102 protein-coding genes and 1 tRNA gene (1 of these 103 running past the window's edge) are annotated in these 115,343 nt (G+C 62.0%); 11 read left to right on the forward strand and 92 right to left on the reverse strand.

The window, feature by feature from the left end; genetic code table 11:
- Positions 1 to 55: 55 nt before the first annotated feature.
- The 37 genes from loaP to DWV48_RS04645 form a co-directional block, all read right to left on the reverse strand.
- Positions 56 to 664, reverse strand: coding sequence for an antiterminator LoaP (gene loaP / locus DWV48_RS04465; protein ID WP_118653748.1), 609 nt, complete (start codon positions 662 to 664; stop codon positions 56 to 58).
- 179 nt (positions 665 to 843) lie between these two features.
- On the reverse strand, positions 844 to 1,500 hold the full coding sequence (locus tag DWV48_RS04470; RefSeq protein ID WP_118653641.1) for a tyrosine-protein phosphatase: 657 nt from the start codon (positions 1,498 to 1,500) through the stop codon (positions 844 to 846).
- Positions 1,501 to 1,576: 76 nt separating this feature from the next.
- Complete coding sequence (locus tag DWV48_RS04475; protein WP_118653642.1) at positions 1,577 to 2,485, reverse strand: CpsD/CapB family tyrosine-protein kinase; 909 nt, start codon at positions 2,483 to 2,485, stop codon at positions 1,577 to 1,579.
- A 1-nt stretch (position 2,486) separates the two neighbouring features.
- Positions 2,487 to 3,143 (reverse strand): YveK family protein, encoded by a 657-nt coding sequence (locus tag DWV48_RS04480; protein ID WP_118653643.1) that lies wholly within the window; start codon positions 3,141 to 3,143, stop codon positions 2,487 to 2,489.
- Between the two features lie 145 nt (positions 3,144 to 3,288).
- Complete coding sequence (gene recO / locus DWV48_RS04485; RefSeq protein ID WP_118653644.1) at positions 3,289 to 4,035, reverse strand: DNA repair protein RecO; 747 nt, start codon at positions 4,033 to 4,035, stop codon at positions 3,289 to 3,291.
- A 182-nt stretch (positions 4,036 to 4,217) separates the two neighbouring features.
- Positions 4,218 to 5,249, reverse strand: a complete 1,032-nt coding sequence (era, locus tag DWV48_RS04490) for a GTPase Era (protein ID WP_118653645.1) — start codon at positions 5,247 to 5,249, stop codon at positions 4,218 to 4,220.
- Positions 5,250 to 5,435: 186 nt separating this feature from the next.
- Positions 5,436 to 5,825, reverse strand: a complete 390-nt coding sequence (locus DWV48_RS04495) for a diacylglycerol kinase family protein (protein ID WP_118653646.1) — start codon at positions 5,823 to 5,825, stop codon at positions 5,436 to 5,438.
- 8 nt (positions 5,826 to 5,833) lie between these two features.
- Entirely contained in the window at positions 5,834 to 6,343 is a 510-nt protein-coding gene (gene ybeY, locus DWV48_RS04500; protein ID WP_118653647.1) for an rRNA maturation RNase YbeY, read from the reverse strand.
- On the reverse strand, positions 6,324 to 7,334 hold the full coding sequence (locus DWV48_RS04505) for a PhoH family protein (RefSeq protein ID WP_118653648.1): 1,011 nt from the start codon (positions 7,332 to 7,334) through the stop codon (positions 6,324 to 6,326). The genes ybeY and DWV48_RS04505 overlap by 20 nt, the downstream gene beginning before the upstream one ends.
- A complete protein-coding gene (locus tag DWV48_RS04510; protein ID WP_366465309.1) occupies positions 7,331 to 8,653 on the reverse strand; it encodes a MiaB/RimO family radical SAM methylthiotransferase in 1,323 nt (440 codons plus the stop codon). Before DWV48_RS04510 ends, DWV48_RS04505 begins: the two co-directional genes overlap by 4 nt.
- A 32-nt stretch (positions 8,654 to 8,685) precedes the next feature.
- Complete coding sequence (gene dnaJ, locus DWV48_RS04515) at positions 8,686 to 9,849, reverse strand: molecular chaperone DnaJ (protein WP_118653650.1); 1,164 nt, start codon at positions 9,847 to 9,849, stop codon at positions 8,686 to 8,688.
- A 205-nt stretch (positions 9,850 to 10,054) separates the two neighbouring features.
- A complete protein-coding gene (locus tag DWV48_RS04520) occupies positions 10,055 to 11,176 on the reverse strand; it encodes a DnaJ domain-containing protein (RefSeq protein WP_199588899.1) in 1,122 nt (373 codons plus the stop codon).
- Positions 11,177 to 11,371: 195 nt separating this feature from the next.
- The gene (locus DWV48_RS04525) at positions 11,372 to 11,854 is read right to left on the reverse strand and encodes a dCMP deaminase family protein (RefSeq protein WP_118653652.1); all 483 of its coding nucleotides are present in this window, start codon (positions 11,852 to 11,854) and stop codon (positions 11,372 to 11,374) included.
- 398 nt (positions 11,855 to 12,252) lie between these two features.
- Entirely contained in the window at positions 12,253 to 13,488 is a 1,236-nt protein-coding gene (gene hemW / locus DWV48_RS04530) for a radical SAM family heme chaperone HemW (protein WP_118653653.1), read from the reverse strand.
- A gap of 2 nt (positions 13,489 to 13,490) precedes the next feature.
- Entirely contained in the window at positions 13,491 to 14,642 is a 1,152-nt protein-coding gene (gene dusB, locus DWV48_RS04535) for a tRNA dihydrouridine synthase DusB (RefSeq protein ID WP_233546147.1), read from the reverse strand.
- A 144-nt stretch (positions 14,643 to 14,786) separates the two neighbouring features.
- The gene (lepA, locus tag DWV48_RS04540; protein WP_118653654.1) at positions 14,787 to 16,595 is read right to left on the reverse strand and encodes a translation elongation factor 4; all 1,809 of its coding nucleotides are present in this window, start codon (positions 16,593 to 16,595) and stop codon (positions 14,787 to 14,789) included.
- 327 nt (positions 16,596 to 16,922) lie between these two features.
- Entirely contained in the window at positions 16,923 to 18,557 is a 1,635-nt protein-coding gene (gene recN, locus DWV48_RS04545) for a DNA repair protein RecN (protein WP_118653655.1), read from the reverse strand.
- Positions 18,547 to 19,407 carry an NAD(+)/NADH kinase gene (locus DWV48_RS04550; protein WP_118653656.1) on the reverse strand — a complete coding sequence of 287 codons (861 nt, stop codon included), beginning with the start codon at positions 19,405 to 19,407 and terminating at the stop codon, positions 18,547 to 18,549. Before DWV48_RS04550 ends, recN begins: the two co-directional genes overlap by 11 nt.
- Positions 19,404 to 20,219, reverse strand: coding sequence for a TlyA family RNA methyltransferase (locus DWV48_RS04555; protein WP_118653657.1), 816 nt, complete (start codon positions 20,217 to 20,219; stop codon positions 19,404 to 19,406). Before DWV48_RS04555 ends, DWV48_RS04550 begins: the two co-directional genes overlap by 4 nt.
- Before the next feature lie 12 nt (positions 20,220 to 20,231).
- The gene (locus DWV48_RS04560; RefSeq protein WP_118653658.1) at positions 20,232 to 20,543 is read right to left on the reverse strand and encodes an exodeoxyribonuclease VII small subunit; all 312 of its coding nucleotides are present in this window, start codon (positions 20,541 to 20,543) and stop codon (positions 20,232 to 20,234) included.
- A 3-nt stretch (positions 20,544 to 20,546) separates the two neighbouring features.
- Complete coding sequence (nusB, locus tag DWV48_RS04565) at positions 20,547 to 21,197, reverse strand: transcription antitermination factor NusB (protein WP_118653659.1); 651 nt, start codon at positions 21,195 to 21,197, stop codon at positions 20,547 to 20,549.
- Positions 21,198 to 21,200: 3 nt separating this feature from the next.
- Positions 21,201 to 21,560, reverse strand: coding sequence for an Asp23/Gls24 family envelope stress response protein (locus DWV48_RS04570; protein WP_118653660.1), 360 nt, complete (start codon positions 21,558 to 21,560; stop codon positions 21,201 to 21,203).
- A gap of 40 nt (positions 21,561 to 21,600) precedes the next feature.
- Entirely contained in the window at positions 21,601 to 22,164 is a 564-nt protein-coding gene (gene efp, locus DWV48_RS04575; protein WP_118653661.1) for an elongation factor P, read from the reverse strand.
- 53 nt (positions 22,165 to 22,217) lie between these two features.
- Entirely contained in the window at positions 22,218 to 23,348 is a 1,131-nt protein-coding gene (locus tag DWV48_RS04580; protein ID WP_118653662.1) for a Xaa-Pro peptidase family protein, read from the reverse strand.
- Between the two features lie 88 nt (positions 23,349 to 23,436).
- On the reverse strand, positions 23,437 to 24,528 hold the full coding sequence (locus tag DWV48_RS04585) for a hypothetical protein (RefSeq protein WP_118653663.1): 1,092 nt from the start codon (positions 24,526 to 24,528) through the stop codon (positions 23,437 to 23,439).
- Entirely contained in the window at positions 24,525 to 25,058 is a 534-nt protein-coding gene (locus DWV48_RS04590; RefSeq protein WP_118653664.1) for a shikimate kinase, read from the reverse strand. Before DWV48_RS04590 ends, DWV48_RS04585 begins: the two co-directional genes overlap by 4 nt.
- Before the next feature lie 6 nt (positions 25,059 to 25,064).
- Complete coding sequence (locus DWV48_RS04595) at positions 25,065 to 25,562, reverse strand: YqeG family HAD IIIA-type phosphatase (RefSeq protein ID WP_118653665.1); 498 nt, start codon at positions 25,560 to 25,562, stop codon at positions 25,065 to 25,067.
- Positions 25,563 to 25,565: 3 nt separating this feature from the next.
- Entirely contained in the window at positions 25,566 to 26,831 is a 1,266-nt protein-coding gene (gene mltG, locus DWV48_RS04600) for an endolytic transglycosylase MltG (protein WP_233546148.1), read from the reverse strand.
- On the reverse strand, positions 26,824 to 27,252 hold the full coding sequence (gene ruvX / locus DWV48_RS04605; RefSeq protein ID WP_118653667.1) for a Holliday junction resolvase RuvX: 429 nt from the start codon (positions 27,250 to 27,252) through the stop codon (positions 26,824 to 26,826). Before ruvX ends, mltG begins: the two co-directional genes overlap by 8 nt.
- Positions 27,253 to 27,267: 15 nt before the next feature.
- Positions 27,268 to 29,922 (reverse strand): alanine--tRNA ligase, encoded by a 2,655-nt coding sequence (alaS, locus tag DWV48_RS04610; protein WP_118653668.1) that lies wholly within the window; start codon positions 29,920 to 29,922, stop codon positions 27,268 to 27,270.
- Between the two features lie 66 nt (positions 29,923 to 29,988).
- Positions 29,989 to 31,356 (reverse strand): AI-2E family transporter, encoded by a 1,368-nt coding sequence (locus tag DWV48_RS04615; RefSeq protein ID WP_118653669.1) that lies wholly within the window; start codon positions 31,354 to 31,356, stop codon positions 29,989 to 29,991.
- Between the two features lie 21 nt (positions 31,357 to 31,377).
- Positions 31,378 to 32,163 carry an RNA polymerase sigma factor SigF gene (locus tag DWV48_RS04620; protein ID WP_118653670.1) on the reverse strand — a complete coding sequence of 262 codons (786 nt, stop codon included), beginning with the start codon at positions 32,161 to 32,163 and terminating at the stop codon, positions 31,378 to 31,380.
- Entirely contained in the window at positions 32,153 to 32,539 is a 387-nt protein-coding gene (locus DWV48_RS04625) for an ATP-binding protein (protein WP_118653671.1), read from the reverse strand. The genes DWV48_RS04620 and DWV48_RS04625 overlap by 11 nt, the downstream gene beginning before the upstream one ends.
- Positions 32,532 to 33,098: a hypothetical protein gene (locus tag DWV48_RS04630; RefSeq protein ID WP_118653672.1), complete on the reverse strand. Its 567-nt coding sequence runs from the start codon at positions 33,096 to 33,098 to the stop codon at positions 32,532 to 32,534. Before DWV48_RS04630 ends, DWV48_RS04625 begins: the two co-directional genes overlap by 8 nt.
- A 243-nt stretch (positions 33,099 to 33,341) precedes the next feature.
- Entirely contained in the window at positions 33,342 to 34,667 is a 1,326-nt protein-coding gene (locus tag DWV48_RS04635) for a replication-associated recombination protein A (RefSeq protein WP_118653673.1), read from the reverse strand.
- Positions 34,668 to 34,740: 73 nt separating this feature from the next.
- Complete coding sequence (locus tag DWV48_RS04640; RefSeq protein WP_118653749.1) at positions 34,741 to 35,994, reverse strand: deoxyguanosinetriphosphate triphosphohydrolase family protein; 1,254 nt, start codon at positions 35,992 to 35,994, stop codon at positions 34,741 to 34,743.
- A gap of 131 nt (positions 35,995 to 36,125) precedes the next feature.
- Positions 36,126 to 36,608, reverse strand: coding sequence for a prepilin peptidase (locus tag DWV48_RS04645; protein ID WP_118653674.1), 483 nt, complete (start codon positions 36,606 to 36,608; stop codon positions 36,126 to 36,128).
- Between the two features lie 82 nt (positions 36,609 to 36,690).
- Here DWV48_RS04645 and DWV48_RS04650 point away from each other — a divergent pair, with 82 nt between their 5' ends.
- Positions 36,691 to 37,086, forward strand: a complete 396-nt coding sequence (locus tag DWV48_RS04650; protein WP_118653675.1) for a hypothetical protein — start codon at positions 36,691 to 36,693, stop codon at positions 37,084 to 37,086.
- 3 nt (positions 37,087 to 37,089) lie between these two features.
- Here the strand turns inward: DWV48_RS04650 and DWV48_RS04655 are convergent, their stop codons facing one another.
- From DWV48_RS04655 to DWV48_RS04675, 5 genes are all read right to left on the reverse strand, one after another.
- Positions 37,090 to 38,364 (reverse strand): glycosyltransferase family 2 protein, encoded by a 1,275-nt coding sequence (locus tag DWV48_RS04655; protein WP_118653676.1) that lies wholly within the window; start codon positions 38,362 to 38,364, stop codon positions 37,090 to 37,092.
- Between the two features lie 83 nt (positions 38,365 to 38,447).
- Positions 38,448 to 39,464, reverse strand: coding sequence for an RluA family pseudouridine synthase (locus DWV48_RS04660; protein WP_118653677.1), 1,017 nt, complete (start codon positions 39,462 to 39,464; stop codon positions 38,448 to 38,450).
- A complete protein-coding gene (lspA, locus tag DWV48_RS04665) occupies positions 39,464 to 40,099 on the reverse strand; it encodes a signal peptidase II (protein WP_118653678.1) in 636 nt (211 codons plus the stop codon). The genes DWV48_RS04660 and lspA overlap by 1 nt, the downstream gene beginning before the upstream one ends.
- 246 nt (positions 40,100 to 40,345) lie before the next feature.
- A complete protein-coding gene (ileS, locus tag DWV48_RS04670; protein WP_118653679.1) occupies positions 40,346 to 43,147 on the reverse strand; it encodes an isoleucine--tRNA ligase in 2,802 nt (933 codons plus the stop codon).
- 485 nt (positions 43,148 to 43,632) lie between these two features.
- Complete coding sequence (locus DWV48_RS04675; RefSeq protein WP_118653680.1) at positions 43,633 to 43,977, reverse strand: DUF3784 domain-containing protein; 345 nt, start codon at positions 43,975 to 43,977, stop codon at positions 43,633 to 43,635.
- Between the two features lie 43 nt (positions 43,978 to 44,020).
- On the opposite strand from DWV48_RS04675, the gene DWV48_RS09170 reads away from it, so the two are divergent.
- Positions 44,021 to 44,179 carry a hypothetical protein gene (locus DWV48_RS09170; RefSeq protein WP_158574816.1) on the forward strand — a complete coding sequence of 53 codons (159 nt, stop codon included), beginning with the start codon at positions 44,021 to 44,023 and terminating at the stop codon, positions 44,177 to 44,179.
- A gap of 1 nt (position 44,180) precedes the next feature.
- On the opposite strand, the gene DWV48_RS04680 is transcribed toward DWV48_RS09170, so the two are convergent.
- Entirely contained in the window at positions 44,181 to 44,633 is a 453-nt protein-coding gene (locus DWV48_RS04680; RefSeq protein ID WP_118653681.1) for a DUF523 domain-containing protein, read from the reverse strand.
- 125 nt (positions 44,634 to 44,758) lie between these two features.
- On the opposite strand from DWV48_RS04680, the gene DWV48_RS04685 reads away from it, so the two are divergent.
- Positions 44,759 to 45,847 carry an iron-containing alcohol dehydrogenase family protein gene (locus tag DWV48_RS04685; protein ID WP_118653682.1) on the forward strand — a complete coding sequence of 363 codons (1,089 nt, stop codon included), beginning with the start codon at positions 44,759 to 44,761 and terminating at the stop codon, positions 45,845 to 45,847.
- Between the two features lie 322 nt (positions 45,848 to 46,169).
- Here the strand turns inward: DWV48_RS04685 and rpsT are convergent, their stop codons facing one another.
- The 17 genes from rpsT to DWV48_RS04770 all read right to left on the reverse strand — a co-directional run bounded on the left by rpsT (position 46,170) and on the right by DWV48_RS04770 (position 64,126).
- Positions 46,170 to 46,430 (reverse strand): 30S ribosomal protein S20, encoded by a 261-nt coding sequence (gene rpsT, locus DWV48_RS04690; protein ID WP_118653683.1) that lies wholly within the window; start codon positions 46,428 to 46,430, stop codon positions 46,170 to 46,172.
- A 304-nt stretch (positions 46,431 to 46,734) separates the two neighbouring features.
- Complete coding sequence (gene holA / locus DWV48_RS04695) at positions 46,735 to 47,694, reverse strand: DNA polymerase III subunit delta (RefSeq protein ID WP_118653684.1); 960 nt, start codon at positions 47,692 to 47,694, stop codon at positions 46,735 to 46,737.
- A gap of 142 nt (positions 47,695 to 47,836) precedes the next feature.
- On the reverse strand, positions 47,837 to 50,110 hold the full coding sequence (locus tag DWV48_RS04700) for a DNA internalization-related competence protein ComEC/Rec2 (RefSeq protein ID WP_158574817.1): 2,274 nt from the start codon (positions 50,108 to 50,110) through the stop codon (positions 47,837 to 47,839).
- A gap of 128 nt (positions 50,111 to 50,238) precedes the next feature.
- Positions 50,239 to 50,994: a helix-hairpin-helix domain-containing protein gene (locus DWV48_RS04705; RefSeq protein ID WP_158574818.1), complete on the reverse strand. Its 756-nt coding sequence runs from the start codon at positions 50,992 to 50,994 to the stop codon at positions 50,239 to 50,241.
- A 279-nt stretch (positions 50,995 to 51,273) separates the two neighbouring features.
- Positions 51,274 to 52,545: a tRNA uracil 4-sulfurtransferase ThiI gene (gene thiI, locus DWV48_RS04710; RefSeq protein WP_118653687.1), complete on the reverse strand. Its 1,272-nt coding sequence runs from the start codon at positions 52,543 to 52,545 to the stop codon at positions 51,274 to 51,276.
- Complete coding sequence (locus DWV48_RS04715) at positions 52,546 to 52,830, reverse strand: DNA-directed RNA polymerase subunit omega (protein WP_118653688.1); 285 nt, start codon at positions 52,828 to 52,830, stop codon at positions 52,546 to 52,548.
- Positions 52,831 to 52,835: 5 nt separating this feature from the next.
- Entirely contained in the window at positions 52,836 to 53,405 is a 570-nt protein-coding gene (gene gmk / locus DWV48_RS04720) for a guanylate kinase (RefSeq protein WP_118653689.1), read from the reverse strand.
- A complete protein-coding gene (gene mihF, locus DWV48_RS04725; RefSeq protein WP_118653690.1) occupies positions 53,406 to 53,714 on the reverse strand; it encodes an integration host factor, actinobacterial type in 309 nt (102 codons plus the stop codon).
- A 198-nt stretch (positions 53,715 to 53,912) separates the two neighbouring features.
- Positions 53,913 to 54,638, reverse strand: a complete 726-nt coding sequence (gene pyrF / locus DWV48_RS04730) for an orotidine-5'-phosphate decarboxylase (protein WP_118653691.1) — start codon at positions 54,636 to 54,638, stop codon at positions 53,913 to 53,915.
- Positions 54,632 to 55,540, reverse strand: a complete 909-nt coding sequence (locus DWV48_RS04735; protein WP_199588902.1) for a dihydroorotate dehydrogenase — start codon at positions 55,538 to 55,540, stop codon at positions 54,632 to 54,634. The genes pyrF and DWV48_RS04735 overlap by 7 nt, the downstream gene beginning before the upstream one ends.
- 11 nt (positions 55,541 to 55,551) lie before the next feature.
- The gene (locus DWV48_RS04740; RefSeq protein WP_118653750.1) at positions 55,552 to 56,322 is read right to left on the reverse strand and encodes a dihydroorotate dehydrogenase electron transfer subunit; all 771 of its coding nucleotides are present in this window, start codon (positions 56,320 to 56,322) and stop codon (positions 55,552 to 55,554) included.
- A 117-nt stretch (positions 56,323 to 56,439) separates the two neighbouring features.
- Positions 56,440 to 57,729 (reverse strand): dihydroorotase, encoded by a 1,290-nt coding sequence (locus tag DWV48_RS04745; protein ID WP_118653693.1) that lies wholly within the window; start codon positions 57,727 to 57,729, stop codon positions 56,440 to 56,442.
- A complete protein-coding gene (locus DWV48_RS04750) occupies positions 57,713 to 58,657 on the reverse strand; it encodes an aspartate carbamoyltransferase catalytic subunit (RefSeq protein WP_118653694.1) in 945 nt (314 codons plus the stop codon). The genes DWV48_RS04745 and DWV48_RS04750 overlap by 17 nt, the downstream gene beginning before the upstream one ends.
- Positions 58,658 to 58,660: 3 nt before the next feature.
- Positions 58,661 to 59,239, reverse strand: a complete 579-nt coding sequence (pyrR, locus tag DWV48_RS04755) for a bifunctional pyr operon transcriptional regulator/uracil phosphoribosyltransferase PyrR (RefSeq protein ID WP_118653695.1) — start codon at positions 59,237 to 59,239, stop codon at positions 58,661 to 58,663.
- Positions 59,240 to 59,634: 395 nt separating this feature from the next.
- Entirely contained in the window at positions 59,635 to 60,369 is a 735-nt protein-coding gene (locus DWV48_RS04760) for a C39 family peptidase (protein ID WP_118653696.1), read from the reverse strand.
- 189 nt (positions 60,370 to 60,558) lie between these two features.
- Positions 60,559 to 62,280 carry a LuxR C-terminal-related transcriptional regulator gene (locus tag DWV48_RS04765; RefSeq protein WP_199588900.1) on the reverse strand — a complete coding sequence of 574 codons (1,722 nt, stop codon included), beginning with the start codon at positions 62,278 to 62,280 and terminating at the stop codon, positions 60,559 to 60,561.
- Positions 62,281 to 63,112: 832 nt separating this feature from the next.
- Positions 63,113 to 64,126 carry a hypothetical protein gene (locus DWV48_RS04770; protein ID WP_118653697.1) on the reverse strand — a complete coding sequence of 338 codons (1,014 nt, stop codon included), beginning with the start codon at positions 64,124 to 64,126 and terminating at the stop codon, positions 63,113 to 63,115.
- 455 nt (positions 64,127 to 64,581) lie between these two features.
- Here DWV48_RS04770 and DWV48_RS04775 point away from each other — a divergent pair.
- Positions 64,582 to 64,656 (forward strand) — tRNA-Asn (locus DWV48_RS04775).
- A gap of 171 nt (positions 64,657 to 64,827) precedes the next feature.
- Here DWV48_RS04775 and rpoD read toward each other — a convergent pair.
- The 12 genes from rpoD to DWV48_RS04840 all read right to left on the reverse strand — a co-directional run bounded on the left by rpoD (position 64,828) and on the right by DWV48_RS04840 (position 82,614).
- The gene (gene rpoD, locus DWV48_RS04780; protein ID WP_118653698.1) at positions 64,828 to 66,171 is read right to left on the reverse strand and encodes an RNA polymerase sigma factor RpoD; all 1,344 of its coding nucleotides are present in this window, start codon (positions 66,169 to 66,171) and stop codon (positions 64,828 to 64,830) included.
- Between the two features lie 91 nt (positions 66,172 to 66,262).
- The gene (gene dnaG, locus DWV48_RS04785; RefSeq protein WP_118653699.1) at positions 66,263 to 68,317 is read right to left on the reverse strand and encodes a DNA primase; all 2,055 of its coding nucleotides are present in this window, start codon (positions 68,315 to 68,317) and stop codon (positions 66,263 to 66,265) included.
- Positions 68,314 to 69,399, reverse strand: a complete 1,086-nt coding sequence (locus DWV48_RS04790) for a riboflavin kinase (RefSeq protein WP_233546152.1) — start codon at positions 69,397 to 69,399, stop codon at positions 68,314 to 68,316. The genes dnaG and DWV48_RS04790 overlap by 4 nt, the downstream gene beginning before the upstream one ends.
- Positions 69,396 to 70,346, reverse strand: a complete 951-nt coding sequence (gene truB, locus DWV48_RS04795; protein ID WP_118653700.1) for a tRNA pseudouridine(55) synthase TruB — start codon at positions 70,344 to 70,346, stop codon at positions 69,396 to 69,398. Before truB ends, DWV48_RS04790 begins: the two co-directional genes overlap by 4 nt.
- Before the next feature lie 94 nt (positions 70,347 to 70,440).
- Positions 70,441 to 71,409 (reverse strand): bifunctional oligoribonuclease/PAP phosphatase NrnA, encoded by a 969-nt coding sequence (locus DWV48_RS04800; RefSeq protein WP_118653753.1) that lies wholly within the window; start codon positions 71,407 to 71,409, stop codon positions 70,441 to 70,443.
- A gap of 37 nt (positions 71,410 to 71,446) precedes the next feature.
- Complete coding sequence (rbfA, locus tag DWV48_RS04805) at positions 71,447 to 71,863, reverse strand: 30S ribosome-binding factor RbfA (protein ID WP_118653701.1); 417 nt, start codon at positions 71,861 to 71,863, stop codon at positions 71,447 to 71,449.
- 343 nt (positions 71,864 to 72,206) lie between these two features.
- Positions 72,207 to 74,903 carry a translation initiation factor IF-2 gene (gene infB, locus DWV48_RS04810; protein ID WP_118653702.1) on the reverse strand — a complete coding sequence of 899 codons (2,697 nt, stop codon included), beginning with the start codon at positions 74,901 to 74,903 and terminating at the stop codon, positions 72,207 to 72,209.
- 79 nt (positions 74,904 to 74,982) lie between these two features.
- Complete coding sequence (gene nusA / locus DWV48_RS04815; protein ID WP_118653703.1) at positions 74,983 to 76,266, reverse strand: transcription termination factor NusA; 1,284 nt, start codon at positions 76,264 to 76,266, stop codon at positions 74,983 to 74,985.
- A gap of 1 nt (position 76,267) precedes the next feature.
- Positions 76,268 to 76,762 (reverse strand): ribosome maturation factor RimP, encoded by a 495-nt coding sequence (rimP, locus tag DWV48_RS04820; RefSeq protein WP_118653704.1) that lies wholly within the window; start codon positions 76,760 to 76,762, stop codon positions 76,268 to 76,270.
- A gap of 228 nt (positions 76,763 to 76,990) precedes the next feature.
- Entirely contained in the window at positions 76,991 to 77,788 is a 798-nt protein-coding gene (locus tag DWV48_RS04825; RefSeq protein WP_118653705.1) for a hypothetical protein, read from the reverse strand.
- A gap of 542 nt (positions 77,789 to 78,330) precedes the next feature.
- Positions 78,331 to 80,919 (reverse strand): leucine--tRNA ligase, encoded by a 2,589-nt coding sequence (leuS, locus tag DWV48_RS04835; protein ID WP_118653707.1) that lies wholly within the window; start codon positions 80,917 to 80,919, stop codon positions 78,331 to 78,333.
- Positions 80,920 to 81,102: 183 nt separating this feature from the next.
- Positions 81,103 to 82,614, reverse strand: a complete 1,512-nt coding sequence (locus DWV48_RS04840) for an IMP dehydrogenase (protein WP_118653708.1) — start codon at positions 82,612 to 82,614, stop codon at positions 81,103 to 81,105.
- 226 nt (positions 82,615 to 82,840) lie between these two features.
- Here DWV48_RS04840 and DWV48_RS04845 point away from each other — a divergent pair, with 226 nt between their 5' ends.
- Positions 82,841 to 83,176 (forward strand): winged helix-turn-helix domain-containing protein, encoded by a 336-nt coding sequence (locus tag DWV48_RS04845; protein ID WP_118653709.1) that lies wholly within the window; start codon positions 82,841 to 82,843, stop codon positions 83,174 to 83,176.
- A 207-nt stretch (positions 83,177 to 83,383) separates the two neighbouring features.
- On the opposite strand, the gene DWV48_RS04850 is transcribed toward DWV48_RS04845, so the two are convergent.
- The 6 genes from DWV48_RS04850 to DWV48_RS04875 all read right to left on the reverse strand — a co-directional run bounded on the left by DWV48_RS04850 (position 83,384) and on the right by DWV48_RS04875 (position 90,356).
- Positions 83,384 to 84,586 carry a hypothetical protein gene (locus DWV48_RS04850; RefSeq protein WP_118653710.1) on the reverse strand — a complete coding sequence of 401 codons (1,203 nt, stop codon included), beginning with the start codon at positions 84,584 to 84,586 and terminating at the stop codon, positions 83,384 to 83,386.
- Between the two features lie 328 nt (positions 84,587 to 84,914).
- Positions 84,915 to 85,490 carry a manganese efflux pump MntP family protein gene (locus DWV48_RS04855; protein ID WP_118653711.1) on the reverse strand — a complete coding sequence of 192 codons (576 nt, stop codon included), beginning with the start codon at positions 85,488 to 85,490 and terminating at the stop codon, positions 84,915 to 84,917.
- A 204-nt stretch (positions 85,491 to 85,694) separates the two neighbouring features.
- Positions 85,695 to 86,504 (reverse strand): PLP-dependent transferase, encoded by an 810-nt coding sequence (locus DWV48_RS04860; RefSeq protein ID WP_118653712.1) that lies wholly within the window; start codon positions 86,502 to 86,504, stop codon positions 85,695 to 85,697.
- 186 nt (positions 86,505 to 86,690) lie between these two features.
- On the reverse strand, positions 86,691 to 88,451 hold the full coding sequence (thrS, locus tag DWV48_RS04865) for a threonine--tRNA ligase (RefSeq protein ID WP_118653713.1): 1,761 nt from the start codon (positions 88,449 to 88,451) through the stop codon (positions 86,691 to 86,693).
- A 216-nt stretch (positions 88,452 to 88,667) separates the two neighbouring features.
- On the reverse strand, positions 88,668 to 89,099 hold the full coding sequence (locus DWV48_RS04870) for a zinc ribbon domain-containing protein (RefSeq protein ID WP_118653714.1): 432 nt from the start codon (positions 89,097 to 89,099) through the stop codon (positions 88,668 to 88,670).
- A gap of 462 nt (positions 89,100 to 89,561) precedes the next feature.
- A complete protein-coding gene (locus DWV48_RS04875) occupies positions 89,562 to 90,356 on the reverse strand; it encodes a family 1 glycosylhydrolase (protein WP_199588901.1) in 795 nt (264 codons plus the stop codon).
- 326 nt (positions 90,357 to 90,682) lie between these two features.
- Here DWV48_RS04875 and DWV48_RS04880 point away from each other — a divergent pair, with 326 nt between their 5' ends.
- From DWV48_RS04880 to DWV48_RS04900, 5 genes are all read left to right on the forward strand, one after another.
- Positions 90,683 to 91,687: a DUF559 domain-containing protein gene (locus DWV48_RS04880; RefSeq protein WP_118653715.1), complete on the forward strand. Its 1,005-nt coding sequence runs from the start codon at positions 90,683 to 90,685 to the stop codon at positions 91,685 to 91,687.
- A gap of 481 nt (positions 91,688 to 92,168) precedes the next feature.
- A complete protein-coding gene (locus DWV48_RS04885) occupies positions 92,169 to 93,659 on the forward strand; it encodes an NAD(P)/FAD-dependent oxidoreductase (protein ID WP_118653716.1) in 1,491 nt (496 codons plus the stop codon).
- On the forward strand, positions 93,660 to 95,042 hold the full coding sequence (locus DWV48_RS04890; RefSeq protein WP_118653717.1) for an NAD(P)/FAD-dependent oxidoreductase: 1,383 nt from the start codon (positions 93,660 to 93,662) through the stop codon (positions 95,040 to 95,042).
- 3 nt (positions 95,043 to 95,045) lie between these two features.
- The gene (locus DWV48_RS04895) at positions 95,046 to 95,540 is read left to right on the forward strand and encodes a DUF1667 domain-containing protein (protein WP_233546154.1); all 495 of its coding nucleotides are present in this window, start codon (positions 95,046 to 95,048) and stop codon (positions 95,538 to 95,540) included.
- Between the two features lie 494 nt (positions 95,541 to 96,034).
- Positions 96,035 to 97,201 (forward strand): septal ring lytic transglycosylase RlpA family protein, encoded by a 1,167-nt coding sequence (locus DWV48_RS04900; protein WP_118653718.1) that lies wholly within the window; start codon positions 96,035 to 96,037, stop codon positions 97,199 to 97,201.
- A gap of 176 nt (positions 97,202 to 97,377) precedes the next feature.
- Here DWV48_RS04900 and DWV48_RS04905 read toward each other — a convergent pair whose 3' ends face one another.
- The 8 genes from DWV48_RS04905 to DWV48_RS04940 all read right to left on the reverse strand — a co-directional run bounded on the left by DWV48_RS04905 (position 97,378) and on the right by DWV48_RS04940 (position 106,386).
- Positions 97,378 to 98,841, reverse strand: a complete 1,464-nt coding sequence (locus tag DWV48_RS04905) for a sulfatase (protein ID WP_118653719.1) — start codon at positions 98,839 to 98,841, stop codon at positions 97,378 to 97,380.
- A 69-nt stretch (positions 98,842 to 98,910) separates the two neighbouring features.
- Entirely contained in the window at positions 98,911 to 100,839 is a 1,929-nt protein-coding gene (locus DWV48_RS04910) for a beta-glucoside-specific PTS transporter subunit IIABC (protein WP_118653720.1), read from the reverse strand.
- Positions 100,840 to 100,854: 15 nt separating this feature from the next.
- Complete coding sequence (locus tag DWV48_RS04915; RefSeq protein WP_158574821.1) at positions 100,855 to 101,688, reverse strand: PRD domain-containing protein; 834 nt, start codon at positions 101,686 to 101,688, stop codon at positions 100,855 to 100,857.
- A 317-nt stretch (positions 101,689 to 102,005) separates the two neighbouring features.
- Entirely contained in the window at positions 102,006 to 102,308 is a 303-nt protein-coding gene (locus DWV48_RS04920; protein ID WP_118653722.1) for a PTS sugar transporter subunit IIB, read from the reverse strand.
- A complete protein-coding gene (locus tag DWV48_RS04925) occupies positions 102,301 to 102,633 on the reverse strand; it encodes a PTS lactose/cellobiose transporter subunit IIA (protein ID WP_118653723.1) in 333 nt (110 codons plus the stop codon). Before DWV48_RS04925 ends, DWV48_RS04920 begins: the two co-directional genes overlap by 8 nt.
- Before the next feature lie 8 nt (positions 102,634 to 102,641).
- Complete coding sequence (locus DWV48_RS04930; RefSeq protein ID WP_118653724.1) at positions 102,642 to 104,132, reverse strand: sulfatase-like hydrolase/transferase; 1,491 nt, start codon at positions 104,130 to 104,132, stop codon at positions 102,642 to 102,644.
- Between the two features lie 6 nt (positions 104,133 to 104,138).
- Positions 104,139 to 105,437 (reverse strand): PTS sugar transporter subunit IIC, encoded by a 1,299-nt coding sequence (locus DWV48_RS04935; protein ID WP_118653725.1) that lies wholly within the window; start codon positions 105,435 to 105,437, stop codon positions 104,139 to 104,141.
- 181 nt (positions 105,438 to 105,618) lie between these two features.
- Positions 105,619 to 106,386: a MurR/RpiR family transcriptional regulator gene (locus DWV48_RS04940; protein ID WP_118653726.1), complete on the reverse strand. Its 768-nt coding sequence runs from the start codon at positions 106,384 to 106,386 to the stop codon at positions 105,619 to 105,621.
- A gap of 115 nt (positions 106,387 to 106,501) precedes the next feature.
- Between DWV48_RS04940 and DWV48_RS04945 the strand changes: the two genes are divergently transcribed.
- The gene (locus DWV48_RS04945; protein WP_118653727.1) at positions 106,502 to 107,590 is read left to right on the forward strand and encodes a radical SAM protein; all 1,089 of its coding nucleotides are present in this window, start codon (positions 106,502 to 106,504) and stop codon (positions 107,588 to 107,590) included.
- A gap of 111 nt (positions 107,591 to 107,701) precedes the next feature.
- On the opposite strand, the gene DWV48_RS04950 is transcribed toward DWV48_RS04945, so the two are convergent.
- The 6 genes from DWV48_RS04950 to DWV48_RS04975 all read right to left on the reverse strand — a co-directional run.
- Positions 107,702 to 108,502, reverse strand: coding sequence for a sulfite exporter TauE/SafE family protein (locus tag DWV48_RS04950; protein WP_118653728.1), 801 nt, complete (start codon positions 108,500 to 108,502; stop codon positions 107,702 to 107,704).
- Between the two features lie 147 nt (positions 108,503 to 108,649).
- A complete protein-coding gene (locus DWV48_RS04955; RefSeq protein WP_118653729.1) occupies positions 108,650 to 110,020 on the reverse strand; it encodes a folylpolyglutamate synthase/dihydrofolate synthase family protein in 1,371 nt (456 codons plus the stop codon).
- A 9-nt stretch (positions 110,021 to 110,029) separates the two neighbouring features.
- A complete protein-coding gene (locus tag DWV48_RS04960; RefSeq protein WP_233546156.1) occupies positions 110,030 to 110,839 on the reverse strand; it encodes a formate/nitrite transporter family protein in 810 nt (269 codons plus the stop codon).
- 191 nt (positions 110,840 to 111,030) lie between these two features.
- Positions 111,031 to 113,742, reverse strand: a complete 2,712-nt coding sequence (locus DWV48_RS04965; RefSeq protein ID WP_118653731.1) for a valine--tRNA ligase — start codon at positions 113,740 to 113,742, stop codon at positions 111,031 to 111,033.
- Between the two features lie 22 nt (positions 113,743 to 113,764).
- Positions 113,765 to 115,183 carry an ATP-dependent Clp protease ATP-binding subunit ClpX gene (clpX, locus tag DWV48_RS04970; protein WP_118653732.1) on the reverse strand — a complete coding sequence of 473 codons (1,419 nt, stop codon included), beginning with the start codon at positions 115,181 to 115,183 and terminating at the stop codon, positions 113,765 to 113,767.
- Positions 115,183 to 115,343, reverse strand: partial view of an ATP-dependent Clp protease proteolytic subunit gene (locus DWV48_RS04975; protein WP_118653733.1) — the 3' portion only. The gene runs 460 nt beyond the window's last position; the window shows 161 of its 621 coding nt (coding positions 461–621); its start codon lies beyond the right edge, outside the window; the stop codon is at positions 115,183 to 115,185. The genes clpX and DWV48_RS04975 overlap by 1 nt, the downstream gene beginning before the upstream one ends.

The following is a 115,343-nucleotide window of genomic DNA, read 5'->3' on the forward strand; positions in this document are numbered from 1 at the left end:
AGAGCATTTCCCAGTTGACAAAACTATAGGAACACCCCCCGGTACGTTTGTAAGGCTAGCGTCTGAGGCTGTCACCCTTTGACGCTGGTATGTCTTCTCTTCGACCGACAATTCCCAGTCCCACCTTTGTTGCGACTCTTCGTCCACATATCTCGAGCTCCACAAAGGCAAGGTTCTTATGGCGGTTTACGTTCGTGATACGCGCCTCGTGCCCACGGAGGGGGCCGGAGAGGACGGCGACGTGCTCCCCATCCATTACGCCCACACTCATGTCCACGCATCGACTTCCCTTATTGGTAAGGGCTTCGATCCATGCGCGCTCATCACTGGCCAAGGGAACGAACGACTCTCCCATCTTGAGGAGGAGGGTGAACTCGGGAATCTCGCGCAATGCGCGTATAACCAAATCAAGCCGACTGCTCACCACGATTACGTAACCTGGAAGCAGGGGCTTCTCAACATCAACCCACTCCCCCGCACGCTTCATCTGCGTGGCGTACCGCGGAGAGAAACACTCTTCAACTGCTCCCTCAGGTGCCATGTGTTCAATCAGATTGCACAGCTTGCGCTCGGCACCCGTAGGCACTTGAATCACATACCATGAAACTGCAGCCATGGCTTCCTCCTCTTCGCGCGGCATAGCTTCGCCATAGGCGTACGCCATGCGGGAAAGTCTTATTCGCTCTCTTGGCACCGCTGGGCTCTGCACGTGGCACGATCCCCTTAGGAGCAAGATATGTACGCAGAAAGCTTTACCGGCCTCCTGCCCCGTTGGCGCTCGAACCCGTGTTCAAGTGCAAACGGGGCAACATGCCAAATCAAATTCTCTTATAGGGTATCAGTTTAGATCCTCATATGCGACCCACGTCGTGGATATTTGTCGATTGCGCGAGCAAGATACATATAGTGTTCGGGCCTATGCGCATCGCTTGCAATATACCGATACAAATTGCGGTCAAACAGCTTCTTAGCGGGCTTTTTCTCTTTACCAAAGCGACCCCCGGCAAGAAAGTCGGAAGAGGCCTGCAAGTGACATCCCATTCGCACAAGCCGCTCTGCAATGTCAGGTTCTTTTTGAATTGCTCGATACCGCTCGGGGTGGGCGATAATCACCGAATAACCGAGACCTTGAAGCTCAAAGATGGTCCGCTCGTAGTCGGCAAAATCGCGCTCAGTAGCGTGGGGGTCAAGCTCAAGGAGAAACTCGTTGCCCCCGTCAAAACACAGGTAGGGCGCCCACTGCTCCACCCCCAGCTCCATGAGCTTAGGGTGCGCCACCTCAAAGCCCATCTGCAGGGGAAAGCCATCCGCATGAGCCTGCAGCTCGCGGAATGCCGCCCACATAGCGTCGTAGTCAAAATAAGGATCACGGCAATGGGGTGTGCAGACAATACTCGTCACACCAGCAGCCTTGGCAGCCTCGAGCATCGAAAGGCTCATGGCAAGATCACGAGCGCCGTCATCAACGCCGGGAAGTATATGGCAATGGATGTCTCTCATGACTGCCCCCTCACTTCTTTAGTAAAGCTCCGCCGTGCTCGTGGCACGGCGGAGTAGTCGATACTCGCTGTGGCGCTTAGTTCTTCTTGGCGCCCGCACTCATGCTTGCGATAAACTGCGCCGTCGAGTCGGGAGCGATCTTACCCGCCGACGCACCGGGAGTATTGGGCAGGGGCTTAAGGCCCGGAGCGGCATTCGCCGAGCGCGCGGATCCTGCAGGACGGGCGGCGGAGCGCGACGCAGGACGTGCGCTGGGCTTGGAAGGCGCCGGCGCGGCAGAGGGCGCGGAGGTAGGAGCACTCGGGGCGTTAGCATCGTCGCCGCCGCGAGAATAATACTCGGTGTAATACTCGCTCTTCTCGCTCTTGCACAGGTTCATGACGGCACCCAAGACATTCGCGCCTGCCTTCTCAAGCTGCGCAAACGAGGCGGTAAGCTCATCGCGGCGCACAACATTCTGGCCAACGACCAACAGCGTGCCGTCGGCAACAGTGGAGAGAATCGCGGCGTCGACGAAGGCGGACAGCGGCGGCGTGTCAAAAATGACGTAGTCGAAGCTGGAAAGCGCAGCCTCGGCTAAATTACGGAAGCGCTTGGAACCGAGTAGGGCATCCGGATTGGGAATGTGGGGTTCGCAATCGAGGAAATACATGCCGCGGGCAGCGGTGCTCACCACGGCGTCGGCAAGAGAGACCTGACCGCACAACACGGCATACACACCGGAACGCGCGTGCACGCCCAAGCTGTTCGCGACGGACCTGCGACGCATGTCGGTCTCGACCAAAAGCACCTTACTCCCCGAGCTGGCCATGGCCTCGGCAAGCGAGATGGCCACCGTGGTCTTGCCCTCATTGGGAACCGACGACGTCACCACAATGGAGCGAATCGGATCGTCAACGGAGGCGAAGCGAATGTTGGCCGCAAGCGTCTTGATCGCGTTCTGCATATGGATCTGGTCGACACCGACCTTCTGCTGCTTTGCCATATTAGCGGCCTCCCTTCACAAGCGGAATGCGTCCGATAACCGGAACGCCCAGAAGCTCCTCGACTTCCTCGGCGCTACGGACCTTCATGTTGAGCATATCGGCAACAACGACGATCGCGACGGCTGCAAACAGGCCGCCCATGCAGGCAACGGCAACGTACAGAGGACGCTTGGGACCACTCGGCGCCTGGGGCGCGACCGCCTGGTCGATGATGTTAACGGCTTGGACCTTCATGACGTCCTGCGAGATGGCGGAGACGTTATCGGCGATGGCGTTCGCGACCTCGGCCACCTGCTGAGGATCGGTACCGGTCACTGACAGTTCGATAACGCGAGACGTGGTGGCACTGGAGACGGAGATTTCAAAATCGCTCAAGTTCTTGAGGCCCAGATCGTCAGCGGTCGCGTTCTGGACGCGGTTGGACTCCAAAAGCGTGGTGACGTCGTTTGCCACCATCTGGGAGGCCGAAAGATCCGAAGAGAGATTGCTCGAAGACTGGTCCTGGCTGGTAAGAACGTACAGGCTTGTGGTTGCCGTATACGTGTTGGGCATTCCAATAAATGAATACGCGGCAACAAGCAACGCGCAGACAACGGGCAGTCCCACGACCAGCTTCATATGCTTTTTCAATAATTCAAACAGCTCGAGAAGCGTCATTAAGCAACCTCTCCATCCCCAACGATACGTAGACACATCAAACAGTCGAATATATTACCAAACTGGGTAGATTTGTCTCCTGGAATGCATAACGTGGGACACAACTGCAGAAATCTGACAGAAATGCGTCAGATTTTGCCGTTTATTAACGCCCCAATAAGAATTCGAGCGCCCTTAAGCGGCAATCCAGGTGCGTGGCGGCCCATATATGGGCCAAGCCGAGGAGCCGCGCCGCGGTATGGGGGTCGATGTTTGAGGCGGCGAGCTCCGTGAAACGCAGGGCAATGAGACCCTCGAGCCACTGCGCCATGTTGGCATCCACCCGCTCGCACCCGGGAACGCCCTGCGCGCAACTGGCGCACAGCAAGCCGCCCGCCTGGGCCGAGAAGTACGTGGGGTGCTCGTCATCGCACGCGACGCAGCACGAATAATCGGGTCGGTAGCCCACATGACTTAACAGCTTGAAGGCGTACGCAGCTACCAGGAGGTCCTGGTGGACGGGGTCTGCCTGGGCCAGCTGCGCCAGCGCCGCGCGCGTGATGGGGTACACGAACGTATCTTCGGCATCCTCATAGGTGCACCGCTCCGCGACCTCCGCCACCGCGCTCGCGGCGGCAAGGAGTTCGTACGTGGGCTGCGACCCCAAAGGCGCCGCGATGAGCTCCGCCTGCGAGACGATGTCGAGGCCGCGCCCATGCGCCAACAGCAGGTCGACCTCGCAGCACAGCTCGCAGCGAGCCGCCAAGCGGCTCCCCGGCTTGCGCGCGCCCTTGGCAACCGCACGGATCTGGCGACCGGTCTGGTCGACGAGCGTAAGGATAAGGTCCGTCTCCTTGAGCTTGGTCTTGTCGAGCACGATGGCCTTCGTGCGATACGTGCGGCTACCGGCCATGACCGCTCACGACCAGCCGCAGCGCATGTGGAGGGTGCCGGTACATGTCATCGCCTGCTCGAACAGTCCTGCTCGCGACGAAGGCGCCACAGGCGCCTTCTGCTCGTGCGGAACTCGCAAGCGATGACATGCACCGGCACCGGACGATCACGGGCGTCAGTCTGTACGAGTGAGAAACGTGGCTACTCGTCATCGGCGGCGTAGCCAAAGCGGCGGATCTCGCGGGCGTCCTCGCGCCAATGCGGCTTGACCTTAACGTCCAGCCCCAGGTACACGCGGCAGCCGAACATGCGCTCCAAGTCACGGCGCGCCTCGATACCGATACGCTTGATCATCTCGCCGCCCTTGCCCACGAGGATGCCCTTCTGACCCTCGCGCTCCACATAAACGGTGGCATGCAGGCGCAGCAGATCGCGCTTGGGACGCTCGAATTCATCGCAGATCACGCCGACGGCATGCGGAATCTCCTCGCGCGTGCGCAGCAGCACCTTCTCGCGCACGAACTCGGCAACCAACACCTCGTCGGCCTCGTCGGTGCCCATGCCCTCGGGGAACCAGCGCGGACCTTGCGGAAGGAATCGCGCCACCACATCCACGAACGCCTCCACGTTGAAGCCTTCCGTGGAAGACACGACGATCTCGTCGTCAAAGTTCACGAGCTCGCGCGCGGCTTCGATCTGCTTGAGCATCTGCTCGGGGCTCGCGAGGTCGGCCTTGGTAAGAACGAGCACTTTGGGTGCCTTGGCGGCAGCCACGCGCTCGGCCACCCATGCGTCGCCACGACCGATGGGCGCGCTCGCGTCGATCACGAACGCGATCACGTCAACGTCCGCAAGCTCTCCCAGGGCGCTCTTGTTGAGCTCGGAGCCCAAGCCGTCCTTGGGCTTGTGGATACCAGGCGTGTCCACAATGACGAGCTGGCAGTCCTCGCGATTCACCACCGCACGCAGGCGGCGGCGGGTCGTCTGCGTCACCGGTGAGGTGATGGCGACCTTCTCGCCGTAGCAGGCGTTGAGCAGCGTGGACTTGCCAGCGTTTGGACGGCCCACCAGGGCAACGAAGCCGGAACGGAAACCCTCGGGCACATCGGCGCACAGGGGTGCCGGTCCAGCAGTGCCGGAAAAGTCAGGCATCTCACCGGACTCGAGCATGGCATCAAGCTCATCGTCGGAGAGGTCGGCAAACGGGTCGAAATCGGTCATAACATCGGACATAGGTACTCCTCAACAGATACGTTGGAACTTGAACGGTGCGGACAATCACAGCGATCGAATGGTGCAATTGGGGACGTACCCCAACTGCGCCATTCCCCAACTGCACCATTCGGTGTGAGCTACAAGGTGCGACTGCTGACAGGGCTGCGTTTTACAAAGGGACTACGTCCCCAATTGGAAAGGCGGTCAGTGCCAGGGGCCGAGGAAGCCGAAGGCGTGGGCGAACACGAGGATGCCCACGATCGCGGCGGTGATGGACAGCACGTAGACACTCGCAGCGGCGATGTCCTTGGCGCGCTTGGCAAGCGGGTGCAGCTCCTGCGTGGCCAGATCCACGATGGCCTCCATGGCGGTGTTACACAGCTCGGCGAAGATCACCAGGCCGATGCAGATCGCGATAAGCGCCCAGCTAATCAACTGAAGCTTGGCCACTAAACCGGCGATGACCGTAAGGATACCCGCCACGAGCATGACCTTGATGTTGCGCTCTGTCTTGACGGCGGTCATGAAGCCCTCAATGGCGTAGCCAAACGAGCGCAAAAACGACGGATGGTCCTTGTTGGAACCGGGAATCATGGCGCCTCCTAATCGTGTGCGTGGTTAGTGATGGGACCGACCTCGACGTCGTCGGGGTTCTCTCCCCGCATGACGGCGAGCTCGCGCAACAGCGCGTCCTCGCGGGCCTCCATAACCTCAGCCGCATCATCCTCGATATGGTCATAGCCCAGCAGGTGCAAAAGGCCGTGCACAAGCATGAGGCGGCACTCGTCGGCTGGCGTGTTGCCAAACCCGGGTGCTTGGCGCTCAATCACCTCGGGCGCCAGGATGACATCGCCAAGCTCGATGAGTTCATCGGCAGGAAGCTCATCGTCAAAAGCTGAGTCGCACTCAAAGGAGAGGACATCGGTGGTTCGATCGATGCCACGCCACTCGTGGTTGAGCTCGCGCATCTCCGACTCGTCCACAAACGAAAGGGAGATCTCCACCTCTCGTTCCACTCCTTCTGCGGCGAGGACATGTGCCGCAATGGCACGAATCTCCTCCTCGGCAATGAGGGTGGGTAGCTCGGCGTCGTTACTGATGAGAACGGCCATGACGCCCCTCCTTTCCAGATTGCACGCCTTCGGCATCAAACGCCTCGTACGCTTCCACAATCTTACCAACAAGCCGGTGACGCACCACATCGGCGCGGGCGAGCTCCACGAACGCGATGCCCTCCACGCTGCACAGGATCTCCTGGGCATCGGTGAGACCGCCGCGCTTGCCAGGTAGGTCGCGCTGCGTGGCATCGCCCGTGATAACGAAGGTCGAGTTAAAGCCCAGACGCGTGAGGAACATCTTCATCTGCTCGGGCGTGGTGTTTTGCGCCTCGTCCAAGATCACGAACGCGTCGTTCAGGGTGCGGCCGCGCATGTAGGCGAGCGGCGCGATCTCGACCACGCCGCGCTCAACGAGCTCATGCGCGCGCTCGGCGTCCATCATGTCGAACAGCGCGTCGTAGAGGGGGCGAACGTAAGGATCGACTTTCTCCTCCAGGGTGCCGGGCAAAAAGCCCAGACTCTCCCCCGCCTCGACCACGGGACGCGTGAGTACGATGCGCCCCACGTCGCGGCGCTGCAGAGCTGCCACCGCCATGGCCATGGCAAGATACGTCTTGCCCGTACCCGCGGGACCCGTGCAAAAGGTGACGGTGTGCTCGCGAATGGCGTCGATATAGCGTTGCTGGCCAGGGGTCTTGGGCCGAATGACCTTGCCGCGGTAGCTGAGCAGCACGTCATCGCGCGGGCCGGAGGAGCGCACGTCCTCGGCGCGCAGGCCGTCGATGGCGCGATCCACATCGTCCGCCGTGAGGGTAACGCCGGTAGTGGCAACTTGCATGATGTGGGTGAACAGGCGCGTGAGCAGGTCGACTTCGCCGGGCGCGCCACTCAACGAGACGGCGTTCCCCCGCACGGTGACGCTGGCCTCGCACCGGCGCTCGGCGGCACGCAGAAGCGCGTCGGCCGGGCCGGTCACGCGCGTGGGGTCAACCCCCGCGGGGATGGAAAGCCGCACTTTCGCCGTACTGGTAGCGGAGCCACTCATCGCCGCCCCTCCCCTTCGGCAGACCCATCAGAGGCGTTGGGGGCTACCGACTGGTCGTCGTTCCCGCGCAGGACATGGGCATGGAGGATACCGCGATCATCCATGGCGTCGACCCGCACGCGAACAAGGGAGCCGGCGCGGTCGAGGGGCACATCGTCCACGATCACGCGATGGAAGCTGCCCAGGGTACCGCGGTTACCATACTCCAAGACGGCGTTCTCGCACGTGCCCACGCGTAAGGCCGCATCCGCCTGAGCGCACCGCTCGGCAACCGCACGAAGCTCAGAGGCGCGGGCCGCCATGACCTCGGGCGCCACCTGATCGGGCGCCTCCGCGGCGGGGGTACCGGGTCGCGCGCTATAGCGGAATACGTGCATGCGGCTAAAGCCCACGCGCTCGCACAGGGCGCGGCTCTGAGCAAACTCTTCCTCGGTCTCCCCAGGGAAGCCCGCGATGATGTCACAGGAAATAGAGGCGGCGGGCAGTTTGCCGCGGATCATGGCGACCGTAGCCTCGTATTGCTCTGCCGTGTAGGGGCGATTCATGCGCTCCAGGGTAGCGGTGCAACCAGACTGGAGCGGTAGATGCAAAAACGGGGCGACACGCTCGCCGCCGGCCACCATGGCGTCTATAAGGCGCTCGTCGACGTCCATGGGCTCGAGCGAGGACAGGCGAACCTGGGGGATGTCCGTCTCGTGCAGGATGATGCGCAGCAGCTCGTCGATCTCCACATGAGAGTCCTCGGCATCCGCGCCGTCATATGCCCCCAGGTTGACACCCGTGAGCACGACCTCGGGAATGTCGGCGCGTTCGGCTTCGCGCACTTGGCGCAGGACCGCCTCGACGGGAACAGAGCGCTCGGGACCACGTGCCTTCCACACGATACAGTAGGAGCAACGGTTGTTGCAGCCGTCCTGGACCTTGATGCCCAGGCGCGAGCGGCCCAGAAGGTCACCTAGGTCGTGGTGTTCGCCTGCCGACGCGTCGGTACGCAAGGAGAGCCCTGCGGCTCGAGCGGCCGTGCGGGCGACGTCGATCTTGGAGGGTTCGGCGATTACGCGCGGCGACAGCTCCGTAAGCTCACCGGGATGAAGGTTGACCACGCAGCCAGTCACGATAACGATGGGCTCGTTGGGCAGACCGAGTGCATGCCGCACTGCCTTACGGGTCTTTGACTCGGCCTCACCGGTGACGGCACAGGTGTTGATGACGATGAGGTCCGCATCTTGCTGGTCCACGAGCGCGAAGCCCGCAGAGGCAAGGTCGGAGGTGATGCGGTCGGATTCGACGCGGTTTACCCGGCATCCCAGGTTAACCACGCTGGCGAAGGGGCGCGTCATACGGGTCCGTTCTAGTCGAGGATATCGTCGATGGCGTCACGGATGCGATCGCCCACCGAGCGCTTCTTGGCGGTGCCGGCAGCATGCTCACCCGAAGCCGCGGCATAGCGCTCGAGTGCCTCGCGCGCGTCGGCGGAGAGGTGCGTGGGGACGTCGATGACGATGCGAGCCACGAAGCGACCGCGCGAACCGCCGCCGCCCAAGCGCGGCATGCCATGCCCGTCGACGGTGATGAGGGAGCCGTACTGCGTGCCGGCGGGGACCTCAAGATCGAATTCCTCGTCGGGCATGATGCCCTTGACCTCAACCAGGCAGCCGAGTGCTGCCTCGGCGATGCCGATGTGAACCTCAGAGAGGAGGTCGTCACCATGGCGCTCAAAGCGCTCGTTGTCCTCGACCTGGATGGTCACGATGAGGTCGCCGGATGCGGCACCTCGGTAGCCGGCCTCGCCATAGCCACGCAACCTCAGCTGGCGGCCCGTCGCAACACCGGCCGGGACCTCGACATCCAGGCGCTCGTGCGTACGAGAACGACCCTCGCCGTGGCAGTGCTCACACGGCTTGTCGACGATGGTGCCCTCGCCACCGCAATCCGGACACGGGGCGCTCGACTGCATCTGGCCGAAGATGGAGCGCTGGACGGTGGTCACATAGCCGGAGCCGTTGCAGCGCGGACAGGTCTTCTCCTGGCCACCCTCTCCACGACCTGAACCGTGACAATGCCCGCACGGCGCCAAGCGATCGAACGAGATGGTCTTCTTGCAACCGATCGCCGCCTCTTCAAGCGAGACCGTGAGCGAGATGGCCATATCGCGCCCGGCCCTGCGGCGGGCACGGTCGCGCGGACTGCCGCCGCCCGATCCTCCGCCGCCGAAAATCGACGAGAAGATATCATCGACGCCCATGCCGCCGAAGATGTCGGAGAAGTCGACGTAGCCGGACCCGCCGGGCATGCCGTCGACGGTGCCGTAGCGATCGTACATGGCGCGCTTCTGGTCATCGGAAAGCACCGAGTATGCCTCGTTCAGCTCGGCGAACTGCTCGTTGGCGTCGGGGGCGTCGTTGTGGTCGGGATGAAGCTTGACCGCCTTCTTTCGGAACGCGCGCTTGATCTGGTCGGCCGTGGCATCGTGCTCGACGCCCAGCACCTCGTAGTAATCCCTTTTGTCCGCCACCTTGTGGACCCTCCCCCAATGAATGATCAACCTTATGCGCCCGCCGCGCGCACGCCGCGGGCGTCTTTCGTTTTACCCATAGTTCCGCCCATCCACACGCGCGATGCACAGACACCCCAAGGCATCGACACACCCCGCTCCGCAAGACGGGAGAAGCGAACAGCGCGTGCCATGTGCGGACGTTCCGCTCGGACTTTAGCCCTGCCTACATGAACCGATACGGCGCGAGGAACACCGCCTGCGTGCAGCTGGAAAACCAAACGGCAATCATGGCGAACACCAGCCCGTTGGCCGCGCCGTTCGCAAGCACCTGCAAACCTCGCTTCCACCACAGCCCGCTGCGATGCAACACGTCATCGGAGACGATCATGAAGATGCCCATGACGAGCGGTAACAGGCACAGCATGAGGAACATGGAAAACGTGCCGGAAAACGCCGAAAGCACCAGGAACGGCAAGACCAGGCCGAGCATGTAAAAGCCGCTCTGCGCGCGACCCTCGAGGCGCTCGGCAGCCACATGGGCGCGGCCCACAAGGTCGCCCGTCTCCCCACCGTTGGTTCCAGCGTTGCCGCGGGCCTTTATGCGAACGACGTCGCCGTCATGCGTGCCCGCCGGGAACTCGACCACGGCCTCGGCTTGAACGCGCGTACGGCCCTCTCCCCCGCACACGGGGCAGGGGTCGGCCACGACTTTGCCGGAACCGCCGCACTCGGGGCAGACCATGCGGGCCTGACCCATGCCGAACATGCCCAAATCGACGGCAATGGCGCCGGTGCCTCCGCAGGTGGGACAGGCGCGGTGATGCTCGGATGCCACGGAGCCCGAGCCGTGGCAATTGTCGCAGGGCTCATAGCGCGGATACTTGACGGCCACCTTGGCACCGTCCTTTGCCTGGTCGCGCGAGAGCTTGACCTCGACGATAACGTCGGCACCGGTAGAAGGGTTATAGGCGGACGCGCCGCGGCGGCGCTGCGTACCAAAACCGCCCATGCCGCCGAACGGGAAGCCAAAACCGCCAAAGCCGGTGTAGCCGCCTTGGTATCCGCCAGGGTACCCTCCGGGATAGCCCCCCGCGGACGGCGAGCCGGCCGAGACAAAGGGGCTGCCCGAGCGCATGGCGTCGTAGCGGGCGCGCTTTTGTTCATCGGAGAGAACGGCGTATGCCTCGGAGACCTCTTTGAAGCGCTCCTCGGCATCGGGCTCCTTGTTCACATCGGGATGGAGCTTGCGGGCCTTTTGCTGGAAGGCCTTTTGGATGTCCTTGGCGGAGGCGTCTTTATCAACGCCCAGAATGGCGTAGTAGTCTTTATCGTTCATTCCTGCCATATGGCAAAGACTCCCCTGTTCATGGGTTACATTCAGTGGGAGACATTATATCCCGACCCCGCGTGCGATAAGCGGGGCGGGTGCGTTTTACACATCCACGTACAAAACGTGTCCACCGCTTTTACAAGCGGCGATGCAATCGGTCGCTCGACCGGAACCCGTACCTAGCGGCAGTGTAGTCACCTGTCCAAGAGCCTATTCAGCAGGCTGATCGCTCAACTGGACCTGGCGATAGGCAATGCCGCAGCGGTCGAGGATGTTCTTGGAAATGAGGTTGTCCTCGGTGCCGCAGTACTTGTCGTCGAGGTAGACGACCTCGCCGATGCCCGCCTGCACGAGGGTCTTGGCGCACTCGTGACACGGGAAAAGCGTGACGTAGACGGTGGCATCTGCCATGTCCTTGAGGGAGCCACGGTAGTTGAGGATCGCGTTGGCCTCGGCATGAATCACGTAATTGTGCTTGTCATGCAGGGGGTCGTCCGCTGTGCCCCAGGGGAAATCGTCGTCGTTGAGGGCGGAGGGCGTGCCATTGTAGCCCACCGAGAGGATGCGGTGGTTGGTGTCGGCAATACAGGCGCCGACCTGCGTGTTGGGATCCTTACTGCGCAGGCTCGCGGCGACGGCCGCACGCATGAAGAACTCGTCCCAGCTGATCACGTCTTCGCGTTTACCGGGCATGATACCCCTCCTCTCAAGCGTTTTGGACAGCATGGCGCATAACGTGGGAAGATGCAAGCGTTGGCGAAAAGATGTCCCTCGCAAAAGGCGGTGTCGCTAGCGGAGAAGCGTGCCCGCAATGGCGACGAGGGCTGCCCGTAACGGCGACGAAAGGCACCGGGGCAACGACGACGCTTGGCATTGGCGATGTGAGAAATCAGGGGTTTGAAACAAGCCGGCCGTTTCAAACACCTGATTTCTCACAAAAAAGTAGGTGGTAATGTGATTTATCAACGGTTTGAATGAATGGGCTTATTTCAAACCGTGGATTTCTCACATTGCGAGGGCGAAGAACGGCGGCCGAGGGCTGAGATGCGGGGGCCCGGCACTCGGCGCGCGTTCAGGCCGTGCACACAGCGTTACGCATCAGCCGCCAAATCCCAGAAGATGCCGAAGAGCTTGTTGCCGCCGAGCCAGCCGAGGTGCGTGGGCTTGAGCGTTCCGTTGTCCCACGCGGCGAGCTTCCGTTCAACAGCGCGATCACAGGCAGCGGAGAGCTCATTCGCCGGAACGACCCGTATCGCACGCGCGAGCAGCTCCGGGCCGATACCGTCGGTCATGCGGCACGCGAGCATGAGGTCCTCGGCCATGGCTTCGCGGGGCGTAAGGAACTCGTGGTCGAATTCCTCACCCGCGTCGTCGAGCTGCGTGAAGCGAATGCGGGCCGTGGACGAATTGGCAGACGATCTGCCGGCAGCGCCATCGGACGTGCCGTCAGACTCACTATCTGGCGTTCCGTCGAACGTGTTTTCCAGCAACAAGCTGACGTCGCCCGTTGCAGCGCACATGCTTGCGGCGGAGCGGCCGATACCCAAATAAGGCACGCCGGTCCAGTAGGCGATGTTGTGCTGGCAGCGGTGCCCGGGCTTGGCATAGCTCGCCACCTCGTAGCGCTCGTAACTATGCGCATGCAAAAGCTCCGCCGCGATGTCCATACATTGGGCCTGGAAATCCTCATCGGGCACCTCGATTTTCCCCGCCGCCTCGAGACGCTCCAGAGGCGTGCCTTCCTCAAGCTGCAACGGATACACCGAAACATGGTCGGGATCCGCCAAGAGGACCCTCTTAAGCGTGTCCCTCCATGCGTCGAACGTCTGACCGGGCAACCCACACATCAGGTCGCAGGAGGTGGAAAATCCAGCCCCCTTTGCCAGAGCAACGGCCTCCAAAGCTTGTTCGACCGAATGGATGCGCCCGATCACGCGAAGCTCATCCGCCTGCAAAGACTGCACGCCAAGGGAAACCCTTGTCACGCCCGCGGCGCGCAACGAGCGCGCAAGCTCGGCCGTAAACGACTCGGGATTCGCCTCGCAGGTGAACTCGACCGGATCACAGTAGCCGAGTACACGCCGGACGAGTTCAACCAGGCGGACCCCCAACAGCGAGGGCGTTCCGCCCCCGATGTACACCGTTTGGACCTCCGCCAGATCCCCCGCCCTGCCATGGGCGTCGATCTGCGCGGCAAGAGCGTCGCAGTAGGTGGCCACGGCCTCATCCAGCGCGCACCCCTCGCCCATCGCGCGCGAGTCGAAATCGCAGTACGCGCATTTGGATTTGCAGAAGGGTATATGCAGGTACAGAGCCTCGAAGCGCATGGCTACACGCGCTCCGGCGACGACGGTCCCGCGTCGGCGACGCCGCCGGCAGCGGGAACGGCTGACCTGCAGGCGCCCGGAGCGGCGGGAGCGGATGCCCCGAAGACGCTTGGGGCGGCGGGGGCGGCTCCTGCACCGAAAACGACATCTGCCCCGCAAGCGGCGTCGGCGGGGGCAGCCTCGAAGGCGACGACGTCAGCCTCGACCTCGTCGAGCATCGACATGAACTCTTCGTAGCTGGTGCACCGCACGACCTTGCCGCGCCAAGCGGCGGCGTGCGGCAGCCCCTTGAGGTACCAACCCGCAAAGGCACGGGCGCGCGCCATGTAGGGCTGCGTGGCGTGCAACAGCGTGAGGTGCTCACGCAGGGCGTCAATGCGCTCGAGCGCGATGCGCTCCGGCACGGGAACGCCATCGAGCGCGAACGCACGGGCGTCGCCGAAGATCCAAGGGTTTCCGTATATACCGCGCGCGATGAACACTGCGTCTGCGGCAGTGTCGTTGAGCATGCGCGCCGCATCCTCGGCCGAAAACACATCGCCGGAGCCGATCACCGGTACGTCCACGCGCGCGGCGACCTCGTCGATGGTGGACCAATCGGCCTCGCCAGTGTAGAGCTGATTGGCGGTGCGCCCGTGAACCGCCACCGCCGCGGCGCCCGCCTGCTCCATGCGCGCTGCAAACTCGGCGGCCGTGTTCTCCCCCGCCGCGAAACCGCGGCGGATCTTGACGGTGACGGGCACGCGCGCCTCGCGCACGCACGCCTCCACCAGCGACGCGGCAAGCTCGGGCTCCTTCATGAGCGCGGATCCCTCGCCCTTGGTGATGACCTTGCGCGCCGGGCACGCCATGTTGATGTCGATGAGACTGAGCTTCTCCCCCACTCGCTCCTGCACGGCGTCGACGGCGAAGGCGAACTGCTCCGGCTTGGTGCCGAACAGCTGCACGCAGATCTGCGGCTCCTCGGGCTCTGGCTCCACGAGCACCCACGTTTTGGCGCTTTTGTACGAAAGACCCGCAACGCTCACCATCTCGGTGTACGCCATCTCGGCTCCGCGACGGCGGCACATAATACGGTACGCCGCGTCCGTGACCCCCGCCATGGGCGCCATCAAAAACGGCTGACGCCTGAATTGTTCACGTAGGTCGATCAAGTAAACCCCTCAAATCGACGATAAGCCTATCAACTCGATCTGGGTTTCTCAGGTGCCCCAGATTCGGGTGAAAGAGGAGGGCGCACGCCTGACGTGCGGCGCCCGACGATTGAACCCGAAGGTGGGGTGCCTGAGGAAGCCAGATTAGTCTTCGACCTTCAAGATGGCGAGGAACGCCTCCTGCGGCACTTCCACGCTGCCGATAGCCTTCATGCGCTTCTTGCCCTCTTTTTGCTTCTCGAGCAGCTTGCGCTTGCGCGAGATGTCGCCGCCGTAGCACTTGGCGAGCACGTCCTTGCGGCGCGCCTTGACGGTGGAGCGGGCGATGATCTTGTTGCCAATGGCGCCCTGGATGGGCACCTCGAACAGCTGCCGGGGGATGATCTCCTTGAGCTTGTCGCAAAGCCCTCGCGCCAAACCGTAGGCCTTGTCCTTGTGGACGATGAACGACAGGGCGTCCACCTCGTCGCCGGACAGCAGGATGTCGAGTTTGACGAGTTCGCTCACGCGATAGTCGGAGAACTCGTAGTCGAGCGAGGCGTAGCCCTTGGTGCGACTCTTGAGCTGGTCGAAGAAGTCGAGGATGAGCTCGGCGAGCGGGATATCGAAGTGCATCTCCACGGACTTCTGCGACAGGTGGATCATGTCGGTGGTGATGCCACGGTGTTCGATGGCGAGCTGCATGACCGCGCCGGTGTACTCGGGCGGAGTGATGATCTTGGCCTTGAGGTAGGGCTCCTCGATGTGGTCGATGCGCGTGACGTCGGGCAGGTCCTGCGGGCTGCGGACCTCGAGCATCTCGCCGTCGGTCTTGTAGACGTGGTAGTCCACGGAGGGGCTCGTGGCGATGAGCGCCAGGTCGAACTCGCGCTCCAAGCGCTCCTTCACAACCTCCATGTGCAGCAGGCCGAGGAAGCCCACGCGGAAGCCGAAGCCGAGCGCCGCCGAGGTCTCGGGCTCCCAGATGAGTGACGGATCGTTGACGTGCAGCTTCTCAAGCGCGTCACGCAGGTTCTCGTAGTCCTTGTTGTCGATGGGGAACAGGCCCGTGTAGACCATGGGCTTGGCCTCGCGATAGCCGGCAAGCGGCGCGTCGCAGGGGTTATTCACAAGGGTGAGGGTGTCGCCCACGTGCACGGCCTCGGGATCCTTAAGACCCGTGACCACAAAGCCGACTTCGCCTACGCCGAGCGCATCGACGGCGAACTCAGCCGGACGGCGCACACCCACGCCGTCTACGAGGAACTCCTCGCCGCCCTGCATCATGAGCAGGTGGTCACCCTTCTTGACGTGTCCGTCGAAAATGCGAACCGTGGCGACCACGCCGCGGTATTCGTCGAAGTACGAGTCGAGGATGAGGGCCTTGAGTGGCTTGTCCGCGCTGCCCGTGGGCGGGCTCACGAGAAAGACGATAGCCTCGAGCAGGTCGTGGATGCCCTCGCCCGTCTTTCCAGAGACGCACACGGCGTCGTCGGCGGGGATGGCAAGCTCGTCCTCGATCTCGACCTTGACCTCCTCGGGATGCGCGGAGGGCAGGTCAATCTTGTTGATGGCCGGTACGATGTCGAGGTCGGCGTTCATCGCGAGGCTCGCATTGGAGACCGTCTGTGCCTCGACGCCCTGGGTGGCGTCGACCACGAGAACGGCGCCCTCGCATGCCGCGAGGCTGCGGGAGACCTCATAGGTGAAGTCGACGTGACCGGGCGTGTCGATGAGGTTGAACTGGTAGGTCTCGCCGTCATCGGCGTCGTACATCACACGGACGGCATTCGACTTGATGGTGATACCGCGCTCGCGCTCGATGTCCATGGTGTCGAGCAGCTGCGACTCCATGTCGCGCTCCTCCACCGTGCGGGTGAGCTCGAGGATGCGGTCGGAGATCGTCGACTTGCCGTGGTCGATGTGCGCAACGATCGAGAAGTTGCGGATGTGGGAAGTGTCAAAAGTATTCATGCAGACCATCTTACCTGAAATTGGCTGGGTCGGGTGCGTGTTTGCCGCTCGGTCAAGTCCTGCGCAAGACGAAGAGCCCACTGGGCTCTTCTTTGCGTGCGGAATCTACGGCAAACACGCACCCGACCCAGCCCCAAGGCTCGACGGCCGCGCATTCAGAACGAGATTCCGCCTGAAAGTCGCCCGTAAACGTAAGCTCAACGTAGCCCAGCGAGAACATATAAGGTTCGACGTAGATTCCGCACGAGCGGAAGGCGCCTGTGGGGCCTCGTCGCGAGCAGGACTTGACCGAGCGCCGAATCTTATATGCTCTCGATGGGCGAGCGTCTACAGTTGTCCTGCCTCAGCGAGCATTTGCTTGGCGTGGGCGAGAGATTCCTCGGTGGCGTCGCCCGAAAGGAGGCGGGCGACTTCGGCGATCCGCTCGGGACCCTCAACGCGCAGCAGACGCGTCTCGGGGACGTCCTCGGAATCATCGCGACGGACCACGTAGTGGACGGAGCCCTGCACCGCGACTTGCGCGAGGTGCGTAACCACGATCACCTGGTGCGTGCGGGCAAGGTCGGCGAGCACCTGGGCGAGCGAACGCGCCGTGGCACCGCCAACGCCGGCGTCGACCTCGTCGAATACGAGCGTATCGACGGCGTCGGCTTCACCAAGCACCACTTTTGCGGCGAGCATCACGCGCGAGAGCTCGCCGCCACTCGCGATACGGCGCAGGGGACGCGGCGTAAGGCCGGCGCCACTGCGGTACAGCAGCTCGCAAGCGCAGGGCCCCTGGGCGGTCCAGCGTTCGCGCGGGAGCTCGCGGCTCTCCCACACCAACTCGGCACGCCCCATCTCCAGTCGTGCCATCTGCTTGCCCACCTCGCGGCAAAACCGCGGAGCCGCGGCATTACGGCGCTTGGTAAGCGCGCGGGCCGCCTCATCGAGAACGGCCTCGGCAGCCTCAAGCGCCTCGCGGGCACGACGGACGCGGGCCTCGGCGTCATCGACGAGGCTCAGCAGCTCGGCAGCCTCGGCACGACGCGCGAACACGTCCTCCATGCGCGGACCCCATTGGCGCAGCAGTCCCTTGAAGGCCGAGAAACGCTCCTGTGCCGCCGCGAGCTCGGCGGGGTCGTAATCCACGGAGTCACGATAGCGCCGTAGGTCGGAGGCGGCGTCCTCGATGATAATCGCGGCACTCGTGAGCTCCTCGGTAAAATCGGCGAGCTTGGCATCGACTGAACCCATACGCGAAAGGCCGGCAATGGCGGAGTTGAGGGCATCAAGTGTTCCCCCTTCGCCCGAGAGGGCCTCAGAGGCGTCGTTGGCGCAGCTCGCAAGCGCCTCGGCATGCTCCGCTCGGGGCAGACGCTCCTCAAGCTCCTCGTACTCACCGGGCTTGGGGTCGACTTCGTCAATACGCTCAAGGGCAAAACGGGCTTCCTCAAGTCGACTTCCCTGCGTGCGGCTTGCCTCTTCCACACGGGCAAGCTCACGAGCCGCCTCGGCGGCGCGCGCAAGCGCTTCGCGATACGCCTTGAGCGCGTCGGCAACGCCGGTGCCCGCCCATGCGTCTACCATACCCACATGGGAGGCGGGATCGAGCAGGCGTTGATGCTCGTGCTGGCCGCAAAGGTCAATCAGAGGGCTCACGCGCTCGGAAAGCTCACGCACGCTGGCCAAGCCGCCGTCGATGCGCGCGCGAGAGCGACCGTCGGCACCCAGGCGGCGCGTCACCACGAAGCCCTCCTCGTCATGTGGGCCCGCAAACAGACGGCCCTCCACCAGCGCGCCTTCGCTCCCCTCTCGAACCGCGGAGGAGTCGGCACGCTCCCCCATGAGCAACTTGAGTGCGGAGAGCAACGCGGTTTTTCCCGCTCCGGTCTCACCCGTGAGCACGGTGAGGCCCGCGCCCGGTACGAGGTCCGCCTCGCGGATCAAGGCCACATTATCGACATGGATCTCATCGATCATGACGCACTCCGTAGAACACACGGCTCACCGAGCGGTAAAAGCTCTGCGGACCATAATCGAGCAGCAGAACATCGGCGTCACCCCGACGAACCTCCACACGGTCGACCTCGCCCTCGCAGGTGAGGAACTGGCCGTCGACGGCGATGGCGGGCACCGAGGGGCGGTCCTTGGACATCTTGAGTTCGATCACATCGGAGGGCGAGGTGAGGAAGGCGCGCGCCTGAATAGTGTGCGCCGCGATAGGCACGCAGACCATGCCCGCGTAATCGGGGCTGACGATGGGGCCTCCTGCGGAAAGCGCATAGCCCGTCGAGCCGGTGGCCGTGGACACCACCACGCCGTCGCCACGTAGACGGTCGATATGATGGCCCGAGACCGTGATATCGAATTCAACCATATCGGACAGCGGGCCACGCGTAAGGGCCAAGTCGTTCAGGGCGAAGCTCGTGTAGGAGCGCTCCTCGCCGAACTCATCAACGCTCACGATATCGCAGGCGAGCGTTGCGCGACGACTCACGTGCAGCTCACCTGCAAGGGCATCACCCACTACGGTGAGGACGTTGCGATCCTCGGGCCTGGCCGCCGTAAGAAAGCCCAAATGGCCATAGGAAAGGCCGAGAATGGGGATCTCGCGGTATCCCACGATGCGTGCGGCGCGCAGCAGCGTACCGTCACCGCCGAGTGAGATCACCAGCCCACAGTCTTCAAGGTCGGGCGTCAACTCGATGCCGGAGCGCTGGTCGGGGGCCCACTCGACCTCGAAGCCCTGACGCGTGAGCCAGAGCTCCAAGGCAAGACCGCTCTCAACGGCCTCCTGCTTGTAGTAATTGGGGACGAGAAAGACCATCATAGCGAGGCCGCCTTACTCACGAGCAACGCGATGCGCTCATCGAGGGCGCGTGCGTTGGAACACAGACCTTGGACGTCGCGGGCGCCCCGAGCGCCCAGCAGGAAGAACTCACGATTGCCCTTCGCCCCCTTGATGGGCGAGGCGCACACGTCGAGCGGGGCGAGGCCGCTTTGGGCGAGCAGGCGCACCGTTTGCTCCAACACGCGCGCGTGCACCGTGGGGTCGCGCACGATACCGCCTTCCCCCACCTCGTCTGGCGCCGCCTCGAACTGCGGCTTGACGAGCGTGAGGAAGGCGCCGTCGGCCGAGATAAGCTCGAGCACCGCAGGTAAGATGGTGCGAATGCTGGTGAAGGAGACATCGCACACGGCTAGGTCGAAGGCCCCCGCATGACCGAGCGCGGGTACATCGACGATGTTCGTGCGCTCGAGCAGGGTCACGCGGGCGTCGTTGCGCAAGGACCAGTCGAACTGGGCACGGCCCACATCGACGGAGACCACGTGCGCAGCGCCGCGCTTAAGCAGGCAGTCGGTAAAACCACCCGTCGAACATCCCACATCGAGGCAGGACAGGCCCGAGGGGTCGACCTCGAACGCGTCGAGGGCACCGGCCAGCTTGAGGCCCCCGCGGCCCACATAGGGAATGCGCCCCTTGACATGCAAGGGCGTGCCGGGCTTGACCATCATCCCGGGAGAGCTCAGGCGCTCGCCACCCGAAGAGACGAGACCCGCCATCAACGTGCGCAGGGCATCTGCGCGGTTCTCGCAGATGCCCTGGGAAATCAATTCATCATCTAGACGAACACGTGCCACGATGTGCCCTTCTTACGCGTCCTCGGCGCTCGAATCCGCGCCGGAGGGCCCATCCGAAGACGCGGTTGCTTCGGGTGTACGCGCGTCCTTGACCGCCGAATCTGCCGAGTCCTCGGAGCCGTCACGCGACTCCCGCTCATCGAGCATGTCGACCTCGCGAGGCGACAGCTCGAACGAGTCGACCATATCCACGGCGCGCGAGCCAAGCTCGATCGCCTCATCGAACAAATCGAGGCTGCGCTCGAGCGAGGTGTCCTTGGAACGAACTTGAGCGATGATCTGGTCCAGACGCTCCGTGATGTCGTCGAAAGTGCCCTCGGCCATGTCCTACTCCCCGTCGGAGGAATCGAACGGGTCGAGGAACATATCGTCGAGGTCCTCGGTCTCAAAGCCATACTCGGCTGCCTCGAAGCGCGCGCGGGCCTCCTCGGCGGCGCGGGCGGCTTCGCGTTCCGCCTCGAGCCGCTTGGGATCGATCTCGAACCACAGGGCGGAAATGCAGGCAGCCTCGCAGTCATCTGCCGTGACGGTGCACGCAACGTGCTGGAGGCTCGGCAGATGGCGCTCACGGACGATGCGGCCGAGCACGCCGTTCACAAAGCCGGCGGAGTCGTCGGTGCCGTACGCCTTGGCGACCTCGACGGCCTCATTGATGACGACGGCGGCATCGAGGGTATCGGCCACCTGGAAGTACAGCTCGTACACGGCGGCGCGCAGCAAGTTGCGGTCGGCACCGGGCATGCGCTCGAGGCTCCAATTGGCGGAGACGGCGCGCAGCGCGGAATCGATGCGCTCGCGATTGGCGTCCACGCCGCGCGCGATCTCTACCGCGTAATCTGCCAGCGGGCCCTTGGAAAGCGTGAAATCGCCGGCAAGAACGTCGGCCACGGACTCGCCGCGGACCTCCGCCTGGAACAAGATCTGAAGGGCCTGGCTACGGGCGAGCGTACGCCCGCGGTTGACCTTAAGGGATGCCACGCGCTACTCCTTGGGGAAAACGAGGCTGTCGATGCAGATGTTCACGCTCTCGACCTCGACGCCCACCTGGGCATCGATGGCGTTGACCACGGCCTCGCGCACGACCTCGGCGAGCTTCTTGAACGGATAGCCGAAGAAGACCGTGAGGTGCACGGTGAGACGGAGCTTGTCGTCAATGACCTCGGCCTCGACGTCCTCACCCACCTGCGTGGACTTGGCGGAGAACATGGAAACGAGATTGGTGGCGAGGTCCTTGACGCCCACAGACGCGACGCCTTCGACCTGCTCGACGGAACGGGAGACGATGGCGGCCAGGACCTCAGGCGCGATGCCGATTCCTGCGATGGTGATCTCTTGCGACATGGTCACTCCTTACGTGAATGCGTGATGCGCGAGGATGCGATTAGAGGCGCTGGACGAACTCGCCGGTGCGGGTATCGACCTTGATGCGCTCGCCCTCGTTGAGGTACATGGGGACCTGAACGACCGCGCCGGTGTCGATGGTGGCGGGCTTGGTGGCACCTTGGACGGTGTTGCCCTTGGCACCCGGGACGGTCTCGACGACCTCGGCCTCGATGAACATGGGCGGATTCACGCCGAGCAGCTCGGTATCGGCGTAGAGGAGCTGGGCGTTGTCGTTCTCGCGCAGCCACTTGGCGTTGTCGCCGATGAAGTCGGCGGGCACCGGGATCTGCTCATAGGAGCTCATGTCCATGAAGTAGTAGTTGTCGCCGTCGTTGTAGAGGTACTGCATCTCGTTGGTGATGAGCTGCACGCTCTCGAACTTGGAACCGGCGTTGCAGGTGTTCTCGACCACGCGGCCGGTCTTGAGGTCCTTGGTCTTGTAGCGGACGAAGGCACCGCCCTTGCCGGGCTTGACGTGCTGGAACTCGACGATGGTGTAGTACTTGTCCTTGATCTTGAGACCCATGCCGTTGCGGAAGTCGGCGGTGGTAATGGAAGCCATGGCTTGCCTTTCTGTAGAGGAGTCGAACCTGAAAAGTATACTCTCAAATGCGCTTAACAGTCGATGACGACCAGCTCGTGCGTAGAGGTCGTGAAGGGCTCGTAGCCGTCCTTCGTCACGACGCCGTAGTCCTCCAGGCGCACGCCGCCCACGCCGGGCAGGTAGATGCCGGGCTCCACGGTGATGACGGCGCCCTCCTCCACGATGTTGCTCTTGCGGCCGAAGACCGGAAGCTCGTGGATGTCGATGCCCACGCCATGACCGAGGCCGTGGCCGTAGTACTCACCGTAACCGGCATCGCCGATGATCTTCTGAGAGAGCAGGTGGATATCGTGACCGTCCACGCCGGCGCGGATCGCGGCGACGCACTCCTCGTGCGTACGGCGAACGATGTCGTAGATCTCACGTTGCTTCTCGGAGGGCTCGCCCACGCAGACCGTACGGGTCATGTCCGACTTGTAATCGCGGTACCCCGCGCCGTAGTCCATAAGGACGAAGTCACCCTTCTCCACCACGCGGTCACCGGGGATGGCGTGCGGGTTGGCGGTATTGGGGCCGCTCGCGACGATGGAGCCAAAGGCCAGGCCATCGGCACCGTTGTCGAACATGAAGGTTTCAAGCTCGGTGCGGAGCTGCTTTTCCGTGTAGCCGGGACGGATGAACTCGCACATATGGACGAAGGCGGCGTCGGTGATGGACTGCGCATGGCGCATGAGCTCGATCTCCTCGGCGTCCTTGATGGCGCGCATGAGCTGGAGATCTCCGTGCATGAGCGGCAGGCTCGCGCAGATGGAGCAATCCTCTAGCCCGCGCTCGATGCCGCGGTAGAAGTTGATCTGCATGTCGTCCTCGACAGCGACGGTACGGCTCTTGGTATCGCGGGCGCGCTCGGCGACCCAACGCGGAATGTCGATGACCTCCATGTCGAGCTTCCACTCGACACCCTCGGGAAGGTTCTCCTCGAAGGTGTTGAAGTACCGGGAGTCGGTGTGCAGGTAGCAGGCATCAGCGGTGATAAAGGCGGCGTGCGGGTATTCGCCGGTGTAATCGAAGACCCGCATGGCCCCAGTGAGCCAGCGAAGGTTTGCCTCGTCGCGCACGACCACGGCGTCGTAGCCGCGCTCTGCCATGAGGGCACGCAGGCGGGCGATGCGGCCGGCGGGACCGTTAAGTTTCTGGGACATAGGATGATCCTTTCTCGAGAACAGGCTGGCTGGGATGTGTGCAATGGGAAGACAGATGCGTCCTGCGCCATTATCGCACTCCAAGAGGCTAGGGATGGCGCGAGGCGAGGAACGCACGGGCGTGGCGCTCGAAGACCTCGTCGTCTACCGATGCCAGGCGAATGATGCCCGGATGCTTGGGCAGGGCAAACTGGAAACGGTTCGAGCGACGGAAGCGCTCGGCGCGCACGGCATCGATGAACGCCTCGGGCTCGATTGAGAACTCGAGCTCCTCGATGCCCAGGTCTTCCAGGCGATCGTCGAGGGCAAACATCTCATCAACGGGAAACTCGCACACGTCGACGGCAAGACGCGCCTCGAAGCGCATGCCCTCGGCGTAAAGACGGTACCCGGGGATGGAGGAGTCATTCAAACACACGGCTAGTGCGCGAGCCGTGGTATCGCCGTACATGAACGCGCGGCGTGCGGAGGGGCTCGCCGACTTGACAGTATTCATGCGCGAGGTATGCGCACTGGTGAACGCCTCCATGAGCGAGACTTCACTACCGGCGACCATGCCCTCGACCGTGGACTCGAACGACTCCCAGCACTTGCGGCTCTCGGCGAGGCTCGCCGCGCACATGAGCGCGTAGCCCAGGCCATTGCGCTGCGAGTCGAACGCGCGCACAAGGTCGAGATCGCATATGACGAGACCGACCTCAGGCGCAAGCGACACGCCCGCATCATGTGCCCCAACGGAAAGGGGCACCATCTGGGTGGGTGCCATGATCATGGCATCGAGCGTCGTGGGGACAAGAGCGCACGCGCACCCTCCGCACCACGAACGGGCGATGTACGCGGAGATGGAGCAGACGGGGGCGGAGCCAACGCCCACGACGAGGTCCTCGGCAGTGAGGCCGAAAGACGCGAGGCGCACGAACAACCCGCCGACAGTTGCGAACGAGCTCGCGGCCTCTCCATCGAGCGCCACCTCATCCACGCGATATCCGGCATCGATAAGCGAACGGCGCACGTTAAGGACAAGGTCCTCGGGCAGGTCGGCATCGGCAACCATGAAGGCGCGACAGGGACGCCCCACGGCGCCGGCGAGCATTTTGGAGAGCTCGGAAAACGCACCGCAGCCAAAGCGCAAATCGGTGCTGCGGGTGCCAAAGTTGAGAAGCTTGCGACGAATCGTCATATCAGACCACGCTCCAAGAGCAGTTCGGCAACGGTATAGGACACATCGGTGAACGAGGTGCCGCGAATATCCACGGTAAGGTCGGCGGCTTGTCGGTACAACGGGCGGCGATGTTCGAGCAGACGCGCGGCGTGCTCGGCGCTGCGGAAATCGGGTCGGGTGTCGGAGCGGCGGATTTGACGCAGGGAGTCGTCTAAGTCACCGTCGAGATACACGCAGTAGCCCATCTCGTGCATGAGCTCGATGTTGCGAGGGGTCTCCACGACACCACCCCCACATGAGACGAGCAGGCTGCGCTCCGAACGCAGCCCCTCGAGCACGGCGGTCTCGAGCTCGCGAAAGCGGTCCTCGCCAAGTTCCTCGAACACGCGGGCGACGGTGCTGCCGCAACGCCGCTCGACCAAGCGGTCGGTGTCGACGAAACGGCGATGGAACATCCGTCCCAGGTTTCGGGCGAGCGTCGACTTGCCGGCCCCAAGGAATCCGACGAAGAAGACGTGATCGCATCCGTGCTTGACCGCCTGCGCCATGGCGACCTACTCCTCGCAGGCCACGTGACGCAGGGCGCGGCGCTCGAAGATGCGGAAAATCTGCGTGTACCACAGGTCGACGGTTGTCTGTGGCTTGACCAGAATAGTGTCGATACCGGCGAAGTTTCCGCCCCACACATCGGTGTAGAGCTGGTCGCCGATCATGACGGCCTCCTCCGGCTTCGCGCCCAAACGGCGCATACCCGCCGTGATCGCATAGGGCAGCGGCTTGCACGCGAAGGAGATGTAATCCATCTTGAGCTCGCGCGCCGAGCGCGAGACATGACTCTTGTGCCAGTTGTTGGACACCATGATGAGCTCGAAGCCGAGCTCGCGCGCATGGTCGAGCCACGCCGCCACGCTGGCGGGCGCGTCCTTGCGGTCACGCGGGACGAGCGTATTATCGCGATCGAGTAGAATGGCGCGTTTGCCGGACGCCCAAAGGGCGTCGAGGTCGATGCGCTCAACGCTCGAAACATAGCGTGCAGGGGAAAACCAGCTCATTGCCTACTCCCAAGACTGCATGTGCTCATCGTAGGTCTCGGAGAAATACTCCTCGTCCTGCGTGATGTAAAAGTAGAGGTCATTTGAATCGGTCGGGTTCAAGGTAGCCTGAATCGCCTCGACCGACGGCGCGCAGATGGGCGTGGGGGGAAGTCCCGCGTTCTTATAAGAGTTATACGGGCTGTCGATGCTCTGGATGTCATCGGCCGTGACGGCGCCGCCCGTCACATACATGAGCGTGGCGTCACTTTGCAGGTACGGGCGACCCGCAAAATCACCCTTCCCGCTCATGCGGTTGAGGAAGACGGAGGCAACATGCGCGCGCTGGCTGGCGTTCAATCCCTCACGCTCAACAACGGAAGCGAGGACGAGCAATTCATAATCGCTGAGGTCGAGCCCATAGCGCTCGTTGATAGCGATGCGGGCGGCCGTGAAGTCGAGCGCGTCGACCACATCCGTCTGATACTGGTCGAGCATGGCGCGAATAATTTGATCGGCCGTGGGAGTGCCCGAGAAGGTATACGTCTTTGGATAAAGGAAGCCCTCAAGGGAATCGTCGGCTGCCTCAGACAAGAAGGGATAATCCGAAACGTAAGCGCTCGCCTTTGCCTGGGCAAGGAAGTCATCGGCAGAGATGCCATAGGTCTCCTCAACGAGCTGCGCCGTCTGCCCGACAGTCCTGCCCTCGGGCACCGTGAGCTTGGCGCCACTGGCATTCGGGCCCTCGACGAGCTGCTCGACCACTTCGACGGGATCCTGCAGCGTCTCGAACTGGTAATCGCCGGGCTTGAGCGACATCTCGGCATTCAGCTTCTTGACGGCGGCATAGTACTCCGAGGGATCCTCGATAATGTGGTTCTCGGAAAGGATGGAGGCTATGGTATCGCCAGAGGCACCATCGGGAATGGTGATAGTGACCTGCTGGCCCGCCTCAACGGTTTGATCGGATCCGCTAAACAGACGAGGGAAGATAAAGATGGCAGCACCTGCGACGACGGCGATGGCGATGAGGACGCCGACGATCACCGGAATCGGAGAGCCCTTCTTATGCGAATCTCCACTACGGCTGTATACAGGCTGAACACCAGTGCGGGAGGGCTGGGCGGAAACGGGACGCGAGGTGTTCTGCGAGAAACGAGTGCCCGCTGGACGCGGCGCGGCGGTACGACTCGAGGCAGACGAAGCGGGGGCAGACCCATTGGTGCGGAATCGCTTGCCCGCCGGACGGGACGTGTCGCCGGGGCGATGGGAACCGGAGTAATCAGCCACGGTCTTCCTTTCGTCTCTGAGAGTCGAGCCACGCCTGCAGGAACAGCGAAGCCGAGATCATATCTACCTTACCGCGCATCTGTTTTTCGCTCAAACCCTGCTCACGCAAAACGCGCTTGGCCTCGCTCGAGGAAAGGCGCTCGTCGATGAACTCGAGGGGAAGGTCGCAGGCACGCGCTACGCGTTCGGCGATCGCACGGATATGCTCTGCCTGCGGGCCTTCCTCCCCCGCCATCGTCTGGGGCAGTCCGCAGACGAGGACATCGGGCTCATGGTCCTCAATGATCATGCGAAAGGTGAGCGCCATATTCTCAACCTCGGAAGCAGGGAGGACCTTGAGCGGCATAGCGACGCGCCCGGTGCGGTCAGAGACCGCGATACCGGTGCGTGTGCCGCCAATATCGAGCGCGAGTGCAACCACCTCTGGACGCCTCGGTTACGCGTTCAGCGCATCGCTCGCGGCCTCGAGAGCAGCAGCGATGCCCGCGGCATTCTTGCCGCCAGCCTGCGCCATGGTGGGCTTACCGCCACCACGGCCATCGACGAGCGGCACGATCTGCTTGATGACGTTACCCGCGTGGAAACCAGCGGCGGCGGCGTCATCGGTCGCGGCGGCCAGTAGCGCGGGCGTACCCTTCTCGGTCACCGTGGCGAGCACGCAGGCGACCGGGCCGGCGATCTTGCCGCGCACGGTGTCCCACACATTGCGCAGGTCCGCCGCCTCGAGCCCCGTGAGCTCGGCGGTCACGAGCTTGTACGAACCCATGTCGGCGGCATTTTCGATCGCCGCGGAAATGGCATCGGAGCCACCGCCGGTGAGCGCGCGCTTGAGCTTCTGGTTGACCTCGCGCAGCTCGGACTGGAGCACAGCGATGCGCGTGGGAACCTCCTCAACACGGCACTTGAGGCCAGCGGCGGCCGACTCGGCCAGCGCAGCGCGCTCCTCGAGATACGTGATGGCGCCGGTGCTGGTCACAGCCTCGATACGACGGACATTGGAACCGGTGGAGGACTCGGAGACGATCTTGAACAATCCGAGCTCCGCCGTGTTGGCAACGTGGGTGCCGCCGCACAGCTCGCGGGAGAAGGGCTCATCCTCGACGCCCACGGACACGACGCGAACCACGTCGCCGTACTTCTCACCAAAAAGCGCCACGGCGCCGGAGGCCTTGGCCTCCTCAATGCCCATGACGGTGGTCACCACGGGCTTGGCGGCAAAGATCTGCTCGTTGACCAGGTCTTCCACCGCGCGGACCTGCTCAGTGGTCATGGCCTCGAAGTGCGTGAAGTCAAAGCGCAGGCCCTCGGGAGACACCAGCGAACCGGCCTGGTTGACGTGGTCGCCCAGGACCTCCTTCAAGGCGGCGTCGAGCAGGTGGGTGGCGGTGTGGTTGCGACGGAGCAGACCGCGGCGGGCGAGGTTGTAACCGACAAAGACGGTGTCACCCTGCGAAAGGGCGCCGATGAGCTTGCCCTCATGGACGTACAGACCGCCCTTGGCGATAGTGTTATTGACGAAGAACTGGGCGTCGACGGTGTCGATAAGGCCGTGGTCACCCATCTGGCCGCCCATCTCGGCGTACAGAGGGGTGCGATCGAGCACGACGGCAGCCTCCGCGACGTTCTCGGCGCGCTCGACACGCTCGCCGTTCACGACGATAGCGAGGACCTTCGCGCCCTCGATGCTCTCGTTGTCGTAGCCCACGAACTCGGTGGCGGGCAACTGGTCTGCAAGCTCGGTCCACACGTCGTTGAAGGAACCCCAGGCGTCACCCTTGGCGGCGGCGCGGGCGCGGGCCTTCTGCTCGGCCATCTCGGCATTAAAGCCCTCGATATCGACCGCATGGCCGGCGCCCTCGGCGATCTCGACGGTGAGGTCGATCGGGAACCCGAACGTGTCGTGCAGCATAAATGCGGCGGAGCCGGGAAGCTGCTCGCCATCCGCGAGTGCCGCGAGCTGCTCATCGAGATAAGCGCGGCCGTTGTTGAGGGTGGTGGAGAAACGCTCCTCCTCCGCCTCGACGATACCCTTGACCAGGCCAACGTTCTCGAGCAGGCTCGGATAGGCGTCGCCCATCACATCATTCACCGCGTCGATGAAACGGCCCAGGAACGCGTCCTCAATGCCCAACAATCGCCCGTGGAACACGGCGCGACGCAGCAGGCGGCGCAGCACGTAGCCACGGCCCTCGTTGCCGGGAAGCACGCCATCGGAGATGAGGAAGTTCACCGAACGGGCGTGGTCGGCAATGATGCGTAAGGAACGGGAGGCGCCGGTGTAGTCGTCGTCGACGTAGGTCTTGCCGGAGATCTCCTCGCCCAACTTGATGAGGCTCTGCATGACGTCGCCGTCGAAGAAGGAGCTCTTGTGCTGCATGATGGCGGCCATGCGCTCGAGGCCCATGCCGGTATCGAGATTGCGGTGGGGCAGCTCGGGCATGGAGCCGTCCTCCTGGCGATCGAACTGGGTGAACACGAGGTTCCAGAACTCGAGGAAGCGATCGCAGTCGCAGCCGGGCGCGCAGTCCGGGCATCCACAGCCCACCTCCTCGCCAAGGTCGAAGTAAATCTCGGAGCACGGACCGCACGGACCGGTGGGGCCGGCCGCCCAAAAGTTGTCGTCCTCCCCCAGACGGGTGATGTGGTCGGCAGGCACGCCGAGTGAGCGCCATACGGACTCGGTCTCATCGTCCTCGGTGAAGACCGTGAAGTACAGACGGTCCTTGGGCAGCTTGAAGACCTCAGTGATGAGCTCGTATGCCCACGTGCATGCCTGCTCCTTGGTCACGCCGCCAAAGGCGAAGTTGCCGAGCATCTCGAAGAAGGAGGCGTGGCGCCCGTCGGCACCGATGATGTCGATGTCATTCGTGCGCACGCACTTCTGGCACGAGCACGCACCGATCTCCTTCATGACCTTTTTGCCCTGGTAGAACTCCTTGAACTGGTTCATACCGGCGTTGGCGAGCAGCAGGGACGGGTCATCGGGAACGAGTGAGGAGCTCGGATAAAGCTTGCAGCCCTTGCTCTCGAAAAAGTTGAGGTAGGCCGAGCGGATCTCGGCGGTCTTCATGGTGGGATAGTCGGCGGCCATGCGTAAACTCCCTGGGTTAAATGAGGTCCCGATCACCGGGACAGTTTCCAACCCGTCTAGTATACGTTAACGGCCGTCATCAGTTGTGTCGGTTTCCTCGGGTTTCTTGGCACCCACATCGTGCTCGTGCGAGGTGAAAGGGTTCTCGAAGTCGATGAGCTTTGCCCACGGGTTCTCGAGCTCGGGCTTGGGCATGGCCTCCGCCTCGGGAACCGAGCTCTCGTCGATGATCTGCGAGTCGGCTACGAAACTGTCGTCTCCCAGCGCGTCAAAAGCAGGAACCGGGTTGCCCTGTGCATCACGGAAGGGGGCTCCACGGAAGAGCGCACCCTCGTAGGAAACGATCTGCTCGCCGGTGCGCGTCTCGAAATAGAAGATGAAGAGCGATTTGATGACCGCAACGAGCGGCAACGCGACGATCATTCCCGCGGCTCCACCGAAAGTCGATCCAACAACGAGCGCCGTGAGCGACAAAACCGGATGCACCTGCATCGTGGACTGGTTGATCTTGGGCGCGATCACGTTGTCCGTGATGTTTTGGGAGAGCATAGCCATGACCATCGTCCACAGCGCCATGATGGGGCTGTACACAAGTGCGATCAGAGACGCCAACGCCGCGGATATGGAGGGGCCGACCACGGGAATGATGTTTAACACGCCCGAAAGAACACCCATGGCGCCCGCGTACGGATGGCCCACGATCGCAAATCCCACGAAGGCGAGGAAGCCCTGGATGACGGAGTTAATGACCGTCGAGCGCAGGTAGCCCCCCACCGAACGACTGACCACCGCAACCATGAGGCGATAGTCGTCGGCTTTGCCCTCGGGCAGCACGCGACAGATTTCCTCGTTGATGCGGGGGTAATCGCACGCAAGCCAGAACGCGAGAACGAAGCCGAGGAACACGATGAAGACCGTCGAGGCGATGTTGTTCACCATGGGAACGATGCCATCGCGCACAGCCGCGAGCAGGCCCGAAAGCGCCTGGTTGACGATGTCCTGCGCGGCGGTGAAGATCGAATCGAGCTGAACGATGTCATTCAAATGCTCGACCACGGCGTACTTGCTCTCCATGCGCACCACCCACGCACCGAGGGCGGAGAATTTGGAAGGAGCATCGCGCAGGAGGTCGATGAGCTGCCCGGTAACCATGGGGATCACGAGCGCAAAGAGTAGAATCAAGCCGACCATGACAACGATGAGGCCTATCAGGGCACCCGCACCACGGGGGACACGGTGGCGCTCGAGCCAATTGACGATGGGCGAGGCGACGAATGCCGAGAGGCAACCGACGGAGAGGAAGAGCAGCACACTCGAAAGCGAGCCGATCAGGTTCAGCGCGACGGAGGCGATGATGATGACGCCGATGACGATCCAGATGTTGAAAAACGTGATGCGGGCCACACGCTCTGCGTGCGAAGTATCGTGCTTCATAGTTCCTCTCACCAACCGGACCTAGCCGGCCATGGACCCGTCGGGGTCGATTTTGTCTTGGATCTTCTTGAGCGTACGCCTGAGCAGACGGCTCACCTGCACTTGGGAGATGCCGAGCTTCTCGGCAATTTCAATCTGCGTCATCCCCTGCAGGAAGCGCATCTCAATGACCTCGCGCTCACGCGGCGAGAAGCTCGCAAGTGCCTCCTCGATGATGATGCGATCATCGGTGAAGGCGAGGTCTTCATCCTCCGTGGCATATCGGTCGATGACCGAGGGGGTGTCGTCATCCTCCATGCCCGAAGGCGCCTCAAGCGAAACAGAGCTATACGCGGAAGAAGATTCCATGGCCTCGAGCACCTCGTCGACGGAGGCGTCCAGATACTCCGCAATCTCGGCGATAGTCGGCGAACGCTGAAGCTTGGAGGTAAGGGTATCGGTGGCCTGGTTGACCTTTGCCGAGAGCTCTTGCAGGCGCCTAGGCACACGGACGCTCCAACCCTTGTCACGGAAATGCCGCTTAATCTCGCCCATGATGGTGGGCGTGGCGAACGTGGTGAACTCGAGGCCGCGACTCGGATCGAAGCGGTCGATAGCCTTGAGCAAGCCCAGATACCCGACCTGCACGAGGTCATCGAGAGGCTCTCCGCGATTCTTGAACTTATTGGCGATGAAGCGCACGAGATTCAGATGGGACATCACGAGTTTCTCGCGAGCATCCATATCGCCCTCTTCTTTGAAGCGGCGGAAGAGCTCGCGCGTCTTCTCCTTGTCCCAGGCGCTTTTACCCGAGGTTTTAGATGGCATCGACGTCCGCCTTCACGTCGAGCACCAAGCGAGCGGGCGCCTCGTGCTTTTCGTAGACATCGCAGACCGAGCCCAAGATGAGATCGGCGTACACGGCGGTCGGGTCCTCCTCAGAGGGCACTGCGAACGCCGTTGCGGACAACTGGAACGTCATGGCGACATGACGCTCATCGACATCGAAGTCGATGACTAGGTCCTCACCCGGCGTCGTTCCGCAAGCGTAGATGAATGCCTCCTCCGCAGCCATGCGCATGTCTTCGACGCGCTCGACCGACATGGCGGAAAGCGTCGCCACGTTCGCGGCGGTCATGCGCACGATGCGCGCGAGATGCGGCTCGCAAGCAACGGTAAGGGCGACACGCGTGGGATTACTCATGGTCGGACTCCTCGGCGGGGGTGTAGGTGAAGTACTGACGGGGCTCATCTGCCTCAATGGGCTCTGTCTCCCCCGAGGCATGGTCGAACGAGCCGGGCGTCTCTGCTGCCGGGGCAGCCGCTGTGTCGCCGAAGGTGCGGGGTGCGGGCATGGACTCAGTCTTACGCGGCTTGGCAAACAGCTTGTGAACCTTCTCACTCGCGGCGTCAGCAAAACCGGTCACGGCACTCGACGCGCTGCTGGCGGCACCGCTTACCGCGGAGACGTCACGAAGTACACCGTTGACCTCGATAAGGTCTGCCGAGAGTGCCTCAGTCGCGACCGTGGCCTGCTTGAGCAGGGGTTCGATCTGGGACACAGCCGGCTGCAGTTCGTCGACCACACCATCGAGCTTGGCGACCACAGGACGCGCCTCCTCGATGGTGCTGTTGATCTGCTCGACGGTCTTATCGAGCGAATCGACCACGCCGCGTGTACGACGCAGCATGAGGGCCAACTCGACGACGGCCCAAGCGCCGGCGAGCGCCAAAACGATAAGGACGATCTGGATGGGATCCATGAATGCCTCCGTAGTTGTCTCGTCACAGATAGATTGATGATACCCGTTCGCGTCCAATTCAACCATCTCGCTTCTCCCGTGCGCGGGCGGCGATCATTTTGCTCGGTCAAGTCCTGCGCAAGACGAAGCGTCCACTGGACGCTTCTTTGCGTGCGGAATCTACAAAATGATCGCCGCCCGCGCACGGGGGAAGCGAGATGACAGGCATGGCGCACACTTTGAAAGAGTTGTGAACCACAGCGGTTATCTAGGGCGGGTCTCGGCGCGCCATTGTTCCCAACCTCGGCCGCTGGGGTGCCAGAAGGCGCCGGGCTCGAGACCCTCAGGGAGATACCGCTGCGGTACCCAGCCCTCTGGGTAGTCGTGTGGATACTTGTACTCTCCATATTCGTCTGAACCCGGGCGATGGCGGTCGCGCAAGTGGTTGGGGACTTCGCGCTGACCACTCGAGCGCACGTCTTCGAGGGCGGCGTCTATGGCGGCTTCGGCGGCGTTGCTCTTGGGAGCCAGTGCGTTGTAGATGGCTGCCTGCGCCAGATTGATGCGGCATTCGGGATAACCGATCACCTCAGCGGACTTGAATGCGGCCTCGGCGACCAGCAAGGCTGTAGGGTCGGCGTTCCCGATATCCTCGCTTGCCTGGATCATGATGCGACGCGCGATGAACTTGGGGTCCTCCCCCGCGTCGATCATGCGGGCGAGCCAGTACACCGCGGCATCGGGATCACTGCCCCGCATCGATTTGATAAACGCGGAGATGATGTCGTAGTGCATGTCGCCAGACTTATCATAGGAGAGCCCGCGCCTGGGGTTCGCCTGCTTGACGTCCTCGAGTGTGATCTCGATGGGAGCTCCCTCGGCGCGAACGTCCTCCGCCGGGTCTGCCGGACGCGTAAGCGCAATCTCGCTTGCGAGCTCAAGCGTGGTGAGCGAGCTGCGCCCGTCGCCCGCGGCAAGCGTGCAGATCGCCTTGATGACCTCATCACTCGCCGTGTACCTGCCCGCCAAGCCCTCTGGGGCCCCAAGAGCACGGCGCACCAATTGCTCAACGTCCGCGTCGCTCAGGTGCGTCAGTTCGACCACACGACTGCGCGAGAGCAACGCGGAGTTGACCTCGAAATACGGATTCTCGGTGGTGGCGCCGATCATGACCACGGTGCGGTTCTCCACCGCATGGAGCAGAGCATCCTGCTGGGAGCGGGAGAACCGATGGATCTCATCGATAAACAGAATAGTACGGCGGTCGAACATCATGAGGCGGTGCTTGGCCTCCTCGATCTCGCGACGCAGGTCCTTGACCGTACCCGTCACCGCCGAAACCTCGACGAACTCACTCTTCGTGTGTGCGGCGATGATGTGGGCCAGGGTGGTTTTACCCGTACCGGCAGGTCCATAGAGGATCACGCTCGAAAACACGTCATGTTCGATGGCGCTGCGCAGCCACGAACCAGGCCCCACCGCCTTCTGTTGACCCACGTAATCGTCAAGCGTGTTGGGACGCATGCGCACCGCCAAGGGTGCGTTCTTGAGCTGTTTGCTCCGCTCGGAGCTGCTGAAAAGGGTATCCATGAATCCGTTCCGTCGATTCGCCATCGCATGTGATTCTAGCAAATGGAATGATAGATTCAAACACCTGTTCGTATTAGCGTTCGTTGATGTACGTGCGCTGGGGGAACTTGAGCTCCGGGAACAACGTGCACGCAAGCTCGGTAAAGTATCCATCTGTCATGCTCGCGATATAATCGACGACCGTCTGGTCAAGATCACGCTCCCACTCGTACGTGCGCCCGTAGTACGACAGAGCCTTGTCGATGCGCGCGATGTGGTGGCGGAAGATATAGCTCTGCTCGTCATGTGCCTTAAGGTCGCCTAGGAAATGCTCGTACATGAGGCTGAATGCGCGCGCCATCGTCGCCGCCTCCTGCTCCTCGATGCCAGCCGAGTGATAGATCTTTTCGTAATTCTCACGCTTCGCGCGGCGGATCTCGCAGAACAGCTCCTCGCTCATCTCGATGCGGTCCTTACCGTAACTGTGCTCGACGATGTCGATCGAGGCGCGCGTGAGAATCCAGGAATTGTATCGACCACCTAAACCGTCTTCAAACGCGTCTTCCGAGAGTAAACCCGCCTCGATGGCGTCCTGACGGTCGCGCCCCACATAGGCGATGATATCCGAGATGCGCACCACGCAAGCCTCGAGCGTCATGGGGCGCAGCGTCTTGACGTAGTCGAAGTCGTGGGTGTAGCACTCCCCCACCACGTGGTCGAACTGCTCGAACGATTCCATGCCCGAGAGCTCGAAGACGCGCTGCTCGTACTCGCCGTTATGGCACAGCACGCCATCGAGCGTCTGCAGCGACAGGTTGCGACCGTAGAGCTTGTCGAGCACCCGGACCGAATGGACGTTGTGGAAAAACGAGCGGCCGGTGCGGGCGGTGGTGATGTCGTTGAGGCGCGCCTCCCCCGCATGGCCAAAGGGCGTGTGCCCCAGATCGTGCCCCAAACCGATCGCCTCGATGAGGTCACAATTGAGACCGAGCGCGCGCCCGATGTCCCGCGCAATGCGCGCCACCAGCTGCACGTGGAGGCCACGGCGCGAGAGATCGTCGTTGCTGCGGAAGCTGAACACCTGCGTCTTGCCGTTGAGGCGGCTGTAGGCGGGCAGATGCATGATCTTCTCGGCATCACGCACGTACGACGGACGCCAGATGCTACCGGCGTCACCTGCGCGCGGCTCGCGGCGAATCGCCGCATCGTCGGCGGCGCGATAAGGATTGATCCATCCTGCAGCACGATCCTCCTCCATACGCTCGACCAGCTCGGCGCTCAATTGGTCGGGCATGGCGAGTAGGCGATGCGTGAGATCACTCGTTGACTCTGAGGCATCGACAGTCATACGGGGATTCACATCATTTGTCTTCTGTTGCTGTACGTTCGTCATGTTCCATCTCCTCCTGTCATCGTTGATCGAGACCAATCATCGCACGGCGTGCGGACATACATCGATTCGCATTCGCAGCCGGACGGCTAACCCATACGAACGGCAACGATCACCACCAACAACAAAGGAACTACGAAGGGCAGTAGCGGCAACGAGACGCGCCGTGCAAACAAGCCGGTCAAGGCAAGCAACACCAAGCCGCCTCCAAACGCCGCGAGGGCTTCGAGGGGCCTCCAAAGCGAAAGCGCGGCGAGGAACTTGACGTCCCCCATGCCAAGGCCCGCGCGTCCCTTGTGCCAACGGCGCCACCACAACTCGAATGCGACGATCACCGCACTCGTGAGGGCGGATACCAGCGCGCACCACATGAGTCGCAGCAGGCCTCCCGTAGCCAAGCTCAAGGCCGCGCACGCAAGTGCCAAGCCCACTCCGAGCACGGTGGGAAACCTCCGCTCACGCGCATCGACCACCGCAGCCGCAACCAACAGGACGCACACGAGCAGCGTCAACGCACCTGCAGCGAGGCCCCTAGACGAAGCCCCCTCCATCAAATTGCCCGCCTGTACCATGTATACCACCTCGACACTCGCCCGCCGCCACGCCAACGCGGGTATAATGGCGGCAATGAACTCGACCTTTCACGGGAGACCTATGGAAACGCCCACGTTCGACTACAGCACCAAACCCGAACCCCAAATGACCGGTCCACAGGCGGCGGACGCCGACGTCATAGAGTCCATTGACGGCCAGCGAGTGATCGAAAGCGCGAGCGCTTCGACCGCGCCTCAGACGAACTCGTCAAACTTCGCCTATGTCCTTGCCGCAGTGACGTTGGGGATCATCTCATTGCTGGCAATCGCGTTCGCACTCCTCATGTTCGGGGTGGTCGGAACGGCCATCAATTCGTCCTACGCATATGATGAGCTGCCGAGCGATGGCTATGTGAACGGTTGGAAACGCTTTGAGAACGAGCGTCGCGATGAGCTCGACCAGTTCGAAGAAGAACTCTGGAACGAGCTCATGTCCGAAAACGGCTACGACGCGTAAAACCTATTTGGCCCCGTCGAGCACCTCGTCGAGCGTCACGCTCACGTCATGCGGCGTGGGAACCCAGTCGACCTTAAGGAACAGCGCCGCCACGGTGAGCGGGACATACGTGAACATAAACAGCGGGAAGGTAAACAAGTTGGCGAAGATGCGCCAGCGCTGCGGACAATGGATGTGCTTCCACTCGGTGATAGTAGTGAAGAGCCCCATGACAAAGAACGTGCCGTACATATAAGCAAAAATCATGATTACCGAACCGATTGCCATCTCGATCTCGGAGTCGGTTGCCAAGAACCCGTGGCTCAGGCTACCGACCACGATGAAGGTGGTGTTGACCATGAGGCAGAGCAGAGTCAACAGCATGGCAGGACCGATGACCATGAGCATGTCGTAGGCGGCAAAGCGGCGAAACTTGGTGATGGACGTGAGCATGTGGCGGCCGTAGGTGAAAAGCACCTGATAGAAGCCTTTGGTCCAGCGCATGCGCTGTTTGATGGAGGCCTTGAGCGTGACGGGCTGCTCATCGAAGAATTCGGCCGGGGCATAGCCGATGCGAACACCGTGGATGGCGCAGAAGGTAGCGAACTGGATATCCTCAGTGAGTGTGTGGAAGTCCCAGCCGTGCATGCCCTGGATGATCTTGGCCGAAACGAGGTAGCCCGAGCCGGAGACGGCGCACGAGGTGCCGCAGATCATACGCGCGTTGTTGAGATAGCGCGCCTCGCGCATGAACCAGGTGGCGTAGGCCGCGCTGATCCAGGAGCTACCGAAATTCTTTGAGTTGCGATAGCTCGTGAGCGCCAAATACCCCTGGTCGAAGGCGTCGTTCATGACGGTGACGTAGTCACGTGCGAGCAGATTGTCGGCGTCGAAGATGAAAAACGCCTCGTGCTTGCCGGGATACTCTTTGAGGATGCGGTCGAACCCGTAGTCCATGACCCAGCTCTTTCCCTTGCGGGAGAGGTCGTTGCGCTCGTAGACGATGGCACCGGCATCACGCGCCGCTTGGGCGGTGTTGTCGGTGCACGCGTCCGCCACCACGAAGATGTCGATCAGTTCGGAAGGATAGTCCTGGTCTTTAATCGACTTGACGAGGTTGGCGATCACCGCTTCCTCGTTATGGGCGGCGATGAAGAACGCATAGCGATGCTGCTTCTTGGCGGCGGGGATCTTCACCTGGCCCCGCAGAAGTCCGATGAAGAAGAAAACGACCTGGTACAGAAAGCACCAGGTGAATAGGAAGCCAACGATGCTGTTGAAGGCGACGATAGGTGTCAAAACGCCTCCCGGGTCGCGATTGTTTCGTACGTCTCAGTGTACGACAGTCTGCGCCCGGGCACGCAATCTCCAATCGAGAGGGCTCAATCCTCGAGGAGGCCGAGGCGTGGAATGATCTGCTCCCCCGCCTCCGTGCGTCCGAGCGAGCGGTCGTGCAGCTCATCCAAAGCCGCCGCGAGGTCCCAAGGAAGCTCATCCTTGCAACTCACGACCTCACCGGTCACCGGATGCACGAACGAGACGCTCCATGAGTGCAGAAATTGACGGTCGAGGTAGAGGTTCATGCGCTCATTGCCCTTACCGTACAGCGGGTCGCCCACGAGCGGATGGTGGATGTGGCGCATGTGCACGCGAATCTGGTGCGTACGCCCCGTGTAGAGGTGACATTCGACGAGCGTATAGCCCTCGTCGCCCCGCGCGGGCTCAAAGCGCTCAAGCACCTTAAACGTCGTAATGGCCTGACGTGCAAAAGGATCATCGGAGACGGCCATCTTCACGCGATCGCGTGTGGAGCGCGCAATACCCGTGTTGATGGTCCCCTCGTCCATGACGATCTCGCCGTGGACGAGCGTGATATAGCGACGGTCGAGCGTACGCGTGCGGATGAGGTTCTGCAGGGCGCGCTGCGTGTCATCGTCCTTGGCGGCGAGCATGAGGCCCGAGGTGTCGCGGTCGAGGCGGTGCACGATGCCTGGTCGGTCCTCCCCCTGCACCGTGCCCAGGTGATCAAGGCCGCAATGGTACGCAAGGGCGTTCGCCAGCGTGCCATCCTCGTGGCCGTGCGCCGGATGGCACACCAAACCGCGCTGCTTGGAGAGGACGATGAGATAGTCGTCCTCGTAGCGAATGTCGAGGGGAATGGCCTGTGGAATGATGGCTCCCGGTTCGCGGACCTCGGGAAGCTCGATGGAGATGCGGTCACCCTCGGCAACTTGCTGCTTTTTGGAGAGGCACGTTTCGCCGTTGATGGCCACGGCACCCGCCTCAACGAGCTTCGCGCAGGCAGAGCGTGAGGGGCACGCATCCTGCGCGCCCAGATACGCATCGAGGCGCTCGCCCGCAGCTTCGACGGGAACGAGCAGGTGAAGGTCGGCGGGCATTAGCGTCCCTCCCCTTCCGGCTTGTCGCACTCCTGGCGCTCACGCACCGCGCGGGCGCGCTCGCCGCGGCGTTTGGCGCGACGGGCGGCGGCACGGGCGTCACGTGCGTCGAGCTCGGCACCCGCATCGACTTGGGCGGCGGGAGACAGGAACATGAAGCCCACGAACGCGAGGAAGACGCCAACGCAAATGCCGATATCTGCAACGTTGAACACGGGGAAATCGATGAAGTCGCTGGCGATGAAGTCGACCACGTAGCCGAGAACCAGGCGATCGAGGGCATTGCCAATCGCGCCCCCCGCAACAAGGCCGAGCCCGAAGGTCTCCACCTTCGACACCTTCCTCACGTGACCAAGGTACAAGGCGATGGAAACGATGACGACTGCGGCAAAGAAGGCGAACAGCATGCCCATGCCCTCGCCCATGCTGAACGCGGCACCGATGTTCGCGACGAAACGAAAGCTCAAGATCCCTGGGATGACGGATACGCTCTCCCCCGTCAGCATGAGCGTGTTCTTAACGAACACCTTGGAGATGTAATCGAGCGCGAACACCGTGACGGCGGCGACGAGCGCCACGCACGCGCGCCATCCAAGCGACGGCTCAAAGGTTTTTGTATCCGGCTTCTCGGCCAAAGGAATCCCCAAACTCCGAAGTGAACATCCTTGATGTAGAAGGTCATGCCGCGTGCCAAAGGGGCACGTCCCCAATGGCACGCGATCCTTGATGTGGGCATGCACATCAGCGAGCGACGGCCAGGTGCGCCAGATTGCCCTGAAAGAGGAGGGCGCACGCCTAGCGTGCGGCGCCCGACGATTGAAGGGCAAGGTGGCGTGCCTGGCCGCCGCGCAGCGTCATGCGCTGAGCTTAGCTCAGCGCCTTTAGCTCAGCGCCTCAAAGCAGCGGTCGCAGATGTGCTCGTGCTCGCCGTGGACGCCCGTAGAGGTACGGTAGTTCCAGCAGCGGTCGCACGCCTCACCATGGGCGGCCTCGATCTGGGCGGTGAACGCCGCACCCTCGGCCAGCTCCACCTCGGAGACGATGTAGAACTCGGCGAGGTCGACAGCCTTGTCGCCGGTGAGCAGCGCATAGGCCTCGGCCGGGGCGGTAGCCTTCACGCGGACCTGCTGGCTCTTGGTGAAGGTGCCCGCGGAACGAGCCTCCTCGATGGCCTTGGTGACCACGCCTCGCAGCCCGAGCGACGCCTCGAGGACGCCGGCGAACTCGTTGGCCTGCTCGAGCGTGATGGGGCTCTTGTACCAATCGAGCAGGGCCGCGTACTCCTGGTTGTCTCGGCAACCGGCCGGAGCGAACTCCATGGCCTCGTCGACCGTGTAGGACAGGATGGGCTGCAGGTCGCGCATGAGCATGGAGAGCAGCTCGGCCACGACGGTCTGCGCGCTGCGCATCTCGTGGCTGCCCGGCTTCTCGCAGTACAGGCGGTCCTTCAGCGCGTCGAGGTAGACGTTGGAGAGCTCGGTGACGACGAAATCGTACAGCGTGCGGTACGCGCGGTTGAACTCATAACCGGCGTAGGCCTCGTCGACCTCGGCCTGGACCTGGGTGAGGCGGGCGAGCATGAGCTTGTCGAGCGGCATGAGCTCGTCGAAGGCCACGCCGTCGGTCGCGGGCTCGAACTGGCCCTCGAGCACGGACAGCAGGAAGCGCAGGGTGTTACGGAAGCGGCGGTACGCGTCGGAGGTGCGGGCGAGGATCTCGTGGTCGCAGGCGACGTCGGTGGAGGTGTCCACGGAGGCGACCCACAGGCGGATGATGTCGGCGCCCATCTCGTCGCAGATCTTGTTGGGGTCGATCACGTTGCCGAGCGACTTGGACATCTTGCGGCCCTGGCCGTCCAGGGTGAAGCCCTGGGAGATGACGGCCTTGTAGGGGGCGACGCCGTTGGTGCCAACGGAGGTCAGCAGCGAGGACTGGAACCAGCCGCGGTGCTGGTCGGAACCCTCGAGGTACACGTCCGCCGGGTACTTGAGCTCGGGACGATACTCGCACACGGCCTTCCAGGACACGCCGGAGTCCCACCACACGTCGAGGATGTCGCGATCGGCCTTGAGGTGATGGCCGCCGCACTTGGGGCACACGCAGGCGTCGCCGAGGTAGGACTCGGGTGCGTCGGTGAACCAAGCGTCGGAGCCCTTCTCGTGGAAGAGCACGATGACGGCGTCGAGCGTGTCGTCGTTCATGATCTTCTCGCCGCAGTCGGCGCAGGTGAAAGAGGGAATCGGCACGCCCCAGTTGCGCTGACGGGAGATGCACCAATCGGGGCGCTGCTCCACCATGGCGCCGATGCGGTTGACGGCGTGCTCCGGATACCACGTGACATGGTTGCGCACCTGGTCGAGCGCCTGCTCACGCAGGCCGGTCTTGTCCATGGAGACGAACCACTGGTCGGTGGCGCGGAAGAGAACCGGGCTCTTGCAGCGCCAGCAGTGCGGATAGCTGTGGGTGATCTTCACCTCGGCCACGAGCATGCCGCGGTCGCGCAGGAACTGGATGATATGCGGGTTGGCCTCATCGGTGTCCATGCCGGAGAACGGGCCGCCGGTGCCGAACTCGGTGCCGTTATAGTAGCGACCGTCGTCGTCGACGGGCATGCAGACGTCCATGCCCTCCTTCATGCAGACGTAGTAGTCGTCCACGCCGTGGCCGGGCGAGTTGTGGACGATACCAGTACCGTCCTCGGTGCCTACGTAGTCGGCAAGGAGCGCCACGCCCTCGACGCCGTCGAAGACGGGCTGCTTGTAGTGCAGGTGATCGAGGACCTCGGCGGGGACCTCATAGGGCTTGCCATCGACCATCACGGGGGTGACGTCCCATCCGGCGATGCCGCAGACCTTCTCGGCGAGGTCCCTGAGCATGATCTCGGCGCGGCCATCGTGCTCGATGGCGGTGTAGATCGCCTCGGGCTTGAGGGAGACCGCCTGGTCGGACGGGATGGTCCAGGGGGTGGTGGTCCAGATCACGAAGTCAACGGGGCCGTCGAAGGACTCGAGGCCCGCCGGCTTGGTCGTGAGTTCGAAGCGCACGTAGATGGACGGGCTCGTCTCATCGCCGTACTCGATCTCGGCCTCGGCCAGGGCCGTATGGCAGTGCTTGCACCAGTGGACCGGCTTATGGCCGCGATAGACCATGCCCTTATCGAACATGGCCTTGAAGGCCTCGATGTCGGCGGCGTCGTGCTGGTGGTAGAGCGTGAGATATGGGTTGTCCCAGTCGCCCAGGACGCCCAGGCGCTTGAAGCCCTCGCGCTGCAGGTCGATGTTCTCGACAGCGAACTGGTTGCACAGCTCGCGGATCTCGGCAACGCTCGTCTGGTTGAACTTCTCCGTCCCGAGCTTCTCCTCGACCTTGTGCTCGATAGGCTGGCCATGGCAGTCCCAGCCGGGAACGTACGGGGTCTCATAGCCCTGCATGGCCTTGTAGCGGTTGATCATGTCCTTGGCGATCTTGTTCATCGCGTGGCCCAGGTGGATGGGGCCATTGGCGTACGGAGGGCCGTCGTGGAGCACGAATTTCTCGTGGCCCTCGTTCTTCTTGAGCATGAGCTCGTAGACATGGTTCTCCTGCCAGCGCTTCAGGCGCTCCGGCTCGCGCTGCGCCAGGGCCGCCCGCATGGGGAACTTGGTCTTGGGCAGGTTCATGGTCTGCTTGTACTCGTTTGCCACGAATACCCCCTTCTCGTTATGGGCGCATGAAAAAAGCGCCCGTCCTAGCTCAAGCTGGGACGAAGCGCGTATGAGATACGGGAAGCAGGGCCCGCGGTGCGTTTCGCTATACCACCCAGCTCAAAGGTTCGCGCACATGCGCTCCCCTCGTACTCGGCTGGCCCGTGACGACGGCCATCCCGGCGACGCCTACTGGGCACCATCCCGCGTCCCCGCAAACGACACTCCCCATTGGGGACGTAGTCGTTTTGCAAAACGCTATGGATGGCAGCCGTTCGGGCCGCGGCTCCGGGGTGATTTTCGACTGGTCGCACGCACTTGGATCCCACCGCCCCAAGCTCTCTTTTCCGTGCGGGTCCGGCCTACTCGTCCCCATCAACGCCTGTGGCTCGACATGATAGCACGTGGCGAGACCCGTGCGATGGAAGCGCATCCGTTAACTCAGCGATTACACGCAGCGGTACGGGAACGCTCTGGACAATCCACTACGATTGCCGGAGGCAGGTGGTGTTCATGTGCCTGATGCCAAAGAAGATTCCGACAGCCATCGCGAAAACCGCCATGAGCGTAACCCAAACCGATGAATCACGGCTTATCGAGCCTTGCATGCGAGCGAACTCCGCAAGTGCCATCGTGCCGAGAGCGAAAAACGCACCAACCATGATGAACCCCATGGCTCTGCATAGTTTCCGCTCGTCATATCGAGCACGCTGCTCGGGTGTCGAGGTGTTGTAGCCGGCGATGAGCTTGGCTCCTCGACCGGAAAAGAATAGCATGCTCAATACACCGCATAGCAAGGCAAAGGCAGACATGATGACAACGTAATTCATAGGCACCCCTTAATACACAAAGTGATGGTTGGGAGAGGCAGGCATGGGCGGTGGTAAAGCTGTCAGGTTTTCAGCGCCGTTGCCGTTTGCTCAGATGCAGAACTACGTACATTTTTACCCCGCAGGCCCCTCCGCCAAACTCGCCCTCGTCCTCCGCATCGCCCTTGATGAGAAATTCGAAGAGGTCTTCTACTTCTCATGATCTAATCGAGTACGTCATCTAAATCGGATGCGTCCACCAAGCGCACGCCCGCCGCCGCGAGCGCTTGGGCGAACAGGCCTTGCCCCGGAATAAGCGTCCCCGTGAAGGTGCCATCATAGACTTGATGAACGCCGCAACTGGGACTCCGGGACTGTAGAACTGCTGCCGCAAGCTCCCCCGTCTCGATCGCCGGCGCGAGCCGCGCCATCTCGGCGGCGACGCCCGCCCGATACGCGGTATCCACGCTTTCGCCAAGATTGTTGACAACCTCACCGCCCATGATCTCCGCAGGTGGGCGAGGCGTGGGCAGACCGCCCGCCACCTCGGGGCACACAGGGATCACCTCGATATCAGGACGGGCATGTAGCACCTCCAACAGGCGCTCACAGCGGTTGTTGCCCCCGCTGTATTTGCAATTCTCGCCCAGCAGGCAGGCGCTCACCGCGACCTTCATGACAGCCACCTTTCTTCCCAGAACGGAAATCTCACGTTAACACTCTTTTTCCGATTTCGATACAGAGCGCCGCGTGCGAACACCGTCCTAGAATGTCACGAACGACAACTCGTCAAGGAGGTCACATGCGCACCATTCAAATGAGCAGCTATACGGTTGGCGAGGATTGCTTCGAGGCGATCCCCGCGGTACTCGCCCCCTACCAGGCAAAAACCGTCGTCCTGGTAGGTGGACGCCGCGCCCTCGCCGCTGCGGCGCCTGGTATCCGCGCCGCACTCGATAGTGCAAACGTGCAAATCCTCGACGAGATCGTCTACGGCACCGATTCCACCCAGTCCGCCATCGACGCGCTTGTTGCGAATCGGGCATTTCGCGATGCCGACATCGCCTTCGCGATCGGCGGGGGCAAGGCGGTCGACACGGTGAAGACCGCTGCCAAGGAGCTCGACAAGACCGTCTTCTCCGTTCCGACCATCTGCTCGAACTGCTCGAGCGCCACCGCCATCGCCGTGGTCTACAACGACGACCACTCACTCAAGGGATACGCCTATCCCGACGCGCCTGCGCACATCTTCATCAACCCCGCCATCATCGCCGCCGCACCCGAGGAGTATTTCTGGGCCGGCATCGGCGACGCCCTCTCCAAACAGCCCGAGGTCGAATATGCCACCAGCGAGGCCGAGCTCACGCACACGGGCACGCTGGGCCTCACGCTCGCACACACCTGCACCGATCCCCTCATGGCCTACGGCGAGCAGGGCTTGGCCGACGTCCGCGTCGGCCAGTCGAGTGAAGCGGTGCGCCAAATCGCGCTCGACATCGTGGTCAACACGGGGTATGTCTCCAACCTCACCAACCAGCCCGACTTCTACTATAACTCCTCACTTGCGCACGCCTTCTACAACGCCACGACGGGCGTGCAGCGCCCCGGGCGCACGCACCTGCACGGAGAGGTCGTGAGCTTCGGCGTGCTCGTGCTGTTCGCCTACACGAGCGACACCGAGCAGCTGGCGCGCTATGCCGCCTTCAACAAGAAGCTCGGTCTTCCCGTCACTCTTGCCGAGCTCGACCTCGACGAGAGCCACCTGCAGCGCATCGCCGAGCTGGCCCAGAACACGAACGAGTGGAAGCAGGCGAATCCCGCCCCGTTCTCGCCCGAAGAGTTCATCGAGGCCATCAAGGCCGCCGACGCCTTCGGCAGAAACTTGAAGTAGCGCGAGCCGGGAGTCGGCTAATCCGAGCCAACAGGCACAGCGAGTCTAACGGCACGCAATCGGGGCGCCCGCGTTCAACTTGAATGAACGCGGGCGCCCCGCCTTTCAATCGAAAACCCCCGTCGAAAACGGTAGCACAACTCGACAAAACTTCGCGATTTCATGAAGTTTTGTCGAGTTGTGCTACCAAACCCTGCGTGAGGAGTGTCCGAAGCTCAAGCCCCCGCCCCGACACGCGCCAGCACGTCCCGAAAGCGAGTCGCGGCAAAAAACGGGCCCCGTGAGAACGGGACCCGTCGCAAAGCGAATTGTTCGCGAAGACCTAGAGGCTGTTCACGAGGTTCTGGACGCCGGACTTGCGGTTGGCAGCCTGATTCTTGTGGATAACGCCCTTGGCAACGGCCTTGTCGAGCTTACGGTAGGCGGTCGTGGCAGCAGCCTGGGCAGCAGCCTTGTCGCCAGCCTCGACGGCGGTCTTAACGTGCTTGATCACGGTCTTGAGCTCGGAGCGGATCGCCTTGTTACGGACGCGAGCGATCTCGTTGGTGCGGATGCGCTTCTTCTGGGACTTGATGTTTGCCATCGGGTTCGGTTCCTTTCGGGTACTTACAAGGTCTTACTATCCGGCCTCTGAGACACGGTTGTTGAGGTCATACGGGCGAGTATTTTACACGCGGTCCAGCCGCGGCGCAAGCCGCATTGCGTAATTGTGCAGGTTACTTGCGGAATTCACAAGTAAGATGCGAGCCCGTACGGTCATATGCGATCCGTGCGAGCCGCCGGGGCCACTTGCCATTTCCCATGTCCGAACCTATCAACTGCCCATGACGATGACCGCACATGCAACGACACCTCGTCGGACCAGTTTGGCATCCCGAGCCCTGCAGTTACCGACTGGTCATGGAGATGACCCACATACGCAACGCCAGCTCGCTGTCGCGCGAACCCTTGAGCGCAAGCTCGACCTCGATCGCCTGGGACAAGGCCTCGAGCAGCTCGTCCATGCGCCAGCGTCGCGCCCATGAAAGGTGGTTCTTGACCTGCCAACCCTGGACGCCCAACGTGGTGGCAAGCTGGCTCCCCTGCCCTCGGGTGTCGAGGGACTTCGCAATGATCAATTCGCGCAGACGTGTGACGAGCAAGGACCACAGCCTGACCTCGCTCTTTGCCGGCTGGAGCTTGAGCAACTCCAGCGAACGCACAAGATCTCGCGCGGCAACGGCGTTTAAGAACTCCCAAGGCTTGACCTCGGCGGTCCGCATAACGTGTCGCTCAATATCGGCAAGCGTTATCTCGGACCCTGTGACCATGGACGCGAGCTTCTTGAGCTCGTTGTCAAGCATCCTGGTGTTCTCTCCCGAGCGCGCAACCAGCGCCTCGGCGGCGGGAAGGCCCATCGCCTTCCCATGAGCTGCTGCCATCTTGACCACCTGGGGCGGCATCTCCCATGTCTTTTTGGGCGCACAGTCGATAATCGCTTTATCGCCAAGCTTCTTGATCGCCTTATACAAGCGCGTGTTCTTGGCAAGAGTGGTGGCCACCACCAGGCACACGGTCGTCGGGGACGGATTGGCAAAATACTCGACAAGGGGCTCGCTCATCGCCTTAGGGAGCTTGTCGCAGTTGGTCAGAATGACCAATCGGAACTCAGCCCCCATGGGAAAGGTGTTGAGGGAGGCGACGATATCGTCGACCTGCGGGTCTTTGGTCATATCGCGCTCATCGAGGTTGAACTCGACCATGCCTGACTTCCCCAGGCGAGCACGCATACGCTCGACGGCACGCGAGCTCTTGAGTTCGTCGGATCCCACGATCAAATATCCTGGCAACAGCCCTTGCCCGGCCATGCGCACCCCTTTCGAAACGACACGTCAGGCGCTGTATCCCTGACGGGCGGAGAATTTCATCAACTATACCCCGATGCGGACCTTGAAGAGTTCCTCGGATGCCGAATACCGGCATTCCGGCCCTTCACCTTCCTCGTTCCCGTCATTGAATCCCCTGGGTCTTAACGACAGGACCCGTCTTTCCCGGACGAATGATCACATCGCCCACGTCCTTGGTGCACAGAAAACGCGCACCGGCTCGTTCGAGCAGTGACACGCACACCGGATCGGGATGGCCGTAGGAATTCCCCTCGCCCGCACTCGCCACAGCGAGTTCGGGATCCAGCAGCTCAAGCGGCTTCTCGGCAACAGCGATCTCCGAACCATGATGACCCACTTTGAGCACGTCGATATCCCCCACCTCATCCGCGTATTCCGCAAGCTCATCTTGTTCCGTATCACCCGTAAGAAGCATGTCCAGACTCGCCCCCTCACCATTGCCATACGATACGTCCAAGCAGAGGGAGTCGGCATTTTCCTCACCAGAGACCAAACCCTGGGGCCATACAACCCTACAGGCGAACTCCCCCACACGGATCACGTCGCCTACTTGCACCTCGACAATCTCTTGAGAGACGCTTGAGAGCTCGGAAGGCGCATGCGCGGATGCGCCGCAGGCAACGACGATTTGGCCGACCGGCATGGCGTCGAGCACATCGGGGAGACCGCCCCAGTGATCGCGATCCCAATGTGTCACGACCACCGCGTCCAGCGCATACACGTTGTTTCGCGCGAGCGCCTCTACGACGGCATTGTCGACGCCCGCATCGACCAACATGGTCCTCGAGCCATCGCGAATGAGAATGGCATCGGCTTGTCCCACGTCAAGAATCGCGACCTGTGCCGGGGCGTACATCGACCATCGCAGGATATGCGCCACGAGCAGCAACGCCGGCAAACCGATGATGCAAGAGACTCGACGCGCCGAGGCATCGCGCCACCTCACATAGACCACAATCGCCGCACCGTATGCAAGTACCGGCAACCACCAAGGAGCGACAACCGTCATCGATGCAAAGGGAACGGCGGCGAAGAGCCGCGCGAGAAAGATGGCGAGCTGCGCCAGGGCGTCGGGCAGCCACAAGACCGCATCGGCAACACGAGCGATCAACGCCTCCGGCACATCCGCAAGCACACCCACGCCATACACCACCTCCCCGACTGCCGTCGCTCCAAGACCCGCCATCAGCAGCCCCGTCATCACCGGTCCCACAACGAGATTCGCCAATGGCGCGATGAGCGACACCTCACCGAACACCGGCAGGGTTACAGGGAGTGTCGCCCACTGCGCGACAAGTGAGAGGGAGAGCGGCTCGGCAATTGCGGTCGGCAGGCGAAGGCACGCGAGGGCATACGAGACATACCGGCCAAGCACCCCGATGAACAAGACGCTGAGCGCCGAGAGCTGGAACCCGAGATCGTACACAACTCCCGGATTGAGCCAGACGAGGGCCGTCACCGTGAGAGCGAGGGCAGAGGGGGCGTGCGATCGACGCCCACCGAGGATTGCTGCCGTAGCCAGCCCGACCATCGAGACCGACCGGAGCGCAGAGGGCGCACCCCCGGTGAACATCACGTACAGCGCCATGACTACCAGAAGCGCCGCACTTTTTGCCGCGCGCCCGCAGCGTAAGCGCCGCAGCAGCATCTCAAGCATCGCGGAGATGTAAGCCAGATGACTCCCAGACACGGCGACAAGGTGCGTGAGGCCACAGCGAGAGAACGCATCGTACGCGTCTTCCCGCGCGAGCTCCGTCACGCGCCCGCAAACCGTACCAGCCAGCAAGGCCCGGGATGGACCGCACGCTGAATCAAGGATGGAAAGCGCAACGGTGCGCGCCACAGCGACGGGCGAGCTAGACGCATTCTCTTCCATTTCCAAGACCGTGGCGACATCGAGAACTCCCACCTCGCCCCTCATGAACCTCCCGCGTGCCCAATCACCTTCTTCCAACCGCTCGATGTGCCCGACAACCCTAAGCGCCGCACCGGATTCGATGGTGCGTCCCATGGTCGCTCTTAGCCGAACGCCGGTAGGGATACCGGAGTCAACCAACTCGACAGTTGAGGATGCCCCGTATTCGCCGAGACTCGGGTCTCCTATGGTGACGAACTGCCAGGCGCTTACCGATGCAGACCCCGCCATGTGCAGGCGATGCTCCCAACCGGCGAGCTCCACGCCCGAGATCGCAGCAGCAACCGCACACCCAACGCCGGCAAACACCAGCGAAAGACGCACGTAGCGACCGGGAAATGACCCCGCGTCATCTCCATGAGCGGTCCCCTCCCAACGAGCTATGAAACGCCATGCGAACAGTGCCAGTGCGCATCCAAGAACGACCAACGCCCCGATGGTGCCCCAAGGCGCAACCGTCACTTGTGCCCGCCGCGTCCAACCTATCTGCATGACGCATGCGGCAGATGCACATGACCCGATCGCCAAAAAGGCCGTGGGCGGAATATACGGACGTACGGGCTTCTCAACTACGCCCCCGCGCATCGCCATCACACGCAGATGCCCGATTTGAGCTTTTCGAACTTCTTCTCCCCTATGCCGCTCACACGCATAAGATCCTCGATGGTGGAAAAGGGTCCGTTCGCGTCGCGGTCTTCTATGATTGAACGCGCTGTCGAGGGCCCTATACCCGGCAGCTCGTCGAGTTCCGCCTCGCCTGCTGTATTGATGTTCACGAGGGAGCCACCCGCATCTCCGTCTCCCGTCGACGACGCGCCATCTCCCGATGAAGATCCGCCCGCAAGCGCGCTCTCGGACAGCTCCTCACCAACACGCGGAATGTAGATCTGCTGTCCATCCGATACCCTAGCCGCGCGATTAACTCGCGACAAATCAGCGTCGCCAAGAGCTCCCCCCGCGGCGGCGATCGCGTCGCCCACACGCGCACCCGCTTCGAGTTCAAAGACGCCTGGTTCCGTTACCGCCCCGGCAACATCAACGATGATGGCGTCGAGCGAGTCCCCTGTTTCCCCATCGGCTCCCGCTCCATCGGCCTCCGTTTCATCTGTGTCCCCAGAATCGATGTCAGTGCCTTTATCCGAGTCGACATCGCGTCGTATCTCAACCCCATCAGCCGAGGCAAATCCATCTCTCGCGACTCCCCCGGCAAAGAGCATCCCAAGTCCAACCGACCCCAGTACCAGTCCTGTCACCAGTGCGAATGCGAAGCACGCGATCGGTCTCTGACGCAGGTACAGCGCGACGCGCGTTGCGAGGGCCACACGCTTCTTTTCAACCTGAGCCATGTCACCACCTCCCCCATCCATCGTTGCAGTGCTCGCACGATGAGTTCGGGAGTTTTTTAGAAAGTCTTCAATGCTCTGTTGAGGGCTCAGGCACGCGACTGACACGTCAGGCAAGGTTCCTGCCCGCAAAAGGCAAGGGCTTCGCGATGGGATGGACATGGGACCAAGGGAGGGAGGGCCCGCGATCTCGGTAGGGATGGCTCCAAAAGCAGAACGGGGTCGAAACGACCATATCGTCTCAACCCCGTTCGCATCAGCCTACCTACGGCAGCATGGAAATCATTCCGTTGCAAGGTCTTCGGGCGCATCGGCCTTCGGACGGAGAAAACGCGGCGCCAGTTCGTCATGACGCTCGCGCATCGCACGCGGCCGCTTATAGACGGGAGCGGTAAAATCAACGTACTCGACGTGCTCAACCAGGCAATCGATCATCGTCTCGTGATCGAACATGTTCCACGCCTCGTGAACGGCGTCGAGCTTCGCGTGCGTCTCGGGACGGCGGGGCATGAACAAGGTGCAGCAATCGGGCGCCGTCTGGCAGGAGATTTCGTACGTTCCGATCTGCTTGGCGCGCTCGATGATCTCCTGCTTATCGGATCCGATGAGCGGACGAAAAACCGGAATGTCCACAATCTCGTTTACGGCCATGATGTTCTCGAGCGTCTGGGAGGCAACCTGTCCCAGCGACTCGCCCGTGACAATCGCCTTTGCCCCCTCGATCTTCGCAATGCGCTCGGCCACCGCGTACATGACGCGGCGATACATGATAACGCGTAGGTCGGAGGGTGTCTTAAGCGAAATTTCGCGCTGGCAGTCGCCAAAAGGCACCACGTACATGCGACCGATCTGCACCGCAGGTGCAAGCTGCTCGATGATGTCCTGACAGAGGTACTCGCTCGTATCGGCGGTCTGTGGACGACCTGAGAAGTGGATGGGCACCACAACCGCGCCGCGACGGGCAAGCTGCCACGTGGCGACTGGAGAATCGATACCTGAGGAGAGCAGCGTCACGACCTTGCCGGCACTACCCTGGGGCAGGCCGCCAACACCCCGCATGCTCTTGGCGTACACATAGACGCTGCCCTGAACGACCAGCACGTGGACAGTGGCATCGGGCTCGCGCATTTGGACCTTCTTCTCGGGATACGCGAGGCAAAGCGCCTCGCCCACCTGTCGGTTGAGGTCCATACTCGTGAGCTCGTAATCGGTGTTCGATCTGCGGGCGGCAACCTTGAACGTGTCAAACGGGCCGAACTCTGCAAGCGCGTCGATCGCCGCCCGACAGTACTCGGAGGGCTCACGGTTGGTATGAAACGCGAGAGAGCAACGTGCGACACCCGGAACCTGAGCGATCAGCGGCATGGCGCGCTCGGCTTCGCCCTTGGTGGAGAAGGTGATGAGGATATGCCCGGAAATGCGCGTCACGCACGAAACGGAAAAGGCGGCCAAAGCCGCCTTGCACGAGTCCATGAGGATGCGCTCGAACCGAGCACGGTTCTTGCCTTTGAGTCCTATCTCGTGATAGTGCACCAGGCAAACGCGGCTGGCCATCTACGCTTCCGACGGGTCGATGTGGCCAAGGGCGGCCTCATAGCGGGCGTGGTCATAGGAGATGGTGCCATCAACGATCTCCTCCATGGCCATGGAGATGGTGTCCTTGCCAGAGAGCAGCACGGTCAGGTCATCCGTATCCTGAACAGCGAGCACGCGATTGTGCTGGCCGCGCAACATGTTGTTGATATCGCTTGCGCGTTGGGACGCAAGAGCGGAGAGAAGGAACCGGTTGTGGTCGGTCTTCTCCAGCAAGTCATCGATGGCGGGCTTCACAACAGACACTGGAATCAGTTCCTTTCGTGACGATGCAGTACGGCAATGAGCTCCTCAGTCGCGCGATCGAGGTCATCGTTCACCACGATTTCGTCGTAGCGATCACGCAGATGCATCTCGCTCTCGGCGGTATGCAGGCGAAGCTCGAGAGACTCAGACGTTTCCGATCCACGGCCGATCAAGCGCTCACGCAGAACCTCGAGCGACGGGGGCTCGATGAAGATGAGGACGGCATGGGGGAACCGCTCTTTGACGGCGAGCGCTCCCTGCACGTCGATCTCCAAGATGAGGGACTGACCGGTGGCCAGATTGCGTTCGACCTCGCTGGCAAGCGTGCCATACCGATGATCGTGCACCTGTGCCCACTCGATGAACTCGCCGGCCTCAATCCGCGCGGAGAACTCATCGTCGGTCAGGAAATAGTAATTCACGCCGTCCACCTCGCCGGCGCGCGGAGCTCTCGTGGTAGCGGAAACCGTCAGACCCAGGTTAGGCATCTGTTCGCGAACGCGCGCGACCAGCGTACCCTTCCCTGCGCCTGACGGCCCGGAAATCACAAAGAGCTTTGGCTCGATGAGACCCACTTACTTGGTGAGCTGCTCGATGAGCTGCTCGCGCTGACGGACGCCGAGGCCCTGGACGCGACGGGTGGCGGAGATGCCCAGCTCGTCCATGATCTTGGCGGCCTTGGCCTTGCCGTAACCAGGAAGGGACTCGATGAGCGTGGAGACCTTCATGCGAGAGGCGATCGGGTCGTCGGAGTTAAGAACGGACTCGAGCGTGGTCTCGCCCTTCTTGATCTTCTCGCGAAGCTCGGCACGGGCGTGACGGGCGGCAGCGGCCTTCTCGAGAGCGGCCTTACGCTGCTCATCGGTGAGCTGAGGAAGCGCCATGTGTACCTCCAATAACGGGTTACTCATACGAATTAAGATTCCAATATGGGCATTTACGTGCGCATTTGAACCTTTAACGGCTCCTTAGGGTAGTCCATGCACTGGCGAAATGCAAGCAAAACGGAGAAAAGAACCGAGAAATGCCTGTTTAAAGGCTATGCGGACACCGTTTGGACAGGCACGGTGCCCGCTCCATCATTACTTCACGCCCCGTACCAGCTCTTCGACGATCGCCTCGTATGCGGCAACGGGGTCCTCTGACCCTGTGATGGGACGCCCCACCACAATATGGCTCGCACCACGCTCGATGGCCTGAGCGGGCGTTGCAACCCGGGACTGGTCGCCGAGCTCCGCACCAGCGGGACGGACCCCGGGCGTGACGATGAGCGCATCCGGCCCCAACAGCTCACGCATTGCCCGTGCCTCCATGGGAGAGCAGACGATACCGTCGATGCCGTTGGCCTGCGCGAGCGACGCAAGACGGGCGGCCTCATCGGCCACAGGGGAATCGACGCCGATCTGCGTCAGGGCATCTTGGTTCATACTCGTGAGCACGGTGATGGCAACGAGCTTGGGACGACTACCGCGAATCTCGGCAGCCTCCTCCGCCCCCTCGCGGCAGGCCGCGAGCATGGCACCGGAACCCAAACCATGCACGGACAACAGGTTCGCACCGGCGAGCGCGGCAGAACGAGCGGCTCCGCGCACCTGATGCGGGATGTCGTGGAACTTAAGATCCAGGAAAACCTTGAACCCACGTTCATTGAACTCGCGAACGATTTGCGGACCTTCGGCATAAAAGAGCGTCATGCCCACCTTGAGCCACTTGGCGTGCCCGGACAGGGCATCGGCAAGCTCGAGGGCGCGGGTACGGTCGCAGTCGATGGCGACGATAACGCGGTCGCGGGCGTCCGCCTCTAGCATTCAAAGGCTCCGATCAGCTCGTTGATATCACGAACGCCCTGGCTCTCCGCCCACTCCTCGAGCTCGCGCAGGATGCGCACAGAGGCGTCTGGCTCGACGAAGCTCGCCATGCCAACCGAGACGCAGCAAGCGCCGGCCAAGATGAACTCGGCGGCATCCTCACCGGTCATGACGCCACCGACGCCGCAGACCGGAATATCGACCGCATTGGCGGCCTCCCACACCATGCGCACCGCGATGGGATGGCACAGCGGACCGGACAAACCACCCGTGGGCTTGGAGAGCTTGGAGCGGCGCGTATGCACATCGATCGCCATACCGGGAATGGAGTTGATGACGGTGAGGCCATCAGCTCCCTCCGCCTCGAGCGCCCGGGAGATCTCGGGAATGCGAACGGGGGCCATCTTCACGAACAGGGGGCGATCGGTCACCTTACGGCACGCGCGCATGACCTCCGCGGCGCCATCGGGGGTCGAGCCGCAGGCGGCGCCGCCAGCTGCGATGTTGGGGCAGCTCACGTTGATCTCAAAGCCAGCCGCCCACGGGCACAGCTCATCGAACATCTCGAGGGCGCGGACGTACTCTTCCGTGGAGTGACCGGCAACCTGGCAGATCACCTGCGTCCCCTTGCCCGTGAGTTCGTCGAGCCATGGACCGTAATCGCGCGCGAAGGCCTCCACGCCGGGATTCTGAAGGCCCACGGAATTCATCATGCCGCCGCGGACCTCGGTCATGCGGGGTGCGGGATTGCCCGGCCAGGGCTCCGCCGCACAACCCTTGGTGGTGATGGCGCCGAGCTGACTCACGTCCATGAGCTCGGAGAACTGCCACCCCTGGCCGAACGTCCCCGACGCGGTGTTAATGGGGTTCTTCATCTTGACGCCGCCGAAATCGACGGCCATATTCACCTGGCTCACCAGACCACCACCTTGGATGCATCGAACACGGGACCGCACATGCAGGCGCCTTGCATGCCGGAGGTCGTCTCGACGTTGCACGTGCTGCAGGCGCCAAACCCGCAGCTCATCATGCGCTCGAGAGACGCCTCGCAATACACGCCGGCATCCGCTGCCGCCTGGGCGACCTTGCTCATCATGACACCGGGACCGCATGTGGCCACGTAGTCGTACCCGCCGGCGGCCAAGAGCTCGGCAGCGGGATCGGTGCAGAAGCCGCAGCTGCCGGCAGAACCGTCGTCGGTGGCAACGCGAACCGTGCCGCAACCCAGCGCCTCGAAGTCTTCAACGCCCACGAGCTTGTCGGCCGTCGCCGCGCCCACGCAGGCGTCAACGGCAACACCCGCCGCCGCGAGATCGCGCGCAAGGCACAGCACCGGCGGCACGCCGATGCCGCCGCCCACCACGAGCACCCGGCTGGCATCCTCGGGCACGCACCAGCCATGGCCCCCGGGGCCAAGAAGGTCGCTCTTAAAGCCGGGCTTCCACTCCGACATGCGCTGCGTTCCATTACCCACAACGGCATACCAGATTTCTACCGTACCTGCCTGCGGATCAGCCGCGACATAGCTCAGCGGAATGCGCAGCAGCTCGCTGGCATCGCCGGGCACGCGAACGTTGACGAACTGGCCGGGCTTGAGCGCGGATGCGAGACGCGGGGCCAAAATGACGAGCGAGAAGATGCCATCGGCGATCTTCTCGTTCGTGACGACCTCGAAATCGTGCATGCGCGCAGGTGAAGGATTCGGCATATATGCTCCCCTCCCCATGCGGTGCATGGTCAAGATGTACGCGCGGCCCCGCAATGACAAATCGAGGGGCCGCGCTATGCAGATACAGCTATCTTAGCAAACGACGCCGTTGGCGAGCGTGCGCTTTCCACCCACGAAAACATCCGTGGCGCGACCGGTGAGCTCAGCGCCCTTGAATCCGGAATTCTTGGCGTGGCTGACGAAATCGTCCTCAGACACGGTCCAAGCGACATCGGCATCGAAGACGGTGAGGTCGGCGACGCTGCCCTCGGCGATCGTGACCTGATCGAGCCCGAGGATCTTACGGGGCTCGATAGCCATGAGCTCGACCATGCGGGCGAAGGTGATCTTGCCCGTCTTGACCAGGTTGGTGATCACCAGGCCGAGCGCGGTCTCGAGGCCGGTCATGCCGAACGGAGCGAGCTCGAACTCGCGGGACTTCTCCCAATCGGAATGCGGGGCGTGGTCGGTCGCGATCGCATCCACGGTGCCGTCGATGACGCCCGCGATGAGGGCTTCGGCGTCGGCGGCGGTGCGCAGCGGCGGGTTGACCTTGAAGCACGTGTTGTAGGTTCCGTCGATGGCATCCTCAGTGAGGAACAGGTGATGCGGGGTAGCCTCGCAGGTAACGGGCAGACCCTTGGCCTTGGCGGCGCGCACCATATCCAGGCCCTTGGCGGTGGAGATGTGCTGGATGTGCAGCTTGGCACCGGTGAGCTCGGCGATCATGATGTCGCGCATGATCTGGAGCTCCTCGCCTTCCGCCGGCCAACCGAGCAGGCCGAGACGGGTGGAGACGGCGCCCTCGTTGATCTGACCATCGCCCACGAGGTCCTCGTCCTGGCAATGGCTCATGAAGACTTTGCCGAACATCTGGCCGTAATCCATGGCGCGGCGCAGCATGCCGGCGCCCTGGACGCCATGGCCGTCATCGGTGAAGGCCACGCAGCCGTGCTCGACCATATCGCCCATCTCGGAGATGATCTCGCCCTTGAGGCCCTTCGTCATGGCACCGGAGGGGTACACGCGGCAGTGGCCCTTGGCGGCGGCGACGGACTTGATGTACTCGACCACGACGCCGTTGTCGGTCACGGGCTTGGTGTTGGGCATGGAGCACACGCCGGTGAAGCCACCGTGCGCGGCAGCGGCGGTCTCGGACTCGATGTCGCCCTTGGCCTCAAAGCCGGGCTCGCGCAGATGCACGTGCATGTCCACCAGACCGGGGACGAGATACCTGCCGGTAAGATCGATGACTTCGGCAGCATCGCACGTGAGGTTCTCGCCGACAGCGGCGATCTTGTCGCCCTCGACGAGCACGTCTACACATCCGTCAAGCTCGACGGCAGGGTCGACGACGTGGGCATTCTTAAGAAGCAAGGCCATTATCGGCACCTCCAAGCAGCAGATACAGGGCAGCCATGCGCACGCAGATACCGGCGTACACCTGGTCGAGGATGACGGAGCGCTCCGGATGGTCGGGCATGTAGGAGTCGAACTCGACGCCACGGTTGATCGGGCCGGGGTGGCACACGATCGCATCGGGCCTCATGAGGCCCTCGCGGGCCTTGGTGAGACCGTAGAGGCGGTGATACTCGCGCTCGCTCGGGAACGGCGCGCCCTCAAGGCGCTCACGCTGGATGCGCAGCATGTAGACGACGTCAAGATCGGGAAGGACATCGTCGAGGCTGTTCGACACATGGTCGGCGCCCAGGATGTCGGGACGGGGCGGCATGAGGGTGTTGGGACCCACGGCCGTGACCTCGGCACCCATGATCTTGAGCGCGGGGATGAGGGAGCCGCACACGCGGGAGTGACCGATATCGCCCACGACGCCCACCTTGAGGCCGTCGAAGCTTCCCTTGCGCTCCCAGATGGAGTACAGGTCGAGCAGCGCCTGGGTGGGGTGGCCGTGCTTGCCGTCACCGGCGTCGATGACGACGGCAGGGCTCGCCTGGCTCACGATGTGAGGCGCACCGGCGTGCTTGTCGCGCACGACGATGCAGTCGATCTTATAGGCGTCGAGCGTCATGACGGTGTCGATGAGGCTCTCGCCCTTCACCGTGGAGGTGGAGGAGCCGCCAAAGTTCAGCGTGTCCGCGGAAAGACGCTTCTCGGCCAGCTCGAAGGAGCTGCGGGTGCGCGTAGAGGGCTCGTTGAACATGTTGACGATGGTCTTGCCCTTGAGGGTCGGAACCTTCTTAATGGTGCGCTCATTGACCTCGGAGAACGCCTTGGCGGTCTGCAGGATCGTCATGAGCTCGGTATCGGAATACTCGGAGATGTCGATGAGGTGCTTGTGGTTGTTGAACACGGATTACTCGCCTCCCAGCGGCGCGGAGCCAACGTGGCCACCCGGCGCGACGTCGAAGATCTCGACGGCGGAACGGCCGTCGACCTCCTCAAGATACAGACGGACGTTCTCCTCGTGAGAGGACGGGACGTTCTTACCCACGAAGTCGGGGCAGATGGGCAGCTCGCGATGGCCGCGGTCAACGAGGACGGCGAGCTCGACGCGGCTGGGGCGACCCAGGTCCATGATGGCGTCGAGGGCGGCGCGGATGGTGCGGCCGGTGTAGAGAATATCGTCCACGAGCACGATGCGCTTGGCATCCAGGTTGAACGCGATGTCCGTGGCGTGGACCGCAGGAGCGAAGTTGGTGAGGTAGTCGTCGCGGTAGAAGCTGATGTCGAGGCTTCCCAGCGGGACGCGCACCCCCTCGATACGCTCGATCTCGTCCACGAGTTTCTTTGCGAGCAAATCGCCGCGGGTCACGATACCCACAAGCGCGAGGTCCTCAACGCCCTCGTTCTTCTCGACGATCTCGTGCGCGATGCGGGTGATGGCGCGGTTGATCGCGGTGTCATCCATGATGACGGCCTTAGGTGAAGACATGCTCTCGAACTCCTTCCTTACACTCTTGACCTGCGACAATTGCAGGTCAAAAAAATAATGCCCGACCGCTTGGCGTGCGAGCATCACAGGAAGGCATATATGCTGGGCGCGGGCGCCCCGCTTGATGGTCCTTGTGGTATCTCGTACGCACTTAAAGGTCTTTGTCCATTGTACACGGTATGGCGGATGTCGAACATGGTGAATAGAATTTCGCGCGGAGCGCATAAAAAGCGAAGATGGCGACCTGTTGATGCCCAGGGATATACCCCGCCTGCTCGAACAGTCCTGCTCGCACGAAGGCCACATTAAGTGGCCTTCGGCTTGTGCGGAACTCGCATTCGGGGTATATCCCTGGGCACCCACAGGTCGCCACGCGTCGCAACGGAGACTTGCCTCTACGATTCCGATACTGTCATCGCGAGGCTGCCGCATTCCTCCCACAGGGTTTGGAATGAGTTCGTATCGTACTCGACGAGGCCGACGAGCGGATCGGCGACGTAGGTAACCCCACCTTGAACACGGTAAAGCAATACGCAATGGAAGTTCCGATACAGGCGATAGCCACGTGCGCCCGTGGTGGAAAAGCGCGGTGACTCGAAATCCGTCGTGATCCACGTGAGCACGGGGTACCCACGTTCGACAACTGTTGCAACCTCATCGAAGGAGCACCCGGTGAGCTCAACGCCGTGGAGTGGCGCATCCACGGCAGCCGCATACGCATCTGCGCAGACTACCACGGCGGGCGGCATGGCGCTGCCGGAACTCCGCGCGTCGCCTGCAAAATGGTTGACGAAATCGCTCCACGTGGGGTCGGTCGGCATGTACGTGTCTATGAGCGCGGAAGGCTCAACCGAATACCCCATCGAACGCAGACACATAGCGAGCGAAAACGCCTCGCATCCCGACGGATACTCCGGGTTTTGGTACAGCGGCGCGACGATGGGCTCCTGCGAACGCCTGGGAAACTCCTCTAGACGTGAGGATGGCCCTCCAAACACGAAGCTACTTCCCCATGCACATGCAGCGGCCAAGCACATCGCTAAAAGCATCAACAGTGCACATCCTTTGCGTCCAGCGTGCTTGCGCCTTGGCCTACCAGCACGACACCCGCCATTGAGCAATTCAGACATCCGATGGCCTTCCTTTCCCCGTGTTTCCTCGAGCGCGGCTCATGCACGCGCATCGCGGTCATACGTCGACAAGGAACATAGGAGGCGCGAACGGCTTCGTCTGCCATCAGAGGATATGAATACGCCGTGTGCGCCTGATGACAGGCGCACACGGCGTGGAAACACTCGAGAAGGACATTGTTCAGTGCCTTAAAGCCCCGCATCCCTTCGCAGCAAAGCAACAAGCTGGGCGCGACGATGAACGCGTAGCAGTCGATAGGCGGCATCCCGGGCGGAGTTGACGGTGCCGATTGAATAGCACATCGCGCGGGCGATCTGTGGGCCCGACTCCCCCGCGACGATACGCAGCGCAACTTCAACCTGGACAGAGTTGAGGCCTCGACCTGCAAGGTAACTCTCCAGCCGAGAACGATCCTCATTGTGAGAAGCGAGGAGCGCCGCGGCATAGCGCTCATTACGGACATCGGTAAGAAGCCGAACACCCGCCCATACGGTCAGGAGCATCAACAAGGTCAGACAGGTGACAATCGCCACGAGCATCGCGGTTCTGACATCGCCCATGCCGCTCGCCGGTACGACATCTCCCATGGACGCGTATCCTCCGAAAACCACATCTCTAAACTGGGCATATGAGAGGTCGGCGTACACATTCGTCACCTTGCCACCGCCGAGGATGCCCGCCACCCCAAACAGCGCACAGAGCGGCAACCCACGAGCCGACATCCGCACCGTGTTGCGTAAAGACAATGCGAGCAGGTAGATTACAAGCACGGACGTGCCAAAGAGGGCGACGGACGCTTGCCCTGATTCCGCAGCGAACACAACCACCAGCGTGCCGCTGAGAAGCTGGCGCGTGGCCCCCACCCCTTGGGAGCGTAGCCCTCCAACGCACACAACGATGATGCATCCGAACAGTGGCATCATGAGCGGTGCGAAGCTGAGCGGTGAGGCCGAGCGCCACACCTCCTCCCAAGCAATGCCGATCATAAGGGAAAGCAGCGCCAAGTAGACAACATGGAGAACGTCAAGCGTCACGCCCGGAGACGTGGGAGCGACGGGGACAGACGAGATCGCCGCCCCTCCGGCATCGTGATGACACATCCAAGAGATGGACGAGGAGATTGCACAGAGCACGATGGCCACGATGGCAGCGCAGCTCAATAATCCCGGAATTGCCGACGCGAAGACGATCTCGCATAGGACTCCCCACGTGGCAGCTCGAGCCTGCGGGCCGAACGGCTCGAAGGCCTCGTCGCCTACCAAGCGTCCTCCCCGGGAAGAGGACAGCTTATGCGCAGAGCGCAGAGAAGCCGTGACGCCCCCATCCGTCCCCGTGTGGGAAAATGCCCATGCAGCCGCCGTGCATGCCATCACGATCCCTGCGCGAAGTACAACGTCGCCCGCGCCCCATGACTGGTCAAGAGCGGTTGGCAGGGCAACCGAAGCGATGGCAAAACCCACTGTTGCCGAGCAGAACGCACGCGATGCGCGCTGAACACCACGGAGACGACCCGAGCCGCGACGCTTAAAGGACTCTCGTTCATTCGGAGTAGGCGTGTCTGGTGATGACAGGGGCTCAACGACTGCCTGCCGGGCGACCAGCTCGCGTGCTTCTGTGAGCGAGGCGACCTCCATCTTGCGGTACGCACGTTGCTGATACGCACGAACGGTCGGAGCCTTGATGCCCAATCGCTCCGCGATGGCAGCGGAGGTCATCCCATCCAGCGCAAGGAGAAGGCACACTGTCTCGCGCTCCGTCAGATGGTACGTCTCAGCCAGTCGCTCATGCCGCCGCTCGTCTCCCTCGTCCAAGTCCAAAGACGATTCGTCGGCTCCGCCCTCCACAGCTTCTTGTCCCGTATGCCGCCAGACCACAAACACGCCGGCGATCACCGCCACAACCAGAACCATGCACAGGCCATAGGAGGCAAGCTCTCCAAATGGCCCCCTTAGAGGAATCGCACACGAAGCCGCATAGGAGGCGACTTCGCCCGATGCATATGAGCCCAGCAGGGCGCATGCGTAACGCCGTGATACTCCCGTGGGACTTCCAACACCAGGCCGCGCAATTCGAACCACCCACATGCCGACGCCTATCACGGATGCCACGAGCCCCAAGCTCGCCATCGGATTCCCCACAACCTGCGTTCCCCACAAAGCCCCACATGCAAAATGGGGAAAGCACCACATCATGGCGAGAGGCCGTAAACATCCGATGCAAAAGAACAACGCTGGCACCATGCGCATTCGACGCGCGTCAAAAACACGGGAGACGCCCGATGGTCCCGCATCGTCACGTCCCCCGCACCCCTTCGCAAGGAAAATCCCCTCCCAAGACCAGCATGCAGCGGCAATTGCAGACGCAATGAGGCAGATGAGGCGCTCATCAAGCACATAGGGCAGCTGGCCCATTAGGAAACCCGCGAACACCTGCACCAGAGTGTATGAGCACCCCGCCACAAACGTGGCCGCCCCGCCAAACACACGGCGAGGAACAGTGAGCCGATTGCACAGCCCCGGGTTCAACAGCAGGACCGCCGCAACGATCCAAACCCCCAGCGCCATCGCCGTGAAAACGGGGTCGCGGCTCATCGAGGCGCTCTCTCCCATCGCCGGATAACCTGCCCAGAGCAGTATGCCCCAGGCAACCCACAACACCGTTGGAATATGTACGTTCTGCCTTTGCATCATGCTCCGAATTGTAACCATCACTTCCGCGACAAACATGCACCGTCGAGGCTACTCACTTGCCTTCCTGTAGGTCAAGACGCCAAGAAACAGCCTTAGAGGAATAATGCAGATCCCCGGCGTCCCCTTCGGACTCAAAGGTGTCGCCAATGCGGGCGACAAACTCACCCTTGCCCGCACGCACCTCCTCGACTTCGCGCTTTGGCACCCAAAATGCCACCTGAACGTCTTGTGACGCACCGGGGTCCAACGAGAACGAGCTCGACGTCCACACACCATCGCCTTCGGCATGCTCATCGCGAACCTCGTGGTCGCAGCTAGACCACGCGAGGAAATAACCCTCCTGGGCATAGTCCCCAATGGAACTTGACTCATTGTACAAGCCAAGATAAGCAGCATAGAACTCATCGAGGTCTGCCGTCTGCGGCGTGGCATCAACGTTTTCGAACGTCATGTCAACCACAACCAGCTGGTACGGCTCACGGCCAAAGCCAATCGCCTCTGCCTTGTCCTGCCAATCGGAGGAGTTGGCATCGAAGTTGAGGGCATTTTGGGCTATGCCGGCACTGGCGTAATCCTCATATGCAGTTGCGCCGTTGCACGTCACACGCATGGTACCCGTCCACCCAAACGTCACCTTGGCCTCGCTTGCAGCCCATTCCTCATTGTTGAGCGTGACAGGCTTGCCGACGGGAAACTCGACGCGACGCGATGTGTACGCGCGATCAACGAGCACGTTCTGAGCAGGACGCCCAATCCATGGCTCGCTTTCCGGCGTGAGTTCCGGATACTCACCGCTCTCCGCACGCTCCTTGGCCGACGTTGACAAAACCCCGCCTTCCTTTTGAGCGCGATCAGTGGCAGCCGTGGAGCTCTCCTGGCTGGGGATCGACGCCTTAAGCGTATCTGCCGCGGCAGGGAGCACACGGGCAACCACAGGCGCTCCAATGAGCATCGAGCCAACCGCAAGTGCGGCTATGGCGACCCCACCAACGGCCTCGGAGCGTGTAAGCTTTCCGAGCGGACGCGCCTCGTCTGACTCCCGCCGATTGCGATGCAACCCAAACATGTCTACCTCCATATGAGACGAACACACCCAAGCAACTACAGCTTGGCGAACGCTCATCTTCGAGCGTCGAGGAAATCATCACCCGTTGGTAGGGCGGCTGTCTGTAATCAACGGATATGAATCAACCGATGACATGCCCTACCTTACGTTTGTCGCCAATAAAGATAAAGGTAACGTGTCGCTGAAATCGCGCGGAATATCGACCTTTCGACAGATTCAGGCCCTTCTCCCTGTGAACAGCGCGGCAGAATGCACAAATGTGTAGCGCACGGATCAAAACCCTACAGCTATTCTTCGATGCGCAGGCACAGACATCAGCAAGGCCATCCACGGTTCCTGACCATGACCCATCCACGGCTCAAAAACTTTTTTAAAATTGGGGCTTGCGTCACGCGGGACGTTCCGTATAATTAACTTCGTTGCTCAGGAGCACAGCACGTGAGCAGCTTGACAATTCCTCGATAGCTCAATGGTAGAGCCCGCGGCTGTTAACCGCGTTGTTGTAGGTTCGAGTCCTACTCGAGGAGCCAGAATTTTCAGACCCGCGTTCTCGCGGGTCTTTTTGTATACAGATGAGCCACCGCAATCCCTCCCCTGCGATCACGGGAGTCGGGGCCCTCGCCCGCCAGGACAAGTACGAAAAGCGCCCCTTGGAGCACAGGGCTCGCAAGGGGCGCAAAAGAGCATACGCTCATATTGACTTAGCAGTTCTCGAGGTAATCCTTGAGCTTGCTGGAGCGGCTGGGATGACGCAGCTTGGCCAGGGTCTTGGACTCGATCTGACGGATGCGCTCGCGCGTGACGCCGAACTCGCGTCCAACCTCCTCAAGCGTGCGCGGATGACCGTCGACAAGCCCGAAGCGCAGCTCAATAACCTTGCGCTCGCGTTCGGCCAAGCCGTCGAGCACCTGCGTGAGCTGCTCTTGCAGCATAGAGAAGCTCGCGGCATCGGCGGGAACGACCGCTTGGGCATCCTCGATGAAGTCACCCAGCTGGGAGTCCTCTTCCTCGCCGATGGGCGTCTCAAGCGACACGGGCTCCTGAGAGATCTTCTGGATCTCGCGCACACGGTCGGCGCTCATGTCCATCTCGGCGCCGATCTCCTCGGGGGTCGGGTCGCGACCGAGGTCCTGAAGCAGTTGACGCTGCACGCGGACGAGCTTGTTGATGGTCTCGACCATATGGACCGGAATGCGAATGGTGCGGGCCTGGTCGGCGATGGCACGCGTGATGGCCTGGCGAATCCACCACGTGGCGTACGTGGAGAACTTGAAGCCCTTCTCGTAGTCGAACTTCTCGACCGCGCGAATCAAACCGAGGTTGCCCTCCTGGATGAGGTCGAGGAAGAGCATGCCGCGACCCACGTAGCGCTTGGCGATGGACACAACCAGGCGGAGATTCGCGGAGATGAGCGCTTGCTTGGCGTCCAAACCCACCTGCTCGACACGCATGAGGCGGCGCATCTCGGCACGGGTGAGCTCGAGCTCGCCAGCCTCCTGCTTTTCGAGCTTGTCGGCAGCGTCCAGGCCGGCCTCGATCTTCATGGCCAGGTCGACCTCTTCGGCGGCCGTCAACAGATCGACCTTGCCGATCTCCTTAAGGTACATGCGAACCGGGTCACCCGTCAGCATGACCGTTGAGGCGTCGATGCCGCGAGCGCGCGAACGGCTGCGCGTGGTGCGCACGGTACGAGCCTTCTTCTTCGATTTAGTCGAGGCCATCTCGGCATCCGCGCGCTTGGCCATTTTAAGGTCATGGTCCTCGTCGCTCTCGTCCCCGTCGAGATCCTCGTCCCTCATAACGTCGTGGTCGTCATCGTCCACAACCAGCTCGGACTCATCGTCTTCGGTGGCAGAGACGATCTCGACGCCGCGATCGCGGAGGAATTGGTAGATAGAGCTCAGCTGTGCATCAGTTACATCGACATCCTTGAGGGCAACCTGAATCTCGTCCTCAGTGACGGAACCGGACTTCGAGCCGAGATTGAGCAGCTTTTCGATGGTCGCGTCCAGCGCGGATTCAGTGCTTTGAGTCTTTCTTGGCACAGATGCTCCCTTCTTAGCACATAGGATTCATTACTTTACCACGGTTCTATACCCAATTGTGCCAGAAGATTGCGCTTTTCTGACAATCTCGTTATTGCCGGAAGGGGTCGGCTATCCCCTCAACGGCCCGCTCGAGCTCTCGAATGCGCGCGGCATCCCGTGTTGCCTGGATGGCGAGCTCCCTGCGCTCATCGCTCGAAAGCGAGCTGTTGGACCGCAGGCGCGACTGCGCGGCCTTCATGCGACGACGTGCCGTGTACAGTTCGAGCGTGTCGAGCAGGAAGGCGATGTTTGTCTCTGTAGGATGCCTGCTCGTCGCCGAGATCATACCGGCCGACACGAGCTGCGCCGCCTCGGGGCACACCGCGCGTGCGGCCGACATGACCTCAGCGGCACCCGTGCCCTCGGGCGTTGCGAGAACAGACCAGGCTATCGTCTCGTTGCGGGAATCGACCCATTCAACCTCGGTGATGCGTTCCGCAAACGGCCTGAACGCGTCGGGGTAGGTGGTGAGCATGGTCAGCAGCTCACGCTCGCAGGCGAGCTGACGGCGCTCGAGGTCGGTGAGCATGGATAGCGCCGCGTCCTCGTTGCGCGCGGGTGGTTCCGCACCAACGACATCGGGAGCATCCGGAACGTAATCGTACGGTGCGTCTTCATAGTACGGCTCATCATATGGCGGATAGTCGACGGCGGAGGTGGCTCCAGGGGCGGCAGGCGCACTCCCGACGGACGCAATCGTCTCACTCCCGCGCGCGCGAGGCGCTCCCCCGCCCTCGGCACCGATACGTTCACGCTCCGCATGCGCGCGCTCGCGTTGCTGCTCGCGACGGCGATTGGCCTCCTCGCGCTGCTGAACCTCGCGAAACACCTTGCCGGCGTTCGAGCGGATCATTTCAACGTCGAGTCCCAGGCGGTCGGCGATCTGCATGTAATAACCGTCGATCATGTAACTCGCACGCAGCGGGTAGATGAGCTCGAGCGCGGAGCGCATGGCCCTGGCGCGACCACCCGGTGTGGAGATATCGCTCTCCTCCTCGAGCTTTCCAAAGACGAAGTCCATGAGCGGGATGGACTGATCGAGGAGCGCCCGCAGGGCCTCGCCGCCGTTTGCGCGTACGAAGTCATCGGGATCCTGACCATCGGGCAGGATGACGCAACGCAGGTCGATGTCGTCCTTCTCGATGAACTGGATCGCGCGGCGAGCCGCCTTTTGCCCGGCGGCGTCGCCGTCGAACATATAGATGATCTTCTTGGTGAAGCGCGTAAGCGTCTTGACGTGCGATTCGGTGAGCGCAGTCCCCAGCACGGCCACGATGTTCTCGATACCCGCTTTCCAACAGCTCATCGCACTGATATAGCCTTCGACCACAATGACCTCGTTCGCGTTCACGATGTGATCTTTGGCCCAGTTGAACCCATAGAGGTTCTTGCCTTTGTGGAAGATGGGCGTCTCGGACGTGTTGAGATATTTGGCGTTCGTCTTCTCCTTATCGAGCGCGCGACCGCCGAACGCGATGCACCGACCCTGCTCGTCGTAGATAGGAAAGATCACGCGGTCGAAGAAGCGGTCGACAAGCCCGCCGCTGCGACTGCGGAACGCCACATTGGCATCGATCATCTCCTGCGGCGTAAACCCCTTGGACCCCAAATAGCGCACGAGTGCGCCATGGCCGGGCGCAAACCCCAGGTGGTACGTGCGACAGGTGGCGGCATCGAGGTCACGTCCCTTGCAGTATGCGCGACCGCGGTCGTCTTTACCCCGCATGAGCAGAGTATGGTAGAACTCGGCGGTCGCCTCGCAGACCTCGATAAGGCGATTGCGCTTGGTGCCGGAACGCTTGAAGGTGCGTTCCTCCTCGAGCTCGATGCCCGCGCGATCCGCTAGATATCGAATGGACTCGGGAAAACTCAGGTTCTCACGCTTCATGACGTACGTGAACGCGTCGCCGCCCTCACCGCAGCCAAAGCAATGCCACACCTGCGTGGAGGGGATCACGTGGAAGGAAGGCGTCTTCTCGCCGTGGAACGGACAGCAACCCCAGAGGTCGGTGTTGCCGCGCGGCTTGAGCTCGACGGTCTCTTGGATGAGCGCGACGAGATCGGTCGCGTCACGTACCTTGTTCTTGTCGTCCTCAGAAATCATGCGATCCTCACCGGCGTCGTACCATAATCTGCCGCAATCTGTGCGATATCCCCCTCGACCGCCCGGATAAGCGCGTCAATGGACTCGAATGAATGCGAGGGACGCATCATGCGATCGAACGCGATGGAGACCTCCCGGCCGTACAGGTCACCGTGATAGCCAATTAGATTGGCCTCGAGGCGGGCGGACGCGACGGAGTCGGCAAACATCGGGGGCACGCCGGCGTTGATCGCGGCGGGCCAGACCTCGCCTCCAACACGCGCGAATCCCGCGTAGACGCCATCGGCGGGCATCTGTATGTCCGCTTGGACCTCGATATTGGCAGTGGGAAATCCCATTCCCGCGCCCTCTCCGCGCCCCGGCGCAACAACACCGTGCACGTAGAACCGTCGTCCGAGCTCACCGGCGGCGGCCACGACGTCACCCGCGGCGATCAGGCGCCGGATGCGCGTGGCCGTGATGGGTGCGTCGCCATCGATAAGCAGCTCGTGACCCGTAACCTCAACACCGCGATTCGCACCCCAGGCACGAATGACATCGACGGTCGAGGCGCCACGTGCGCCAAGGCGAAAATCGACGCCAACGTGTATCGCGCGGATGTCCACATACGGAGCGAGGACCTGCTCAAAAAAGGCCACATGATCGAGGGCGGCAAGCTCGCGCGTGAACGGAACGACCACCACACCCGTGCCCGACGCCCTAAGGGTTTTGATGCGATCGGCGATACTCAGGAGCTTGAGTGCGGGACGCTTACCCACCACCTCATCCGGATCGGGGTCGAACGTGACGGCAATGGCAGCAACCCCACGCTCAGCTGCATCACGACGCGCGCGGGAAAGCAGGCCGAGATGACCCCGGTGGACACCGTCGAACGCCCCGATGGCAACGACGCACGGCACGGGCGTCGCTGGCGAAGCATCGTCACCCACACGTATAACGGTTGTATGGCTACCGCTCACGTCGGCATCAGAGGCAAGGGGGGCGACGAGAAAGTCGCGCGCGAGCTCTGCACGCGCGGGCATGTGCGCCCCGGGCATGTGCGCGCCCGTATGCGATGAAGCCGCGTCCTGTACGCGCGTCATTGCGCAACACCTTCGATACCCTGGGGAAAGACCGTCTCCATGCGTAGGCTATCGCCCTCTGAGCTCGCGATGGCGCGCAGTTGGCCGCCGTGTGTGAGCGCGCACGGAGTGTCGATGGGAACATCGGCCGGGCGCCCAAGAGAGCCTCCCGCAAAGTGGTTCGGTATCGCGCGACCATTCAGAACGGCAGCAAGCTCGGCATCGCTGAGCGTACGCACGGGCATGCCGAGCACGACGGCGGGATCGAGCGCGGCGGCGCGAGCACCTTCGCACGACAGGTCCTCGATGCGCAGGCACATGCCAGCCGTAACGGGACCCGAGGCGGTACGGCGCAAGTCGGAAATGTGGGCGGCGTTGCCCGCAGCGCGGCCGATGTCGCGCGCAAGGGAGCGGATGTACGTCCCCTTGCTCACATCAAACGAAGCTGTCCAAACAACATGGCCGTCGACCTCGTCTATCGCCACGAGGTCGGCAGCATACACCTCGATGGTGCGCGCTGGGAGATCGACATCCTCCCCAGCCCGGGCTCGTTTGTACGATCGCACACCGTCGATGGAAATCGCGGAGTACGCCGGCGGGACTTGCTCCTGCTCACCGAGAAAATCCTTGAGGATGCTCGAGGCGAAGAGCCGAGAACTAAGATCGTCCGTTGCGGGAGCAGTGCGCGTGACCTCTCCTTCCGCATCGTCGGTCGTGGTCTCGGCCCCAAACGTGATGCGCGCGAGGTATCGCTTGCGGTCAAGGGTGACACGCCCCAACAACCGCGTCGCCTGGCCTACGCCCACGATCATGACGCCTGAGGCAAGCGGGTCAAGGGTTCCGGCATGACCCACGCGGCGCTCGCCCAGGGCGCGACGCACCTTGGACACAACGTCGTGAGAGGTGATACCCACCGGCTTATCGACAGCGAGCAGGAGATTGAGCTCGCTCGGCTTGCGCTTCGCCATGCGATCCTCACTTTCTGGCGAATATGTTCACGTGTACGCAAGGGGCATGCGCATCTCGCGCCCATCCCCTTGGTCGTGCTTTGTGTGACGAGCCCTAAGCGAGAAGCGCCTCCAGCTTGGGGAGCACCGTCTCGGCAGCCTCGGCAACCGTTCCATGGAAGGTGAATCCCGCTGCCGCGGCGTGCCCCCCGCCGCCGAGTTCGACGGCGATTCCGGAGATGTCGAGCTTGCCCTTCGAACGAAGGTTGCCGCGCACCACACCCGGCTCGCTCTCGCGCAAAAACAGGCAGAGCTCAGATCCATCAACCTGACGCACGATATCGACCAGGCCGTCGCATTCCGCCGGCTTGACACCGCATTCGACAAGATCGCTGGCAAACGCGTAGCTGTAGGCAACGCGACCGCACGCGTGCGTCTCGATACGGCTCATCACGATCGACTCGAGATGCAGATACTCAATGCGCTGGCTCTGGTACACCTCGAGGGCGATCCGTGCCGGCTGGGCACCGGCGTCGACCAGACGAGAGGCGCAGGCAAACGCCGAGGGATTGGCGTTTTGATACTGAAAGCGCCCGGTGTCGGTCATCAAGCCCGTCAAGAGACACGACGCGATGTCAGGCGTGCAGGGCCACCCCGCAGCATCGAGGAGCTCGTACACAAGGACTGCGGTCGCGGCAGCCGACGTCACGCGCACCGTGACGTCGCCGAACTCTTCGCGCGAGGGATGATGGTCGATCACCACGCGACCGCGAGCCTGCTTAGCCACCGCAGCGGAATCCTCAAGACGCTCGAGAGTGGGAACGTCGACCGAGATGAACAGGTCGTACGCCTCCGCATGCCGAACAGCGGGCTCCAGCTCCCCGGCAAGGGGCAGAAAGCGGTATATGCGCGGGATGGAGCCATCGTCGGCAAGCAGAAAGTCGACGCGCTTGTCGGGAAACTGCGCCCTGATCGAAGCGCCGAGCCCGAGAACCGAGCCGAGGGCGTCACCATCGGGATTCGTGTGCCCCGAGATCGCGATGGTGCGGGCGCCCTCGACGAAATCTATGACACCCGCCCACATATCGGGCGTCGTGCTTCGACCGGAACAAGGCGACGTGCTATTGCTCATCACTCATATCTTTCTCAACATCGGCATCCTCGATGGGATAGCCGAATTCGTCCTTCTCGACGGCGAGGGTCGCGGGGATGTTCTCGAGGGCACGGCTAATCGCCTCCGCCTCGTCGGTGGAGCGGTCGATCTTGAATTGGAGCTCGGGAGTCACACGCCAGTCGAGCGAACGTGCAAGAAGGCTGCGAATTCTGCCCTTGGCCGCGTTAAGGACGTCCAGCACCTCCTCATAGCGATCGCCTTCGCAGCTCACGAACACGCGCGCGAATGAACGGTCCTGGGAGACCTCGACACCCGTGAGCGTCACGAGCTCGAGACGAGGATCGGAGATCTCGAACAAAAGGATATATCCGAGCTTCTCACGCAGCTGCTCACCCAAGCGGCGGGTCATAGGCGTCTGCTTCATACAACACCAGCTCCCCAAAAGGTCTGTGTAGGCTACGAAAGGACAACGCACGCACGCGCACGTTGCCCTCTCATATACCCACGAAGGTTCTTCTCGTTACACACCCTACTCGCTCGTCCTGACAAACCAGATCGTACAAGCAAAGTGCCTCAAGGCTTTTCCAGGTGCCCCAGATTCGGGCGAGCGCAAGAGCGTCCATCAAAAACGGGATCACCGAGCAAGGCCACCCGGCCTGGGTTTCTCAGATGCCCCAGATTGCCCTGAAAGAGGAGGGCGCACGCCTTGCGTGCGGCGCCCGACGATTGAAGGGCAAGGTGGGGTGCCTGAGGAAGCCAGTCGCAGGCTACTCTGTCCTCGCGACCTCGACGATCTTGTAGGCCTCGAGAATGTCGCCGACCTTGATGTCCTGGAACTTCTCGATGCCAAGACCGCACTCGTAGCCCCTCTTGACCACATTGACGTCATCCTTGAAGCGGCGCATGGAGCCGAAGGAGCCGTCGAATACCACGACGCCGTCGCGCACGACGCGCACCTTGTCGTCGCGGCTGATCTCGCCCTCGGTGACCATGCAGCCGGCGATGAGACCCGCCTTGGGCACGCGGAACGTTTCGCGAACCTCAGCGGCACCGGTCTGGACCTCTTCCTCCGTGGGCGCAAGCATACCGATGCGGGCAGCGTCGATATCCTCAATAGCCTTGTAGATGATGGAGTAGGTCTTGATCTGGATGTTCTCCTTCTCGGCCGCGTCGCGCGCCTTGGGCTGCGGACGCACGCCAAAGCCGATGATGATGGCGTTCGAGGCAGCGGCGAGCGTGACGTCGGTCTCGGAGATCGCGCCAACGGCGGAGTGGATGATGTTGATACGGACCTCGGACTGATCCATCTTGCCGATGGAGTCCGCGAGCGCCTCGATGGTACCCTGGGCATCCGCCTTGACCACCAGGTTGAGCTCCTTGAGCTCGTTTTGGCTCATCTCGTCGAACAGGGTCTCGAGCGTGACGTGCTTGACCTTGTTCTGCTCCTCGATGCGGGCCTTGAGCGAGCGCTGCTCGGCGAGGTCGCGGGCATCGCGGGCATCCTCAAATACACGGAACTCGTCGCCTGCGGCAGGCACGGAGTTGAGGCCGAGGATCTCGACGGCGTCGGAGGGGCATGCGGCATCCTTGTGCTCGCCATGCTGGTCGAGCATGGCGCGGACGGAACCGTAGCTCATGCCGGCGACGATGGTGTCGCCCACGTGCAGGGTGCCGCGCGTGACGAGCAGGGTCGCGACCGGGCCGCGACCGCGGTCGAGCTTGGCCTCGATGACGGTACCGGATGCGAAGGTGTCGGGATTGGCCTTGAGTTCGAGGACGTCCGCCTGCAGCAGGATGGTCTCAAGCAGCTCGTCGATGCCTTGGCCCTTCTTGGCCGAGACGTTGACGAACATGTTCTGACCGCCCCACTCCTCGGGGATGATGCCATACTCGGTGAGCATCTGGCGGACCTTGTCGGGGTTGGCCTCGGGCTTATCGCACTTGTTCACCGCGACGATGATCGGCACGCCAGCCGCCTTGGAGTGGTTGATGGCCTCGATGGTCTGAGGCATGACGCCGTCATCGGCGGCGACCACGAGCACGACCACGTCGGTGATCTTGGCACCGCGGGCGCGCATGGCGGTAAAGGCCTCATGGCCAGGGGTGTCGACGAACGTGATCTGACGACCGTTGATCGTAACCTCGGAGGCACCGATGTGCTGGGTGATGCCGCCGGCCTCGCCGCTCCACACGTTGGTGTGGCGGATGGCATCGAGCAGGCTCGTCTTGCCGTGGTCGACGTGTCCCATGACGGTGACCACGGGCGGACGCGGCTTGAGGTCCTTGGGATCGTCATAGAAGCTGAAGGAGTTCTCCTCCTCGGCCGTAACGATACGCACCTGGCGACCCAGGTCGTCGGCGACGAGCTCGACGAGGTCGTTGCTCATGGTCTGCGTCATGGTGAGCGGGGTGCCCAGCAGGAACAGGCGCTTGATGATGTCGTTGGCGGAGACGTCGAGGGCCTCGGCGAGCTCGGCGACGGTCACGCCCTCGGAGACCTTGACGGCGTCGAGGTCCTCGGGATTGATGCCCTGAGCCAGAGCCTCCTCGATCTTGCGCTCCTCGGCTGCGGCTGCCGCCTCGGCCTGGCGCTTCTCCTTGCGCTTCTTGCGGCGACCGGAGGACTCGCGGGAAGCCTCTTCCACGGCAGCGCGGGCGTCGGCCAGCACCTTCTCGCGGCTGTACTCCTCCGCCTCGCGAGCCATACGAGCGTAACGATCCTCGCCGTCATGGGTGTCGTGCACGGAACCCTTGCGACCCTTCTTGCCACCCTTGCCGGCTTTCTCAGGCGAGGGCGGGAAGTTGTCGGGCATATTCGCCGCGGGTGCGGAACTGCGGCGGCGGCTGCGCGTCGGAGTCTCCGACCCCTTATCGGATGAGGTGTTCGCACCACGGTTGCCACGACGGCCACCGCGCTCGTTGCGAGACTCGTTCGCGGGCTTTGCAGCCTCGGCTGCCTTCTTCTCCTTGAGCACGGCCTCCTGCTCGGCGATCTGATCGAGCAACGAACGGAAGCGCATGCCGGAATCGGAAGCGGGGACGGCGCGGCGCTTGGCCTCAAGCTCCGCCTCACGAGCAGCCTTCTCGGCCTCCTCCTTGGCACGACGCTCGGCCTCCTCCTTGGCGGCACGGACGGCCTCAGCGGCGGCCTGGGCCTCCTGGGACAGGCGGCGCTCCTCCTCGCGGCGAGCCTCGGCGGCGAGGCGCTCGGCCTCTTCCTTGGCGGCGGCTTCGCGCTCGGCGGCACGGGCGGCCTCCTCCTCGGCGCGCTTAGCGGCCTCGACCTCGGCGGCGCGCGCCTCGATCACGGGAGCGAGCTGCTTTTTGACCATGGAGACGAAGGCGTCTTCGAGGGTCGACGACGCCGACTTTGCCGGGATCTTCATCTCTTCAAGGTGGCCCATGAGTTCCTTGGACGTCATGCCGAACTCCTTGGCCAGGCTGGAAATACGGACTTTCGCCATATCTTTCACCTACCTCTCACGCACATCGACGTGCGCATCTTCAATCAAACGGACTCGGGTGCGCGGACGCGCCTGCAGACTAGATGAGGTCCTCGGCGTTCGCGATGGCATCGGAGTCGGCGCCGTCGAGGGAATCGACATCGTGCACGCCGCAGTAGCGAGAGCCGGGACGGGCCTGGTTGCGGCAACGGATGCCGTCCTCGCTCACGTGCGCGCAGCGCTCGGGCTCGAAGTCACCGGACTCCTCGTCAATCAAGTCCTCGACCACGGGCTCGGGAGCAAGCGGGACGTTCTTGAGGATGTCGGCGGCGAGGGTCTCGCTCTTGATGTCGATGTGCCAACCGGTGAGGCGCGCTGCGAGGCGGGCGTTCTGGCCCTCCTTACCAATGGCGAGCGAGAGCTGGTCGTCGGGGACGATGACGCCAGCGTAGTTCTTATCGGGATCGATGAGTACGCGGGTCACCTTTGCCGGGGAAAGCGCGTTCGCCACGTAGACGGACGGGTCCTCGTCCCACAGGATGACGTCGACGCGCTCGCCGCGCAGCTCGCCCACGACAGCGCGGACACGGCTGCCCTTGGGACCCACGCAGGCACCCACGGGGTCGAGACGGTCGTCGAGGGAGTGGACGGCGACCTTGGAGCGCTGACCAGGCTCACGAGCGATGGACTTGAGCTCGACGGTGCCCTCGTACACCTCGGGAACCTCCTGCTCGAACAGGCGACGCATGAGCTCGGCATGGGTGCGCGAGATCACGATCGGCGGGCGGGAATGCTCACCGCGCACCGGAGGCAGCGTGGAGTTGGGGTCACGGACGTCGACGATGACGGCCTTGAGGTGCTGGTTGTGCAGATAACGCTCGCCGTTGGGGCGCTCGTTGCGCTCATCCGGGTAGCGACGCTGGTCAAAGTGGGGCAGCTCGGCCTCAACGCCATCGCGAATCTTGACGATGGTGAAGTCGGGCGTGGACTGCAACACGGTGCCGTTGATGAGGTCGCCGACGCGGCCGGAGAACTCCTCGTAGATCTGCTCGCGGGCAGCGTTGCGCACGATGGCGTTGATCTCGGCCTTGGCGGTCTGGGCGGCGAGGCGGCTGACGTCCTTGGGCGTGACGTCGATCTCCTCGTACTCGGTGAAGTTGCCCTCCTCATCCATGGAGTCGTCGATGGGCTCGAGACGATACACGTAGATCTTGCCCGTGGCGCGGTCGATGGTGACCTTGGCGCCCCAGTCGAGCTTGAGGACCTTGGCATAGGTCTCGGCCAGGGCCGCCTCGAGACGGTCAAGCAGGTAGAGCTGATCGATGTGCTTTTCCTGGCACAGAAGCATAAGTGCTTCCATCATGGTCATATCGGCGTCTGCCATCTTACTTCCCTTCCTTAACGCCCTTGAAGTCGTAAACGGGCTTCAAAGTGCACTTCTTTACATCGTCATAGGAGATAGTGGCGGCGTCCTCGCCCTCGGGTTGGATGGTCACGGACGCATCGTCGGCGGCCGCGATGACGCCCTTGTACGAGCGGCGGCCCTCCATCGCGGTGGTGGTGAGCTCGACCTCCTCGCCCTGGAAGCGGACGAAGTCGCTGGGACGGCGCAAGGGGCGCTTCATGCCCGGGGAACTCACCTCAAGCGTGTAGGAGCCCGAGATGGGGTCGAGGGCCTCGACGGTATCGGAAACCCATGCAGTCTGCGCGGTGACCTCGTCGAGGTTGATGGGGTCCCCCTCGAGCTTGTCCAGGCGCACGCGGATGCAGGGGGCCTTGGTGGCACCCACGACCTCGACATCGACCACGTCGATGCCATGCAGGGGAGCCTGGGCCTCCAGGGCGTCGATGATGTCCTGCTCGAGCTTGCTCTTGACCATGCAACACCTCTCTTTCATGAAAAGGGAGCACGGGCGAACCCGCACTCCCTTCACGTAACAACTTCATTTAGGTGGACTATAACACATTCCCAGCATACGGGGCAATTTTGCACAATGGAGCAAAGCTGTTCCCGCCCGCGTCCACCACAAATTCCGCACAACACAATTGTGGCTACAGGGCATTACAGACAACTTCGTGTAATCCAAGTGCGCTCCAATCAACCGTATTCATAGACGATTGTCATCAGGCGAGACCTCGCATTGAGCTGAATTGCCCTCTTGGCTCTCCTCCTCATCTGAGCTCATGCTGCGAGAGATAAGCGCGACAGCTTTTGACCAAAGCCAAAACATGGGACCCCAAAGCAGAACCACAAGCACGACACTCGTAAGGAATGGGTTCCTGTTAAACTCCAACCCCACCGTCCCGAGCAATGAAAGAACTCCGAACTTCCATCCATGAATTGCCTTGCTTCCAATATAGGGGCCGATATCCTCGGAAAAAAGATTTCCCAGCGATGAGCCGATGAAGTTAACCAAAAGAAAAGTTGAAACACACAGCACAACGCATACGAGCACATATGCAGGACCCGTCAGCTTCCTGGAACTCATGCGACTTGAAAGATATAACCGACGGCAGGATAAGGAGGACAGGAGCCATAGGCCAACAGAGAAAAAGACTTGAAGGATGCTTGCACCGCCCGTATACCTGAAAGCACGAACCTGCGCATCACCTGCGATTCTAGCGGCATCCCGCTTCGCTTCTTGTGATGCACGCCTTTCTTGCAGCGTTGCCTCATTCCATTCGTTCGTTCCTTCTTCGATGATTCTGTGGCGATTAAATATAGGAAGGCATCTGAAATCATACACAACATCGTATTGGATTTGAGCCAATCCAATACGAGTTGCATCATACCCTCCCGAGAAAGCCCAGATTGCTATGATCGCCGCAATGACGGCGCAAACTGCGGCTGACGCGCCGCAAAGAACGCTAGCGGCGTCGATCGTGCGCTTCTGTGTGGAACTCATTCGTAGAACCTCCCGTTTGGGTACATCTCCGAATAGCACCTATGGCACGTCAAGCCCCTCTCGCTTTGAATAGAGTCGATGAAGTCGATTTCTTTCCCGCAGACAACGCAAGCAGTCTTTCCATAGAACCCCTTCATGCAATCGACGCAGAAATTGCCATTCTTTCCCTCGATTTGATGCAACTGTTCGTCTGGAAATAAGTTCCGGCACCCGTCGCAATAGTGCTTTCCAGGATGGGGATCTAGGTACATGGCGCCTCCCATTCACATTGAGCGAACTATAAGGTCTACCTGTCAAGGTAGACCTTTACCGCACTATAGTGCGGTCGCGCGATCGACCGAAAGCCCCGGTAAACTTTGGGCAGGGCGAAGCAACACAGCGTTATCTTCGGCTGTCAAAATACTTCTTCGGCGGTCCTGGCGACTGCTTTCCACCGCCTTGTGGGTAGAAAAATGTGGATCCGAAATTGTCATCCGGATCCACACCACGCTCTCTCATTCCGCAACGGAACAACGCGCTCTGCAGTTATTCCGCGGGTCGAGCTACTTTACGACCAGGTTCACAAGCTTGCCCGGCACGCAGATGGCCTTGACGACCGTCTTGCCCTCGATGTGCTTGGCCACAGCTGCCTCAGCGGCGGCTTGCATGGTGCCGGCGTCGGCGTCGGCCGGGACCATCACGCGGGCGCGCATCTTGCCGAGCACCTGGACGGCGATCTCGACCTCATCCGCGGCGGCCTCGGCGGCATCGAACTCGGGCCAGGGCGCGGTGTAGACGCTCCCCTCGCGACCGAGCGCCTCATGCCACAGCTCCTCGCAGGCGAACGGGCAGATGGGCGCCAAGACCGACACGATGTCGGTGGCGACCAGCGCGGTGAGCGCCGCGTCGCGCTCATCTGCGGGAACGGCGTTCAGGTAGGCGTTCGCCGCGTTCACGAGCTCCATCATGGCGGAAATCGCGGTGTTGAACTGGCCGCGGTCGAAGTCCTCGGTGCACTTGGCAAGGGTGCGATGGCGTTCACGGTAGAGCTCGAGAGCGGGCTTGGAAAGCGTCGACTTGTCGAGAGCAGTCGCATCGCCGGCGGTTTCGGCGAGCTGCCACACGGTGCGCCACGCGCGCTTGATGAAGCGGTTCGCACCCTCGACGGCGTTGGGGTCCCAGTCGAAGTCCTTCTCGGGCGGGGCGATGAACAGGATCGCGAGGCGCATGGTGTCGGCGCCAAAGGGCTCGATGACCGAGCTCGGCGGGACGACATTGCCCTTCGACTTGGACATGGTGTCGCCGTTCTCGTCCTTCACCATGCCCTGGCACAGCAGGTTGGTGAAGGGCTCATCGACGTCGAGCAGCCCCATGTCGCGCAGAGCCTTGGTAAAGAAGCGGCTGTAGAGCAGGTGCAGGATAGCATGCTCGATGCCACCGATGTAGTTATCGACCGGCATGAAGCGGTTGGCGGCCTCGCGGGAGAACGGGAGCTCGGTGTTATGTGGGTCGGTGTAACGCAGGTAGTACCAGCTGGAGCACGTGAAGGTGTCCATGGTGTCAGTCTCGCGGCGGGCCGGGGCTCCGCACACGGGGCAGGTGGTCACGTAAAACTCGCGGCACTCGGCGAGCGTCTCACCTGCGCCGAGGTCGAGGTTCTCGGGCAGGGTCACCGGCAGCCGGTCCTCGGGCACGGGGACGATGCCGCAGTGCTCGCAGTGGATGGCCGGAATGGGGTTGCCCCAGTAGCGCTGGCGGGAGATGAGCCAGTCGCGCAAACGGTACTGCACGGAGCGGCGTCCGGTGCCGGCAGCCTCAAGGTCGGCAACGATGGCGGCCTCGCCCTCGGAATGCTTGCCGCCCGTCATGCCGGTGTACTTACCGGACTGCACCAGGGTGCCCTCGCACGTAAGCGCCTCGTCCCAGTCGACGGAAGTCACGCGCGTGGCGCGCTCGTCCTTGAGGTCCCCGTACAGCGGGTCGTCCTCGGTGAGGATGATCGGAACGATGGGAAGGTCGTACTTCTTGGCGAACTCGAAGTCGCGCTGGTCGCCACAGGGAACAGCCATGACGGCGCCGGTGCCGTAGTCGGAGATGACGTAGTCGGCCACCCACACGGGCACCTTCGCCCCGGAGACGGGGTTGACGACGTAACGACCTGTGAACGCGCCGTGCTTCTCGAGGGTGCCCTGGGCGCGCTCGACGGCGGAGATGTGCTTGGCGCCCTCGACGACCTCGCGGACGGCTGCCTCGTACTCGGTGCCCTCGACAAGCTCCATAAGGCCCTTGTACTCGGGGGCGAGCAGGAAGAACGTGTTGCCGAACAGTGTGTCGGCGCGCGTAGTGAAGACGGTAATCTTACCCTCGTCGCCCGGGATGGGGTCACCCTCGGCATCGCACAGGGTGAAATCGACCTCGGCGCCCTCGGAGCGCCCGATCCAGTTCGCCTGCATCTGCTTGACGCGCTCGGGCCAACCGGGCAGCTTCTCGAGGTCATCGAGGAGCTCCTGGGCGTACTCGGTGATCTTGATGTACCACTGCTCGAGGTCGCGCTTCTCCACCTCCGAGTCGCAGCGCCAGCAGCGGCCCTCGGTCACTTGCTCGTTGGCGAGCACGGTCTCGCACGTGGGGCACCAGTTGACTGGGTTCTTCTTGCGATACACCAGGCCGCGCTCCCACAGCTTCTCGAAGATCCACTGGCCCCAGCGGTAGTAATCGGGGCTGCAGGTCTTCACGAGACGGTCCATGTCGTAGGAGAAGCCCATACGCTTCATGGTGGCGAGGGCCTGGTCCATGTTCTTATACGTCCAAGCCGCCGCCTGGGTGTTGTGCTTGATGGCGGCGTTCTCGGCGGGCAGGCCGAAGGCGTCGAAGCCGATGGGATGCAGCACGTCGTAGCCGCGCATACGAGCCTGACGGGCCATGGCGTCGCCGATGGTGTAGTTGCGCGCGTGCCCCATGTGCAGATCACCGGAAGGATACGGGAACATCTCGAGGATGTACTTCTTCGGCTTGGTGGAGTCGGTGTCCACGGCAAAGAGATTCCGCTCCTCCCAGGACTTCATCCACTTCTCCTCGATGGCCCGAGCGTCGTAGAACGGGATCTCCCCCGCCTGGCGCTCGGTGCCGCAATGCTCGTGGCAATCGCACATGGTTGGCTCCTATCGTTCAAGCGCAGCGGTCAATCAAGACCCGCCGCGCCGCGTCGGTAACGCTCAAGATTCTAACAGGTCTTGCAGGTGAGACCGACCTCACCCGCTCCCCTATCGCAGCGGGGCCCGCGCAGAACTTGTCCGCGCGGGCCCCGCTCGTGGTCCGTGTCGTCGATCGGCCGCTTAGTTGTAGCTCACCGTCTGCTGCGAGTCCTTGACCACGACGTCGTGGGCACCGCCCTCGACGATGGAGGTGGCGGACACGAGCGTGAGGCGAGCCTTGTCCTGCAGCTCGGGGATGGAGAGCGCGCCACAGTTGCACATAGTGGACTTGACCTTGTACAGGGTACCGTTCACGCCATCCTTGAGCGAGCCGGCGTAAGGCACGTAGGAGTCGACGCCCTCGACGAAGGACAACTTCTGGGCGCCGCCCAGATCGTAGCGCTGCCAGTTGCGGGCGCGCGCGGAGCCCTCGCCCCAGTACTCTTTCATATACTGGCCGTTGACGTTCACGCGGGAGGTCGGAGACTCGTCGAAGCGAGCAAAGTAACGGCCGAGCATGAGGAAGTCGGCACCCATGGCGAGCGCGAGGGTCATGTGGTAGTCGTAGACGATGCCGCCGTCGGAGCACACGGGCACGTAGACGCCGGTCTCCTCGAAGTACTCGTCGCGGGCGCGGCAGACGTCGATCAGCGCGGTGGCCTGGCCGCGGCCGATGCCCTTGGTCTCTCGGGTGATGCAGATGGAGCCGCCGCCGATGCCGACCTTGATGAAGTCGGCGCCGCAGTCGGCCAAAAAGCGGAAGCCGTCGGCGTCGACGACGTTGCCGGCACCGACCTTGACGGAATCGCCGTAGTTGGCGCGAATCCACTCGATGGTGCGCTTCTGCCACTCGGAGTAGCCCTCGGAGGAGTCGATGCACAGGACGTCCGCACCGGCCTCGACGAGCAGCGGCACACGCTCGGCGTAGTCGCGAGTGTTGATGCCGGCGCCGACCATGTAGCGCTTGTTGGCGTCGAGCAGCTCGTTGGGGTTGGTCTTGTGGGAATCGTAGTCCTTGCGGAACACGATGCCGACGAGATGGTCGTTGTCGTCCACGACGGGCAGGGCGTTGAGCTTCTTGTCCCAGATGAGGTCGTTCGCATCCTTGAGGGTGATGTCCTTGTCGCCCACGATGAGCTCGGCGCGGGGCGTCATGAACTCGGCGACCTTCTTGGAGTGGTCGTCGCGGCTGGGGCGATAATCGCGGCTCGTCACGATGCCGAGCAGCTTGCCGCGAGGCGTGCCGTCGTCGGTGACGGGCATGGTGGAGTGGCCCGTCTTGTCCTTGAGGGCGATGACCTGCTCCATGGTCATGTCGGGCGTGAGGGTGGAATCGGACTCGACGAAGCCCGCCTTGTGGTCCTTGACCGCTTTGACCATGGCGGCCTCGGACTCGGGGGTCTGGGAGCCGTAGATGAAGGAGATGCCGCCCTCGGTGGCAAGGGCAACGCCCATGTCAACGCCGGAAACGGACTGCATGATGGCGGAGACCATCGGGATGTTGAGAGTGATCTCGGGCTCCTCACCGCGCTTGAAGCGCGTCAGAGGGGTCTTGAGGGAAACATTATTGGGAATGCACTCCGAGGATGAGTACCCGGGGACGAGCAGATACTCAGAGAAAGTGTGGGACTCACCAGGGAAAAACGTTGCCATGTCGCTCCTTCGACTCACTGCTACCGGCGTATGCGGCGACCATCGCGCCACGCGCCTTTGGCGCCCAATATAAGTGGTGCGTATTGTATCGCAGACCCACTGCTACAATGACTGTCGTTGCAAGACTTCAAAGGGTCTGCCCATCTGGGCCCTTCGCAGGCGCGCGAGCGCCGCGTTTATCCGCGAGCCGCTGCAAACAAGCCCGCCCAACACACTTGGAGATTCCATGCCGCTGTCCGCCCATGCCCGACTCACCATCTCCGACGACGCGCGCGACCTCCCCGGCGCGTTCGGGGGCGGTTGCGCGGCGCTGCTCGAAGGGGTGGCGGAGGAGGGCTCGCTCAACCGTGCGGCGAAGCGCATGGGTATGGCCTACTCCAAGGCTTGGCGCATCGTGCGCGAGGCGGAGGGGCATCTGGGCTGCGAGCTCTTGGTGCGCGACGGCGCGCGTGGCTCTCGCCTCACGCCCGAGGGCGAACGCGCACTCCTGGCATATCGGACCCTCCAGAGCGAGATCGATGAGCTCATTTTGATGCGCATGCCCGAGCTGTTTAGGTCCTGACCGGAAATCATCAAAGCATCATCGCGAAATGTTGCAGTGAAATTGGGGGGCGCTGAGATATCACCCTTAATCCACTCATTGAAAGTGCAGGTAGGCAGCGCACCGACATTATTCGCAATCAACACGTCCCTGCTTTACTGCAACATTTCTCCAACCTTCGATCCGAATGTGCCGCACACTTGTAATCGCTCCCGCGGTCACGCCCGATCAAAAACGAAATGCCATCACCTGACGATGGAGCTCCTTCCGCTGTTCGCAGAACGCTCGAGTCCGTGGAGCCTCCCGAAATCCGAGGACATCGGCGAACGACAGGCAAATCGTCTCGAAGCTCTCGAAATCGTCCATCTGCTCATACGCCACGTCCAAAACGCGATAGCCCATCGCCTCCAACGCGGCGCGACGGCCAGACTCGAGGGAGAATCCGCGCTCATCTGCGTGGAATGCGACGCCGTTCAGCTCGATGTCGACCTTGAGATCTGGCCACAACTCGTCGCAAGAGCACCAAGACCTGCCCGCCAGCTTCCTGAGCTCGGGCAGGAAACTCACACGCCTGTTCAGGAAGGGCCGAGGCCACGAATCGCCGCCGAGGGACACGGGAGCGAACTGCATGATGGCGAATTTCGCCTCGAGCGGCGACGCGGCGCCGTCGAGCACGAGCCTTGCCGCCTGGAGGGCCTTGCGCGCAACCGGGACTCCCCGCTCGACGCAGCGAGCGAAGTATCCCGTCAACTCATCGGCCGTCGTCAAAGGAGGGCGCGCCCACATATCGGAGCGCCGGCCGGTCGAGGTCGTCGCTTGGCGCCAGGAGTGGGACTCGCCGCCGGCATCGATAAACAAGAGACGTTTACCAGACTCGTCGTAGCAAGCATTGCAGTATGGCCCTGAACTGGCGGCGTAGACGGCACGCCCTCCCCTCTCGAGTTCGCCCTCGGCGTCCCGCAAGGCGTTGAGCACGGCACGGGACTGGGGCGTCTCATGAAACACCGCGAACAAGCCACAGGCTTCCATCATGAGAAGCCCGAGCTCCACCACGCTCCGTCCGCGTGCCAGCTCGAGAAACAGCTGCGGTACGGACGGTACCATCAAACCGCCGCCGAGGGAGATAAGCTCGTCTGGATCCTGGTGTCTGGGAAGTCTGCGCGGAATGACGAGCCCATTCGGACGCATCGAGGACGGCTCCGTCGGACACAGCTCCAGTGGCAGTGGAATTCCCATCAAGTCGCTTTCTGCCCGCAGGCGGACCATGCGCGTCGCATGGCTCTCATTCGGGCAGGGCCTGGTCAAAAGTCGATAAAGCCGCTCGCCCTCCTCCGAGCCGTCGTGGAAGACCGCTGGGTCGACCCGAGCGCGCACCACCTGCAATGGCGTCCGATAATACGAAAGCGCACTCATGCCATGCAGTACCGGCATACATTCCCCAATCCCCAAGCACTTAAAGCGCAAAGACCCGCGAGCACCCGATTGAGAAGGCCCGCGGTCGAGATAACGCACGGCAATGAGAAATGTTGCAGTTAATCAGAGGGAGGCTACGGGCAAAAGGCCGGCAGCTCGACATTATCGCAGGTAGTCGATATGCAGGGAAACGCGTGTACCTGAAAGGACGTCCATTCACTGCAACATAACGAAATATGCCGAACCGCACAGAGCCGCAAGCGCTCCCAATAGGAGTCGTATACCCGGTTCGTGAGGTGCGAAACGGAAGAATCGTGCGACGCGGTAAAGGAAAGTGCGCCCCTCGCTAGCGCCCGAGGAAAGCCTTGAGCCCAATAAAAACGAGCACGCCGCCTCCGGCGATCTCCGCACGCGGTCCGAAACGCTCTCCCAGCCTTCGGCCGACAGCCAAAACGAGCAGGCAGCATAGAAGCGTGGCCAAGCCAATCATTCCGCAGTAGAGCACAACATCTTTCCCCTCCGCGGCGAAGCTCACGCCCACCACGAACGCGTCGATCGCCGTAGCGACCGCCTCCAGGCCGATCGTTGCCCAGGTGAGCCTCGTGGCGGGGCACGACTCGGGCTCACGCAGCTCGCGCACCGACTCGACAATCATCTTGCCGCCAACAAATACGAGAATGACAAGGGAGACGATGCCGGCATAGCGCTCGATGTATTCGGCAATGAGGGTGCCGCCGAGATACCCCAAGACGGGCATACCCATCTGGAACAGGGCGAACGCGATGGACATGCCGAGCTTTTTCGACATCGGCATGTCGGGTTCGCACAGGCTGTTGGACAGGGTGACCGCCATGGCGTCCATGGCGAGGGCGATGCCGAGGACAGCTGCCTCGATGAGGGATGCAGTGGTGATGGCAGGCATGGGAGACCTCCAAAATACACAGGCGGGTAATCGAGAAACGATGATTGGTAGCACACGTCGATAAAACTTCGCGAATCAGTGAAGCTTTATCGACGTGTGCTACCAAGGGAGCGAGACAAGCAGGCAACCGAGCTCCGCGATAGCAAAGTCGGACTGAATTCAGCCGATCAATCGGCCCGCTTGCGCTTATCTCGCCCGCCCGATTTACGGCTCAGGGGGATTGCAGAACCAGCGCATCGCCTGGTCGAGGTCATCGGCAATCACAAGAGGGTTGTCGAGACCGGCAAATATGCGAACCGCCCGACCATCCGCCCCATCGCGCGCATGGAGGCGGGTGTGACGCCCACCGGCGGGACGGGCTCGCCCGTTGAGTTCGCAACGCTCGATGAACTCCCCCGCCGTAACGCCCCACTGCTCCGGAAGCTCGAAATCGACAGCCGGGCCAAAGCCGTGCATGAGGACCCGAGTGGCCAGATCATGATCGGGGTGACACAGCAGGCCCGGATACGCAACCGAGCCGAGTCCCTCGCAACATGAGAGATATTCCGCAAGGGCGCGGGCGTGGTCGAAATGCCGCTGCATGCGCTCGGGTGCCGAATCAAGCCCTTGGGCAATTGCATCCAGATCCGCGGCGGAAAGCCGGTCCCCCGCAACGGGCAGCACCCCTCGTGAGGAAACGGCAACGACCTTGCGGCTCAAGCATCCGGCAGCAATTCGATCGAGCCCCTCGAGCTGCACATCGGCGCCAAGATCAAACGCGTGGCACCCGAAATGAGACGGCACGGTGATGTCCGCGAACAGCCTGCCGCCTGCATCGTGGACATCGGCGGCAACGGAACGAACGTCCGCCACACGCAGCCCCGCACCGCCAATCATGTCAATCAGCACGTCGCCGGAACCCATAACACCAGAGTGAGCGCAGAGGCTCGCAACATGATCGGCATAAACAAAAGCGGCGGCCTTAGCAGAGACCACCCCCGCATACCGAGCCTCGAGCTCCAGCTGGGTCGTCACTGCCAAGACCGCCTTTCGCGACACGCCGTTAAATGAGTGGACAGTATACCCCAAGCCCCACGCTGATGAGGTCGCGGGAACGATACCTTCGATTCGAAGCACCCTTAATCGGCCAAAACGCATGCGGGCGCCAGGTGAACGCATGCCCACCGGGCGCCCGTAGAGCGAAATCTATGAACCTAACTTCTACGCGCGGGTGTCGATCTCCTCGCGAACCTTGGCGATGAACTCATCGACGCCCATGGGGACCGTCTCGTTGGAGCGGTCGCGCACGGAGATGTTGCCGGCCTCGACCTCCTTCTCGCCCAGGATCAGCATGTAGGGCACGCGGTCGGTGCTGCGGGCCTCGCGGATCTTGTAGCCGATCTTCTCGTCGCGGTTGTCGCACACGGCGCGGATGCCGGCGGCCTCGAGCTTCGCCGTGACCTCGTTCGCGTAGTCGCGGCTCTTCTCGGAGACGGGCAGGACCTTGACCTGCATCGGGGCAAGCCACACGGGGAACTTGCCCGCAAAGTGCTCGATCAAGATGCCGATGAAGCGCTCGATGGAGCCGAAGCACACGCGATGCAGCATGATCGGGCGCTTCTTCTCGCCGTCGGCGTCCACATAGGTGAGGTCGAAGTTCTGCGGCATCTGGAAATCGAGCTGCACGGTGCCGCACTGCCAGGTGCGGCCGAGGGAGTCCTCCAGGTGAAAGTCGATCTTGGGGCCGTAGAAGGCGCCGTCGCCCTCGTTGATGACGTAGTCCATGCCGAGCTTGTCGAGGGCGACCTTGAGGCCTTCCTCGGCGGCGGCCCAGTCCTCGTCGGAGCCCATGGAGTCCTCGGGGCGCGTGGACAGCTCGACGTGGTATTTGAAGCCGAACTTCTGATAGACGGAGTCGATCAGGCGAACCACACCGACGATCTCGTCGGTGAGCTGCTCGGGGGTGACGAACAGATGGGCGTCGTCCTGGTTGAAGCAGCGGACGCGGAACAGGCCGTGCAGGGCGCCCCTGAGCTCGTGGCGGTGCACCAGGCCGATCTCGCCGGCGCGGATAGGCAGCTCACGGTAGCTGTGCGGCTTGGAGCTGTAGACGAGCACGCCGCCGGGACAGTTCATCGGCTTGATGCAGTACTCCTCCTCGTCGATCATGGTGGAGTACATGTTGTCCTTGTAGTGGTCCCAGTGACCGGAGGTGAGCCACAGCTGCTTGTTCATGATCTGCGGCGTGGAGATCTCGACGTAGCCGGCCTTGTGGTGGATCTCGCGCCAGTAGTCGAGCAGCGTGTTCTTGAGGATCATGCCGTTGGGCAGGAAGAACGGGAAGCCCGGGGCCTCATCGCGCATCATGAAGAGGTCCATCTCGCGGCCGATACGGCGATGGTCGCGCTTCTTGGCCTCCTCGAGCATGGTGAGGTGCGCCTCGAGCTCGTCCTTGGTGGCAAACGCGGTGCCGTTGATGCGGGTGAGCATCTTGTTCTTGGCGTCGTTCTTCCAATAGGCGCCGGACACGCCGGTGAGCTTGAACGCCTTGAGGGCCTTGGTGTAGGTGAGGTGCGGGCCGACGCACATGTCGATGTAATCGCCCTGCTGGTAGAAGGTGATGCGGGCGTCGTCGTCAAGGTCGCCGATGTGCTCGACCTTGTACTTCTCGCCGCGCTCCTCCATGAGGGCGATGGCCTCGGCGCGAGGCAGCTCGAAGGCCTGGAACTTGAGGTTCTCCTTGGCGATCTTCCTCATCTCGGCCTCGATGGCGGGCAGATCGTCCTCGGAGATGGTCTTGTCGCCCAGATCGACATCGTAATAGAAGCCGTTATCGGTGGCGGGGCCGTAGGCGAAGTCGGCCTCCGGGTAGAGGCGCTTGATGGCCTGGGCCATGATGTGCGCTGCGGAATGGCGAATGACGTGCAGGGCCTCGTCGCCCTCGACCTCGGCCACGGAGCCGTCGTTGAACAGAGCCTTCATATGAGTACCTTCCTTATAAGGTGTATGACCTGAATGGCTGTCTAAGTGTACCCGTTTTCATATGGGGATGCGTTTCCAAACGAAGACGTCATGCGCAAGCCGACTTCTCCCCTATTGGCTCCCCATTTGAAAGCGCACCCGCCATCGGGATGCGATGACGGGTGCGGATCGGCGCGCGGCAAGAGACCCCATGCGCTGTATGGGGCGCAGACGCACCTACTGGATGTGAGTTCGGCAGTACGGGCAAACTTTCCAATGAGCCTCGAGCGGCTTCTTGCAGGTGGGGCACACGTTGCGAACCTGCGTGTTGCAGACGGGGCAAACGATAAAGTCCTTCTCGATGGTGGTTCCGCAATTGGGGCAGTTGCCGTACTGGGCAAGCTGACGCTCGCGAAGTGCCATCTCGAGCTCCTGCTCCTCGCGATCGGAGGCGTACATGCCGGGACGCATGACCAGATAGGCGATCAGACCGACAAACGGAATGAGGGCAAGCAGACCCCACGCCCAAAATGCCTGCACACCGCGACGTTTGGCGTCGATGAAGACGTAAGCGACGGAAAGCAGGTAAAGGGCGATGACGAACGCGATGAAAACATAGACGACCATCATCAGTTGAGGCGATATGAGCTCCTCGATGTACTTGGACATGCGGACATACCTTTCAGCAGGGTTGCACGACGGCAAAGCTGGTCATAATCGTTCAATATTGTATACCCACGGCGGCCGACACGCACGAATTAACGACCAGGGGGATGCGCGCGCACGCGAATGACACAGGGGACCCCAGATTCGATAGCACCTAGCCGACGACCGCTCGGGCACACGCAATAGAGTTCCGCTAGACAGCGTTCTCAACGACTTCCTCGCCTTCAATCTCGCATATGCGCCGCGAGAGTTAACTCTCGAAGAACAAAAAGCGCCCGTTCAACGAAAATCGGCTCCGAGAGTTAACTCTCGGAGCCGATTCTCCTCATCACCTGACTTGGCCATCAAGATGCGACACACCTTCGAGGAAAGACGACTTGACCAGGTTCATCAAGCCGGTTGAACCCACCTTGGCGCCATCCGCAACAGGCACGTAACACGTCAGCCCCAAAGGCAGTCAGGCGCTTAGCTCAGATCTTCGCCGTTGGAAGCAATGACCTTCTTGTACCAGTAGAAGCTGTCCTTGCGAGAGCGATCAAAGGTGCCGTTGCCCTCGTCGTCGGCATCGACATAGATGAAACCGTAGCGCTTCTTCATCTCGCCAGTCGAGACGCTCACGAGATCGATGCACCCCCACGGCGTATAGCCGATGAGGTCCACGCCGTCGTCAACCGCCTTCCTCATCTCCTCGATGTGGCGGCGCAGATAATCAATGCGATACGAGTCGTGGATGGAACCGTCCTCCTCGACCGCGTCGACCGCACCGAGACCGTTTTCGGTGATCATGACAGGAACACGGTACCGGTCGTACACCTTATTCAAGGTGTATCGCAGACCGACGGGGTCAATGGGCCAATCCCAGTCCGTCAGCTCGAGATACGGGTTACGGACGCCACCCATGATGTTGCCGCTCGTCTGGTCGGTGAACTCGTCTTCGCGAGTGGTCTGGCAAATGCTCTGATAGTAGGAGAACGTGTAGAAGTCGCATGTTCCGGCCTTGAGGTCGGCGCGCTCCTCATCAGAAAGTTCAAGCTCGATACCGTGACGGCGAAAATACGTCCACGCGTAGTACGGGTACTCGCCACGCAGCATCACATCGGAGCACATGCAGTTGCGGTACAGGTCGTCTGCCTGGACCAACAACTGGTCCTCGGGGCAGCACGTGCGTGGGTATTGCGTGATATGGCAGATCATTGTGCCAAAATGGAAATCGGGGTTGATATCCCTGCCGGCCTTAACCGCCCGAGCAGACGCGATCATGATGTTGCTGCAATTTCACAAGGCGCTCGAGCGGACACTTCCGCGAGAGTTGACTCTCGATGCCAGTAAACCGCGGATTGGGCACAAAATGGCTTCGAGAGTTAACTCTCGCGGAGTTTACAGAGCAGGACACTGCACGCCTGTTGGCCCTTGGGCTTGGACAATACCCGGTAGTAAGCACCGTCAACAACCATGGCAGCATTCTCGCAGCATTCCGGCATGAATCACGCACAACATGTCAGCCAATGGTATGAGCCCTCCACAGCTCAACGCGATGAATCTCAGTTTCTCGAGACATTCCCTTTTATCGGCCGTACCCTTACAACATGAAGGCGTTTCTTGTTGACATATCGGCATTTCAGATCTGGTTTGGCGACCAAGGGGTTATACGCACGAACAACCCGATTGGCCTCGTCGGAGACTACGATCTTGCCGCTTCTCGCCGAACCGACCTGCCGCTCGACCAAATCGGCAAGCTCGGTCTTCGCGGACAGATTCACGTCGCCGTACCAAACCATGCAAGGCGGCATCATCAAGCCGGCATAACCGCCCATGTCATGAGCTCCCCCGCCCCGTGCTCCTTCGTGCGACTCAGCAAAGATGTATACGTTGAGTCACCCGAAGCCACCCTCATTCGCATGGCCAGCCACCTTGATCATGGTGAGCTGGCAGTCATGGTCAATCAGCTCCTGAGCCACTACCGCATATGCAACGGCGCCATCGTAAGCGCTCGTCCCCTTTCAACGGAAGCCCGATTGTTGCAACAACTGAAGCAATCAAAAGGCAAACGTGGAGCCAAGATAGTGCGAACGGCACTTGCATACGCTGTGGTAGGAACTGCCTCGCCGGCGGAAGCGAAAGTGGCAGCCCTGCTAACCCTTCCCGCGCGATGGGGCGGAAAAGGACTTCCCGTTCCCGAGGCAAACGCGGAGATCACGCTTGTGCCCTCGACGTCAAGAAGATGCGTCACGACGGATCCCGCCAGCGCTGAGATGGTTATTCGCAATGGAACCAAACGATACGCAGATTATCTCTGGAGAGCCTGGAAGCTCATCCTCGAATACGACAGCGACGAATTCCACGCTTCACGAGAAAAGCTAGGTGCCGACAGTGCCCGCAGGGCTGAGCTGCAGCGCGCGGGCTATACCGTGGTTACTCTCACCAATCGGCAACTGTCCAATAATGAAGAGCTTTCCGTCGTCGTAGGCACCCTTCTGAATAAGATGGGGATGAAGAGCAAAACCGCCCGGATTGAAAACTACCATGAACTCGAGCGAGAGCTACGTCGTCAGGTATTCTCTTACGATCCTCGAATCATCGGAATGAGCTGACGCGCCCTTTGGTCCGCTCGATGGCGTCGGCACGATTTCGGTACCAAGATAGAAGATGACGCCGCAGCAATCCACTTCTCAGGGCAACAAAGAGCCTCCAAGGCACCCGGCCGGCAAACTGTCCCCAATCGAGCCCATGAACCACATACGAAATTGCCGCGAGAGTTAACTCTCGAAGAGAGAAATGCGATGAACGCACCGGAAAGATCCGCGAAAGTTAACTCTCGCGTAAGGAGCACATCGAAAGGCGGCAGTAATGGACACCCTTGCGCACGCCAGCCATGTGACGGCACGCAAGGACGCCGCTTGCGGTCGGATTCACACGCTCCGCCGAAACGGCATTGCGCAGATAAGCGACAGGCGTAGCATAGCTTATTGACACTTCGTCTACAACGCCTCGAACCCGCGAGAGGCATGAGAACCCTCGCAGCGCACAGAGCCGAGGCCGACATGTCCCATCGACTTGATGACAGGAGACGCAATGGCCCAAACGTTCGACATCGTCATCGCCGGCGCGGGTGTGACCGGGTGTGCCATAGCCCGGCAGCTCGCACGGTACGATCTCTCGATCTGCGTATTGGAAGCGGCCAACGACATCGCCCTCGGCGCCTCCAAGGCGAACGGGGGCCTCGTGCACGCGGGCTACGACCCCGCCCCCGGCACCGTCAAGGCCAAGGTCAATGCGCGCGGATGCGCCCTCTACGGCATGTGGTCTGAAGAGCTCGGCTTCCTCTTTCGCAGGACGGGCTCCATAGTTCTGGGATTCTCGGAGGAGGACCGAGCCCATCTCGAGGTGCTCGAGGCCAACGGTCGCGCCAACGGGGTCCCCGATCTCGAGATCATAGCCCCCGAGCGCATCCGCGAGATCGAACCGCGCGCGAGCCGTGAGGCGACATGCGCGTTGTGGTGTCCCTCCACGGGGTACGTTGACCCCTTCGACGTCGCCATCGCCTGCGCCGAGAACGCCGCGGCGAATGGCGTCGTGTTCATGAGGAGCGCGCCCGTCCGCGCCATCGACAACCTCATCGAGAACGCCCCCTTGCAGGCGGGCGGCGCCCCGCTTTCGAGCCAGCCCGTCCGCTTCGCCATCCACACGCCGCGCGGCACCGTGCGCGCCCGGATCCTCATCAACGCCGCCGGCAGCGGAGCCGCCGAGATCTCCGCCATGGCGGGCGGCGAGGCATTCCAACTCGCATGGCGCCAGGGCAACATCGTCGTGCTCGACAAGGAGCCCCGTGCGCTCATGCCCCTCTACCCCGTCCCGACGCCCGTATCCAAGGGCGTCATCGTCACGGGAACCGTCCACGACAACACGGTGATCACGGCGACGGCCGCCCTGCGCGACCCGGGCGACCGCGACACCTACGTGTCTGATGTCGAGGCGCTGCTCGCGGGCGCCCGCAAACTCGTCCCCGACCTCGACACCCGAAGGGTCGTGCGATCTTTCGCAGGTGGGCGCGCGGTCATCCAGGGGCTCAACGACTTCCTCATCTCGCCCTCCTCGACCGCACACGGCCTGTTCCACGCAGCGGGCATCCAATCCCCCGGCGTGGCGAGCGCGCCGGCGGTGGCGGAGCTGATGGAGTCGCTCCTGCGCGAAGCGGGCGTGACGCTCGTGGAGAAGCCCGACTGGCAGCCGCGTCGGCGCGCGCCCGAGGATTTCGACCGCTCCACCACCGAGCATCAAAACGAGCTCATCGAATCCGACCCCGCATGGGGGCGCATCGTCTGCCGATGCGAGACCGTCCCCGAGGCGGAGATCGTCGCCGCGATCCACCGCACCCCGGGCGCCGTATCCGTTGAAGGTGTGAAGCGCCGCTGCCGCGCCGGTATGGGCAGGTGTCAAAGCGGTTTTTGTCAGAGTCGCGTACTCGAAATCCTCGCCCGTGAACTCGATTGCCATCCGGAAGACGTGCTCCTTGAAGACGGGGGCTCCTGGATTGTGGATGGCGTGCTGAAGGAGGACCGATAAATGGGAGAGATCCGGACGCGCGACTTCGACGTCACGGTGATCGGCGGAGGACCCGCCGGCATGGGCGCCGCGCTCGCAGCGCATGCGACGGGCGCGAGCACCGTTATCATCGAACGCAACGAGCACCTGGGCGGCATCCTGCGCCAATGCATCCACCCCGGTTTCGGGCTCACGCACTTCAAGGAGGAGCTCACCGGCCCCGAGTATGCGCAGCGCTTCATCGACAAGGTGTCCGAGTCCGGCATCGAGACCATGCTGGGCAGCATGGCCCTCGCAATCAACGGCGGGAAGGGGAACGAACGCCGCGGCGGGGGCGGCGCCGGCATCCCTGCCGATGACGTCTGCGCCGAGCGCGAAGCCCCCGCCGCAGACGGCCATACGGTCACCGTCATGACCGAGTCGGGCATGGTCGAGATCTCGTGCCGCTCGGTGGTGCTCGCCATGGGATGCCGCGAGCGCACGCGTTCCGAGATCAAAATCCCCGGCAGCCGCCCGGCGGGCGTGTTCACCGCGGGCCTCGCCCAGCGATACATCAACATCGAGAACCTGCGCCCGGGCAAACGCGTTGTGATCTTGGGCTCGGGCGACATCGGCCTCATCATGGCGCGCCGATGCGCGCTCGAGGGACTCGAGGTCGAGGGCGTCTACGAGCTCATGCCCTACGCGAACGGGCTGCACCGCAACGTCAAGAACTGCCTCGAGGACTTCGGCATCCCACTGCATCTATCCACCACCGTGACGCGCGTCATAGGCCGCGATCGGGTTGAGGCCGTTGAGGTCTCCAGGGTCGATGCGGACCTCTCCCCGATCCCGGGAACCGAGCAGATCATCCCCTGCGATGCCCTGCTACTCTCCGTGGGCCTCATCCCCGATAACGAGATCGCGCAAGCCGCGGGCGTCGAGCTCGACCCCCGCACCCGCGGCGCCCGCGTCAACCAGGACCTGCAAACCGGCGTCCCCGGGATCTTCTCCTGCGGGAACGTCCTTCACGTGCACGACCTCGCCGACAACGTCACGGCGGAGGCGGAGCGGGCCGGTAAAGCGGCAGCCCTACGAGCGCTGGCAGGTCGGGGCACGACGGGTTCCCCAGCAGAAGACGCTACGACACGACGGGTCGACATCGCCGTGCACGCTTCCGGACTGGCGGGGTACGTCGTGCCATCGCGCATAACCCGCGTGGGCTCGACGAAGCTGTTCTTCCGCGTGAAGCGCCCCGTCGATCAGGCGAAGCTGGTCATCCGCTCGGGCGGAGAAGTCATCTTCACCGGCAAGCCGCGCGGCTTCAAACCGAGCATCATGGAGGCGGCACCCCTCACCGTCAAAATGCTCAAGCGCGTGGGCGAGGAGCTCACGCTGTCCATCGAATCCATCGAGGAGCTGTAGACCATGGCCGAGCCGAACCCCACCTCCACCACAGCCTCCACCGGTGCAGGCGCTAACGAACCCATAGCCGAGCCTCTTCCCGAGAAGGAAGCGGCTGATGACATGGTCGTCAGGACGCAACGATTCCACTGCACCACCTGCCCATCCGAATGCGCGCTTACCGTCGAGGTCGCCGAGGACGCAACGGGGGCACTCCGCGTCATATCGGTCCAGGGAAACCGGTGCCCGCGCGGAAAGATCTTCGCCGAGCAGGAGATCACCTGCCCCATGCGCATCCTCGCGACTACCGTCGTCGTCAAGAACGGCGACGAGCGTCTCCTCCCCGTCCGTACCGACAACGCCATCCCCCGTGCCCTCCACATGCAGGCGATGGAACTCGTGCGGCACGCATCTATCGAGGCTCCCATCCACATGGGGGACGTCATCATGAACGACGTGCTCGGCACGGGGGTTGACCTCATAGCGAGCATGGACGTCGCGCGCGTCGCGCGTACATGAGGCAACCGCACGAAGGCCAACCGAACGTTGGCTGCGCGACGCGCGAACGCGGGCCCCATCCGACACCACAGGCGCTCGCTTCGGCCAATCGGGTCCGCCAGCATGCGCCCTCGACGCATTTTGCGAGCCGCCTGCCGCGAATCGTGCGTTTTTGTAACGAAATCCGAAGAGGCCCGAGTACACGGGCATGTTTGGCAAAGAAACCCCAGTTGGCCAGAGGCAAAATGGGCCGTCTACTCGGACTCGCTAAAAACTCGTTACAAAAACACCCGATTCGCGGCAACGAGGGGCATGCCGCGCTTCAAGACTGCGCTAGGGACTGCGGGCATCATCCCGCGCCCGCGCCTCATCACCTCATGGCCGCACCGCCCAGCTCAAGGCACTGCGGAGCAAATCTAAAAGTCCAGAAATCACGCAGTCAAACCCTTAAGCTCAACTTTAAGGTGAAAGTTGAACTATACTGATGGGCGTTCACGAGAAAAGGTGGTCCGCCCATGAGTCTCCCCCAACGTCGTATCTCCTGCCGTTGCACCGCGCGCCTTGCCTGTACCCTCGGCCTCACCGGAGTCCTGGCCATCGGCGGCACGCTCGGCACGCTCGCACTCGCGCCGGAGCATGCGTACGCCGCGAGTGAGGAGACGCTGGCGGAGCTGCGCGCGCTGCAGTCTGAGGTCTCAAATGCCGCAGAGACCTACGCAGACGCTACAAGCAAGGCAGACGAACTCAACACTCAAGTCGATGCCATTGCCGATGAGATCCTCGAAATCGAGGAGGACCTTCTACCGGCACGGCAGCAGCGTGCGGCAAGCGCGGCAAGCGACCTCTATAAGACCCACGCCTCCAGCGGGAACATGATCGCCCTCCTGCTCAACGCGAGCTCTTTTGCAGACTTCATCAATCTCACCAAGTACTTGGGCACAGTCCAGGACGCCAACGTCGCGGCACTCAACGAGCTCGATGCCCTCGAAGAGAAGCTCAATGGAAGGTTGGCCGAACTGAGCGAGGCGAAAGACCAGGCAGACGAAGAACTCGAGCGCGCCGCGACCGCGCTCGGTCAGGCGCAATCCGCCGCCGAGCAACTGCAGGCCAAGGCCAATGCCGAGGATGCGGAGGAGGCCGAGATCGCGCGCAAGGCAGCCGAGGAGGCGAAACGTCTCGAAGCGCAGCAAAATGCCAACCAAAACTCCAATCAACAGCCTTCGAGTGGCAGCGACCAGGGAGGCTCCCAGGACGGATCGACGTCCAGCGGTGACCAGAACGCCAACCAAGGCAATGGCAACCAGGGAGGCACGAGCGGAAACCAGGGCAGCGAAGGCACTGGCGGCAGTGGCAACAGCGGCGACAATCAAGGTGGTTCGTCCGATTCCACTGGTTCCTGGATGACGGGCGTCGCATCGTACTACGGCATCGGGGACGGCTTCATGGGCGGCACCACCGCCAACGGCGAGAAGGTGACCGAGACCTCCATGGGCATCGCCATGCTGAACGTGCCCTTCGGGACACGCGTCGAGATTCGCTACGGCGGGCGCTCCGTCATCGCCTATGTCAACGACCGCGGGCCGTACGCGCACGGGCGCGTCATCGACATGCAGCCCGCCGTCGCCCGAGCGCTCAATTTCCTGAGCGTGGGCGTTGGAACGGTGCAGTACCGGTTCCTGTAAGGAGCTGTGACACGCTTCCCCGCCCGTGCATATCATCCCATGCTCAAACAGTCCTGCTCACGACGGAGAGCCCGCTGGGCTCTCCTGTTCGTGCGGAACTGCGCGTGGGACGATATGCACGGGTGGGGCTCCCTATTCGTGCCCCATCCGTGTGGGGTGCCAAGCCCCATAAACTACTAAGCAGTTAGGCCAAGCCGCTCGAACTCCTCGGCGGGAGCCTCCACCGCGCGCATGCCGTTCACGAGGGCGGAAATCATCCGTTCCTCAACGTCGGCGTCCTCGATGCGCTCCTCGCCGTCCCGGACGTCCCACAGGGAACTGCCGAAGCTGTGCGAGTTCATGTACGTACGCGACCCGCACTTGAGGTACGGCCAGCCGTTCGAGAAGCGATCCCCCTCCACCAGCTCGGCGCTTTCGATCTGCTCGCGTGAGAAGAATCCGCGGATGTTCGTGGGCATCAATGTGCACTCCACGAAGGGCTCGTTGTCCTCTCGTGCCGCAGCGCGCATGTACACGTAATCGCCGTCGGTCACGCACACATGGTTCCCGTGGGCACCGAACAGCGCATGCTCATGACCCGCGGCGCCCTCACGCACAACGGGGAGCAGCGACGCTCCGTCCATGTTGACAGCGGAATCGACGCCGAACCAATCGAGCAATGTTGGTGCGATGTCGATGGTTTGACACAATTCCGCGCTTCGAACGCCCTCCGCAGCCCCGGGCACGTGAATGAAGAACGGCGTATGGATGATTTCCTGGTGCATCGGCCAGAAGTTCTTTCCGAGGTAGCCGTGCTCGCCGAGCAGAAATCCATGGTCGGTGTTGACGATGAGAAGCGTGTCCTCCCACAGGCCATAGCCGTCGAAAGCGTCGAGAACCCGTCCGAGCTGCGCGTCGCACAAGGAGACCAGGGCGGTGTACTCACGACGGCACTCCTCGAGCTCGCTCGCGTGCGCCCCGGCATCAACCGCCGCATAGGCCGGCCAGTTGAGTCGCGGGGGATCGGTCAGGCCGACCGCAGCTCGATACTCCTGGGGAACATAGAACGGCTCATGGGGATCAAAGCACTCGATCTGCACGAACCAGTCGTTTCGAGAGGCGTGAGCGGCGAGGAAATCTAGGCCGGCGCCGACGGTGAGAACGGTCGACATGTCCTTCTCAAGAGGCTGACGCGACTTATTGGCCTCGTGCTGAAGCGGACTCGGCCCCTTCGCTTTCTGCAAGGACGACATACCTGTGGGAAGGCCCTCGACAACGTCGCGCGGTGCCCAGCGATCCCCCTCCTGCCCACGGAAGCCCTCCCATGAGCTGTAGCGGTTGTGGTACGTTGCGCCGCCGTCTTCCCAGTAATGGGAATGGTCGGTTACGAGATGCGCGTACGTACCGGACTCGTCAAGCGCCTGAAAACAAGAGTAGTCGAACGGCTCCAGCGGGCCCCAGCTGCGGTGCAGGAAGTTGTAGCGCCCCGTGTGGAGCTCGCGGCGCGCGGGCATGCAGGGCATCGAGCCGCCATAGAAGCGGTCGAAGGTGCAGCAGCGCTCGGCAAGGCGAGAGAAATTCGGAGTAAGGTCTGGATTCGCGCCATACGGCGACAGAAAACCTCGTGAAAGCGTGTCGAACATGAGCATGACGGCTCGCATGACAGACAACCTCCTCAGCAATTGCGCGGGGCACGGGCGAACACCCATGACCCCGCACGATGAAATCGGCTACACGAGAACCGCGAGAAGCTCGCGATCAGTGGCAGCGGACGGCTCCTGAGAACGCACCACATCTTGGAAGCTCGCGGAGTTGGACACGAGGAAGATGACGGTGTCGTCATATCCCTCGGCAGCGAGAAGACTGCGGTCGAATTCGATCAGTGGCTGGCCTTGCGTAACCTTATCGCCAGCATTTACAAGCTTCCTGAATCCGCGGCCGTTTAGCTGAACGGTATCGATACCAACATGGATAAGAAGCTCCGCACCGGAGGCGGTGGTGATGCCCACGGCATGTCCCGTCTTGAAGAGCATGCTCACCTCGCCATCGGCAGGAGCAACGATGGTCCCTTCGCTCGGCTTGACCGCAACGCCTTTACCCACAGAACCGGAAGCAAACACCTCATCGTCAACGTTCTCGAGCGCAACAACACTACCTGCGACGGGAGCGACGAAAATCTCCTGTTTCACGGTATCAACGGCATCCACATCGGATGTGGCATCAGCGATGTTCTGAGCAGTGGCAGAAGAGGGCACTCCGAAGAAGAACGTGAGCAAAAAGCCCATTGCCATGGCAACCCCGAGAGCAACGAACACGCCGTAGAAGGTCATATCGAGCTCAGGTGAAGCGGGGTTGATGAAAGCGGGAATGTTGAAGAAGCCAAGCCCGCCCTGGGTATAGCGCATGCAACCAAAGAAACCAAGGATGGCGCCGCCAACAGCAGAGGAAACCAGCGTAAAGGCGAAGGGGCGCTTGAGGGGCAGCGTCACGCCGTAAATCGAAGGCTCAGACACACCAAAGAAGCTGGAAATGGCGGCAGGAAGCGCGACGGACTTGAGCTTCTTGTCCTTAGTACGCAGGTACACGGCAAGCACAACTGCCATCGTAGTGAACGGGACAGCGGCCATATAGCATGTCAGGTTCTCGTAACCCTGAACCATAAGGCTGTTAAGGGCAATGGGCGCAAAGGCGTGGTGCAGGCCAAAGACCACGAGCACCTGCCACAGACCACCAACAAGAACACCGGTAAGAACAGGGCTGAACTGCTGGACAGCGGTGATGCCTGCGGCGATGAGCTGACTGATCCAGGTCACGACGGGACCCACGAGCAGAAGCGTGAGCACGACGGTGATGGACAGGGTCGCAGCGGGAACGACAAACATCTTCACGACATCGGGAACGATCTTCTTGAAGAACTTCTCGACGCGGGCACCGAAGAACGTGGCGGCAATGATGGGCATGACGCTCGAGGTATAGCTCACCATAAGGACAGGGATGCCCAGGAAGGTCGTGGTGACGTTCGTAGCGATGGGCGTACCCTCGAACAAGGTGAATAGAGGCTCGGCAGCCTTGAGGCCCACGATGGTGGGATGCACGAGCGTGGCGCCAATTGCCATGCCGAGAAGCTTGTTCATGCCGAACTTCTCTGCGGAAGTGTAGCCGAGGAAGATCGGGAAGAAGTAGAACAGCGAGTCGCCGGCGGCGGAGAGAATCTGGGCAAAACCCGAGGTGGGGTCGAGCAACTTCATGGCCGTGCAGAAAGCCAGCAAACCCTTTATGATGCCGCAGCCCGCAAGCAACGGAATCGTGGGCGTCAGGATAGCCGAGATCATATCGACGATGCGGTCGAACGCGCTCTTTCCCTCGTTGTCGCTGACGTCGGAAACGTCACTCGCGGAACTGGCGAATTTGCCGAGCTTCATGACGGCGTCGAATGCATCCTCGACGTCATTGCCGATGACGACCTGGTACTGGCCGCCCTTCTGAATGACATCGATGATCCACTCGTGATTCTCGAGGGCCTCGGTGTCGGCGCGGCTCTCGTCTTTCAGCTTGAAGCGAAGACGGGTCACGCAATGACGCAGTGAGACGACGTTCTCGGTTCCGCCCACATGGTCCAAGACGAACTTGGCAAGGGCGTCGTAGTCTTTTTTAGCCACGGGTTCCTCCCAGCCTTATGCTCGATTGAGCAAACGTGCGATATGGATGATGAGGTAGGTGATCTCCTCATCCCCGATCGAGCGCTCGAGCTTGCCCTCAACGAACGCGCGCACATACTCGGCGACGGAATACGCCTCCGGATAGCTCTCCCTCACCATCTTCGACAGGGCGCTGGGGACTTGCGTCTGCTCGCCACCCAGCACGCGCTGCACGAAGAAGCGCACATGCACGGCCAAACGCTGATAGTCAAGATCGCCCTCGCTATATGCGAGATGCGCTTGATACCGAATGATCTGCATGACCTGGTCCATGAGCCTGAGCCCATCGATTCCTTGACGGGACCCAGCACCCTCCTGCTCCGCGTTGATGAGATGCAAGGCGATCGAAGCGGCCTCGGCGTCGCCGAGCGTCCCCTCGATGCCCTCGAGCTCGTCATCCAACAGCTCGATCGCCTTTTTGCCCACCTCGAACTCGCGGCGATAGTACTGGCTGATCTCCCAGGTCAGCGAGTTTTTGGGAAGAAGCCCCTTCTGTGCGCGCTCGTGAACATATGCGACGTGGTCGGTAAGCGCGATGTAGATGGAATCAGCAAGGCGAACCCCAAGTGTGCTCTGAGCATAATCGACAATCTCCCGGGCAAGATCGAAATACCGCTGCGGAATCGCGTTAACAAGCTGATACAGCTGACTTTGCTGCTCGACGGACGTGAACACGCGCTCGATCTTGTCCTCGGGAATCTCGCCGCCAAGCTCAACGTAACCGATGCCCAGGCCGATGACCACGAACTCGCGGCCCTTTTCATCCCGCGCAACGGCGACGTTGTTGTTGAGCGTCTTGGCGAGCCTCACGGCTTCACTCCTCCCCTGTTCGACATCGTGGTCTGCAAAACGAAAAACCCGGGCTGATAGAACCATCCCCCATGGGATCATTCTATCAACCCGGGTCCTGCCTGTTGTTCACAGTTACACGCCCTGTTGACGCACGATATACGATTGAATGGTTCTTTTGTACACCTTTTTCCTGATGGTTTGCAAGCGCATCAGATTGCATTGCTGCAAGCGGTTGCTGCAGACCGGCGAACGGCAAAACGGGGCTTCGATGCAAAACCGGGTTGATGACCTTATAAAGGCATCAACCCGGGCAAGATCAATCGCCGCGTTTGCCGCTAGTCCCCAAGAACCTCGCGGACATGCTCAATGACGCCGGCGCCGTTCATGGTGCCGTACATGACCGTATCGATCGCCTCGACGGGCTTGTCGGGGAACAGCCCCTTGACGCGGTCGACCTCGAAGCGAACCTGCGGACCGAGTAGGATGAAATCCGCATCACCTCCGAGCTTCGCCGCCTCGGAGACGGCATGTGCGGCTATCTCGACCTCATAGCCCTGGTCGGCGGCCACCGCCTTCATCCGCTCAACCAGCATGCTCGTGGACATGCCTGCGGCACAGAACAACATGATGTTACGCATGGATACAATCCTCCATCTTCTTGTACACGTTCACGATTTTACGGGCGAGGATCCCGAATGACTCGGCGCTCATGAGCTGGTCCTCAGCATGCATGAGGATGAGTGCGAACTCGCTCGACTCACCCGCAGCCTCTTTCTGAATCAGCCCGAAGTGAGCGTCATGCCCGGAGCGGAACTGCTCCTTGCCCTCCTCGATCAGCTTCTCGGCGCCCTCGAAATCACCCTGCTCGGCGCAGTCGATCGCCTGGATGTAGCAGGAGCGCGCGGCGCCGACGCTCGCGATGATCTGGAAGCTGACCAGCTGCACCTCTTCGGATACGGCCATTGGTCCCCCTAACGCTTGTCGAACTTGGGCGGCACGTAATCGGCCGTCTCCATGTAGAACCTGAGCAGCCTGTCTCGGAGCTGCGCGGCGGATTGGGCGTACGCCGGGTCATCGACCAGGTTGACGAGCTCCATGGGATCCGCCTCAAGGTCGTAGAGCTGATCGCCCTCGTACAGACGCATGACGTACTTGAGGTTGCCCATGCGCACCATCGCGCCCTTGGTGTGGGCCGAGCCCTCCTCGTGCTGCGCGGAGATGCGCGGCCAGTACGGGGACTCGGGCCCGTGCTCGGGCTCCATCGCCTGCCATTCGCCGTGGATGCGGCCGCCCTCGCAGAACACCGCGTCATGCGGCGTGTCCTCACCGGAGATCGCCCCCATCAGGGAGCTGCCGAACTGCACGTACCCCAGATCCACGCCGGCGATCTCCGCGACCGTCGCGGGAAGGTCGATCAGGCCGACGACGCCGTGGCGCACGCCCGGCTCCACCGGCACCGACGCTGCGGGCTTGACCACGAGGGGCACGTTCGTCAGGGGGTCCTCAAAGGAGTTCTGGCACTTCTCCGCGATGCCGTAGTCTCCCGTCAAGTCGCCATGGTCGCTGAACGCGAAGACGTTCGTGTCGTCGTACAGCCCGCGCTCGCGCAGCTTGTCGAGCACGAGGCCGAGCATGTGATCCCAGCGCGCCACCATGCCGAGATACACTGCGCGCATCTCGTCGTACTGGGGCTCACCCCAGCCCTTCATGTCCTGACGCTCGCGGATGGCGTTCAGGATGCCTGCCTTGCCCTCCAGCGTCTCCACATTGGGGCGACGCGGCGGAAGGGCCGTACGATCGACAAGCGAATACCATGGCTCCTCACAACCGTACGGGGGATGCGGGAACGACAGCGTGCAGTAGATGAAGAAGGGCTTTTCCTGCTTCTCGGGGTCGATGGAGTCCAAGAACGCCAGGGCGGCATTCACGCAGTTCCAGTCGAAGTCGCTATTGAGCGAACCCTCGGGGTACTTCCCCTGGAAGAAGGAGTACTTGAGATCGTGCCCCTCGAAGACCTCGGGCACCTCGGGCGTGGGGAAGTTCTTCCCGCCGAAGTTCATCTTGAGACCCTCGACGCCCACCTTGTCGACGAGATCGGTTCCATCGAAGAAATGGTCGCAATACGCCTCCTTGCTCCATGAGCCCGGGATGAAGTCGTTGCGACCGATCCACACGACCTCATACCCGGCCTCCTTCATGGTCTTGAGGATATTGGGATCCTCGCGATGCATCATGAAGTGCATCGTGCGGTGACCAAGCGTGTGGGGGTACAGGCCGGTCAAGAAGCTGCAGCGGCTCGGAACGCAAACGGGATTCTGGCAGTACGCGTCCGCGAAGGACACGCCCTCCTCCGCCATGGCGTCGAGGTTGGGGGTGCTCGCCGCCGGATTGCCCAGATGGGCCATTGAGTCCGCGCGCATCTGGTCCGCGACGAACCACACGATGTTGGAGCGATTGTCCATCAGCGCTTACGCCTCCTTGGCGGCTGCCTGCTCGTCGGCATATGCCTGCTTGTCGAGCATCTTGAAGAACGGGAAATAGATGGCGAACTGGAGGGCGACGAGAACCGCCTGCCAGATCATTGCCCGCCAACCGCCCGTAAGGAATCCGGACAGGAGCACAGGGGTACCGGTCTGCAGCTGCATTCCATTCAGAACGGGAACGAGCCCGATGGAAGTCACCGCGTAGGAAAGAACGAAGCTCAGGAGAGGCGTCAGGATCATGGGAATGAACATCATGACGTTGAGCATGAGGGGCATACCGAAGACGACGGGCTCGGAAACTCCGCAGAGCGCCGGGGCGATTGCCATCTTACCGAGGGACTTGTAGCGCTCGCTCTTGGCCACGAAGAGCATGCACAGAACAAGGCCGATGATGCCGCCGGACCCGCCGAGCTGGACGAAGGTGAACCACCACGTGTTGGTGAGGATGTTGGGCAGGGCCGCGGCGCCCGCTGCAAACGCATCGAGGTTCTCGAGGGCGGCGGGCATGTACAGCATGGTGATGAAAGGCATCGTGACCATACCGCCATGGATGCCGAAGAACCACAGCAGATTGCACAGAAGGACCAGGAGGCCGAAGGTGAGCGGGCTCTCGCTCAACGAGGCGAGCGGGGCCTTGAGCAAGCCATAGATCATTCCGTCAAAGGAACCAAAGGGGGTCAGGGCGCAGAGCTGGCGGACGATGACAAACAGGATGGTGATGCACAGCACGGGGATGATGCCGGCGAAACCCTTGGAAACGAACGGAGGGACGCCATCGGGCATCTTGATGGTGATGTTCCTCTTAATGAAGACCGCGTAGATGGCGGGAACGACGATACCGAGGATCATCGCGGAGAACAAGCCGGCAGACCCAAAGTAAGTCATGTCGATCATGTTGGCGACCGCGGTGCCGTCGGCAGCAATGCCGGAAGGAATGAGCAGCAGGAACACGAACAGCGAGGCTATTCCGATAATGGAAGACTGACCCTCGCAGTCAAGCTGCTCGGCCATGCATTTGCCTATGGCGAATGCGGCATACAGGGACAGCATGTTCGTCGTATACGTGGTCACATACGAGAACACCGTCTTGAGGCCATTCGCGGTGATGAACTCCTGATAGGGCGTAATGCTCAAGCCGGCGAGCAGCGACGCGATGGCGCCGACCATGATGATGGGCAGCAGCATGCCGAAACCGCCCGAAATGGCCTTCAAGACCTTGTTGTTGGAGAGCTTAGTCGCAAACGGGACGAGCGTCTTCTCCATCAGAGCTTGGAACTTCTCCATCTCTTCCCTCTTCTCTCGGTGCAGAAACACGGGAGCGATTCGGGCCCGGAACCGCTCTTCATCTTATAGAGTAGTCGATTTGGATATATGTCCGTTCTCTATTGGATATTTGTCCGTGAGTGGATAGTTTTCCACGATGAACGGCATGCTATGGATAGTTATCCATTTCATGCCGTTCACACTAGGAGAAATTTCGAGAGATGTTCAACAGGAGCATCTCTATGAACATGTAAACGATTACCTGGTCTTCGTAGAAGTTTATCGAGTCATCATGGCTGATCCAGGGAAGCACATATACCTCGGAAGCGTGCGGAACGAGGCTCGACCTGCCGTCCATGGTCACCAGATGCACATCGACCCCGCGCTCGCGCATCACATCCATATCCTCGCCATACATGCAATTACCTCGACCCTGCATGCTCAAGACGATGCAAACGTCTCCGCTCTCTAATATCGCTGCATCATCGGACATGACGATGGCGTCATCAGTCGGTTTATTGAAAATACCGAGTCTCGTCAGACGATGAGAAAGCTGCATCGCGCTCTGAAACGTCCTGTTCGACCCCCAAATTACAAGCCGCCTGGCCTGAACGATCGCCTCGGCGAGGGCGTCGAATTGCTCCTTGGAGACACACTGGGGAATCAGATGCATATATCGAGCATACGTGTCGACGAGCCTATTCGAATCGTCGTGATCCGCTTCCACAGAGGGGCTCTCAGCTGCCATCATGGCCCGGTTGAAGGAGAAGCGGAATTCGGCGAACCCATCATATCCGAGCTTTTGGCACATGCGGATAATCGCGGAGTTGGATGAACCGGTGAGCTTTGCCAGGTTGGTGATGCTGCTGCCCAACATGATATTCGGGTCGTTCAGGATCCGCTCGGCGGCCTTCAATTCTGATTTGGTGAGTGTAGGCAGAGCTCGACGCAGTTCATCAATGGGATTCATGGCCACTCCTCAAATTGGATATCTCTCCAAATAGTGTACCGCGCCCGAAGCCCTCGAAGCTCAAATCAACATGGTAGACTCCTCATCAGACCACAACGACCCGCTGCGAGGACCCATGAAGCACATCTCGTTTCTCATCAAACCCGCCAGCTCGACGTGCAACATGCGCTGCCGCTATTGCTTCTACGCGGATGTCGCAGAGCACCGCGAGACGGCGAACCACGGCGTCATGGAGGCCCCATGCGCCGAGGCCATCATCGATGCTGCATTCGCGCTCGGCCCCGACACCGAGGTGACCTTTGCCTTCCAGGGTGGCGAACCCACCTGCGCGGGGCTCGAGTTCTTCCGCTCGTTCTGCGCGCACGTCGATGAGGCTCGCGAGCGCCAGACGGTCCACTACGCCATCCAGACCAACGGTTACGTCATCGACGACACCTGGGCCGAGTTCCTCGCCGAGCACGACTTCCTCGTGGGCGTCTCCATCGACGGCTATCCCGAGATGCACGACTGGCTGCGACCCGATGCGCGCGGCGTGGGCACCATGGGCCGCGTGCTGGATGCTATATCGGCGCTGAGGCGGGCAGGCGCGGAATTCAACATCCTCACCGTCCTCACCGACCAGCTCGCCCATCACCCCCAAAAGCTCTACCGCTTCTACAAACAGCACAAGTTCGGCTTCGTCCAACTCATCCCCTGCCTGCCGGGACTCGATGAGACGAACGACGAGTACTCGCTGGAGCCCGAGAGCTTCGCGAGCTTCTACAAAACGTTCTTCCGCATGTGGCTCGAGGACTTCAAGCGCGGCGACCGCATGAGCGTGACGCTCTTCGACAACGTGATACCCCTGTTCGCAGGCGTTCGGCCCCAGCAGTGCGGCACGCTCGGGGCATGCGCACCGCAGTTCGTGGTCGAGGGCAACGGAGATGTGTACCCCTGCGACTTCTACGTGCTCGACCGATATTGCCTGGGCAACATCCGCGAAAACTCACTGGAGGACATGGCCACCTGCGACGCGCTCCGCACGTTCATCGCCGAACCCAGGCGCGATTGCACCCTGTGCGCGGACTGCCCCTTCGAGCGCATCTGCCACAAGAACTGCAAGCGCCTCAATACCTGCTACTATCGCGAGGACTATTGCGGATACCGCGACTTCCTCGAATACGCCGCCCCCGACATGATCGCGATTGCGCGCACGTTGCGCTAAAACGCTTCCAAGGGTTCGAGCACCCCACCTGTCGCCCGAACCCCAAAGCGGGCCCTTCCCCGTGTGGAGAGGGGCCCGTCTCTTCAGTGCGAGGCGATGGTGCCGAGCGATTTATGCCAGCACGGTGTACTTCGCGATGTTGTAGACATTGATAAGGATGATAACGACCATGAGGCCGATGAACAGTTTGTCAACTCGCTCGGAATCGATGCGCTTGTTCATAGCACGACCGGCGACGCCGCCCAAAATGCCACAGGCAACCATGCCCGCAATCAACGCAATGCTAATGCTCGCAAGATCCATCGTGAGGATGCTGCGAACAGTGCTCGCAGCCTGTGAGAACAGGATGATATACAGGGAGTTCTGCGCGGCCTCCTTGGTTTCCATGCTGAAGAAATAATAAAGGACGACGAGGTTGATGGGACCGCCGCCGATACCGAGGAAGCTCGACATGATGCCGAGGAACAGGCCGATGACCGCGCACGCAAGGGCCCCGCTGACCCGCTTGGTGGCGATCTTCTCCTTATTGACGGTGTAGACGAGGGTTCCGATGGTGATGACCATGAGCACCGCGGCCTGCACCGCGCCGGCGGTGTTGGGCGTGTCGAACAGGCCCTCGACCATGCTGAAGAGATCCTTGCCCACCAGGCCGCCCACTGCCGCGCCGATGGCAAGCGGCGTGGCGGTCTTGAAGTCGATCTGCGAGGCACCGGAGACGCGGGAGCGCAGGACCGAGTAGGCGGTCATGGACAGGACCGTGCATCCCGAGAGGAAATTGATGGTCGAAACAGGGAACACCCCGAGTGCGTCGAGCACGGGCTTGATGATGACCCCGCCGCCGATGCCGCAGATCGCGCCGATGATCGACGAGAAGAAGCAGACAGCGAACACTGCTGCGTAGATGATTGCCATCGATTGCCTCCGAACATATATACACACATTTCGAACATTATCGAACACATCGACAGATGATACCACTCATCGCACGAGGCGTGTCGGAATTCGCCGCGCGGCGGCCACGATGCAACGCGCAAGCCGCCGCGCGGAGAATCGGATGGCCTAACGCCGCAGAAGGCCGGCGACCTCCCCCGCCAGCGTGATGGTACCAGCCGCGACCAGCTCCAGCCCGGAAGCAGTTGCCCAATCGAGCGCAGATGCGACGTCCTCAAAGACGGAAAGCACATCCCCCTCATCGCGGCCCAGCTCACCAAGCTTGGCTCGCACGAGATCCGCGAGTTCCCCCGCGGGCATCGCACGGTCGCTCGCGGTCTGCGCGATGACGATTTGAGGAAACGCCGGCACGAGCACATCGACGATGCCCGACACATCCTTGTCGGAAAGAGCGGCGATGAGCAGGGCGGGTCGATTGGACATGCAGGGCTCCACCTCGTTGAGTGCGCGCACAAAGTTCTCGCAACTCTGAGGATTGTGGCAGGCGTCGACGAGCACCAACGGGTCGGTGCGGGCCACATCGAAGCGGCCCGGTATGGGACAGGAGTCGAGGCTTCTCTCGAGCGCGCCGACGTTCAGAGCGCATCCAAGGTATCCCTCGGCCAACGCGATGGCACACGCGGCGTTTTGCGGCTGATATGCAGGTTTGCGCATGTCCACGCGATATTCCGCGCGGGGGGTCCGGGTGCGAAACGACACGACGCCCCCAATGCGATCGGGCTCGCGGAGCGTCTCGTGCGAAACGACCCAGGGCGTCACGCCACATGCAGCGCAGCGCTCGTCCATGACGCGCTGGACCTCCGGCACATGCGTACCCTCGCCCAAAACCACAAAGCGACCCGGCTTGATGACCGCCGCCTTCTCGCACGCGATCTGCCCGAGCGTGTCACCCAGAATACGCGTATGGTCGAGGCCGATGCCCGTGATCGCGACGGCAACGGGATCAGTCGCGCTCGTGGCGTCCCAGCGCCCGCCCAGGCCGACCTCGAGCACCGCCACGTCAACGCGGGCCTCCGCGAACACCACCATCGCCGCCACGGTCAGCAGGTCGAACGGCGTGATCGTGTAGGATGGCTCCCCGGCGGCGACGCGATGCGCGTTCACCCGACGACCCGCCTCAGCCGCGACGGACACGCCATGTGCGAACTCTGAGGGCTTGACCACGGCGCCGTCGACCTCCATGCGCTCCTCGTAGCGCACCAGCTGGGGAGACGTGTACAGGGCGGTTCGCTTGTCCTCGCCACGCAGGATGGCCGCGGCAAAGCGCGTGGTGGATGTCTTGCCGTTCGTTCCGGCGACCTGAATGCAATCGAAGTGCTCATCGGGGCGCTCAAGCTCCTCGAGCATATCGACCACCGTCTCGAGCAGCGGGCCCGCGTCGCCGGAGATCTTGCCGGTATCGGCAGCGATGGCAACCGCGTCATCATAGGCGAGCTCGGCCACTTCGAACGGAACGCTATAGACTCCCTGGCGCTTCATGCAGCCCTCCTAATTGCGATCTTCGCGGCCGTACACAAACCAGTACGCGGCAGCGATCGCGACGCCGCCCACGATATTGCCAAGCGTGACGAACACGAGATTAGAGGCAACCCCCAGCACCACCACGGACGAACCGCCCCACAACGCCTCGATAACCAAGCCAAGCGGGAGAAAGAACATGTTCGCGACCGAGTGCTCAAAACCCAGGACCACAAAGGCGACCACGGGCAGTATGGCGGCAGCGAGCTTGTCACACACCGTCTTGCCAGCGCTGCCCATCCACACGGCAAGGCAAACGAGCACGTTGCACAGGATGCCGCGCGAGAACGCGACGACCGGACTTAAGGACGCCTTAGATGCCGCGACCGAGCAAGCAAGCTCGCCGACGGCTCCTCCCTGCATCTCGGCAAAGCCCGAAACGAGGAGCAACACGACCACCAAAAGGGCTCCCACGGCGTTGCCCGCGTACACAATCGCCCATTTACGCAGCATACGAACGAGCGGATACCGCCCATCGAGCGCGCCGATAACCATGAGGCAGTTACCGGTGAACAACTCGGCACCGGCAACGAGCACCAAAAACAGGCCCAGGCAGAACGCGAGACCGCCCAAAACGAGCGAGATGGTCGGGGAAAGCGACACATCGGACCGTACCATGAGCATGAACGACGCGCCCAGGGCCACAAATGCGCCGGCTAGGATCGCCAAAACGAACGCCCGACCGCGCGTGAGACGCGCCTTGGCAAAGCCGATATGGACGAATGCCTCTTGCGTCTTCGCCGGTGGAAGCATCACCGTGCCGTTTTCGTTATCTGCCATATGTGCCCTCCCCATACTACCGGCACTGGCCCCAATTGCATCCGGGGCGCAGCTGGGGAGTAACCTATCTCAGTTGTATCCATGTCTAGGGTTTTCCAGGTGCCCCAAATCCGGCCGAACGTAAAGGCGCGGTGTACGGACGTACATAAGCCTTTAGGTTCGACCGGAGATGGGGTGTCTGGGAAAGCCGACTATGCGAAGTCCTCAAGCTGCGCCTTGATGGCAGCGATGGTCTCCACCAGCTCAGCGGCACGCTCGCGCTTCTTGGCAACGACCTCGGGGGCGGCCTTCGCCACAAACCCCTCGTTGCCGAGCATACGCTCGGCGCCTGCGAGCTCCTTCTCGGCAGCCTTCAATTCCTTCTCCATGCGGGCGCGTTCGGCGTCGAAATCGACAAGATCACCCATGACGACGTAGGCGTCGAAATCCGGACCAGCGAGAGCGATGGCCTTCTCGGGCTTCACGAACTCGTCGGCCGTGAGAACCACGAGCTCGCTCACATTGGCCAATCCGCGGATGAAGTCGGCCATGCCGATAATGTCTTCGGCAACCTCGGCAGTGCCGGCCTTGACCTCGCAGCGCAACTCCTGCTTGGGGGAGATGCGATAGCGGGCGCGCGTGGAACGAACATCGGACACGAGTGCGCGCGCAAGTTCGAACGTGCGCTCGGCGGGCTCGTCGATGAAACGGGCGAGGTCCGCAGGCTCGGGCCAGGAGGCGATCATGAGAGCCTCGGCGCGCTCAATCGAACCGTCCTCGTTCACGTCGAGCCAGCTTGCGGGCATCTGGTCCCAAATGGCCTCGGTCACGAACGGCATGAGCGGGTGCATCAGGCGCAGAGAGGCGTCGAGGACGAACATGAGGTTGCGCTGGGCCTGGAGGCGCGCCGCGTCATCCTTAAGACGGGTCTTGGTGACCTCGACGTACCAGTCGCAGACCTCGTTCCAGAAGAAGTTCTGAACACCGCGCGCCATCTCGCCGAACGTATAGTGCTCAATGCCCTCGGTGACGAGTTGGGCGGCCTTCGCGAGGCGGCTGAACATCCAGGCGTCGGCAGCGGTCTCGGCAACCGGCTCGCCCGGGGTGTAGCCATCCATGTTCATAAGCAGGAACCGGCTCGCATTCCAGATCTTGGTGACGAAGGAGCGGGCCTGTTCGGTGCGGGCGGAACCCTTGAGCGCCTTGGTCTTCTTGTCGATGTCGGCGTCGAACTTGACGTCCTGGTTGGTGGTGCACAGCGTGAGCAGGTTGAAACGCATGGCGTCGGCGCCGTACATGTCGATGAGGTCCATGGGATCCACACCGTTGCCCTTGGACTTGGACATGCGGCTGCCGTCCTTGGCAAGGATCGTCGGGTAGATCACGACATCGTGGAACGGCACCTCGTCGAGGAAGTACAGGGAGCTCATGACCATGCGGGCAACCCACAGCGCGATGATGTCGCGTGCGGTGACGAGCGCCGTAGTGGGGTGATGACCCTCGAGCTGCTCGGGGTGCTGCGGCCACCCTTGCGTGGCAAAGGTCCACAGCTGGGAGCTAAACCAGGTGTCGAGCACGTTCTCGTCCTGGTGAACGTGGGTGCAGCCGCACTTGGGGCAGACGGTGACGTCGTCCATGCAGGCGTCTTCCCAACCGCATTCCTCGCAGTAGAACACGGGGATACGATGACCCCACCACAGCTGGCGGGAGATGCACCAATCTTTCAGGTTCTCCATCCAGGTGGTGTAGGTGTCGGTCCAGCGGGCGGGGTGGAAGGTCACGCGACCGTCGCGCACAGCGTCGAGCGCAGGGGCCTTCAACTTGTCGACCGCGACGAACCACTGCTCGGAGAGCCAGGGCTCGAGCGTGTTATCGCAGCGGTAGCAGTGCATGACGGAGTGATCGTGCTCTTCGATATGGTCGAGCAGGCCGTGCTCCTCGAACCAAGCGAGGACAGCCTCGCGGCACTCGTCGCGGGTCATTCCGGTGAACTCACCGTAGCCCTCGACCACCACGGCATGCTCGTCGAAGATGTTGATCTTCTCCAGGCCGTGGGCCTCGCCCATCGCGTAGTCGTTGGGGTCGTGCGCCGGGGTAACCTTGACGAAGCCGGAGCCGAAGTTCGGATCCACATGCCAGTCGTCGAAGATGGGAATCTCGCGGTCCACGATCGGGAGTTTGACGGTCTTGCCCACGAAGGCAGCCTTCTCGGGATCCTTGCTGGACACGGCGATACCGGTATCGCCCAGCATGGTCTCGGGGCGCGTGGTGGCCACGACGATGTACTCCTGGCCGTTGACGGGCTCGGTCAGCGGGTAGCGGAGGTGCCACAGGTGGCCCTTCTCGTCCTTGTACTCGGCCTCATCGTCGGAGATGGCGGTGGTGCAGCTGGGGCACCAGTTAACGATGCGCTTGCCACGGTAGATCAGGCCATCGTGGTACCAATCACAGAAGACCTTGCGCACCGCCTCGGCGTACTCGTCGTCCATGGTGAAGCGCTCGCCGTCGAAATCGACGGAGCAGCCCATACGCTTGATTTGCTCGACGATGGTGCCGCCGTACTCGTGCGTCCAATCCCAACAGGCATCGATGAACTTGTCACGCCCGATCTCCAAGCGGGAGATGCCCTCGGACTTGAGCTTCTTATCGACCTTGGTCTGGGTGGCGATACCCGCGTGGTCGGTGCCGAGAATCCAACGCGTGGAGCGACCGCGCATGCGGGCCATGCGAACAATGGCGTCCTGAATGGAGTCGTCGGTGGCGTGGCCCATGTGAAGGATGCCCGTCACGTTGGGCGGCGGGATGGTGACGGTGCAGTCGCCCACGCCCTCGCGGCGCTTGTAGTAGCCGCCATCGAGCCACTTCTTGAGGATCACCGGCTCATTGACCGCCGGATCGTAATTCTTGGGCATCTCTTCTGCCATGAGTGTCCTTCCTATGGATACGTTAGTCCAGGTCGATGTCGGATCCCTCGTAAACGCGGCGGGGTTGCTCGTCGCCATGAACAGCGGCGGCGGTCACCACAACCTGGCTCACGCCCTGCTCGCTCGGCAGGTCGAACATCGTCTGCTGGAGCAGCTCCTCGCAGATGCTGCGCAGGCCGCGAGCGCCCGTCTTGCGGGCAAGTGCCTTCTTGGCGATCTCGTGCAGAGCCTCGGCCTCGAACACGAGCTCGACGCCCTCCATGGCAAACATGCGGCGATACTGCTTGACCACGGCGTTCTTGGGCTCCGTGAGGATGCCCACCAGGTCATCTTCGGAGAGGGCCTGGGTCTGGGTGATCACCGGAGTACGGCCAATGAACTCGGGGATCATGCCAAAGTTGTTGAGGTCCTCGGGAAGCACCTGCTTAAGGAGCACATTCTCGTCCTTTGACGTGGGGCCGGCGATCTCGGAATTGAAACCGACGCCCTGGTTTCCCACGCGGTCGGAGATGATCTTGTCGAGTCCCACGAACGCGCCACCGCAGATGAACAAGATGTTCGTGGTGTCGATCTGGAGCAGCTCCTGCTGAGGGTGCTTGCGTCCGCCCGTGGGCGGGACGCTCGCGACGGTACCCTCAAGGATCTTGAGGAGCGCCTGCTGCACGCCCTCACCGGAGACGTCGCGCGTAATGGAGAGGTTCTCCGCCTTGCGTGCGATCTTGTCGATCTCGTCGACGTAGATGATGCCGATCTGCGCGCGATCGATATCGCCGTCGGCGGCGGTGATGAGCTTGAGCAGGATGTTCTCGACGTCCTCGCCCACATAGCCCGCCTCGGTGAGCGCCGTGGCATCGGCGATGGCGAACGGGACCTCGAGCACGCGGGCGAGCGTCTGGGCGAGCAACGTCTTGCCGGTGCCGGTGGGACCGAGCAGCAAGATATTGCTCTTGGCAAGCTCGACATCTTCGTCCAGGGACGCAGCGTGGGCACCACGGGCAGCGGCATCCGACGCATCCCCCTCGAGCACGCGACGATAGTGGTTGTACACCGCCACGGACATGGCGCGCTTAGCGTCCTCCTGACCCATGACGTACTGCGACAGGGCATCATAGATCTCATGCGGCGTGGGAACACGCGTAATGAGCTTTGAGGCAGTCTCGCGCATGGTCGGCGCGGGAGCCTCCTCTGCCGGAGGCTCCACCGTGGCAGCCCCATCCTGTTGAGCAGCGTAAGCGGCCCCAAAGGCGCGCATCATCTCGTCCTGGGCAAAGGACTGCTCGAGAATCTCATTGCACGCCTCAACGCACTCGTCGCAGATGAACATGCCGTCGTGTCCGCGCACGAGCTTGCGCACCTGATCTTGCGTCTTGCCGCAGAATGAGCAGCGGACCGGAACCTCACCATCGGAGCCCGGCGTACGGCCAAAGTCCTCCCCCGCCATTAGCGCTCGCTCCCGGAGTCGTTGCGGGAGGTCACGATGCGGTCGATAAGGCCGTATTCGAGGGCTTGATCGGCGCGAAGGTAATGATCACGCTCGGTATCCTGTTCAACCTGCTCAAAAGGCTTGCCCGTGACATCGGCCAAAATGTGGTTGAGCGTGG

Origin of the sequence: Collinsella sp. AF08-23 (genome assembly GCF_003479805.1) — a bacterium.
In the GTDB taxonomy this organism is placed as follows: domain Bacteria; phylum Actinomycetota; class Coriobacteriia; order Coriobacteriales; family Coriobacteriaceae; genus Collinsella.

Excerpts from the sequence above, each read along its gene's own strand:
- loaP (WP_118653748.1), bottom strand. The coding sequence starts at position 664 with ATGGCGTACGCCTATGGCGAAGCTATGCCGCGCGAAGAGGAGGAAGCC.
- DWV48_RS04470 (WP_118653641.1), bottom strand. The coding sequence starts at position 1,500 with ATGAGAGACATCCATTGCCATATACTTCCCGGCGTTGATGACGGCGCT.
- DWV48_RS04475 (WP_118653642.1), bottom strand. The coding sequence starts at position 2,485 with ATGGCAAAGCAGCAGAAGGTCGGTGTCGACCAGATCCATATGCAGAAC.
- DWV48_RS04480 (WP_118653643.1), bottom strand. The coding sequence starts at position 3,143 with ATGACGCTTCTCGAGCTGTTTGAATTATTGAAAAAGCATATGAAGCTG.
- recO (WP_118653644.1), bottom strand. The coding sequence starts at position 4,035 with ATGGCCGGTAGCCGCACGTATCGCACGAAGGCCATCGTGCTCGACAAG.
- era (WP_118653645.1), bottom strand. The coding sequence starts at position 5,249 with ATGTCCGATGTTATGACCGATTTCGACCCGTTTGCCGACCTCTCCGAC.
- DWV48_RS04495 (WP_118653646.1), bottom strand. The coding sequence starts at position 5,825 with ATGATTCCCGGTTCCAACAAGGACCATCCGTCGTTTTTGCGCTCGTTT.
- ybeY (WP_118653647.1), bottom strand. The coding sequence starts at position 6,343 with ATGGCCGTTCTCATCAGTAACGACGCCGAGCTACCCACCCTCATTGCC.
- DWV48_RS04505 (WP_118653648.1), bottom strand. The coding sequence starts at position 7,334 with ATGAGTGGCTCCGCTACCAGTACGGCGAAAGTGCGGCTTTCCATCCCC.
- DWV48_RS04520 (WP_199588899.1), bottom strand. The coding sequence starts at position 11,176 with ATGGCAGGAATGAACGATAAAGACTACTACGCCATTCTGGGCGTTGAT.
- DWV48_RS04525 (WP_118653652.1), bottom strand. The coding sequence starts at position 11,854 with ATGCCCGGTAAACGCGAAGACGTGATCAGCTGGGACGAGTTCTTCATG.
- hemW (WP_118653653.1), bottom strand. The coding sequence starts at position 13,488 with ATGCGCTTCGAGGCTCTGTACCTGCATATACCCTTCTGCAAATCCAAA.
- lepA (WP_118653654.1), bottom strand. The coding sequence starts at position 16,595 with ATGAATACTTTTGACACTTCCCACATCCGCAACTTCTCGATCGTTGCG.
- recN (WP_118653655.1), bottom strand. The coding sequence starts at position 18,557 with ATGATCGATGAGATCCATGTCGATAATGTGGCCTTGATCCGCGAGGCG.
- DWV48_RS04550 (WP_118653656.1), bottom strand. The coding sequence starts at position 19,407 with ATGATGGTCTTTCTCGTCCCCAATTACTACAAGCAGGAGGCCGTTGAG.
- DWV48_RS04560 (WP_118653658.1), bottom strand. The coding sequence starts at position 20,543 with ATGGCCGAGGGCACTTTCGACGACATCACGGAGCGTCTGGACCAGATC.
- DWV48_RS04570 (WP_118653660.1), bottom strand. The coding sequence starts at position 21,560 with ATGTCGCAAGAGATCACCATCGCAGGAATCGGCATCGCGCCTGAGGTC.
- efp (WP_118653661.1), bottom strand. The coding sequence starts at position 22,164 with ATGGCTTCCATTACCACCGCCGACTTCCGCAACGGCATGGGTCTCAAG.
- DWV48_RS04580 (WP_118653662.1), bottom strand. The coding sequence starts at position 23,348 with ATGTCCCAGAAACTTAACGGTCCCGCCGGCCGCATCGCCCGCCTGCGT.
- DWV48_RS04585 (WP_118653663.1), bottom strand. The coding sequence starts at position 24,528 with ATGACGATTCGTCGCAAGCTTCTCAACTTTGGCACCCGCAGCACCGAT.
- DWV48_RS04590 (WP_118653664.1), bottom strand. The coding sequence starts at position 25,058 with ATGGCGCAGGCGGTCAAGCACGGATGCGATCACGTCTTCTTCGTCGGA.
- DWV48_RS04595 (WP_118653665.1), bottom strand. The coding sequence starts at position 25,562 with ATGAGCTGGTTTTCCCCTGCACGCTATGTTTCGAGCGTTGAGCGCATC.
- alaS (WP_118653668.1), bottom strand. The coding sequence starts at position 29,922 with ATGGCCGCCGACTATCCCACCATGAAGACCGCCGAGATCCGCTCGGCC.
- DWV48_RS04615 (WP_118653669.1), bottom strand. The coding sequence starts at position 31,356 with ATGAAGCACGATACTTCGCACGCAGAGCGTGTGGCCCGCATCACGTTT.
- DWV48_RS04620 (WP_118653670.1), bottom strand. The coding sequence starts at position 32,163 with ATGCCATCTAAAACCTCGGGTAAAAGCGCCTGGGACAAGGAGAAGACG.
- DWV48_RS04625 (WP_118653671.1), bottom strand. The coding sequence starts at position 32,539 with ATGAGTAATCCCACGCGTGTCGCCCTTACCGTTGCTTGCGAGCCGCAT.
- DWV48_RS04630 (WP_118653672.1), bottom strand. The coding sequence starts at position 33,098 with ATGGATCCCATCCAGATCGTCCTTATCGTTTTGGCGCTCGCCGGCGCT.
- DWV48_RS04635 (WP_118653673.1), bottom strand. The coding sequence starts at position 34,667 with ATGGATACCCTTTTCAGCAGCTCCGAGCGGAGCAAACAGCTCAAGAAC.
- DWV48_RS04640 (WP_118653749.1), bottom strand. The coding sequence starts at position 35,994 with ATGACTGTCGATGCCTCAGAGTCAACGAGTGATCTCACGCATCGCCTA.
- DWV48_RS04645 (WP_118653674.1), bottom strand. The coding sequence starts at position 36,608 with ATGGTACAGGCGGGCAATTTGATGGAGGGGGCTTCGTCTAGGGGCCTC.
- DWV48_RS04650 (WP_118653675.1), top strand. The coding sequence starts at position 36,691 with ATGGAAACGCCCACGTTCGACTACAGCACCAAACCCGAACCCCAAATG.
- DWV48_RS04660 (WP_118653677.1), bottom strand. The coding sequence starts at position 39,464 with ATGCCCGCCGACCTTCACCTGCTCGTTCCCGTCGAAGCTGCGGGCGAG.
- DWV48_RS04675 (WP_118653680.1), bottom strand. The coding sequence starts at position 43,977 with ATGAATTACGTTGTCATCATGTCTGCCTTTGCCTTGCTATGCGGTGTA.
- DWV48_RS09170 (WP_158574816.1), top strand. The coding sequence starts at position 44,021 with ATGGGCGGTGGTAAAGCTGTCAGGTTTTCAGCGCCGTTGCCGTTTGCT.
- DWV48_RS04680 (WP_118653681.1), bottom strand. The coding sequence starts at position 44,633 with ATGAAGGTCGCGGTGAGCGCCTGCCTGCTGGGCGAGAATTGCAAATAC.
- DWV48_RS04685 (WP_118653682.1), top strand. The coding sequence starts at position 44,759 with ATGCGCACCATTCAAATGAGCAGCTATACGGTTGGCGAGGATTGCTTC.
- rpsT (WP_118653683.1), bottom strand. The coding sequence starts at position 46,430 with ATGGCAAACATCAAGTCCCAGAAGAAGCGCATCCGCACCAACGAGATC.
- holA (WP_118653684.1), bottom strand. The coding sequence starts at position 47,694 with ATGGCCGGGCAAGGGCTGTTGCCAGGATATTTGATCGTGGGATCCGAC.
- DWV48_RS04705 (WP_158574818.1), bottom strand. The coding sequence starts at position 50,994 with ATGGCTCAGGTTGAAAAGAAGCGTGTGGCCCTCGCAACGCGCGTCGCG.
- thiI (WP_118653687.1), bottom strand. The coding sequence starts at position 52,545 with ATGGCCAGCCGCGTTTGCCTGGTGCACTATCACGAGATAGGACTCAAA.
- mihF (WP_118653690.1), bottom strand. The coding sequence starts at position 53,714 with ATGGCGCTTCCTCAGCTCACCGATGAGCAGCGTAAGGCCGCTCTCGAG.
- pyrF (WP_118653691.1), bottom strand. The coding sequence starts at position 54,638 with ATGCTAGAGGCGGACGCCCGCGACCGCGTTATCGTCGCCATCGACTGC.
- DWV48_RS04735 (WP_199588902.1), bottom strand. The coding sequence starts at position 55,540 with ATGGCCGTCGATTTCGGCGGCGTCAAGATGAAGAACCCCATTAACACC.
- DWV48_RS04740 (WP_118653750.1), bottom strand. The coding sequence starts at position 56,322 with ATGCACGATTTCGAGGTCGTCACGAACGAGAAGATCGCCGATGGCATC.
- DWV48_RS04745 (WP_118653693.1), bottom strand. The coding sequence starts at position 57,729 with ATGGCCTTGCTTCTTAAGAATGCCCACGTCGTCGACCCTGCCGTCGAG.
- pyrR (WP_118653695.1), bottom strand. The coding sequence starts at position 59,239 with ATGTCTTCACCTAAGGCCGTCATCATGGATGACACCGCGATCAACCGC.
- DWV48_RS04760 (WP_118653696.1), bottom strand. The coding sequence starts at position 60,369 with ATGTCTGAATTGCTCAATGGCGGGTGTCGTGCTGGTAGGCCAAGGCGC.
- DWV48_RS04765 (WP_199588900.1), bottom strand. The coding sequence starts at position 62,280 with ATGGTTCTGGTTGTGGCGGTGATCGCCGGCGTGTTTGTGGTCTGGCGG.
- DWV48_RS04770 (WP_118653697.1), bottom strand. The coding sequence starts at position 64,126 with ATGTTTGGGTTGCATCGCAATCGGCGGGAGTCAGACGAGGCGCGTCCG.
- dnaG (WP_118653699.1), bottom strand. The coding sequence starts at position 68,317 with ATGATTTCTGAGGACGACAAGAACAAGGTACGTGACGCGACCGATCTC.
- DWV48_RS04790 (WP_233546152.1), bottom strand. The coding sequence starts at position 69,399 with ATGACGCGCGTACAGGACGCGGCTTCATCGCATACGGGCGCGCACATG.
- truB (WP_118653700.1), bottom strand. The coding sequence starts at position 70,346 with ATGGCGAAGCGCAAGCCGAGCGAGCTCAATCTCCTGCTCGCTGTCGAT.
- DWV48_RS04800 (WP_118653753.1), bottom strand. The coding sequence starts at position 71,409 with ATGTGGGCGGGTGTCATAGATTTCGTCGAGGGCGCCCGCACCATCGCG.
- rbfA (WP_118653701.1), bottom strand. The coding sequence starts at position 71,863 with ATGAAGCAGACGCCTATGACCCGCCGCTTGGGTGAGCAGCTGCGTGAG.
- infB (WP_118653702.1), bottom strand. The coding sequence starts at position 74,903 with ATGGCGAAAGTCCGTATTTCCAGCCTGGCCAAGGAGTTCGGCATGACG.
- nusA (WP_118653703.1), bottom strand. The coding sequence starts at position 76,266 with ATGGCAGACGCCGATATGACCATGATGGAAGCACTTATGCTTCTGTGC.
- rimP (WP_118653704.1), bottom strand. The coding sequence starts at position 76,762 with ATGGTCAAGAGCAAGCTCGAGCAGGACATCATCGACGCCCTGGAGGCC.
- DWV48_RS04825 (WP_118653705.1), bottom strand. The coding sequence starts at position 77,788 with ATGAGTTCCACACAGAAGCGCACGATCGACGCCGCTAGCGTTCTTTGC.
- leuS (WP_118653707.1), bottom strand. The coding sequence starts at position 80,919 with ATGTGCGATTGCCACGAGCATTGCGGCACCGAGCGCCAGGCGGGGGAG.
- DWV48_RS04840 (WP_118653708.1), bottom strand. The coding sequence starts at position 82,614 with ATGGCAACGTTTTTCCCTGGTGAGTCCCACACTTTCTCTGAGTATCTG.
- DWV48_RS04845 (WP_118653709.1), top strand. The coding sequence starts at position 82,841 with ATGCCGCTGTCCGCCCATGCCCGACTCACCATCTCCGACGACGCGCGC.
- DWV48_RS04850 (WP_118653710.1), bottom strand. The coding sequence starts at position 84,586 with ATGCCGGTACTGCATGGCATGAGTGCGCTTTCGTATTATCGGACGCCA.
- DWV48_RS04855 (WP_118653711.1), bottom strand. The coding sequence starts at position 85,490 with ATGCCTGCCATCACCACTGCATCCCTCATCGAGGCAGCTGTCCTCGGC.
- thrS (WP_118653713.1), bottom strand. The coding sequence starts at position 88,451 with ATGAAGGCTCTGTTCAACGACGGCTCCGTGGCCGAGGTCGAGGGCGAC.
- DWV48_RS04870 (WP_118653714.1), bottom strand. The coding sequence starts at position 89,099 with ATGTCCAAGTACATCGAGGAGCTCATATCGCCTCAACTGATGATGGTC.
- DWV48_RS04875 (WP_199588901.1), bottom strand. The coding sequence starts at position 90,356 with ATGATCGCGTCTGCTCGGGCGGTTAAGGCCGGCAGGGATATCAACCCC.
- DWV48_RS04880 (WP_118653715.1), top strand. The coding sequence starts at position 90,683 with ATGAAGGCGTTTCTTGTTGACATATCGGCATTTCAGATCTGGTTTGGC.
- DWV48_RS04885 (WP_118653716.1), top strand. The coding sequence starts at position 92,169 with ATGGCCCAAACGTTCGACATCGTCATCGCCGGCGCGGGTGTGACCGGG.
- DWV48_RS04890 (WP_118653717.1), top strand. The coding sequence starts at position 93,660 with ATGGGAGAGATCCGGACGCGCGACTTCGACGTCACGGTGATCGGCGGA.
- DWV48_RS04895 (WP_233546154.1), top strand. The coding sequence starts at position 95,046 with ATGGCCGAGCCGAACCCCACCTCCACCACAGCCTCCACCGGTGCAGGC.
- DWV48_RS04900 (WP_118653718.1), top strand. The coding sequence starts at position 96,035 with ATGAGTCTCCCCCAACGTCGTATCTCCTGCCGTTGCACCGCGCGCCTT.
- DWV48_RS04905 (WP_118653719.1), bottom strand. The coding sequence starts at position 98,841 with ATGCGAGCCGTCATGCTCATGTTCGACACGCTTTCACGAGGTTTTCTG.
- DWV48_RS04920 (WP_118653722.1), bottom strand. The coding sequence starts at position 102,308 with ATGCGTAACATCATGTTGTTCTGTGCCGCAGGCATGTCCACGAGCATG.
- DWV48_RS04925 (WP_118653723.1), bottom strand. The coding sequence starts at position 102,633 with ATGGCCGTATCCGAAGAGGTGCAGCTGGTCAGCTTCCAGATCATCGCG.
- DWV48_RS04930 (WP_118653724.1), bottom strand. The coding sequence starts at position 104,132 with ATGGACAATCGCTCCAACATCGTGTGGTTCGTCGCGGACCAGATGCGC.
- DWV48_RS04935 (WP_118653725.1), bottom strand. The coding sequence starts at position 105,437 with ATGGAGAAGTTCCAAGCTCTGATGGAGAAGACGCTCGTCCCGTTTGCG.
- DWV48_RS04940 (WP_118653726.1), bottom strand. The coding sequence starts at position 106,386 with ATGAATCCCATTGATGAACTGCGTCGAGCTCTGCCTACACTCACCAAA.
- DWV48_RS04945 (WP_118653727.1), top strand. The coding sequence starts at position 106,502 with ATGAAGCACATCTCGTTTCTCATCAAACCCGCCAGCTCGACGTGCAAC.
- DWV48_RS04950 (WP_118653728.1), bottom strand. The coding sequence starts at position 108,502 with ATGGCAATCATCTACGCAGCAGTGTTCGCTGTCTGCTTCTTCTCGTCG.
- DWV48_RS04955 (WP_118653729.1), bottom strand. The coding sequence starts at position 110,020 with ATGAAGCGCCAGGGAGTCTATAGCGTTCCGTTCGAAGTGGCCGAGCTC.
- DWV48_RS04960 (WP_233546156.1), bottom strand. The coding sequence starts at position 110,839 with ATGGCAGATAACGAAAACGGCACGGTGATGCTTCCACCGGCGAAGACG.
- DWV48_RS04965 (WP_118653731.1), bottom strand. The coding sequence starts at position 113,742 with ATGGCAGAAGAGATGCCCAAGAATTACGATCCGGCGGTCAATGAGCCG.
- clpX (WP_118653732.1), bottom strand. The coding sequence starts at position 115,183 with ATGGCGGGGGAGGACTTTGGCCGTACGCCGGGCTCCGATGGTGAGGTT.